Origin of the sequence: Formosa sp. S-31 (assembly GCF_051172795.1) — a bacterium.
Lineage (GTDB): Bacteria > Bacteroidota > Bacteroidia > Flavobacteriales > Flavobacteriaceae > Formosa.
Map to the genome: position 1 here is coordinate 1 of NZ_JAENDK010000017.1, position 115,343 is coordinate 115,343.

The 115,343-nt window shown below is 35.9% G+C and carries 118 protein-coding genes (1 of these 118 running past the window's edge); 48 read left to right on the forward strand and 70 right to left on the reverse strand.

Annotated elements, in window-relative coordinates; genetic code table 11:
• Positions 1-267: 267 nt before the first annotated feature.
• The 5 genes from secDF to asnB all read right to left on the reverse strand — a co-directional run bounded on the left by secDF (position 268) and on the right by asnB (position 9,376).
• Positions 268-3,237 (reverse strand): protein translocase subunit SecDF, encoded by a 2,970-nt coding sequence (secDF, locus tag I3217_RS15010; protein ID WP_435050592.1) that lies wholly within the window; start codon positions 3,235-3,237, stop codon positions 268-270.
• Between the two features lie 210 nt (positions 3,238-3,447).
• Positions 3,448-4,092 (reverse strand): hypothetical protein, encoded by a 645-nt coding sequence (locus I3217_RS15015; RefSeq protein ID WP_435050593.1) that lies wholly within the window; start codon positions 4,090-4,092, stop codon positions 3,448-3,450.
• A 215-nt stretch (positions 4,093-4,307) separates the two neighbouring features.
• A complete protein-coding gene (gene mdh / locus I3217_RS15020) occupies positions 4,308-5,234 on the reverse strand; it encodes a malate dehydrogenase (protein WP_435050594.1) in 927 nt (308 codons plus the stop codon).
• 229 nt (positions 5,235-5,463) lie between these two features.
• Positions 5,464-7,404: a DNA topoisomerase (ATP-hydrolyzing) subunit B gene (gene gyrB / locus I3217_RS15025; protein ID WP_435050595.1), complete on the reverse strand. Its 1,941-nt coding sequence runs from the start codon at positions 7,402-7,404 to the stop codon at positions 5,464-5,466.
• Between the two features lie 298 nt (positions 7,405-7,702).
• The gene (gene asnB / locus I3217_RS15030; RefSeq protein ID WP_435050596.1) at positions 7,703-9,376 is read right to left on the reverse strand and encodes an asparagine synthase B; all 1,674 of its coding nucleotides are present in this window, start codon (positions 9,374-9,376) and stop codon (positions 7,703-7,705) included.
• 243 nt (positions 9,377-9,619) lie between these two features.
• Here asnB and I3217_RS15035 point away from each other — a divergent pair, with 243 nt between their 5' ends.
• Complete coding sequence (locus I3217_RS15035) at positions 9,620-10,165, forward strand: DUF2911 domain-containing protein (RefSeq protein WP_435050597.1); 546 nt, start codon at positions 9,620-9,622, stop codon at positions 10,163-10,165.
• Positions 10,166-10,233: 68 nt separating this feature from the next.
• Here I3217_RS15035 and I3217_RS15040 read toward each other — a convergent pair whose 3' ends face one another.
• Entirely contained in the window at positions 10,234-10,863 is a 630-nt protein-coding gene (locus tag I3217_RS15040) for a 7-carboxy-7-deazaguanine synthase QueE (RefSeq protein WP_435050598.1), read from the reverse strand.
• Positions 10,864-10,967: 104 nt separating this feature from the next.
• On the opposite strand from I3217_RS15040, the gene I3217_RS15045 reads away from it, so the two are divergent.
• From I3217_RS15045 to rluF, 6 genes are read left to right on the forward strand one after another with little or no spacing between them, the layout of a single operon-like run.
• Complete coding sequence (locus tag I3217_RS15045) at positions 10,968-12,473, forward strand: helicase HerA-like domain-containing protein (RefSeq protein ID WP_435050599.1); 1,506 nt, start codon at positions 10,968-10,970, stop codon at positions 12,471-12,473.
• Positions 12,474-12,520: 47 nt separating this feature from the next.
• Positions 12,521-13,072: a hypothetical protein gene (locus I3217_RS15050; protein WP_435050600.1), complete on the forward strand. Its 552-nt coding sequence runs from the start codon at positions 12,521-12,523 to the stop codon at positions 13,070-13,072.
• Between the two features lie 12 nt (positions 13,073-13,084).
• A complete protein-coding gene (locus I3217_RS15055; RefSeq protein WP_435050601.1) occupies positions 13,085-14,056 on the forward strand; it encodes a YitT family protein in 972 nt (323 codons plus the stop codon).
• A gap of 6 nt (positions 14,057-14,062) precedes the next feature.
• Positions 14,063-14,428, forward strand: coding sequence for a cupin domain-containing protein (locus tag I3217_RS15060; RefSeq protein ID WP_435050602.1), 366 nt, complete (start codon positions 14,063-14,065; stop codon positions 14,426-14,428).
• Positions 14,425-15,252, forward strand: coding sequence for an alpha/beta hydrolase (locus I3217_RS15065; RefSeq protein WP_435050603.1), 828 nt, complete (start codon positions 14,425-14,427; stop codon positions 15,250-15,252). The genes I3217_RS15060 and I3217_RS15065 overlap by 4 nt, the downstream gene beginning before the upstream one ends.
• 20 nt (positions 15,253-15,272) lie before the next feature.
• On the forward strand, positions 15,273-16,040 hold the full coding sequence (gene rluF, locus I3217_RS15070; protein ID WP_435050604.1) for a 23S rRNA pseudouridine(2604) synthase RluF: 768 nt from the start codon (positions 15,273-15,275) through the stop codon (positions 16,038-16,040).
• Here rluF and I3217_RS15075 read toward each other — a convergent pair.
• The 5 genes from I3217_RS15075 to I3217_RS15095 form a co-directional block, all read right to left on the reverse strand.
• The gene (locus tag I3217_RS15075; RefSeq protein ID WP_435050605.1) at positions 16,037-16,651 is read right to left on the reverse strand and encodes a response regulator; all 615 of its coding nucleotides are present in this window, start codon (positions 16,649-16,651) and stop codon (positions 16,037-16,039) included. The two genes, rluF and I3217_RS15075, sit on opposite strands and share 4 nt — an antisense overlap.
• A 15-nt stretch (positions 16,652-16,666) precedes the next feature.
• Positions 16,667-19,714 (reverse strand): ligand-binding sensor domain-containing protein, encoded by a 3,048-nt coding sequence (locus I3217_RS15080; protein WP_435050606.1) that lies wholly within the window; start codon positions 19,712-19,714, stop codon positions 16,667-16,669.
• A gap of 129 nt (positions 19,715-19,843) precedes the next feature.
• The gene (locus I3217_RS15085) at positions 19,844-20,734 is read right to left on the reverse strand and encodes a bifunctional 5,10-methylenetetrahydrofolate dehydrogenase/5,10-methenyltetrahydrofolate cyclohydrolase (RefSeq protein ID WP_435050607.1); all 891 of its coding nucleotides are present in this window, start codon (positions 20,732-20,734) and stop codon (positions 19,844-19,846) included.
• Between the two features lie 33 nt (positions 20,735-20,767).
• On the reverse strand, positions 20,768-22,096 hold the full coding sequence (gene ffh / locus I3217_RS15090) for a signal recognition particle protein (RefSeq protein ID WP_435050608.1): 1,329 nt from the start codon (positions 22,094-22,096) through the stop codon (positions 20,768-20,770).
• Positions 22,097-22,226: 130 nt separating this feature from the next.
• Complete coding sequence (locus I3217_RS15095; protein WP_435050609.1) at positions 22,227-22,880, reverse strand: uracil-DNA glycosylase family protein; 654 nt, start codon at positions 22,878-22,880, stop codon at positions 22,227-22,229.
• A gap of 46 nt (positions 22,881-22,926) precedes the next feature.
• On the opposite strand from I3217_RS15095, the gene I3217_RS15100 reads away from it, so the two are divergent.
• Positions 22,927-23,064, forward strand: a complete 138-nt coding sequence (locus I3217_RS15100) for a 30S ribosomal protein THX (protein WP_435050610.1) — start codon at positions 22,927-22,929, stop codon at positions 23,062-23,064.
• Here the strand turns inward: I3217_RS15100 and I3217_RS15105 are convergent, their stop codons facing one another.
• The 4 genes from I3217_RS15105 to I3217_RS15120 all read right to left on the reverse strand — a co-directional run bounded on the left by I3217_RS15105 (position 23,065) and on the right by I3217_RS15120 (position 25,858).
• Positions 23,065-23,403, reverse strand: a complete 339-nt coding sequence (locus tag I3217_RS15105) for a hypothetical protein (RefSeq protein WP_435050611.1) — start codon at positions 23,401-23,403, stop codon at positions 23,065-23,067.
• Complete coding sequence (gene yaaA / locus I3217_RS15110; RefSeq protein WP_435050612.1) at positions 23,360-24,118, reverse strand: peroxide stress protein YaaA; 759 nt, start codon at positions 24,116-24,118, stop codon at positions 23,360-23,362. The genes I3217_RS15105 and yaaA overlap by 44 nt, the downstream gene beginning before the upstream one ends.
• Positions 24,119-24,242: 124 nt before the next feature.
• The gene (locus I3217_RS15115) at positions 24,243-25,295 is read right to left on the reverse strand and encodes an RluA family pseudouridine synthase (protein ID WP_435050613.1); all 1,053 of its coding nucleotides are present in this window, start codon (positions 25,293-25,295) and stop codon (positions 24,243-24,245) included.
• A 2-nt stretch (positions 25,296-25,297) separates the two neighbouring features.
• Entirely contained in the window at positions 25,298-25,858 is a 561-nt protein-coding gene (locus tag I3217_RS15120; RefSeq protein ID WP_435050614.1) for a PASTA domain-containing protein, read from the reverse strand.
• Positions 25,859-25,962: 104 nt separating this feature from the next.
• On the opposite strand from I3217_RS15120, the gene I3217_RS15125 reads away from it, so the two are divergent.
• Together I3217_RS15125 and coaD are read left to right on the forward strand one after the other, a co-directional pair.
• Positions 25,963-26,937 carry a D-alanine--D-alanine ligase gene (locus I3217_RS15125; protein WP_435050615.1) on the forward strand — a complete coding sequence of 325 codons (975 nt, stop codon included), beginning with the start codon at positions 25,963-25,965 and terminating at the stop codon, positions 26,935-26,937.
• 18 nt (positions 26,938-26,955) lie between these two features.
• Positions 26,956-27,420: a pantetheine-phosphate adenylyltransferase gene (gene coaD, locus I3217_RS15130; protein ID WP_435050616.1), complete on the forward strand. Its 465-nt coding sequence runs from the start codon at positions 26,956-26,958 to the stop codon at positions 27,418-27,420.
• Between the two features lie 14 nt (positions 27,421-27,434).
• Here the strand turns inward: coaD and I3217_RS15135 are convergent, their stop codons facing one another.
• Positions 27,435-29,099, reverse strand: coding sequence for a SulP family inorganic anion transporter (locus I3217_RS15135; protein WP_435050617.1), 1,665 nt, complete (start codon positions 29,097-29,099; stop codon positions 27,435-27,437).
• 97 nt (positions 29,100-29,196) lie between these two features.
• On the opposite strand from I3217_RS15135, the gene I3217_RS15140 reads away from it, so the two are divergent.
• The 4 genes from I3217_RS15140 to I3217_RS15155 all read left to right on the forward strand — a co-directional run bounded on the left by I3217_RS15140 (position 29,197) and on the right by I3217_RS15155 (position 34,374).
• Complete coding sequence (locus tag I3217_RS15140) at positions 29,197-30,930, forward strand: M14 family metallopeptidase (RefSeq protein WP_435050618.1); 1,734 nt, start codon at positions 29,197-29,199, stop codon at positions 30,928-30,930.
• A gap of 87 nt (positions 30,931-31,017) precedes the next feature.
• Positions 31,018-32,463, forward strand: a complete 1,446-nt coding sequence (locus tag I3217_RS15145) for a RimK family protein (RefSeq protein ID WP_435050619.1) — start codon at positions 31,018-31,020, stop codon at positions 32,461-32,463.
• A 1-nt stretch (position 32,464) separates the two neighbouring features.
• Positions 32,465-33,691, forward strand: coding sequence for a glutamate-cysteine ligase family protein (locus I3217_RS15150; protein WP_435050620.1), 1,227 nt, complete (start codon positions 32,465-32,467; stop codon positions 33,689-33,691).
• On the forward strand, positions 33,688-34,374 hold the full coding sequence (locus I3217_RS15155) for an N-formylglutamate amidohydrolase (protein ID WP_435050621.1): 687 nt from the start codon (positions 33,688-33,690) through the stop codon (positions 34,372-34,374). The genes I3217_RS15150 and I3217_RS15155 overlap by 4 nt, the downstream gene beginning before the upstream one ends.
• Here I3217_RS15155 and I3217_RS15160 read toward each other — a convergent pair.
• Positions 34,367-34,948, reverse strand: a complete 582-nt coding sequence (locus I3217_RS15160; protein WP_435050622.1) for an NUDIX hydrolase — start codon at positions 34,946-34,948, stop codon at positions 34,367-34,369. The two genes, I3217_RS15155 and I3217_RS15160, sit on opposite strands and share 8 nt — an antisense overlap.
• Positions 34,949-35,074: 126 nt before the next feature.
• Between I3217_RS15160 and pyrE the strand changes: the two genes are divergently transcribed.
• Together pyrE and I3217_RS15170 are read left to right on the forward strand one after the other, a co-directional pair.
• A complete protein-coding gene (pyrE, locus tag I3217_RS15165) occupies positions 35,075-35,719 on the forward strand; it encodes an orotate phosphoribosyltransferase (RefSeq protein WP_435050717.1) in 645 nt (214 codons plus the stop codon).
• A 24-nt stretch (positions 35,720-35,743) separates the two neighbouring features.
• Entirely contained in the window at positions 35,744-36,139 is a 396-nt protein-coding gene (locus tag I3217_RS15170) for an SRPBCC family protein (protein ID WP_435050623.1), read from the forward strand.
• Here I3217_RS15170 and I3217_RS15175 read toward each other — a convergent pair.
• Positions 36,136-36,867 carry a biotin--[acetyl-CoA-carboxylase] ligase gene (locus I3217_RS15175; protein ID WP_435050624.1) on the reverse strand — a complete coding sequence of 244 codons (732 nt, stop codon included), beginning with the start codon at positions 36,865-36,867 and terminating at the stop codon, positions 36,136-36,138. The genes I3217_RS15170 and I3217_RS15175 overlap by 4 nt on opposite strands.
• A gap of 94 nt (positions 36,868-36,961) precedes the next feature.
• Here I3217_RS15175 and rsfS point away from each other — a divergent pair, with 94 nt between their 5' ends.
• The 6 genes from rsfS (at position 36,962) to I3217_RS15205 (ending at position 41,752) form a co-directional block, all read left to right on the forward strand.
• On the forward strand, positions 36,962-37,333 hold the full coding sequence (gene rsfS, locus I3217_RS15180) for a ribosome silencing factor (protein WP_435050625.1): 372 nt from the start codon (positions 36,962-36,964) through the stop codon (positions 37,331-37,333).
• Positions 37,334-37,342: 9 nt separating this feature from the next.
• Positions 37,343-39,280, forward strand: a complete 1,938-nt coding sequence (gene ftsH / locus I3217_RS15185; RefSeq protein ID WP_435050626.1) for an ATP-dependent zinc metalloprotease FtsH — start codon at positions 37,343-37,345, stop codon at positions 39,278-39,280.
• A gap of 121 nt (positions 39,281-39,401) precedes the next feature.
• A complete protein-coding gene (locus I3217_RS15190) occupies positions 39,402-40,013 on the forward strand; it encodes an LUD domain-containing protein (RefSeq protein WP_435050627.1) in 612 nt (203 codons plus the stop codon).
• Position 40,014: 1 nt separating this feature from the next.
• A complete protein-coding gene (locus I3217_RS15195; protein WP_435050628.1) occupies positions 40,015-40,836 on the forward strand; it encodes a phosphatidate cytidylyltransferase in 822 nt (273 codons plus the stop codon).
• On the forward strand, positions 40,826-41,476 hold the full coding sequence (locus I3217_RS15200) for a phosphatidylserine decarboxylase family protein (RefSeq protein ID WP_435050629.1): 651 nt from the start codon (positions 40,826-40,828) through the stop codon (positions 41,474-41,476). The genes I3217_RS15195 and I3217_RS15200 overlap by 11 nt, the downstream gene beginning before the upstream one ends.
• 9 nt (positions 41,477-41,485) lie before the next feature.
• Complete coding sequence (locus I3217_RS15205) at positions 41,486-41,752, forward strand: acyl-CoA-binding protein (protein WP_435050630.1); 267 nt, start codon at positions 41,486-41,488, stop codon at positions 41,750-41,752.
• Positions 41,753-41,800: 48 nt separating this feature from the next.
• On the opposite strand, the gene pafA is transcribed toward I3217_RS15205, so the two are convergent.
• Entirely contained in the window at positions 41,801-43,456 is a 1,656-nt protein-coding gene (gene pafA / locus I3217_RS15210) for an alkaline phosphatase PafA (protein ID WP_435050631.1), read from the reverse strand.
• 112 nt (positions 43,457-43,568) lie between these two features.
• Between pafA and I3217_RS15215 the strand changes: the two genes are divergently transcribed.
• Together I3217_RS15215 and I3217_RS15220 are read left to right on the forward strand one after the other, a co-directional pair.
• Positions 43,569-44,306: an MlaE family ABC transporter permease gene (locus I3217_RS15215; protein ID WP_435050632.1), complete on the forward strand. Its 738-nt coding sequence runs from the start codon at positions 43,569-43,571 to the stop codon at positions 44,304-44,306.
• Entirely contained in the window at positions 44,306-45,073 is a 768-nt protein-coding gene (locus tag I3217_RS15220) for an ABC transporter ATP-binding protein (RefSeq protein WP_435050633.1), read from the forward strand. The genes I3217_RS15215 and I3217_RS15220 overlap by 1 nt, the downstream gene beginning before the upstream one ends.
• A gap of 2 nt (positions 45,074-45,075) precedes the next feature.
• On the opposite strand, the gene I3217_RS15225 is transcribed toward I3217_RS15220, so the two are convergent.
• The 39 genes from I3217_RS15225 to rpsL form a co-directional block, all read right to left on the reverse strand.
• Complete coding sequence (locus tag I3217_RS15225) at positions 45,076-46,590, reverse strand: DUF389 domain-containing protein (RefSeq protein WP_435050634.1); 1,515 nt, start codon at positions 46,588-46,590, stop codon at positions 45,076-45,078.
• A 2-nt stretch (positions 46,591-46,592) separates the two neighbouring features.
• Positions 46,593-47,672 carry a mannose-1-phosphate guanylyltransferase gene (locus I3217_RS15230; protein WP_435050635.1) on the reverse strand — a complete coding sequence of 360 codons (1,080 nt, stop codon included), beginning with the start codon at positions 47,670-47,672 and terminating at the stop codon, positions 46,593-46,595.
• A gap of 14 nt (positions 47,673-47,686) precedes the next feature.
• Positions 47,687-48,283, reverse strand: a complete 597-nt coding sequence (locus I3217_RS15235) for a SprT-like domain-containing protein (RefSeq protein WP_435050636.1) — start codon at positions 48,281-48,283, stop codon at positions 47,687-47,689.
• A 74-nt stretch (positions 48,284-48,357) separates the two neighbouring features.
• Positions 48,358-49,272, reverse strand: coding sequence for a dimethylarginine dimethylaminohydrolase family protein (locus I3217_RS15240; RefSeq protein ID WP_435050637.1), 915 nt, complete (start codon positions 49,270-49,272; stop codon positions 48,358-48,360).
• A gap of 102 nt (positions 49,273-49,374) precedes the next feature.
• Positions 49,375-50,661: a citrate synthase gene (locus I3217_RS15245; protein WP_435050638.1), complete on the reverse strand. Its 1,287-nt coding sequence runs from the start codon at positions 50,659-50,661 to the stop codon at positions 49,375-49,377.
• Positions 50,662-50,821: 160 nt separating this feature from the next.
• A complete protein-coding gene (gene eno / locus I3217_RS15250; RefSeq protein WP_435050639.1) occupies positions 50,822-52,108 on the reverse strand; it encodes a phosphopyruvate hydratase in 1,287 nt (428 codons plus the stop codon).
• A gap of 167 nt (positions 52,109-52,275) precedes the next feature.
• Positions 52,276-53,379, reverse strand: coding sequence for a glutamine-hydrolyzing carbamoyl-phosphate synthase small subunit (gene carA, locus I3217_RS15255; protein ID WP_435050640.1), 1,104 nt, complete (start codon positions 53,377-53,379; stop codon positions 52,276-52,278).
• Positions 53,380-53,496: 117 nt separating this feature from the next.
• Positions 53,497-53,979: a 50S ribosomal protein L17 gene (gene rplQ / locus I3217_RS15260; RefSeq protein ID WP_435050641.1), complete on the reverse strand. Its 483-nt coding sequence runs from the start codon at positions 53,977-53,979 to the stop codon at positions 53,497-53,499.
• Positions 53,980-54,041: 62 nt separating this feature from the next.
• A complete protein-coding gene (locus I3217_RS15265; protein WP_435050642.1) occupies positions 54,042-55,034 on the reverse strand; it encodes a DNA-directed RNA polymerase subunit alpha in 993 nt (330 codons plus the stop codon).
• Positions 55,035-55,133: 99 nt separating this feature from the next.
• Positions 55,134-55,739: a 30S ribosomal protein S4 gene (rpsD, locus tag I3217_RS15270; RefSeq protein WP_435050643.1), complete on the reverse strand. Its 606-nt coding sequence runs from the start codon at positions 55,737-55,739 to the stop codon at positions 55,134-55,136.
• Between the two features lie 180 nt (positions 55,740-55,919).
• A complete protein-coding gene (gene rpsK / locus I3217_RS15275; RefSeq protein ID WP_027138514.1) occupies positions 55,920-56,312 on the reverse strand; it encodes a 30S ribosomal protein S11 in 393 nt (130 codons plus the stop codon).
• Between the two features lie 96 nt (positions 56,313-56,408).
• Entirely contained in the window at positions 56,409-56,783 is a 375-nt protein-coding gene (gene rpsM / locus I3217_RS15280) for a 30S ribosomal protein S13 (protein ID WP_435050644.1), read from the reverse strand.
• Positions 56,784-56,785: 2 nt separating this feature from the next.
• Positions 56,786-56,902 (reverse strand): type B 50S ribosomal protein L36, encoded by a 117-nt coding sequence (gene ykgO, locus I3217_RS15285; protein ID WP_013305171.1) that lies wholly within the window; start codon positions 56,900-56,902, stop codon positions 56,786-56,788.
• 4 nt (positions 56,903-56,906) lie between these two features.
• A complete protein-coding gene (infA, locus tag I3217_RS15290; RefSeq protein ID WP_007094967.1) occupies positions 56,907-57,122 on the reverse strand; it encodes a translation initiation factor IF-1 in 216 nt (71 codons plus the stop codon).
• Positions 57,123-57,135: 13 nt separating this feature from the next.
• A complete protein-coding gene (secY, locus tag I3217_RS15295; RefSeq protein WP_435050645.1) occupies positions 57,136-58,479 on the reverse strand; it encodes a preprotein translocase subunit SecY in 1,344 nt (447 codons plus the stop codon).
• 16 nt (positions 58,480-58,495) lie between these two features.
• Positions 58,496-58,948 (reverse strand): 50S ribosomal protein L15, encoded by a 453-nt coding sequence (gene rplO / locus I3217_RS15300; RefSeq protein WP_435050646.1) that lies wholly within the window; start codon positions 58,946-58,948, stop codon positions 58,496-58,498.
• 12 nt (positions 58,949-58,960) lie between these two features.
• Positions 58,961-59,143 (reverse strand): 50S ribosomal protein L30, encoded by a 183-nt coding sequence (gene rpmD, locus I3217_RS15305; protein ID WP_435050647.1) that lies wholly within the window; start codon positions 59,141-59,143, stop codon positions 58,961-58,963.
• Positions 59,144-59,154: 11 nt separating this feature from the next.
• Positions 59,155-59,679, reverse strand: coding sequence for a 30S ribosomal protein S5 (rpsE, locus tag I3217_RS15310; protein WP_435050648.1), 525 nt, complete (start codon positions 59,677-59,679; stop codon positions 59,155-59,157).
• Between the two features lie 6 nt (positions 59,680-59,685).
• Positions 59,686-60,042, reverse strand: a complete 357-nt coding sequence (gene rplR / locus I3217_RS15315) for a 50S ribosomal protein L18 (RefSeq protein ID WP_435050649.1) — start codon at positions 60,040-60,042, stop codon at positions 59,686-59,688.
• 13 nt (positions 60,043-60,055) lie between these two features.
• Positions 60,056-60,598, reverse strand: a complete 543-nt coding sequence (rplF, locus tag I3217_RS15320) for a 50S ribosomal protein L6 (protein WP_435050650.1) — start codon at positions 60,596-60,598, stop codon at positions 60,056-60,058.
• A gap of 18 nt (positions 60,599-60,616) precedes the next feature.
• Positions 60,617-61,015 carry a 30S ribosomal protein S8 gene (gene rpsH, locus I3217_RS15325; RefSeq protein ID WP_435050651.1) on the reverse strand — a complete coding sequence of 133 codons (399 nt, stop codon included), beginning with the start codon at positions 61,013-61,015 and terminating at the stop codon, positions 60,617-60,619.
• 68 nt (positions 61,016-61,083) lie between these two features.
• A complete protein-coding gene (gene rpsN / locus I3217_RS15330; RefSeq protein WP_435050652.1) occupies positions 61,084-61,353 on the reverse strand; it encodes a 30S ribosomal protein S14 in 270 nt (89 codons plus the stop codon).
• Positions 61,354-61,356: 3 nt separating this feature from the next.
• Positions 61,357-61,908 (reverse strand): 50S ribosomal protein L5, encoded by a 552-nt coding sequence (gene rplE, locus I3217_RS15335; RefSeq protein WP_435050653.1) that lies wholly within the window; start codon positions 61,906-61,908, stop codon positions 61,357-61,359.
• A gap of 2 nt (positions 61,909-61,910) precedes the next feature.
• Positions 61,911-62,222, reverse strand: a complete 312-nt coding sequence (gene rplX, locus I3217_RS15340; RefSeq protein WP_435050654.1) for a 50S ribosomal protein L24 — start codon at positions 62,220-62,222, stop codon at positions 61,911-61,913.
• Between the two features lie 11 nt (positions 62,223-62,233).
• On the reverse strand, positions 62,234-62,602 hold the full coding sequence (rplN, locus tag I3217_RS15345) for a 50S ribosomal protein L14 (RefSeq protein ID WP_044637135.1): 369 nt from the start codon (positions 62,600-62,602) through the stop codon (positions 62,234-62,236).
• A gap of 2 nt (positions 62,603-62,604) precedes the next feature.
• Positions 62,605-62,862 carry a 30S ribosomal protein S17 gene (gene rpsQ / locus I3217_RS15350; protein ID WP_111659929.1) on the reverse strand — a complete coding sequence of 86 codons (258 nt, stop codon included), beginning with the start codon at positions 62,860-62,862 and terminating at the stop codon, positions 62,605-62,607.
• A gap of 12 nt (positions 62,863-62,874) precedes the next feature.
• Positions 62,875-63,066 carry a 50S ribosomal protein L29 gene (gene rpmC, locus I3217_RS15355; RefSeq protein WP_435050655.1) on the reverse strand — a complete coding sequence of 64 codons (192 nt, stop codon included), beginning with the start codon at positions 63,064-63,066 and terminating at the stop codon, positions 62,875-62,877.
• 13 nt (positions 63,067-63,079) lie between these two features.
• Positions 63,080-63,499, reverse strand: a complete 420-nt coding sequence (gene rplP, locus I3217_RS15360) for a 50S ribosomal protein L16 (RefSeq protein WP_435050656.1) — start codon at positions 63,497-63,499, stop codon at positions 63,080-63,082.
• A 19-nt stretch (positions 63,500-63,518) separates the two neighbouring features.
• Complete coding sequence (gene rpsC / locus I3217_RS15365) at positions 63,519-64,235, reverse strand: 30S ribosomal protein S3 (protein ID WP_435050657.1); 717 nt, start codon at positions 64,233-64,235, stop codon at positions 63,519-63,521.
• An 8-nt stretch (positions 64,236-64,243) separates the two neighbouring features.
• Positions 64,244-64,651, reverse strand: a complete 408-nt coding sequence (rplV, locus tag I3217_RS15370; protein WP_435050658.1) for a 50S ribosomal protein L22 — start codon at positions 64,649-64,651, stop codon at positions 64,244-64,246.
• A 6-nt stretch (positions 64,652-64,657) separates the two neighbouring features.
• Positions 64,658-64,936 carry a 30S ribosomal protein S19 gene (rpsS, locus tag I3217_RS15375; protein ID WP_057783963.1) on the reverse strand — a complete coding sequence of 93 codons (279 nt, stop codon included), beginning with the start codon at positions 64,934-64,936 and terminating at the stop codon, positions 64,658-64,660.
• 3 nt (positions 64,937-64,939) lie between these two features.
• Entirely contained in the window at positions 64,940-65,767 is an 828-nt protein-coding gene (gene rplB / locus I3217_RS15380; protein WP_435050659.1) for a 50S ribosomal protein L2, read from the reverse strand.
• Between the two features lie 10 nt (positions 65,768-65,777).
• On the reverse strand, positions 65,778-66,068 hold the full coding sequence (gene rplW, locus I3217_RS15385) for a 50S ribosomal protein L23 (RefSeq protein ID WP_435050660.1): 291 nt from the start codon (positions 66,066-66,068) through the stop codon (positions 65,778-65,780).
• A 7-nt stretch (positions 66,069-66,075) separates the two neighbouring features.
• A complete protein-coding gene (gene rplD, locus I3217_RS15390; RefSeq protein ID WP_435050661.1) occupies positions 66,076-66,705 on the reverse strand; it encodes a 50S ribosomal protein L4 in 630 nt (209 codons plus the stop codon).
• The gene (rplC, locus tag I3217_RS15395; RefSeq protein ID WP_435050662.1) at positions 66,705-67,322 is read right to left on the reverse strand and encodes a 50S ribosomal protein L3; all 618 of its coding nucleotides are present in this window, start codon (positions 67,320-67,322) and stop codon (positions 66,705-66,707) included. The genes rplD and rplC overlap by 1 nt, the downstream gene beginning before the upstream one ends.
• Before the next feature lie 140 nt (positions 67,323-67,462).
• Positions 67,463-67,768 carry a 30S ribosomal protein S10 gene (gene rpsJ / locus I3217_RS15400; protein ID WP_007650482.1) on the reverse strand — a complete coding sequence of 102 codons (306 nt, stop codon included), beginning with the start codon at positions 67,766-67,768 and terminating at the stop codon, positions 67,463-67,465.
• 11 nt (positions 67,769-67,779) lie between these two features.
• Complete coding sequence (gene fusA / locus I3217_RS15405; protein WP_435050663.1) at positions 67,780-69,906, reverse strand: elongation factor G; 2,127 nt, start codon at positions 69,904-69,906, stop codon at positions 67,780-67,782.
• Between the two features lie 4 nt (positions 69,907-69,910).
• Positions 69,911-70,387, reverse strand: a complete 477-nt coding sequence (rpsG, locus tag I3217_RS15410) for a 30S ribosomal protein S7 (RefSeq protein WP_435050664.1) — start codon at positions 70,385-70,387, stop codon at positions 69,911-69,913.
• Between the two features lie 24 nt (positions 70,388-70,411).
• On the reverse strand, positions 70,412-70,786 hold the full coding sequence (gene rpsL, locus I3217_RS15415) for a 30S ribosomal protein S12 (RefSeq protein WP_057783973.1): 375 nt from the start codon (positions 70,784-70,786) through the stop codon (positions 70,412-70,414).
• Positions 70,787-70,962: 176 nt separating this feature from the next.
• On the opposite strand from rpsL, the gene I3217_RS15420 reads away from it, so the two are divergent.
• The 9 genes from I3217_RS15420 (at position 70,963) to rlmB (ending at position 89,197) form a co-directional block, all read left to right on the forward strand.
• Positions 70,963-72,651 (forward strand): POTRA domain-containing protein, encoded by a 1,689-nt coding sequence (locus I3217_RS15420; RefSeq protein WP_435050665.1) that lies wholly within the window; start codon positions 70,963-70,965, stop codon positions 72,649-72,651.
• A 118-nt stretch (positions 72,652-72,769) separates the two neighbouring features.
• Positions 72,770-75,922: a SusC/RagA family TonB-linked outer membrane protein gene (locus tag I3217_RS15425; RefSeq protein ID WP_435050666.1), complete on the forward strand. Its 3,153-nt coding sequence runs from the start codon at positions 72,770-72,772 to the stop codon at positions 75,920-75,922.
• 12 nt (positions 75,923-75,934) lie between these two features.
• Entirely contained in the window at positions 75,935-77,383 is a 1,449-nt protein-coding gene (locus I3217_RS15430; RefSeq protein ID WP_435050667.1) for a SusD/RagB family nutrient-binding outer membrane lipoprotein, read from the forward strand.
• 431 nt (positions 77,384-77,814) lie between these two features.
• Positions 77,815-81,054 carry a SusC/RagA family TonB-linked outer membrane protein gene (locus I3217_RS15435; protein ID WP_435050668.1) on the forward strand — a complete coding sequence of 1,080 codons (3,240 nt, stop codon included), beginning with the start codon at positions 77,815-77,817 and terminating at the stop codon, positions 81,052-81,054.
• A 14-nt stretch (positions 81,055-81,068) separates the two neighbouring features.
• Complete coding sequence (locus tag I3217_RS15440; protein ID WP_435050669.1) at positions 81,069-82,496, forward strand: SusD/RagB family nutrient-binding outer membrane lipoprotein; 1,428 nt, start codon at positions 81,069-81,071, stop codon at positions 82,494-82,496.
• A 248-nt stretch (positions 82,497-82,744) separates the two neighbouring features.
• The gene (locus I3217_RS15445; protein ID WP_435050670.1) at positions 82,745-85,987 is read left to right on the forward strand and encodes a SusC/RagA family TonB-linked outer membrane protein; all 3,243 of its coding nucleotides are present in this window, start codon (positions 82,745-82,747) and stop codon (positions 85,985-85,987) included.
• Positions 85,988-85,998: 11 nt separating this feature from the next.
• Positions 85,999-87,486, forward strand: a complete 1,488-nt coding sequence (locus tag I3217_RS15450; protein WP_435050671.1) for a RagB/SusD family nutrient uptake outer membrane protein — start codon at positions 85,999-86,001, stop codon at positions 87,484-87,486.
• 69 nt (positions 87,487-87,555) lie between these two features.
• Positions 87,556-88,362, forward strand: coding sequence for a hypothetical protein (locus tag I3217_RS15455; protein ID WP_435050672.1), 807 nt, complete (start codon positions 87,556-87,558; stop codon positions 88,360-88,362).
• A gap of 100 nt (positions 88,363-88,462) precedes the next feature.
• Entirely contained in the window at positions 88,463-89,197 is a 735-nt protein-coding gene (rlmB, locus tag I3217_RS15460) for a 23S rRNA (guanosine(2251)-2'-O)-methyltransferase RlmB (protein WP_435050673.1), read from the forward strand.
• Here the strand turns inward: rlmB and I3217_RS15465 are convergent.
• On the reverse strand, positions 89,194-89,976 hold the full coding sequence (locus I3217_RS15465) for a rhomboid family intramembrane serine protease (protein WP_435050674.1): 783 nt from the start codon (positions 89,974-89,976) through the stop codon (positions 89,194-89,196). The genes rlmB and I3217_RS15465 overlap by 4 nt on opposite strands.
• Before the next feature lie 100 nt (positions 89,977-90,076).
• Here I3217_RS15465 and I3217_RS15470 point away from each other — a divergent pair, with 100 nt between their 5' ends.
• A complete protein-coding gene (locus I3217_RS15470) occupies positions 90,077-91,354 on the forward strand; it encodes a replication-associated recombination protein A (protein WP_435050675.1) in 1,278 nt (425 codons plus the stop codon).
• 1 nt (position 91,355) lies between these two features.
• On the opposite strand, the gene I3217_RS15475 is transcribed toward I3217_RS15470, so the two are convergent.
• The 4 genes from I3217_RS15475 to radC form a co-directional block, all read right to left on the reverse strand.
• Entirely contained in the window at positions 91,356-92,129 is a 774-nt protein-coding gene (locus I3217_RS15475; RefSeq protein ID WP_435050676.1) for a hypothetical protein, read from the reverse strand.
• 34 nt (positions 92,130-92,163) lie between these two features.
• Positions 92,164-92,853 (reverse strand): YjjG family noncanonical pyrimidine nucleotidase, encoded by a 690-nt coding sequence (locus I3217_RS15480; RefSeq protein WP_435050677.1) that lies wholly within the window; start codon positions 92,851-92,853, stop codon positions 92,164-92,166.
• A complete protein-coding gene (locus I3217_RS15485) occupies positions 92,846-94,144 on the reverse strand; it encodes a polysaccharide deacetylase family protein (RefSeq protein WP_435050678.1) in 1,299 nt (432 codons plus the stop codon). Before I3217_RS15485 ends, I3217_RS15480 begins: the two co-directional genes overlap by 8 nt.
• Positions 94,145-94,257: 113 nt before the next feature.
• Positions 94,258-94,956: a RadC family protein gene (radC, locus tag I3217_RS15490; RefSeq protein ID WP_435050679.1), complete on the reverse strand. Its 699-nt coding sequence runs from the start codon at positions 94,954-94,956 to the stop codon at positions 94,258-94,260.
• Positions 94,957-95,006: 50 nt separating this feature from the next.
• Here radC and I3217_RS15495 point away from each other — a divergent pair, with 50 nt between their 5' ends.
• The 3 genes from I3217_RS15495 to I3217_RS15505 are packed head-to-tail and all read left to right on the forward strand — an operon-like array spanning position 95,007 to position 98,727.
• Complete coding sequence (locus tag I3217_RS15495; protein ID WP_435050680.1) at positions 95,007-95,459, forward strand: DUF1569 domain-containing protein; 453 nt, start codon at positions 95,007-95,009, stop codon at positions 95,457-95,459.
• Between the two features lie 17 nt (positions 95,460-95,476).
• On the forward strand, positions 95,477-96,070 hold the full coding sequence (locus tag I3217_RS15500; RefSeq protein ID WP_435050681.1) for an FMN-binding negative transcriptional regulator: 594 nt from the start codon (positions 95,477-95,479) through the stop codon (positions 96,068-96,070).
• Positions 96,071-96,126: 56 nt separating this feature from the next.
• Complete coding sequence (locus I3217_RS15505; protein WP_435050682.1) at positions 96,127-98,727, forward strand: mechanosensitive ion channel family protein; 2,601 nt, start codon at positions 96,127-96,129, stop codon at positions 98,725-98,727.
• A gap of 64 nt (positions 98,728-98,791) precedes the next feature.
• Here the strand turns inward: I3217_RS15505 and I3217_RS15510 are convergent, their stop codons facing one another.
• From I3217_RS15510 to der, 3 genes are all read right to left on the reverse strand, one after another.
• Positions 98,792-100,147 carry a UDP-N-acetylmuramate--L-alanine ligase gene (locus tag I3217_RS15510; protein WP_435050683.1) on the reverse strand — a complete coding sequence of 452 codons (1,356 nt, stop codon included), beginning with the start codon at positions 100,145-100,147 and terminating at the stop codon, positions 98,792-98,794.
• Positions 100,148-100,201: 54 nt separating this feature from the next.
• The gene (locus tag I3217_RS15515; protein WP_435050684.1) at positions 100,202-100,945 is read right to left on the reverse strand and encodes a tetratricopeptide repeat protein; all 744 of its coding nucleotides are present in this window, start codon (positions 100,943-100,945) and stop codon (positions 100,202-100,204) included.
• Between the two features lie 102 nt (positions 100,946-101,047).
• Positions 101,048-102,358 carry a ribosome biogenesis GTPase Der gene (gene der / locus I3217_RS15520; protein ID WP_435050685.1) on the reverse strand — a complete coding sequence of 437 codons (1,311 nt, stop codon included), beginning with the start codon at positions 102,356-102,358 and terminating at the stop codon, positions 101,048-101,050.
• Between the two features lie 86 nt (positions 102,359-102,444).
• On the opposite strand from der, the gene I3217_RS15525 reads away from it, so the two are divergent.
• The gene (locus I3217_RS15525) at positions 102,445-102,942 is read left to right on the forward strand and encodes a GTP-binding protein (protein WP_435050686.1); all 498 of its coding nucleotides are present in this window, start codon (positions 102,445-102,447) and stop codon (positions 102,940-102,942) included.
• A 1-nt stretch (position 102,943) separates the two neighbouring features.
• On the opposite strand, the gene era is transcribed toward I3217_RS15525, so the two are convergent.
• From era to I3217_RS15540, 3 genes are all read right to left on the reverse strand, one after another.
• Positions 102,944-103,828: a GTPase Era gene (era, locus tag I3217_RS15530; protein ID WP_435050687.1), complete on the reverse strand. Its 885-nt coding sequence runs from the start codon at positions 103,826-103,828 to the stop codon at positions 102,944-102,946.
• Positions 103,829-103,899: 71 nt separating this feature from the next.
• Positions 103,900-104,118, reverse strand: coding sequence for a VF530 family DNA-binding protein (locus I3217_RS15535; protein WP_435050688.1), 219 nt, complete (start codon positions 104,116-104,118; stop codon positions 103,900-103,902).
• A 4-nt stretch (positions 104,119-104,122) separates the two neighbouring features.
• Positions 104,123-105,391, reverse strand: a complete 1,269-nt coding sequence (locus I3217_RS15540) for a DEAD/DEAH box helicase (protein WP_435050689.1) — start codon at positions 105,389-105,391, stop codon at positions 104,123-104,125.
• A 227-nt stretch (positions 105,392-105,618) separates the two neighbouring features.
• Between I3217_RS15540 and hemN the strand changes: the two genes are divergently transcribed.
• The gene (hemN, locus tag I3217_RS15545; protein ID WP_435050690.1) at positions 105,619-106,980 is read left to right on the forward strand and encodes an oxygen-independent coproporphyrinogen III oxidase; all 1,362 of its coding nucleotides are present in this window, start codon (positions 105,619-105,621) and stop codon (positions 106,978-106,980) included.
• 74 nt (positions 106,981-107,054) lie between these two features.
• Here hemN and I3217_RS15550 read toward each other — a convergent pair whose 3' ends face one another.
• Positions 107,055-108,707, reverse strand: coding sequence for a sodium/sugar symporter (locus I3217_RS15550; protein WP_435050691.1), 1,653 nt, complete (start codon positions 108,705-108,707; stop codon positions 107,055-107,057).
• Positions 108,708-109,036: 329 nt separating this feature from the next.
• On the opposite strand from I3217_RS15550, the gene aqpZ reads away from it, so the two are divergent.
• From aqpZ to lipA, 9 genes are all read left to right on the forward strand, one after another.
• Complete coding sequence (gene aqpZ / locus I3217_RS15555) at positions 109,037-109,723, forward strand: aquaporin Z (RefSeq protein WP_435050692.1); 687 nt, start codon at positions 109,037-109,039, stop codon at positions 109,721-109,723.
• Positions 109,724-109,800: 77 nt separating this feature from the next.
• Complete coding sequence (locus tag I3217_RS15560) at positions 109,801-109,968, forward strand: lmo0937 family membrane protein (RefSeq protein ID WP_435050693.1); 168 nt, start codon at positions 109,801-109,803, stop codon at positions 109,966-109,968.
• A 104-nt stretch (positions 109,969-110,072) separates the two neighbouring features.
• Positions 110,073-110,612, forward strand: coding sequence for a pyridoxamine 5'-phosphate oxidase family protein (locus tag I3217_RS15565; RefSeq protein WP_435050694.1), 540 nt, complete (start codon positions 110,073-110,075; stop codon positions 110,610-110,612).
• A 65-nt stretch (positions 110,613-110,677) separates the two neighbouring features.
• Positions 110,678-111,925: an ATP-binding cassette domain-containing protein gene (locus tag I3217_RS15570; protein WP_435050695.1), complete on the forward strand. Its 1,248-nt coding sequence runs from the start codon at positions 110,678-110,680 to the stop codon at positions 111,923-111,925.
• Between the two features lie 126 nt (positions 111,926-112,051).
• A complete protein-coding gene (locus I3217_RS15575; protein ID WP_435050696.1) occupies positions 112,052-112,255 on the forward strand; it encodes a membrane or secreted protein in 204 nt (67 codons plus the stop codon).
• Positions 112,256-112,263: 8 nt separating this feature from the next.
• Positions 112,264-113,376: a glycosyltransferase gene (locus tag I3217_RS15580; RefSeq protein WP_435050697.1), complete on the forward strand. Its 1,113-nt coding sequence runs from the start codon at positions 112,264-112,266 to the stop codon at positions 113,374-113,376.
• Complete coding sequence (locus tag I3217_RS15585) at positions 113,367-113,915, forward strand: RNA polymerase sigma factor (protein ID WP_435050698.1); 549 nt, start codon at positions 113,367-113,369, stop codon at positions 113,913-113,915. The genes I3217_RS15580 and I3217_RS15585 overlap by 10 nt, the downstream gene beginning before the upstream one ends.
• Positions 113,908-115,125 carry an NRAMP family divalent metal transporter gene (locus I3217_RS15590; protein ID WP_435050699.1) on the forward strand — a complete coding sequence of 406 codons (1,218 nt, stop codon included), beginning with the start codon at positions 113,908-113,910 and terminating at the stop codon, positions 115,123-115,125. Before I3217_RS15585 ends, I3217_RS15590 begins: the two co-directional genes overlap by 8 nt.
• Positions 115,126-115,177: 52 nt before the next feature.
• Positions 115,178-115,343: the beginning of a lipoyl synthase gene (gene lipA, locus I3217_RS15595; RefSeq protein WP_435050700.1), read on the forward strand. 713 nt of this gene lie beyond the right edge of the window; 166 of the gene's 879 nt are visible here — the first part of the coding sequence; its start codon is at positions 115,178-115,180; the stop codon falls past the right edge of the window.

A 115,343-nucleotide genomic window follows, 5' to 3' on the forward strand; every position in this document is an offset into this window, starting at 1 on the left:
ACGCCTTTTTTTGAAATTATTTTTAGTAACACTTAAAATCAAACAGTTAAGCAAAAAGAAAGTTTTGAATCGCCTTAATCAAGGGTATCTTATATATAATAGACGTCTTCCAGAAGAGGGCTCGCTGTTGTAAAAATGAAGTGGAATTACGAGATACTCTTTCTGATTTTTTTTTATTCCCCTTGGTAAGCTTTACTGTAAAAAACTAAAAAGCCCCATCAAAACAGATTTTGATGGGGCTTCTATATAAAGTTCGTTTATTTTAAACTAAGCTGCCGGAGCATCATCTGTCTGTTTTAAACGTTTTTTCTTTTCAGAAGCATCTAAACTATCATACATGATAGGCGTCGCTATAAATAAAGATGAATATGTACCTACTATTACACCTACTATTAATGCAAACATAAATCCTCTGATAGAATCTCCACCGAAAATAAAGATTGCTAATAACACTACCAAAGTAGTTAAAGAGGTATTTAATGTTCTACTAAGGGTACTACTTAAAGATACATTTACTACTTTATTTAAATTCCAGCTTGTGTGCTCGTGGAAGTATTCACGAATTCTATCGAATACTACTACGGTATCGTTTAACGAGTAACCGATAACTGTTAATATAGCCGCTATAAAGGCCTGATCGATTTCCATGTTGAACGGCATAAATTTATAAGTTAAAGAGAATACTCCTAAAACTATTAATACATCGTGGAATACCGCTGCAACAGCACCTAAAGAGTATTGCCATTTTTTGAAACGGAATAAGATATACAAGAACACTACTATTAAAGATCCTAAAACAGCCCAGAACGATTCTTTCTTAATGTCGTCTGCGATTGTTGGACTTACTTTATAGGATTTCATTAAGCCTACCGTTTTGTGTTCATTATCACTAATGAATTCATCATAAGAAATTCCTTCTAAATGCGGTTGTAATGCTTTATATAGTGATTCTCTTATTTCTTCATCAACCTCAGCGCTTGTTTCGTTTACTTTATACTTAGTTGTAATTTTAACCTGGTTTGAACTACCAAACGTCTTAGCATCTGCACTTCCGAAAGCATCGGTTAATGTCGGAACTAATTCTGAAGGACTTACGGCCTGAGAAAAACGCACCTGGTAATTTCTACCTCCAACGAAATCCACACCTTGATCCAATCCATTAGTCACTAAAGAAATAATACTAACTACAATTAAAGATCCGGATATAATATAAGCGATTTTACGCTTCTTAAGGAATTCGATATTAATGTTTCTAAACAGATTTTTAGTGATACCTGTAGAGAAATCTAATTGCCCTCCTTTATTAACATACCAGTCAATCAATAATCTTGTAATGAAGATTGCTGTAAATAAAGACGTAACAATACCTATTAATAAAGTAGTTGCGAAACCTTTGATAGGTCCTGTACCGAAAACAAATAAGATTAAAGCTGTTAAACCAGTAGTAATGTTAGCATCTAAAATTGAAGATAAAGCATTACTGAATCCATCCTGAATAGCTTCTCTCTGCCCTTTTCCATTTCCAATTTCTTCACGGATACGCTCATAAATTAACACGTTCGCATCAACAGACATACCAATGGTTAACACAATACCTGCAATACCAGGTAAAGTTAATACGGCACCTAATCCTGATAATACACCAAAAATTAAAATGATGTTTAAGATCATAGCTACATCAGCAAAAGCACCTGCTTTACCGTAGTAGAATACCATCCATATCAATACTAAAACTAAAGCGATAACGAAAGAAACTTTACCACTATCGATAGCTTCCTGACCTAAAGAAGGCCCTACAACTTCACTTTGAATAATATCTGCTGAAGCTGGTAATTTACCTGCACGTAATACATTGGCTAAATCCACCGCTTCGTTTAATGTAAAGTTTCCAGAAATTTCAGAGTTCCCTCCTGCGATTGGACCAGTTGTTACTCCTGGAGCAGAATACACGATATTATCTAAAACAATAGCAATCTGACTTCCCTGAGAATAGGCTTTACCAGTCATTTCTTCCCAAATCTTAGCACCTTTAGCATTCATTTGCATAGATACCGCTGGTTTACCTAACTGATCATACTGTTGTGTTGCATTAGTAATTACAGCTCCACTTAATGGCGGTACATTTTCTCTGTTTCCAATTAAAGCGTATAAGTCTACTAACTCACTATTCTTTTCCGGCATACCAAAAGCAAATTTAGCATAACGTTGCTCTACAGGCAATAAGGCTCTAACATCCGGACGGTTTAAATAATCTAATACCGTTTGCTTATCTTTCTCGTTAAATTTAGCAATTACTGGTCCTCCCTGGTAGCCTTGTCCAACTATTAAATCTAATAATGGATTTACAGCAACAGTTGTCGAATCTGTTTCAGCTTCACCTAATAATTCATCAATCTGAGAATCGCTTTCAGAACCTTCTGTATCTGCTAATTCTTCAGTAGATTCTTTCTTCGCATCTACCTCAGCTTTCAATACATTATTTGCCTGTACAATAAAAGGAATTAACTGCTCTCCTTTATAGGCATCCCAGAATTCTAACTGCGCAGTACTTTGTAATAATTTCTTAGCACGTTCTACATCTTTAACACCTGGTAACTCCACTAAGATACGACCAGACTCTCCTAAACGCTGAATGTTTGGAGACGTTACACCAAACTCGTCGATACGCTTACGTAAAACTTCGAATGCTGAAACAATAGACTCATCGATTTTTCTTGAAATGATAGGCTTCACCTGATCATCTGTCATATCGAAAGTAATTTCATCACTTAAAGAACGGTTAGCAAAAATATCAGGAGACGCTAATTTTGTATCACCTTTAATTTTATCGAATGCTACATAAAAATCTTCTAAATATGTATTCTGGCTATTTTTCTGTAATTCTGAAGCATCATCTAATGCTTTGTTAAATACAGGATCGTTGGTATGGTTAGCCAAACCTTTTAAAATGTCTTTTACAGAAACCTGTAAAATTACGTTTATCCCTCCCTTAAGGTCCAGACCAAGGTTCATAGCCTTATCCTTAACTTCGTTATAAGTGTAATCTGCTACACCTAAATTAAACACCTTTTCGTTAGCAAGCGAATCTAAATACTTGCGTTCCTTAACTGAATCACCATTTGCGAAAGCTTTAGCATCGTCTTCTACACTGTTTGCCTTAAACGTAAAAGACAACTGATAAAGACTTACCAAACCAAACAAAATAGCGAATAGTTTTACTAATCCTTTGTTTTGCATTTTTAATTATTTATTAGTCAAATTTGTTAATCCGGGAAAACACACGGATCCCGTATTTCGAGTTTTTATATACTTAATTGAAATTAAATAACTGCTTGTAAAAAAAGCCTTCTGTTATTTAAAAGGAAACTGAAGTTATCTAAGCTCTAGCTTACAAAACACTTCAATTTTATTTGAAGAATACCGATTTTATAATGTTTTAAAATCGTTTTACACTTGGGGCCCTGCCCGTACTTCCGGTATAGAATTGGACGTATTATCCAATGTTAGAGCAATACGCTTATGAAACTTATACGCCGTATGAATCTGTGTTTCGACAGCTTCTAGGTGAAACACCGTATTTAAAACATAATCGCAGGAATTAAAATAATGATCTTTCCCCGCTTTAATAACAACTGCAACCTTCCCCCTTTTATCAAAAGAAATATCATGGTTACTGTGTAGTTCGTTTACATCTAAATTACAGGCAACCTCATCATCCTCCGATGGATAGTTTATAGGTAACCGGTGCTTTTTTGAAGATTTCAGTTTTAAAACCAAAGCCTGATTTTCAGATAGTTTAGTTTTAATACTTTCTACATCCGTATCACTGTAATATGTTAATTTTATTTGACCTACTTCCTCAATCACCTTTAGGTTTTCTACACCTATACGCTCTAATTGAGATTTTACTAAAGCTACAGCCTGAGACGCTTGTTCTCCGGTATGGGTTTTATTTTCAAATTGAAAAACTATTTCCTGATTAGGCACAACACCCTGCTTCTTGCTGACCAAGCCACCAACTACAGTTAAGATGACAATTAATGTACTTAAGTACCATCTGGATTTTATGTTGCTATTTGTAATGTTTTTCAAAGCTTAATTTCTACACCCAATACTTGTTATTGAATATAATTCAAGTTACTTAGGGTATATTCGGCGCCAAATATAAAAAATAAATGCGTATTTAAAGAAGACAAATAGTTTATTTACAAGAATAAAAGCGGGGTTTTATGTTAAAAAATCTATAAAATAAAAAAAGCCACCTAAACACTCGATTCAGATGGCCTATATTTTAAAAGAATTTCAGACTAAACTTCTAATAATCCATTCGTTTTCTTAACACCTTCTGCACTCGCCTGCATATGTGCTTTCTCTGCATCGCTTAACGGAATATCTACTATTTTTTCGATACCGTTCTTTCCAAGAACTACAGGAACACCAATACAAATATCCTCTAATCCATATTCACCTTCTAATAAAGTAGAACAAGGGAAGATTTTCTTCTGATCGCAAGCTATAGCCTGTACTAATCCACTTACAGCAGCACCTGGAGCATACCAAGCTGAAGTACCTAACAACTTAGTTAAAGTAGCTCCACCTACTTTAGTATCTGCAGCAACTTGCTCTAAACGCTCTTCAGTTAAAAATTCTGAAACTTTAATACTGTTTCTTGTTGCATGGCTGATTAATGGCACCATACCTGTATCGCTATGTCCACCAATTACCATACCATCGATATCACTGATTGGAGCTTCTAAAGCTTCAGCTAATCTATATTTAAAACGAGCAGAATCTAAAGCTCCACCCATACCTATAATTCTGTTTTTTGGTAAACCAGTTGCCTTATGAGCTAAATATGTCATAGTATCCATTGGATTACTTACCACAATTAGTATCATATTCGGAGAGTGCTCTAATAAACTTGAAGCTACATTTTTCACGATTCCTGCGTTAATACCAATTAACTCTTCACGAGTCATACCTGGTTTACGAGGAATCCCAGAAGTGATTACACAAATATCACTATCTGCAGTTTTACTATAATCGTTAGTTACACCTGTAATTTTAGTGTCAAAACCATTTAAAGATGCACATTGCATTAAGTCCATAGCTTTACCTTCAGCAAAACCTTCTTTAATGTCTAATAATACAACTTCTGAAGCAAAGTTTTTTATCGCAATATATTCAGCACAACTAGCACCTACTGCTCCTGCTCCAACTACTGTTACTTTCATTATTTTAAATTTTTAAAATTAAATTTTTGTCCTAACAAATTTAACACATTTAATACAACTAAGCCTGTTATTTTAATATTTAATACCTACTTTTTAAAAGTATTTCTGCCCCTTTTAAAAGTTTAACAAATTCAAACCTTTTCGACCTAAAATCACTAAATTTTAAAAACAAAAAAACGCCTGAATTACTCATTCAGGCGTTTTTAATTTATCTGCTTTTCTTAACGAATTAAGCGTCTATATTGGCATAAACTGCGTTTTTCTCGATAAACTCTCTACGTGGCGGCACCTCATCTCCCATTAACATAGAGAAGATACGATCGGCCTCGCTACCGTTATCAATATTTACCTGTCTTAAGGTTCTGAATTCCGGATTCATAGTAGTATCCCACAACTGCTCGGCATTCATCTCTCCAAGACCTTTATAACGCTGTACTCCGGCAGCCCCTCCAAACTCTTCAATAATCTTATCGCGCTCAGCATCACTCCAGGCATATTGCTTCTTAGCTCCTTTTTTAACCAAATATAAAGGTGGTGTTGCTATATAAATATGACCGTTTTCGATAAGCTCCTTCATATATCTGAAAAAGAACGTTAAAATTAAAGTAGCAATATGGCTACCATCAATATCGGCATCACACATAATTACTACTTTATGATAACGCAATTTAGAAAGGTTTAGCGCCTTACTATCTTCTTCTGTTCCAATAGTAACACCAAGTGCGGTAAAAATATTCTTAATCTCTTCATTTTCGAAAACTTTATGCTGCATCGCTTTTTCAACATTCAGGATTTTACCTCGTAATGGTAAAATAGCCTGAAATGCACGATCACGTCCTTGTTTAGCCGTTCCACCTGCCGAATCTCCCTCGACAAGGAATACCTCACATTTTGCCGGATCCTGCTCGGAACAGTCACTTAATTTCCCAGGTAAACCACCAATACTCATTACCGTTTTACGCTGAACCATTTCACGCGCCTTTTGTGCTGCATGACGAGCCTGAGCTGCTAAAATGACTTTCTGAACAATAGTTTTGGCATCATCAGGGTGCTCTTCAAGATAATCAGTCAACATTTCTGAAACGGCCTGACTAACCGAAGCAGAAACTTCTCTGTTTCCTAATTTTGTTTTGGTCTGTCCTTCAAACTGAGGCTCTGCAACCTTAACAGAAATAATCGCTGTTAACCCTTCACGGAAATCGTCCCCGGAAATTTCAAACTTTAATTTATCTGTCAATCCAGAACTATCAGCATATTTCTTTAATGTATGCGTTAATCCACGTCTAAAACCTGACAAATGAGTTCCTCCTTCGTGCGTATTAATATTATTAACGTAAGAGTGTAAGTTTTCTGAATACGACGTATTATAAATCATAGCCACTTCCACAGGGATATCGTTTTTCTCCCCTTCGAAAGCTATAACTTCATTTATTAAAGGCTCACGGTTTCCATCTAAGAACTTTACAAATTCCTTTAAACCCTCTTCCGAATAAAATGTTTCTCCTTCAAACTCTCCATCCTCCTTTACCGCTCTTCTATCCGTAAGTGTTATAGAAATTCCTTTATTTAAGTAAGCCAGTTCTCGCATTCTACTTGCCAGAGTATCGTAGCTATACTCAAGTGTTTGAGTAAAGATTGTACCGTCTGGTTTAAACGTAACTACAGTACCTCGCTTATCGGTTTCACCAATAGACTTTACCGGATATAAAGATTTACCTCGTTCGTATTCCTGTTCCCAGATTGTACCATCTCTAAAAACCGTAGCTTTTAAATGATCTGATAATGCGTTAACACAACTAACCCCAACACCGTGAAGTCCACCTGATACCTTATAAGAATCCTTATCGAATTTACCTCCTGCACCGATTTTCGTCATTACAACTTCCAATGCAGAAATACCTTCTTTTTTATGAATATCTACTGGAATACCACGACCGTTATCTTCTGTCGTTATGGAGTTATCCTCGTTTATAGTGACTTTTATAGTATCGCAATGTCCGGCCAAAGCCTCATCAATAGAGTTATCTACAACTTCATATACTAAGTGATGTAACCCTCTTACACCAACATCTCCAATATACATGGAAGGACGCATTCTTACGTGCTCCATTCCTTCTAAAGCCTGTATACTGTCGGCCGAATAATTGTGTTTTTTAGCTTCTTCGCTCATAAAAAATTATATGTTATTCTTAAATAATCATCATAAAAAAATGCCAGGAACGGCATTCTTTTCAACTCTTACAAATATACGTTTTTTAAAGCGTATTTTAAAGTATTTTCTTAATGCAAGCACAAAATTATCAACATTTGTTAATTACTCAAAACACGCTTAAAACAGCTAAAAACCACCTTAAAACTTAAATTCGACATTTTTATAACATTGTTAAAACGCAAAAAACCTCAAAACTGCTAAGAAGCGAAATTTTGAGGTTTCTAAAAACAATAAATTATAAAATAACAATTAAAAATTAAGCTTTCACATAAGCATCTGTATGCACTTTAGCCACTGCTCTACCACTTGGGTCGTTCATATTTTTAAAGGCTTCATCCCACTCTAAGGCTATTTTTGTACTACAAGCCACACTAGCCTCCTGAGGCACACTTAAAGCCGCTGCATCGCTTGGAAAATGCTCTTCAAAAATTGAACGATAGTAATATTCTTCTTTATTTTGAGGCGTTTGTATCGGGAATCTGAAATGTGCATTTGCCAATTGCTCGTCTGACACTTCTTCATTTACCACCTCTTTCAAAGTATCTATCCAACTATAGCCAACTCCATCGCTAAATTGTTCCTTCTGTCTCCAAACTACACTTTCCGGTAACATATCTTCAAATGCCTTACGCACCACCCATTTTTCCATACGTTCACCGTTGATCATTTTATCTTGTGGATTAATACTCATAGCCACATCCATAAATTCCTTATCTAAAAACGGCACACGTCCTTCTATTCCCCAGGCGGCCAAACTTTTGTTTGCTCGTAAACAATCGTACATATGTAATTTGCTTAATTTACGAACTGTCTCTTCATGAAACTCCTGTGCATTAGGCGCTTTATGGAAATATAAGTACCCTCCAAACAGCTCATCTGCTCCTTCTCCCGACAGCACCATTTTAATCCCCATTGATTTAATAACACGAGCCATTAAATACATAGGCGTACTGGCACGGATTGTTGTGATATCATAAGTTTCAAGGTTATAAATCACATCTCTAATCGCATCCAGCCCTTCCTGAATTGTAAATTTAATTTCATGATGTACTGTACCAATATGGTCTGCTACTTTTTGCGCCGCTGCTAAATCCGGCGAGCCTTCCAGTCCTACAGAAAAAGAATGCAATTGCGGCCACCAGGCATCGGATGTATCATCACTTTCAATACGTTTCTGCGCATATTTTTTAGCTATAGCAGATGTTACAGAAGAATCCAGTCCTCCCGAAAGTAATACACCATAAGGCACATCACTCATTAACTGTCTGTGCACTGCAGCTTCAAGCGCTTCTTTTACAGCTGCTATACTGGTCTCATTTTCTTTTACAGCCTCGTATTCTGTCCAGTCTCTCACATACCATTTTACAAACTCACCATCTTTACTAGACATGTAATGCCCTGGAGGGAATAATTGAATTTTGGTACAGTAACCTTCCAAAGCCTTTAACTCAGATGCTACGTAGAAAGTACCATGCTGGTCCCAGCCAATATACAACGGAATAATTCCCATATGGTCGCGAGCAATAAAATACTCGTCTTTTTCAACATCGTAAATAGCAAAGCCAAAAATTCCGTTAAGATCATCTACAAAATCAACACCCTTTTCTTTATAAAGTGCTAAAATAACTTCGCAGTCTGATTGCGTTTGAAATTCATATTTTCCCTCAAACTGCTTACGAATATCACGATGGTTATAAATTTCGCCGTTCGCAGCTAAAACCAGGTTACCATCTTTACTAAATAAAGGCTGTTTTCCTGAAGCCGGATCTACAATAGCCAATCGTTCGTGAGCTAATATAGCTTTATCATTGCTATAAATTCCACTCCAGTCCGGTCCGCGATGACGCACCTTTTTAGACATTTCTAATATCTGAGGTCTTAAATCATCTGTCTTTTGTTTTATATCGAAAGCACACACTATTCCACACATAATCTATATATCTTTTAAATTTTATTTCAATTTTAATTACGAAGCAAATATTATATTTAGATTTAAATATAAAAACAATATTAATTAATTTGATTACAATTTAAAACTAAAAAATGTTATTTAAACAAAATATAAAATCAAACTTCTAAATTAATTCTCAATAATATTAAATATTTAAACTAAAACAAATTTCCTTGAGCTTTATTATCTTTAACCACATAATCAATATCAATTTTACAACAAATGAAGAAATTATTTAAAACCTCTGCCCTTTGCATCGCACTTGCTTTTGGCGTATGTTCAACAATTCAGGCACAGGATTTCAAAGGACTGGATAAAAGTCCGATGGATGCTTCTGCATTTCCGAGCAGCTACAAAGAAGCAAACAAAACCATTAAAGTCGTGTATAGCAGACCGCAATTAAACGGAAGAAATTTAAGTGATTTAGCTCCTGAAGGCAAAGTCTGGAGAACAGGAGCTAATGAAGCTACCGAAATAACGTTTTATAAATCGGTTACTTTTGGCGACAAAACCTTAAAGCCGGGATCGTATTCCTTATTTACAATTCCAGGCGATAAAACCTGGACTATTATTTTAAGCTCTGATGTTAATGTATGGGGTGCTTATTCTTATAACGAAGCTCATGATGTAGCTCGTGAGAATGGAATCGTATCGACAGACACCGAATCTGTTGAAGCCTTTTCAATCGCTTTTACCGGAGACGACAAAAATCCAATTATGCATTTAGCCTGGGGTACAACTCGCGTTCAGGTACCTTTTAAACTATAAAATGAAAGACCTCAAAACAAAAAAGCCGCTTTTTAAAAGCGGCTTTTTTGTTGATATATTATTCTATATTAAGGAATATTCAAATATTTATGCGTTTGCAAAGACACCTTCCATTTTGGATTAGCCATAACGTAATCTACAATTTCAGGAATAACTTTATCGCGCTTACTCCACTCGGGCTGTAAATATAAAATACAATCTTTACCCACTTTAGCCGCTTGTTCTTCAGCAAATCTAAAATCGTCCTTATTGTAAATAATTACCTTTAACTCATTAGCCTTAGCGGACACTTCAGCTGTTGGCAGTTTTAGTTTTTTTGGTGACAAACAAATCCAGTCCCATGTTCCTGTTAATGGATATGCTCCCGAAGTTTCTATATGCGTTTGCAAACCTTTTGCTTTTAACTGCGTAGTTAAGGCCGTCATATCCCAGGTTAAAGGCTCTCCTCCTGTAACTACTATAGTATTACTATGAAGCGCTGCTTTTTCGACAATTTTAGACGTTTCTGTAGGCGGATGTAATTCTGCATCCCAACTCTCCTTCACATCACACCAGTGACATCCTACATCGCAACCACCCACACGAATAAAATAGGCAGCTGTTCCTTTATGATACCCTTCCCCTTGAATAGTATAAAACTCTTCCATTAAAGGCAACATTTCACCTTTATTTACCAACTCTTGAATCTCTTGTTTCATAGTGTGCAAAGATAGTTTACAGTTTCAAGTTTGCCCATAAAATGTTTAAAAGATTTACAGGCTATTAGACCAAGATTACTATTTTTATAGAAAAATCGATAATTATGAGTAATAGCGAGGCTTTTTTTGAGGAAATCACTCAGGGAAACACATTTAAAGGCGACTTTATAACACTTGGCTCGGCCATGTTAAACGAACAACCTTTAAAAAATGCATTTGTAAATATTCCTCTAAAAACCTTAAACCGACACGGTTTAATTGCCGGAGCTACCGGCACAGGAAAAACGAAAACCCTACAGGTTATAGCAGAAAATCTCTCAGAAAAAGGCATCCCGGTGTTACTTATGGACATTAAAGGCGATTTAAGCGGTCTGGCACAACCAGGGACTACAAACTCTAAAATTGAAGAACGCCACAACAAAATAGGCTTACCCTTTAACCCTAAAAATTTCCCGGTAGACATTCTTACTTTATCAGACCAGGATGGCGTAAGACTTCGCGCTACAGTAAGTGAATTCGGTCCGGTTTTATTATCGAGAATTTTAGACCTCAGCGACACCCAGTCGGGTATTGTTTCGGTAATTTTTAAATATTGCGACGACAACAAACTGCCTTTACTCGACTTAAAAGACTTTAAAAAAATATTACAATTTGCAACTCAGGAAGGTAAAGAGGAATTTGAAGATGCCTATGGCCGAATTTCAACAGCCTCTACCGGAGCTATTCTTAGAAAAGTAGTGGAATTGGAACAACAGGGAGCCGATTTATTCTTTGGCGAAACCTCTTTTGATGTTCAGGACCTATTGAGAATTAACGAAAATGGTCTTGGTTACATAAGCATTCTCAGATTAACAGATATTCAGGATCGCCCTAAACTTTTCTCAACATTTATGCTTAGCCTTTTAGCCGAGATATACACCACTTTTCCGGAGCAAGGTGACAGCGACAGACCTGAACTTATCTTATTTATAGATGAAGCCCACCTTATTTTCAAAGAAGCATCTAAAGCACTGCTTGATCAGATTGAAAATATAGTAAAACTGATACGCAGCAAAGGGGTTGGCCTTTATTTTGTAACCCAAAATCCAACCGATATTTCCGAAGCTGTATTAAGCCAGCTTGGTTTAAAAGTACAACATGCCTTACGTGCCTTTACCGCTAAAGACCGTAAAGCAATAAAACTTACAGCACAAAATTACCCTGATTCTGAATATTACGATACCGAAGACGTATTAACATCTTTAGGCACCGGAGAAGCTCTAGTTTCTGCCTTGGATGAAAAAGGTCGCCCGACACCACTGGCAGCAACAATGATGCGTGCCCCCATGAGTAGAATGGACGTTTTAACCGATAGTGAATTAATTCAGCTAATATCAAATTCCAAACTGGTAAAAAAATACAACCAGACTATAGACCGTGAAAGTGCCTACGAACTTTTAAACCAGAAAATTGAACGTATTGAAGCTGAACAGGAGAAGGAAAAGACAGCAAAAAAAACCAGCTCCACCCGCCGAAAAAGCACTGCCATGCATCCTGTAGTAAAAGTACTAACCAGCGCAACATTTATAAGAAGTGTCTTTGGAATATTAAACAAAGTGATGAAAAAATAACTATTTTCACACCCTCAAAACAAAACAACAAACAATTATTTTCTATAATGAAAAAATCTATCTTAAGTGCAGCTGCACTAGGTTTACTTCTTTTTAACTGTAGCACAAGCCCTGATCCGTTTTTAATTCAAAAAGACAGCATTGGCGAATTAACTACAACAACGCAGGTAAAAGATCTTGAAACCGTTTTTAAAAACGACTCTATAGTACAATACAAGCCGGGAAGTCCGTTTACAGGAAGTATACACGAAATTGAGGTTTTTGAAAAAGGAGGAAAAAAACTCTTAACGCTTACCCCTAGTAAACTTCAGGATTCTACAGCTGTAATTAAAACTGTACAGGTTTTAGATTCCAGATACAAAACAGATACAGACCTATCTACATTAAGTACCTTCAAGGATATTGTAGATCACTATAAAATTTCGAGTATAGACAACTTAATCAATTCGATAGTGGTATCTGTAGACGAATTAAATGCCTCTTTTACCATAGACAAAATGGAATTGCCATCGAACTTAAGATTCGACATGAATTTACATATTGAGGCGTCTCAGATTCCAGACAATGCTAATATAAAATACTATTTCCTAAACTGGTAATATTAAAGGCCTATGAAAACTTCACTTGTCTCCAGACTTCTTGTATTTATTGCTCGTAAACGCCTCGAGACAAGTGAAACTGTTTCTCAACCTACACTTAAACAGGTTGTCCCTTTAGTACGTTCTCTACAGGTAGAACTTAGTCACGCTATTAAAGAATACGTTTTAATTATAATTGGTGTATTTTCTGCCGGTTTCGGCCTTAAAGGATTTTTACTTCCAAACCGATTTATTGACGGTGGAGCTACAGGTATTTCTTTGTTACTGGAACATTTAAGCCATATTTCATTAAGTTATCTGCTTATTATTGTAAACCTCCCCTTTTTAATATTGGGAGCCAAAACTTACAGCTTAAAATTTGCTCTAAAAAGTATAGCCGCAATTACACTGCTGGCTTTTGTAGTACATTATGTGGAGTATCCTACAATTACAGAAGATAAATTATTGATATCCGTTTTTGGAGGATTCTTTTTAGGATTAGGTATAGGTATGGCCATGAGAGGCGGCAGTGTTATTGATGGCACAGAGGTTCTTGCACTTTTCTTAAGTAGAAAATTATCTATAACTGTAGGAGATGTTTTACTTTTAATAAATATTATTATATTTTCATTCGGAGCTTATATTCTATCTATTGAAACAGCATTGTACGCCATCCTAACTTATATGTCGGCCGCTAAAACTGTCGATTTTGTTGTTGATGGTGTAGAAGAATATGTAGGAGTTACCATTATTTCGGATAAGCATGAAGACATCAGACTTATGGTAACAGAAAAATTACGACGGGCCTGTACCATCTATTCAGGAAAAGGTGGGTATCAGGAAAATGTAATTAAAGAAAAGGATATTATTTTTACCGTGGTTACACGCCTAGAATTAGCCAAACTGGAAACCGAAATAGATAAGATAGACCGAAATGCCTTTATTATTATGGGTCTTGTAAAAGATTTAAGAGGCGGAATGATAAAAAGAAAACCTCTTAAATAATCGCCCATGAAAAAATTTACCATTCAAAACAATCCGTTTATAGTACCTACTACAGATGGTAAAACCATAAAAGAGCATTTTGGACTTGCCAGTACAGGCGACTCCAACATTAGCATAGCTTATATGGTAGCCCCTCCCGGATGGAGCGAACCTTTCCAAACTCCTGAATTTGATGAATTCACCTTTATTATTGAAGGAAAAAAACAATTTATAATAGAAGGCGAAACCGTGGTTCTCGAAGCCGGACAATCTATCAAAATAGAAAAACACACGCGAGTACAATATTCAAACCCTTTTAACGAAGCCTGTACATATCTCGCTATTTGCACCCCTGCTTTTTCTATGAATATGGTAAACCGAGAAGCCGAATGAAAAACATCGTAGTAAAAACAGTGGGCAGTTACATTAATGTTTTAGGCTACATTTCCAAACAATATGCTGCAGGAAAGGCCTTAAAGTTATTTACCAAACCCCGAAAAGGCAAAATCACAGAGGAGCAGGCTAGCTTCCTAAACACTGCCTTTACAGAAGAATTCAGTTATAAAGACACCCCTATAATGACGTATCGCTGGCCAGGGCATAAAGAGACCATCTTGCTGGCACACGGATGGGAAAGTAATTCTTCGCGCTGGCAATATTTAATCTGCGATTTAAAACAAAAGGGCTACACTATAGTAGCTTTAGACGCTCCCGGGCACGGCAATTCCGGGAATACCTATTTTAACGCTTTACTTTACGCCGAATTTATACATGTAGTATCCAAACGCTTTAGTCCGGAAATTATCATAGCGCATTCCGTAGGCGGTATGGCTGCTACTGTATTTCAGAAAAAATATCAGATAAAATCAGTTCAAAAGCTAATATTGCTCGGGGCGCCTTCAGAATTCAAAGACATTATTAGTCGTTATGTCGATTTACTTGGATATAATAATCGCGTCTCCAATCAACTTAATATAACTATCGAAAAACGTTTCGGCACCAAACCCGAGCAATTTTCTACAGCAAAACTCCTTAAAGACATTACAACCAAAGGGCTTATAATTCATGACAAACAAGATCCTGTGATTCCCTATGAGGATGCCCTCTTAATTCAGGATGAATTTAAAAACAGTACCTTAATTACAACCGAAGGTTTAGGCCATTCCTTAAAAGATAATTCAATAATAGAGCACATCAATCAATTCCTTGAAGCCTAAACTTATCGTATATTTGCGGCATGGAAACAGAATTAAAACGCATTAATAAATTTTTAAGCGAAGTAGGTTACTGCTCGCGCAGAGAAGCCGATAAACTTATAGAAGCAGGACGGGTAACTATTAACGGCGCAATTCCAGAAATGGGGACCAAGGTTAGTCCTACTGACCTTGTTGCTGTAGACGGAAAACCAGTAAACAATACCAAGGAAAAATTTGTGTATTTAGCGTTTAACAAGCCTGTTGGCATTGTCTGCACCACCGACACTAAAGTGGAAAAGGACAATATTATAGATTTTTTAAATTATCCAAAGCGTATTTTTCCTATTGGCCGTTTAGATAAACCCAGTGAAGGTCTTATTTTTTTAACTGATGATGGCGACATTGTAAACAAGATACTTCGCGCCAGTAATAATCATGAAAAGGAATATATAGTTACTGTAGATAAGCCTATTTCTCAGACCTTTATTGAGCGCATGGCAGGCGGTATTTATCTTGAAGATTTAAAAAAGACCACCAATAAATGTAAGGTGGAAAAACTGAGCACTTTTGAATTTAGAATTGTTTTAACTCAGGGATTAAACCGACAAATTCGTCGTATGTGCGCCTTTTTAAATTATGAAGTGCAAACCTTAAAACGCGTGCGTATTATGAATATTAAACTGGATGTCCCGGTGGGAGAATATCGGGAATTTACAGACGCTGAATTTAAAGAACTGCAAGTTTTAATCGAGGACTCAAAAAAAACTTTCGTACCAAAAAATCGTCCATCCAGAAGACAGAAACATTAATTACTATATTCTAAATTGGTAGACAGTGCAAACTTCACTAGTTCACCAATAGTATTCAGACCAAGTTTTTTCTTTATATTTTTCTTGTGCTTATCAACCGTATGCTGAGAAATATTCAGGCTACTGGCTATTTCTTTACTGGTTTTGCCCGAGGCTAATACAATTAAAACTTCCTTTTCCCGACAGGTTAGTTCTGTAAGCTTTTTATCATTTTCAATACTAACTGGTATATTTTTTTCCTGTCTTTTAAAGTTTAATACAGCCAGATCCAGAGTAACCTGTAACTGAGATTCATTAAAAGGCTTTAATAAATATGCATAAGGCAGGGTTTGCTTTGCCCTATTCATTATCTCTGAATTTTCGTAAGCCGTTAAATACACCACAGGCACAGCATAAGCTTTAAGTAATTCTTCTATAATTTCTATTCCATCCATACTGGTATTTAAATTTACATCGCAAATCACAACATCTATGGTTTGCGTATTATAAACCTCTGAGGCCGATTCATAATCACTTACCGTAAATACGCAGCTTGCTTTGTTGCGTTCCAAAGACTTTTTTATGTCCATTGCGACAATAAATTCGTCTTCGATTAATAAAATATTTTTCATAGCAATTTATATAGGTTAACAGGTTATCGTTATAACATTAGTAACCCCGTTGTTTACCGAGGTTTCCAATTGAGCATGCATCTGACTTACCATAGCATTTACCAGGTCCAGTCCCAATGACTTTTCGCCAACAGCGTGTAAAGCATAGCCTTTTCCATTATCGGATATCTCTATAATGGTGTCATTATTTTCTCTTTTACAGCCTATTTCCAAAACATTGCCCTTACTACTGTCTTCAAAGGCATATTTATAGGTGTTAGTTATTAGTTCGTTTACAATTAAACCTAAAAGTGTCGTATTTAGCTCACAGATGCACGGTTCCAGATTAAATTTTATCTGAAATTTTGCAGTTTCCTGATCGGATAAAAAACTTAACACTTTTAAGGAGAACTCTTTTAAAAACTTCGAAACATCCAATTTGCCTTCAACTGCAGTTAAATCATTTTGAATATAAGCAATAGTTAAAATCCTGTTTTTAGCTATATTTAAAATATCCTTAACCTGCTTATCATCCACATTATTCGCCTGCATATTTAAAAGGCTAGAAATAATCTGAAGGTTATTTTTAACCCGGTGATGCAATTCCTTCATTAAAAACTCTATGTTTTCCTTCTGCGCTTTTGCGATAGTATTCGATTCATTTAAAGCTCTGTTTTTCTCACTCAAATCCCTTGTTCGGGCCGCTACAATATTTTCCAGCTTAATTTTATCGTGTTTTAATTTAGAGGTCTTGTATTTATAAAACACAAAACTGGAAAACAAAACCAGTCCGGCTATAAGCACCTTAAACCAAGTGGTCTGATACCAAGGCGGAACAATAATTAAGGTTACTTTTCGTATGTTTGGACTCCACTCCCCCACATCGTTAGATGCCTTAATTTTTAAATTATAGGTTCCCGGATTTAAATTTGTATAAGTGACATTATTTTTCTTTGAAACCGGACTCCATTCGTCATCAAAATTTTCAAGTTTGTAGGTGTAGAGGCACTTTTGCGGATTCAGGTAATTTATTGCAGAGAAATTAAACGTTAATACGTTTTCATTACTATTAAAAGTGAGTGTATCCTGAAACATTTCGTTTCGCTCAACGGGCTTGTTAAACAACTCAACAGTTTCCAGATACACTTCGGGAAGATGAGGATTATCTACAATTTTCTCAGGATTAATAATATTAAACCCATTAATTCCTCCGAAATACAAATTCCCCTGTTCATCTTTATAAGACGACTTGGCATTAAATTCGTTATCCTGTAACCCATCTTCCTTTGTATAATTTTTAAATGTTTTTAATTCCTGATCAAACACAGACAGCCCATAATTGGTATTCATCCAAACCCTGTTACTAGTATCAAATAAAATACCATAAACAAAATCGTTAGGAAACCCCTTTTGCTTATAATACTGTTCTGTTTTCTGGGTAGCTGAATTTATGCAGGTTAGCCCGGAACTTGTACCTACCCAAATATTCCCGGTTTTATCTTCCTGCAGGGAAAACACACGATTATTGGTTAAATTATTCCCAACCTCAGCTTCAGCCAGAAAGACTTTAATGGTATTAGATGGCGAAATTCTATAAAGCCCTTCATCTGTACCCAACCATATATTATGTTTAGAATCTATTAAAGACACTCTGGCTCTGTTAATTTGTTTCCCGTTAAGCAAAACAGGAGAAAATTTTTCGGTTTGAGTATCGAATTCAGCTATACCGCCAGCCCAGGTACACACCCATAATTTATTTTCAGAAATAGGCAAAATTTCCAACACTTCATTATCTGGCAAACTATTAATACTATCCTTGTGTTTCCATTGTTTAAACACATCCAAACTATCATTATACTTCATAAGGCCTTCCGTGATACTTCCGGCCCAAAGTGTTCCATTTAAATCCTTACAAAACTCATAGGTTATACCGCCTTTCCCTGTATCATATAATTTATAAGTGTCATTCGCCAAATTATATTTTACCGTACCAGCGTACGTTCCCAGCCATAATATAGTATCATTACTCTTATACATAGGAAAAATACTTATGCGCTGATCGTTGTATATTTCAGGTAAATTCAAAGAATGACTTTTAAACTTATTCTGATATTTATTAAAATGAAACAGTCCTTCTCCTTCTGTACCAAACCAGATATTCCCCTTGTTATCGCCGATAATCTGAGACACGGGTAATACAGTGTAAATTTTATTATCCCTGTCATTTTTCAGCACTAATTGCTCTGACAGATCTGTAACCGAATTATATTTTAAAACCCCGCTATGCGTATATAATAAAAATTCAAACTCATTTAATTTATAAAATCCGTCAACAGAAACCGCGACACTGGTTTTTGTTACTTTATTGGATAATTTATTATATATATACACACCTTCGCCCGTGCCGATATAAATGTGATCGTTACTATCTAAAAAACAATTTACTGCAGAAGATTTCACAGTCGTTAATTCTTGCAGTTTTTTTGACTTCAGATTAAATTGTATTACACCCGAACTTGAAGTGGCCAACCAGTAATTTTCATCATCGATTTTTAAGACATCCTCAACTTTATCTTCAGAATCTCCTCCCTGGAGTTTTAGTATTTCATAAGTTTTCTTTAGACGATTAAAAAGTATGAAATGGTTTCTAACAGAAAACAACAAATAGCTTTTATTAACGACAAAGAGTTTATAGCCTAAGTTTAAATCTCTGGATGCCTCATCGGGAAGAATGCTGAAAAATTCATTTTTACTGCGCTTATAACCAATAATACCTTTGGAGTTCGTGCCTATCCACAGTGTATCGTTAACAGAAAGGAGTCCACGAATATGATCGTCTGGAATAGCCTTCTGATCTTTTGGATTTGCTATATAGTTTTTAAAATCATAACCATTAAACCGGTGTAAACCGTCTTCTGTGCCCACCCACAAATATCCCATATCATCTAAGGCCAGTACTTTTGTATTAAGTTGCAAAAGCCCTTTTTCCTGCCCTAAATAATTGACCTGCAATACTTCAGTTGTTTGCGATTGCGCATTAATAACCCAAAACAGGATTACCAATACAACTTGTATCGTTTTCAATTGTTGGTTAATTTAGCTTAGTTGGTGTATTAAAGCTAAACAATATATTGTAAAATCAAAATTTTTGAAAAAAATAAGCCCAATTCTAAGTTTAGAATTGGGCTTACATAAATTATAAAAAACAGTATACTAAACTGTTCCGTTTTTTCTATGACGTTCGCAGGCTAACAAGGTATTTTTTAACAACATCGCGATAGTCATTGGTCCAACACCTCCAGGAACCGGAGTAATATAACTTGCTTTTTTACTTACGTTTTCAAAATCTACATCACCAGTAATTTTATACCCCTTTTCTGTAGAGTCATCTGGCACACGAGTAATCCCAACGTCAATAATTACAGCATCATCTTTAACCATTTCGGCTTTAAGGAAATTAGGCACTCCTAATGCAGAAATTATAATATCTGCCTGAGATGTAATTTGAGTAATATTTTTAGTATGACTATGAGTTAAGGTTACGGTTGAATTTCCTGGAAATCCTTTTCTTCCCATTAAAATACTCATTGGACGACCTACAATATGAGAACGTCCTATAACCACTGTATGCTTCCCTTTTGTCTCTACTCCATAACGGTCTAATAATTCTAAAATACCAAATGGCGTAGCAGGAATAAACGTAGTCATATCCAAGGCCATTTTACCAAAGTTTGCCGGGTGAAATCCATCAACATCCTTATCCGGGTTTACAGCCAGCAACACTTTTTGCTCATTAATTTGCTCTGGTAAAGGCAATTGCACGATAAAACCATCAATATTAGGATCTTCATTCAATTCGTTTATTTTATCTAATAACTCAACTTCGCTTGTTGTGTTAGACATTTTAACTAAAGTAGATTCAAACCCTACGCGCTCGCAGGCCTTAACTTTACTTCCTACATACGTTAAACTAGCACCGTCGTTACCTACAATAATTGCAGCTAAATGTGGAACTTTTTCCCCTTTAGCTTTCATTTTTTTTACTTGCTCGGTAATTTCGTCTTTAATATCGTTACTAACTTTTTTCCCGTCTAAAATAGTCATCTTACTTATTTTAATGTATTAGATTTTATTGAATTAACGCATGTTTTTCATGGCCTGCATCATGCGCTTACCACCGCCTCCTTGCATCATTTTCATCATTTTACTCATCTGGTCGAACTGCTTCAGCAACTGATTTACCTGTTGTACAGAAGTTCCAGATCCTTTCCCTATACGCTTCTTTCTGCTGGCATTTATAATAGCAGGTTTTGTACGCTCATCCGGAGTCATAGAATGTATTATTGCTTCTATATGTTTAAAGGCATCATCATCAATATCGATATCTTTTAACATTTTTCCTGCTCCAGGAATCATTCCAATAAGGTCTTTCATATTCCCCATTTTCTTGATTTGCTGAATTTGATTTAAAAAATCATCAAAGCCAAACTGGTTCTTAGCAATTTTCTTCTGAAGTTTTCTGGCTTCCTCTTCATCAAACTGCTCCTGAGCACGTTCAACAAGAGACACTACATCTCCCATACCAAGAATACGATCGGCCATACGAGAAGGATAGAATACATCTATGGCTTCCATTTTCTCACCGGTCCCAATAAACTTAATTGGTTTATCCACTACCGATTTGATAGAAATCGCAGCTCCACCGCGAGTATCACCATCTAACTTGGTAAGAATAACACCATCAAAATTCAAGACATCGTTAAAGGCCTTAGCTGTGTTAACAGCATCCTGCCCAGTCATCGAGTCTACCACAAACAATGTTTCCTGTGGTTTAATGGCATTATGAATATTAGATATTTCGGTCATCATTGCTTCGTCTACAGCCAAACGACCAGCAGTATCTATAATTACCACATTATGTCCATTAGCTTTGGCATGAGCGATACCTGCCTGTGCAATTGCAACGGGGTCATTATTATCTTTATCACTATAAACATCAACCTTTATCTGATCACCTACCACATGCAACTGATCAATCGCCGCCGGACGGTAGACATCACAGGCTACTAATAAAGGTTTCTTTGTTTTTTTTGTCTTAAGGTAGTTGGCTAATTTACCGGAAAAAGTTGTCTTACCAGATCCCTGTAAACCAGACATTAAAATAACACTAGGTGTTCCAGACAAATTAATTCCTGCGGCATCTCCTCCCATTAACTCGGTTAATTCGTCTTTAACGATTTTAACCATTAATTGTCCTGGCTGTAAAGCAGTTAAAACGTCTTGTCCAAGAGCTTTTTCTTTTACCCTATTCGTAAATTCTTTAGCTATCTTAAAGTTAACATCGGCATCAAGCAAAGCCCGTCTAACTTCTTTTAAAGTTTCGGCAACATTTACTTCGGTAATACTTCCATGTCCTTTAAGAACGTGTAACGCTTTATCTAACTTATCACTTAAATTATTAAACATAAACTTTCATCGAATTTTAAGAAATGCAAATTTAATGATTTGAAGTGTATTAACGAAGTATTAAAAAAAATATGTGAAAGGAATTTCTTTAATTTAAAGAAGAAGATCGCAAAATTCCCTAAAAGCTTAATTAAAAGAATTCGCTGTACTGCATAACCCTAAAATCGAAAGTTGTAAATTTAGGATTGGATTGTTTTAACTGTTTGTATAAGTCCATACTACCAACAGCTCTGTTCGCTGCTCCTGACGGCGCTGTTAATGATACGGTTTTTATTATCCGGTTATCCATGAGAAACTGATGAATACGAGGCACCTCGCCAGAAATTAACTTTAAAGACAGGTTATTTTCCTTTAAATGCTTTCTAAACAAATATTCCGGACCATTTTTGCTATTTCCACCAGTAAATAAAAGTGTATCAATTCTCGGGTATTGTTTTAAATATCCTACAAGGTCTCTTAATTTCACATCCTGCATTCCCAAATCGGAGGCATCAATTTTATCGCGATAACATAATTCCACGATATCGCAAACTCCAATATTTCTGGAATTCAAAAACGCCTTTCTTTCCTGTATTGCGCTTTCGGTAGTTTCAAATTTTAAACCCAGATTAAAAATAGTATTTAATATAGGCCATAACTGCCCGTCTATACTGCCGTAGCAAAAATCAACATCGCCAGCCTTAAATTCTCCCTGACTGAATCGTGGCGGAGGCAAAGTTCCAACGATAAGCTTAGTGGTGTGTTCATGTATAAAAGGCGGATAAGGATGTTTATGCAGAAACATAAAATTTTGAGATTTCTTTTAAAATTAGTACTTTAAAACAAAAACCATGGGCAAAGGCGATAAAAAAACAAAACGCGGTAAAATTTACAGAGGTACATATGGAGTAACCCGACCAAGAGTAAAAAAGAAAGTAAAACCGGAAACAAAAATCAATATAAACAAGGATGATATAGTCTCAAAATAATTACTGCTTGTAGCGCTCTCCTATTTTCTTTCCGATTAAATATGCCGAAATTATTGCAAATACAATTATAAACAGTGTAGCAAACACATAAAGTGTATATAACACCACATTGTCTTTGGAAGTAAAACAAAATCCTGTAAACAAACACGCTTCAAGTGTTTGTTTAGAACTAAGCGTAAGTATCACACTAATAAGCAACATTACAAATATTGCCGAAAGTATGTAATACCCGGTATAATTTCTAGGTTGTTTTCCTGTAGGCTTAAAACGGTCTCGCTGATCTTTAGAGCGTTTATTATCTTGTAAAGACCAACTCTGTTTCTGTTGAGAGTTGCTCATCGTATCTGTAATTTTCGTAATTAAATCCTTTTAAATCGTCTATAGTCTGGGCATTAGTATCTACAACATAACGCGCCATATAGCCTCTGGCCAACTTGGCATACGTCATTACTATTTTATACTCGCCGTTTTTAAACTCTTTAAAGGTAGCTGTAACAACCGGCACTTTTAAAGCTTTAACATCTACCGCTTTAAAATACTCGTTACTTGCTAAATTTAAAAACAACTCGCCATCTTCTAACTCCTCATTTAAAGCTTTAACTATAGACTTTTTCCAGAATTCGTATAAATTTTTCTTTGTCCCTACAGGCAATTTAGTTCCCATTTCCAGACGATATGGCTGGATCAAATCGAAAGGCTTTAAAATACCATACAATCCGGAAAGTATACGCACCGAATTTTGAAGTGTTCCTAATTTATCTTCGGGAATAGAATATGCATCCAGACCACGATACACATCACCGCTAAATGCATAAACGGCTTGCCTGGCATTGTCTTTTGTGAAAGGCAAACTCCAGTCCTGATTACGCTCGTAATTTAACTGTCCCAGCGCATCTGAAATATGCATTAACTTCGATAAACTTTTAGCCGATTTCTTTTTAATTACCTTATTTAATCGTTCTGCCTCTTTTAAGAAAACAGCTTCGGTCGATGCCTCTGTTGGTAAGGTGCTTTCGTAATCTAAAGATTTTGCCGGAGATAATACTAATTTCATTTATGTCGGATTTTATATTCGATATGTAATTAAATATTTGCTTTTACATTTACAAAACTACAAATGACACCACTTTTAAACTATTGTTATAAACTGTTGTTATCTATATTTAAATAAAAATTCTTTATTCTTCTGTCGCATCCACATCCTGATGCTTCACATAGTTTCGCCACTTCTCGATACATTGTACCATATCTTCAGGGATTTCCGAATTGAATCGCATAAACTCTTTTGTGCGCGGATGTTCGAATCCTAAGGTCTTCGCATGAAGTGCCTGTCTTGGCAGCACCTTAAAACAATTATCTACAAATTGTTTGTATTTGGTAAACGTGGTGCCTTTTAATATTTTTTCGCCACCGTAACGCTCGTCATTAAACAAGGTATGTCCAATGTGCTTCATATGCACACGAATCTGATGCGTACGTCCGGTTTCCAGTTTACAAGACACGAGAGTAACATAACCTAAACGTTCGATAACTTTATAATGCGTAACAGCTGGTTTTCCTTTGTCTGCATCTTCTCCTAAAAACACGGTATTCTGAAGTCGATTTTTAGGATGCCTACCTATATTTCCTTCAACAGTCCCTTCATCATCTTCCATATTGCCCCAAACGATTGCCACGTATTCGCGTTCGGATGTTTTTTCAGCAAACTGAAAAGACAAATTCGCCATAGCCTCTTCGGTTTTCGCTACTACCAAAAGACCGCTGGTATCTTTATCTATCCTGTGTACTAGCCCAGGTCTTCCAGAGGAATTCTCAGGCAAATTATCAAAATGATATATTAATGCATTTATTAAGGTTCCCGAATAGTTTCCGTGTCCGGGATGCACTACCATGCCCGCCGGTTTATTCACGACCAAAACATCATCGTCTTCATAAACAATATCAATAGGGATATTTTCTCCTACCAGTAAGTTCTCGTAAGGCGGATGAGCGAACAACACTTTTATTTCGTCGTTAGCCTTAACTTTATAATTGGATTTAACAGGAATTCCGTTTACATAAATATTTCCCAGTTTAGCCGCTGCCTGAATTTTGTTGCGTGTAGCATTTTCTACAAAATTCATTAAATATTTATCTATCCTTAACGGAGATTGTCCCTTATCGGCTGTAAAAGCATAATGCTCGTATAATTCGTCTTCCGACTCTTCTGTTTCTGGTGTGTAATCACTCATAATTATTCTCCTGGTCTGTTTCCGTTACCCAATATTAAGTCGATTTTAGAAGTTTTTGGCAACATATCTCCGGGTTTAATCTCCTTGCCTTCATGGGTCATTTTTAAGACCATATCTTTACCAATATTATCCACATAATCTACCTTTCCTACCGCAAAACCAAGCGCTTCCAACGTTGGCTTAGCTTGTCTAAAAGTACGCTCTTCCAATTCCGGAACTAATACTTTTCTATAACCGGACGGATTAAGTGTTATGTAAATTTTCCGATCTTCTTTAACTTTAAAACCTGGTTTCGGATCCTGTTCTATCACCGAGAACTTTGGGTAATCCGGGTTAAAATTCGCTGAATCCTGTATTTGAAGTACCAGATGATTGTGTTCCAGTTCCATTTTAGCCATATCTATAGACTTTCCTGTAAGATCAGGAACCGTTTCAAACTCTCCATGATTTGTAGTTGCATCCAGCCAACGCAACATTAAATAACTCACTACAAAAACAGCCACAACGGCTAATAATACATTTAAAAAAAAAGTTTTACTGGTAAGAAATTTTATAAGACTCATGTATGCTAATTTGTCAAGCAAAGATATAAAAACCGTTCTGTTTTTACTTTTGATTAATTAATGATATTTTAGCTTAACGATTTTTTCCATCGTTTCTTATGGTTATGAAAAAAAATATCGCCATCATCATGGGTGGTTATTCCAGTGAATTTGAGATTTCTTTAAAAAGCGGAAATGTTGTCTATCAATCTCTTGACGCTACAAAATACAATGCATACCGCATACACATTTTTAAAGACAAATGGGTGTATGTTGATGATACCGACAATGAATTTCCAATAGATAAAAACGACTTTTCAGTCGAAATAGACGGAAATAAAATAACTTTCGATTGTGTTTTTAATGCTATTCATGGTACACCAGGCGAAGACGGTTTTATGCAAGGCTATTTGGAGTTGCTAAATATACCCCATACCAGCTGTAACATGTATCAGGCAGGCATAACCTTTAACAAGCGGGATTTATTAAGCATTTTAAAACCTTACGGAATTAAAACAGCTGAGTCTTATTTCCTGAATTTGGGAGACGCTATTAACGAAGATGCCATAGTAGAAAAAGTGGGACTACCTTGCTTTGTAAAGGCGAATAAAGCTGGCAGCAGCTTTGGTGTTTCTAAAGTGTACAAAAAAGAAGACTTAACTGAAGCCATAAACATTGCATTTAAAGAAGACGACGAAATTATTATTGAATCGTTTTTAGACGGTACAGAAGTTTCTGTAGGCGTTATTACATACAAAGGAGAAACCAAAGTTTTACCTATTACTGAAATTGTTAGCGAAAACGACTTTTTTGATTATAAAGCAAAATATTTAGGCCAATCGCAGGAAATCACTCCGGCTCGATTAACCAAAGACCAAGAAGACAAAGTGAATACCATTGCTAAAAAAGTTTACGAGGTATTAAAAATGAAAGGCTTTTCCAGAAGTGAATATATTTTTAAAGACGGAGAACCGCATTTACTGGAAATGAATACCATTCCAGGAATGACCAAAGAAAGTATATTACCGCAACAGGCCGCTGCTGCTGGCATTTCACTTACTGATTTATTTGACAGCGCTATTGAAGAAGCTTTAAAATAAAAGCAGTAATTTTACAGTATGAAACGAGCTATATTTCCCGGGTCTTTCGATCCGATAACCCTAGGACATTACGACATCATTAAACGCGGTATTAAACTGTTTGATGAAGTTGTAGTTGCCATAGGTATAAATTCCGATAAAAATTACATGTTCTCCATAGAAGAACGCAAACAATTTATTGAAGAATCCTTTAAAGACGACCCTAAAGTTAAAGTTGTAACTTATCACGGATTAACTGTAGATTTTTGTAAAGAAATTGAAGCACCTTTCATCTTACGTGGTCTTAGAAATCCTGCCGATTTCGAATTTGAAAAAGCCATTGCCCATACCAATCGTAAACTGGCAGAAATTGAAACCGTATTCCTTTTAACCGCAGCCAGAACCTCATATATAAGTTCGAGTATTGTACGTGATGTAATACGAAATAATGGAGATTACAAAGTACTGGTTCCCGAAAGTGTAAACATAAAAAAGGCTCTGTAACAGAGCCTTTTCTTTTAAAATTTATATTCTGAAAGTGGTTTAGGAAACTTTTCAGGATCAGCCGCCAGATGGTAACGCGGATCGTGTACATCCTCTACAATCACCTCTCTAAACTTAGGATTCGCCTTATACATTAAAGTTTTACAATCCTCGCTTAAATGCTTTAACTTAATGCTTTTCCCCTGCTCCTCATACTTATTTACAATATTAGTAATTGCTTCTAAAGCAGAATGATCGCTTACTCTGGATTCCACAAAATCTATAATTACTTCATCCGGATCATTTTTAATATCAAACTTCTCATTAAAAGCTGTTATCGAACCAAAAAACAAAGGCCCCCAGATTTCGTAAGTCTTAACCTTTCCATCTTCAGAAAAACGCTTTCTAGCGCGAATCTTTTTAGCATTTTCCCAGGCGAAAGCTAAAGCCGATATAATTACCCCCACAAAAACTGCTATAGCTAAGTCGTAAATTACAGTAACTGCAGATACAATAACCAATACAACGGCATCTGCCACAGGAATTTTTCTGATAATTCTAAAACTGGACCAGGCAAAAGTTTCAATTACCATCATAAACATAACCCCTACTAAAGCTGCAATCGGAACCTGTTCAATATACTTATCGGTAAACAGAATAAATGTAAGCAAGGTTACCGCCATCATTACGCCAGATAATCGACCACGTCCTCCCGCATTAATATTAATTACGGTCTGCCCAATCATTCCACAACCACCGGTTCCTCCAAATAAACCACTAAGCATATTTCCTGCACCCTGAGCAATACATTCTCTGTTTCCGTTACCACGGGTTTCAGTTAATTCATCCACAAGATTCATCGTCATTAAAGACTCAATTAAACCTACCGAAGCCGCTAAAAATGCATATGGTAAAATAAATTTTAGGGTATCAAAATTAAATGGCAGATTTTGCCATAACTCTAAATTCGGTGTCGGGAATTCTCCTTTTAAGCCAGTACCTCCGCCTTCAATTATATAGGACCCAACGGTACTAACATCTAAACTGCCAAAAACGGTTACACCTGTAGTTACCAAAATGGCTGTAAGTGCCGCCGGTATTTTAGTTGTAATTCTGGGTAGCAACCAGATTATTCCCATAGTTAAAGCTACGAGCCCTATCATAGTATACAATTCGGCACCCTCCATAGGTATATTTATATAGCTTTTTACACCTTCGGCCGTAATTTCAAGCTTCTTATGGGAAAACATTTTAACCTGAGCCAGAAAAATAACGATAGCCAGACCGTTTACAAAACCCAACATTACTGGATGCGGAATTAATCTTACAAACCGCCCCAGCTTAAATACTCCTGCTCCTATCTGGATAACCCCCATTAAAATAACGGCTGCCAGAAGGTAAAAATATCCCATGTTTTCAATTGGAGTATCAAACAACATTCCTTTAGTATGACCTTCGGAAATTAAATGCACGAAAATTACGGCAACAGCTCCGGCTGCCCCGGAAATTAACCCTGGACGTCCTCCGAAAATCGCAGTGATTAACCCAATAATAAATGCACCTGATAAAGCAACTAAAGGATCTATCTGAGCCACAAAGGCAAAAGCCACTACTTCGGGTATCATAGCCAGAGATACTGTAATCCCTGCTAGCACATCATCTTTTGGATTGGGTGTAATTTTCCTTATAAAATCTGTCATGTCACTTAATTTTTAAGGGGCAAAAATACAGTTAAAATGACGACTCACAAGTTCTTAAACTAATAATTTCATTATGTTTGAAGCAAAAACACCAGCTATGAAACTTTTTAAACCTACCTTATTCCTTCTGCTCTTCATCTGCAATCTACAGGCGCAAAATCAAAAGTTGTTTTTAACACATTTTGAAAAAAGCAACGGCATGGAAACGGCGACATATCCTGAGGTTATTCAATACTACAAAGATTTGGCATCCAGTTTTCCCATAATTTCGATTCAGGAAATTGGAGATACCGACGCCGGACTTCCATTACACATTGTCACCTTGAATCCGGATAAAAATTTCGACTTTTCAACCATAAGAAAAGACAAACGCATACTTTTAATTAACAATGGCATTCATCCTGGTGAAAGCGATGGCATAGATGCTACTATGATGTTATATCGAGATATAGCACAAGGTAAACTTGCACTACCAAAACACACAGTATTAGTAACAATTCCGGTTTACAATATCGGAGGAAGCTTAAATCGAAATTCAACCACAAGAACTAATCAAAACGGGCCGGAAGAATATGGTTTTAGAGGAAATGCCCGAAATTACGACCTGAACCGAGATTTTATTAAAAGCGACACTAAAAATGCCAGAACCTTTGCTCAAATCTTTCATTTGGTACAACCCGACGTCTTTATAGATAACCATGTTAGCAATGGCGCCGATTACCAATACACTTTAACACATTTATTCACCCAACACAATAAACTTGGAGGTGAACTGGGCAATTACCTACACAACAATATGATGCCCGAATTAGTAAACGACTTAGCTAAAAAAGATTGGGATACTACGCCATACGTGAACGTTTTTAATCAGGTTCCTGAGACAGGATTTAGCCAGTTTATAGATCATCCAAGATATTCTACTGGCTACACCACATTATTCAACACGCTGGGCATGATGGTAGAAACACATATGTTAAAGCCATACAAACCCCGAGTAGAAGGTACTTACGAGCTTATGAAAAGCATGATTATGCTAATTGAAAAAGATTACAAAACCATAAAAAAACTAAGAGATGCTGCAAATACGTCTTATTTGACAGCAAAAACCTATCCACTTAACTGGATTGTGGACACTACAAAATCAACGACATTTCAATTTAAAGGATTTGAAGGCGAATACATAGACAGTGATGTTACGGGCTTAAAGCGCTTAAAATACGACAGAACCAAACCTTTTACCAAACCGGTAACCTATCAGAATTATTATAAAGCAACTACTAAAATCGGCATCCCTAAAGCCTATATTATCCCTCAAGGCTGGTTTTCCGTTATCGAATTACTAAAACTAAACCATGTTGAGATGTCTCGTCTGGAAACCGACAAAAGTTTTACTGTTGAAACATATAGGATAGATGATTTCGACAATAGAAAATCTGCTTACGAAGGTCATTACCTGCATTCAAACACAACAGTAACTTCTTCTATTGAAACGCGCCAATTTAGAGCTGGCGATTATTATATTGAAACCCGCCAACCTGCAATTAGATACCTTTTGGAAACTTTAGAACCTCAAGCGGTAGATTCCTTTTTTAACTGGAATTTCTTCGATACTATTCTACAACAAAAAGAAGGTTTTTCCCCCTATGTCTGGGAAGACATTGCTTTGCAATTGCTAGAAGAAAACCCGGATTTAAAACAGGAATTCGAAGCTAAAAAGCAATCAGATTCAGATTTTTCAAAGAACTGGTACGCCCAGCTAGACTGGATACACAAGCAAAGTAGCCACTATGAAAAAGCACATTTAACCTACCCTGTTTATCGCGTAAAATAACATTAAAAAAAGAAGTAACCTCGTGTAAAACATATTTAAAAATAGTATACTTTTGATTAAATTTTTTATCGCTATGCAGCGTCTTTAATGAACAAATATATTGTTGTCAATCAACCTGAAAAATGGAATTTTTCGATTGAGAATATTAAAGTAATTTCTTCACAAGAATACCTTACAAACCCAGAATTTTCATTAGTAAAAAAAGCCAGAATTTTTAATCTGTGTAAAGATTATTCGTATCAGTCTAAAGGATACTATGTATCACTTTTAGCCGAAGCGCGAGGCCATTTACCAATACCAACAGTAAAAAATATTGTCGACTTAAAAGCCTTGAAACTGGTTAGAATCGTGTCAGATGAATTTGACGACATTATTCAACAAAGTTTAAAGAACATAAAATCGCAGGATTTTACCTTAAGTATTTACTTTGGCCAAAATGTAGCTCAGAAGTATAAAGAACTCAGCCTGCTGTTTTACAAACATTTTCAGGTACCGTTTTTACGTGTAAAATTTAACCATACTACAAAATGGAATATTCAAAGCATTAAAGCCATTTCGGAATCTGAAATTCCTGCTGAACACTTGGAAAGCGTACAGCAATTTGCGAATCAATATTTTGCAAAAAAGCGTTATGACTTTCCAAAATTAAGCAAAAGCGATTTCGATCTGGCCATTTTAGTTAATACAAAAGATCCGGCACCTCCAAGCAACTCTAAAGCTTTAAAAAAGTTTATTGAGCAAGCAGAAAAGATGAACATTTATGCAGAGATAATCGAACCTAAAGATTTATCGAGACTGTCATCCTTCGATGCTTTATTTATAAGACAAAGTACCGAGGTAAACAACGAAGCGTATGCTTTTGCCAGAAAAGCGCAACAGGAAGGTCTTGCCATTATAGATTATCCAGATGCTATTTTAAAATGTTGCAATAAAGTTTATATGGCAGAAGCCTTGGAAAACGCTAACATAAAAACACCTAAAACGCTTATAGTCCACAAAGACAATAAACATCTGGTTTTAGCTGAAGTTGGATTACCTTGTGTTTTAAAAGCTCCAGATTCCACATTCTCGTTTGGAGTAAAAAAAGCGAAGACCGAAACAGAATACCAAAAGATCATTTCTGAAATGCTAAAAGAATCAGATCTTATAATAGCTCAGGAATTTTGCCCTTCAGATTACGACTGGCGTATAGGAATACTGGACAATAAACCCTTTTATGCCTGTAAATATTACATGGCCAAAGGACACTGGCAAATCTACAACTGGAATGCTAAACGCAAAAACGACCAGGATGGAGACGCTGAATGCCTACCCATAGATAGTGTTCCAAAATCTGTTTTAAAAATGGCCGTAAAGTCATCTAGACTTATGGGCAAAGGTCTCTATGGCATAGACATTAAAGTTGTAAACAACTCTCCAATGGTTATCGAAATTAACGACAACCCAAATATCGATTATGGTGTAGAAGACCTGTATTATGGAGACACAGTCTACACCGAAATTTTATCTGCTTTAAAAAAACGATTAGATTAAAATGAATAAAAAATATCATCTTTTTGATGTTTATGGTATTGAACTGGAGTATATGCTGGTTAACAATACCAACCTAAAAATAGCCCCGATAGTAGACAGTCTTCTAACCAAAAAGAAAGGCAAACTAACCTCCGATATCGACAATGGAAAAATAGCGTGGAGTAACGAATTAGTGGCTCATGTTGTGGAACTAAAAACGAAAGGACCAAGTAAGGATTTAAATGGTCTCGCCGATTTATTTCATAAAAACATAAAGGAAATAAATGCGCTGTTAAAGCCAATGAATGCAAAACTCTTGCCTGGTGCGGCACATCCGTTCATGAATCCTGTTACAGAAACCCAGATCTGGAAACATAGTTACAGTGAAGTTTATGAACTTTATAACCGAATTTTCAATTGTAAAAACCACGGCTGGAGCAATGTGCAGAGCGTACATATAAACCTGCCGTTTTTTGATGACAAAGAATTTGAAAAACTACATGCTGCTATAAGACTCATACTCCCGTTAATTCCGGGATTAAGTGCCAGTTCTCCTATTCTTGAAGGAAAAAAAACCGGGTATAAAGATACGCGACTGGAATATTATAAAACCAACCAAAAGGAAATACCTGAACTTACCGGCCTGGTAATCCCAGAACGGGCTTTTACTAAACTAGATTATTATGCGACTATTTTCGAGCCTATAAAAAAGGCCATAAAACCGGTCGACACCCATAATATTCTGGACCATCACTTTTTAAACTCTCGTGGCGCCATTGCCCGATTCGACAGAAATGCCATTGAAATCAGATTGGTAGATATTCAGGAATGCCCAAAAGCCGATATGGCAATTTGTGTTTTAATTATTGAAGCCATAAAATTATTAGTCAACAAAAAATTAGCCTCTTTAGCCAGTCAGAAACGCTGGGTTAAAGATGATCTGTTTGAAATTTTAAACCGTGCAATTAAAAATGGTGAAACTGCAGTCATTGAAAATACGGACTACTTAAATGTATTCCATATAGACGCTCCTTGTTCCATTCAAGATGTTTGGAAACACTTATATGCTTTAGCTAAACCGAATATTCATAAATCACACCATATCACCTTAGAAACTATTCTAAACGAGGGGACGCTGGCGACAAGAATTGAAAATGCTCTGAACGACGATTTATCTGAAGCGAACATCCTAAAAGCTTACAAGGCTTTAGCCGATTGTCTGGAAAATAACGAACTATTCTTAAAATGAAACTGGTATTAACCTGCGAACATGGCGGCTGCAATATTCCCGGCCGCTTCGCTTATCTATTTGATCAAGCAGGGGACATACTACAATCGCACCGCGGATACGACATGGGCGCCTTAGACCTTTTTGAATACTTAAAACCTCTATCTGAATTTTCTAAATATAGCGAAACCTCTCGTCTGTTAATAGAACTAAACAGATCTTTACATCATAAAAATTTGTTTTCTGAATTTACTAAACCACTATCAAAATCAGACAAATCAGAATTAATTCTTACATATTATAATAGTTACAGAAATAGTATTGAAGACTATATATCTGAAGAAATACAACAAGGTAATTCTATCCTGCATATTTCAGTCCATAGCTTTACTCCAATACTAAACAATAACTTTAGAAATTGTGATGTCGGTCTTTTATATGCCCCTGAAAAAACAAACGAATCACTTTTTTGTAAAACGCTAAAAACGAACTTAACACTTATAAACCCAGAACTAAAAGTCCGTTATAATTATCCATATCTTGGAACCGCAGATGGATTTACAACTTACCTGCGCAAAACTTTTAAAACTAATTATTCGGGAATAGAATTAGAAGTAAATCAGAAATTTGTCTTACAAAATAAAATGCCCATTACACTGAAGCAGTATATTTACAAGGCCTTACAAGCCTGTTTATCTAGATAAGCAAACGAATATTTGCGTACGAATTCTCTAAAGCCTGAACGGCCTGAACCTCGTCTAGCCATTCTACTTTCGTAATACCTTCGTTAATTTGCGGCCATAAATTACCCGAAAACGTTGTGGTCATTTCAAACCAGTAGGTGACTTTGATTTTATATTTTCCGTTGCGTTTAAAAATATGATATGTCGTCTCTAAAGGCTTTGTTATTTTAAGACCTTTTACTCCGGTTTCTTCTTCAACTTCCCTAATCGAAGTTTCTTCTATACTTTCTTTAGCTTCGGCTTTTCCTTTTGGCAAATCCCATTTATCATTTCTGTATATAAAAAGAATCTGACCGTTTTTATTGTATACCTTCCCACCTCCGGCTTCCACCACAGGTAATTTTTTAAGAAATTTCTTTAACAGCTTGTCTTCATTCTTATGAATTAATCGTACCTCCTTTAACGAAGTATTATTTAATTCTTTTATAACTTTTCCCAGCTGGACTGTATCTAACAGGTAGTTTTTAAAATAGGTTTCCTGCTCGACCTTTGTAGTTAAAATTATAGGTTTATCGTTGACAAATACTTTATACATCGTAAAAAATCCACTATTAACACGGTAAAAGTATCAATTTTTCGAGGAAACGTGTTAACTTTAAAAAAATAATTTTAATACTTTTTACTATTACATAAATTTAAATTTATGTGTAGTTTTGCTACTATGATTTTTAATAAACATACCGCTCGAAAAACTGCTGAAATTTTATTGCAGGTAAATGCTATAAAATTAAGCCCAAGTGCTCCATTTACATGGGCATCTGGATGGAAATCACCAATTTACTGTGATAACAGAATCGTATTATCATTTCCTCCAATTAGAAATTACATTCGCGAAACTATGGCTAAGCATATTGAAAAACAATATGGAAAACCAGACGTTATAGCAGGTGTTGCAACTGGAGCAATAGGCATTGGCATGTTAGTTGCCGAATACCTTGGTGTTCCATTTATTTATGTTAGACCGGAAGCAAAAGGCCATGGTCGCAAGAATCAAATTGAAGGATTTTATCAAAAAGGTCAGAACGTTGTGGTTGTAGAAGATCTTATAAGCACAGGAAAAAGTAGCCTTAACGCTGTAAAAGCATTAAAAGACGAACAACTTAACGTAAAAGGCATGATTGCTATTTTCTCTTACGGCTTTAATGTTGCCAACGAGAATTTCGCCGATGCCAATGTTACCTTACACACTTTAAGTAACTACGACAGCTTATTGGAGCAGGCTGTAGAAACCAATTATATCTCACAATCTGAAATGCAAACTCTGGCAGATTGGAATGCTAACCCAAGCGAATGGAACGCTATTTGATATATTGAGTAAAAACAAAAAATCATGAATTTAGAATCCCCAAAAGTTTCAATAAGTAAATCATCTCAGGATATTTACAATTTCTTATCGGATGTAAAAAACTTTGAAAAGCTAATGCCTGAAAACATTAGTAAGTTTGAATTATTAGAAGACGATAAATTTCTGTTTGCTTTAAAAGGCATGCCGGAAATTATTCTGAAAAAGAAAGAAGTTACTCCACCTAACAAAATTGTTTTAGGTGCTGCAGGAGGAAAAATGGATTTTTCTCTAACAGGGAATATAATAGATACAACAGAAGGTAAAAGTGAAGTACAGTTAAAATTTGAAGGCGACTTTAACCCTATGATGGCTATGATGGTTAAAGGACCTATCTCAAAATTTTTAGAGACTTTAGTAAATAAAATGCCGGAAGCACTTTAATACATTAAAGTCAATTCTTTTAACTCGAATTCCTTAATAACCTGGTCTTCTAATAGAACCTGTAAACTTCCAGATTCACTTACTCCTTTAATAATACCAACAAACATAGAACCTTCAGCATTTTTAAATGTTGAAGGTTTATTTTTTTTAAACAATACGCGTTCATATTCCATTTTAATAAGCTCGTATTGTTCATTCTCCAGGATAGAAAAAGTTTCTTTAAGTTCTACTAAAACATACTGCAGCACTTCATCCAGTTCATAATGCACACCTATGGTATTAATTATGGAATTAGCCTTTGGTAAATTAGAAAAGTCAGTCTGATTAACATTAATGCCCATTCCTAAAATGGTATCCCGCAGTCCACCTTGCTTTATAACATTTTCAATTAAAACCCCACAAAGCTTTTTATTTTCTGACAAAATGTCGTTTGGCCATTTAATTCTTACTTTTGGCAACATCATTTTTTTAAAAGCTTTGTATATAGCTATAGCAGTTGCCATACTTATATAAAAATGTCTTTCCAAAGGCAGAAAAGCGACATCCTTAAACACGCTAAACATAAGGTTTTTAGATGGTTCAGACTCCCAGACCGTCCCCATTTGTCCTCGCCCCAAATACTGATGTTTAGCGGTAACTACCGTATAATCCGGCAATAATTCACAACTACTTAATTGTTTTAAAAACGTATTTGTAGAATCGATGGCATCAAGTTTGATTATACGCATTTATATTATTTATATTAGCAGGATAAAAACTTCTGTAAAATTTAAAGTATAAAGAACTAAAAAATAATAACTTTGTACAAATTAATTCAAATTAATGGCGAAAGAAAACACAAATGCAGACCTACTAATTGCAACTATACTTAGTGGAATTGAAGATGTTAAGGGTAAAGAAATAAACCTTCTTGATTTACGTGAAATTGAAAATACGGTTTGCGACTATTTTATAGTTTGTGAAGGAAGTTCTAACACTCAGGTTAATGCCATTGTAAACGCGGTTCAGAAAAAAGTAAGTAAAGAACTTAAAGATAAACCTTGGCACGTAGAAGGTCAGGATAATGCTGAATGGGTTCTAATTGACTACGTTAATGTAGTGGTTCACGTTTTTCAAAAACACATTCGCGAATATTACGATATAGAAAGCCTGTGGGGAGACGCAAAAACAACTATAATTGAAACAAATTATTAATATTTTTTAATGGCAAAAAACAACAAAACTCCAAATAAAAAGCCGAAATTAAATCCGTACTGGATTTACGGCGCATTAATTGCATTTTTTATAGCAACACAACTGTTTAACAGTAGTAGTTTACAAGATGCAAATTCTACTACGCCATCTCAATTTATGAAATATCTTGAAGATGGAGATGTTCAAACTGTTGAAATTGTAAACAAAAGAGAAGCTAAAGTTTATCTTACCGATGAAGCTTTAAAAAAGGAAGAGCATAAAAAATCGAAGCCTTCTACCTTACTTCCATCAACGACAAGATTACCTAATTATTCTTTTGAATTCGGAGACCTTCAGAATTTCGAAAATCAGTTACATTCCACGATTCAGGAGAAAGATTTAAAAACAACAATAAACTACAAAACAGAACAAAACCTTTGGGGTGATTTTCTGATTGGTATATTACCATTTATCTTATTAATTGGAGTTTGGATTTTCATTATGAGAAGAATGTCTGGAGGTGCCGGTGGAGGTGCTGGCGGACAAATATTCAATATAGGAAAGTCTAAAGCCAAGCTTTTCGACCAAAATACAGACGTTAAAACATCGTTTAAAGATGTAGCCGGTTTAGAGGGGGCTAAAGAAGAAATCCAGGAAATTGTAGATTTCCTTAAAAACCCTGAAAAATATACTTCTCTTGGAGGTAAAATTCCTAAGGGTGCTTTATTAGTAGGCCCTCCAGGAACAGGTAAAACACTTTTAGCTAAAGCCGTTGCCGGTGAAGCTAAAGTGCCTTTCTTTTCACTTTCAGGATCAGATTTCGTGGAAATGTTTGTTGGTGTAGGAGCCTCTCGTGTTAGAGATCTATTTAAACAAGCCAAGGAAAAATCGCCTTCTATTATCTTTATCGATGAAATTGATGCTATTGGTAGAGCAAGAGGTAAAAGTAATTTCTCAGGATCGAACGACGAAAGAGAAAACACCTTAAACCAATTATTAACGGAAATGGATGGTTTTGGAACTAACACTAATGTTATTGTACTTGCCGCAACCAACAGAGCCGATGTTCTGGATAGCGCTTTAATGCGTGCCGGTCGTTTTGACCGTCAGATTTTTGTTGATCTTCCTGATTTAAGAGAACGTAAAGAGATTTTTGAGGTACACCTAAAACCTATCAAAAAATCTGAAAGTTTAGACACTGATTTTCTTGCAAAACAAACTCCGGGATTCTCGGGTGCAGATATTGCCAACGTATGTAACGAAGCCGCATTAATTGCAGCAAGACAAGGTAAAAAGGCTGTAGACAAACAAGACTTCCTGGATGCGGTAGACCGTATAGTGGGAGGTTTAGAAAAGAAAAACAAAATTATTACACCTAGTGAAAAGAAAGCCGTGGCTTATCACGAAGCCGGACATGCCACTGTTAGCTGGATGTTGGAACACGCTGCACCACTAGTTAAGGTAACCATAGTACCACGCGGACGATCCTTAGGAGCAGCCTGGTATTTACCGGAAGAACGCTTAATTGTAAGACCAGAACAAATGCTGGATGAAATGTGTGCTGCTTTAGGTGGTCGTGCTGCCGAGCAAGTCATTTTCAATAAAATATCTACCGGAGCTCTTAGCGATTTGGAAAAAGTAACCAAACAGGCCAGAGCCATGGTAACAGTTTATGGGTTAAGTGATAAAGTTGGAAATTTAACCTATTACGATTCTTCAAGCCAAAACGAATACGGATTCACAAAACCTTATAGTGAAAAAACAGCTGAACTTATCGATAAGGAAATTTCAGATATTATTGAAGAACAATATGTAAGAGCTGTTAAACTTCTGGAAGATAATAAAGATAAACTTACAGAATTAGCAGAAGTACTATTAGAGAAAGAAGTTATCTTTAAGGATAACCTAGAAAAAATATTTGGTAAACGCGCTTTCGGAACAGAAGAAAAAACGTTGTTAGACCAATAAAATTATTTAAAGTAAGTATCGCTTACTTATACTAAAAATCTTAAATTAACCCTCGGGTTAGTTTAAGATTTTTTATCTTTGAAAAAACCTGATTAAATCAAGATTAATAGCGAATGTCTTAATGAGTCTATTTAGAAAACTTTTCGGATCCAAATCTAACAAAGAAGAAGAGGAAATACAATCTGAAGACAGAGGCAAATATATGCCAGATATAAAATTACCAATTGACGAACGGTTTACTATAAACTTTAAAGCCAATGGTGGTAAATTTTTATATTGCGAAAATATAGATGAAGTTTTTGAAACTCTGGATCATATCATAGAAGAAAATAGTTGGGAAAACGAAAAAATTTTAATTCTGGATCAGGATTTAAAAAAACGTTTTGCCTCTTCCAGTTTAAATATTGCCAGTCCGAATGCAACAGATGCCACTTATTTTTTAACAAGTTGTGAAAACCTGATTGCAGATGACGGTTCTCTGTTAATTACATCTAAACAAATAGCAGAAAAAAAACTGGCCGATTTACCTGATAACTTTATAGTCTTTGCCACTACAAGTAAAATTGTTGAAAATATAAGCGAAGGGCTTAGAGGAATAAAATCTAAAAACACGCAAAAAATACCTACCAACATTACTACAATAAAACATTTTAAATCTGTTGATGAAAAAGATTTTATGACCTATGGTAGTAGTTCAAAAAACTTATATTTGCTGCTTTTAGAAGACCTCTAGCATGAAAGAAATACTTACCAGATCTATTTTTGGTTTACTTTATATTACTTTATTAATTGTTTCGCTTTTTAACGAACAGGCACTCACATTGTTATTCTTTATTTTCGGACTTATTTGTGTTGCCGAATTTAAAAAACTCATTGAATTCAGAGGCTTTGCGCCGTTTTTAATATTTATAGTTATTTATCTGGTATTCGGGCTTTGGCACATTGTCTCGCCAGAAGTTAAAGGTATAAACGAAGCATCTCAAATTTTATTGGTTCTTTCCATCTTTATAGAACTGTTCCTTATCAAGGACTTGTTTTCTAAAAAAGCAATCCCTATTTTTAAGTTTAAACGCTTTTTATTAACCTCTTTTTATTTATCAAGCGCTTTTGTATTTCTAATACTGATTGCAAAATTTGAAAATGCCTACCACCCTTCTATTCTACTGGGCTCTTTTATTTTAGTATGGGTAAACGACACCTTTGCGTTCTTAGTGGGTAAAAATTTTGGACGTCAGAAATTATTTGAAAAAATTTCACCCAAAAAAACTGTTGAAGGTTTTATAGGAGGCTTATTTTTTTCGTGCATTGCAAGTTATTTTATTGCTACCTTTACCGAAACTTTAAACTTTAATCAGTGGCTTATTTTAGCTATTATAATTAGTGTTTTTGGAACGCTTGGCGATTTAATCGAATCTAAATTTAAACGTCAGGTAAATGCAAAGGATAGTGGTATTATAATGCCTGGTCACGGCGGACTTCTTGACCGATTAGATAGTATTATCTTTGCAGCTCCTTTTATTTATTTGTTTTTAAGAATATTAAATTATGTTTCATAAAGAAGGATTTAAAATTATACTAATAACATTCGTATTAGTTATTGCCTCATTTTTAGTAATAGACCAGTTTGTTTCTATAAACTGGTTAAGAAATATGTTATTTTTCACACTGTTTGTGTTCTTAATTTTAATTCTTCAGTTTTTTAGAAACCCGAAACGTAAAGGAACATTAAACGATAATCATGTTCTATCTCCAGTGGATGGAAAAGTGGTCGTTATTGAAGAAGTTTTCGAAAAAGAATATTTTAAGGAAAAACGCTTACAGGTAAGTGTTTTTATGTCGCCAATAAACGTTCACGTTACCCGTTACCCAATAGGAGGTGAAGTAGTTTTCAGTAAATACCATCCAGGAAAATACCTCGTAGCCTGGCATCCTAAAGCCAGCGAAGAAAACGAACGCACAACCGTAGTTGTACAAAATAAAGCTTTTGGCAAGGTACTTCACCGACAAATTGCGGGTGCTTTAGCCAAACGCATTGTTAATTATGCTAAAGTTGGAGATCAGGTAACACAGGCAAGTGATTCTGGCTTTATTAAATTTGGTTCGAGGGTTGATTTATTTTTACCTTTAGGTACCGATGTAAAAGTTAAACTTAACGATAAAGTTAAGGGTGGAGAAAGTATTATAGCGGAATTATAATATTATAACATGACTTCTGAAGAATTGGATGCAGCTTTTAAAGATGCTGTAGAACGCATCAATAATCTTCCCGGACCTTTCCCGGCCGACTTCCTTTTGCGTTTATATGCCTATTATAAAAAAGCTACAAACGATTATAGTAAACCAAGTGGAGGTAAAGCTATAATTAATGCTTTTAAAACTAATGCCCTATTCCAGGTAGAAGATATTTCTGAAGACGAAGCTAAGCGTATATATATTGATCTGGTAAATAATTATTTCTTATACAGAAAATAAGTCTATTCTCCGTATAAGAAATAATCACATTTTTAATCTCACTTTATTTTACTTTAAAACAAAGTCTAAAGGCACTCCTGTTGCACTATTTGGAAAACTAATGCCTAACAATCCAGACATTGTTGGAGCGATATCAATAATTCTTGTTTTCTGTAATGTACTTCCATGTTTTATTCCTTTACCAAAAAACAATAACGGTACATGAGTGTCGTAATTTAAACCTGAACCATGTGTAGAGCCTTTTTTACCATAAGAAATAACAGCAGGAACAAATTCGTATAAAACATCTCCAGAACGTTTTAAATTATATCCGTTTTCTAACAGTTCTTCTACACCGGAATTAAAGGTGGCATTTGCTATAGTTGCAGCTGCGTATACTTTATCAATAAATTCATATGACTGTAATTCCATTACTATAGCATGCTGTACACTTGCAAGGTCCAGACCTAATTGCTTAATTTTATCTCGATTTAAAAAGATTTGATTATTGCTAATATTTTCAATTAAATCTGAAGCCAGATAACGCTTTACCATAAAGTCATTTAATTGCGATTTAAATGCTTTCTTTCCAAAATAACCGGCAGGGATTTTTTGAGTTTCCAGGTAAGCTGGCACGTCTACGGCTCCATGATCTGCCGTTAAAAACACGGTATACTCTCCTGCTCCAACTTCCTTATCTAAAAATTTTAGTAAACGCTCCAAGTCTTTATCCAGACGGATATAAGTATCTTCAACTTCTTTTGAATTCACACCAAAATTATGGCCCACATAGTCTGTACTGGAAAAACTTACTGTTAAAACATCAGTAATTTCATCTGCTCCTAATTTTTCGCCCTTTACAGCTTCCATGGTAAAGTCTACAACTATAGAATTTCCATAAGGCGTCGTTTTTAAAATATCATAGCCATCATTTTCCTTACTTAAAGACTTTAAATCGTATGGAAAAGTTGCTGTTTCCTTTCCTGTGAAACCTTCTTCAAAATCATTTAGATCAGAACCACTTTCGGTATAATTCTTAATATTATACAACGTATTCCAATCTTTCAAATAAGACTTTACGGTTTTAGACTTATTAAAATTGCTTACCCATTTTGGTAAAGCTTCCTGATAAAATGTACTGGAAATAAAAACGCCTTCATCCTTACCATGAAACCAGTATGCGGCATTTGCAGTATGCCCTGCAGGTAAAATTGCGCCTCTATCTTTTATAGAAATTCCTATAGTTTTTCCTTTATTTTGAGTAAAAAGTCTGTTTTCATCTGCAAAAGTAGTAGCTAACATACGATGCGGCGACATTTTGCCGGCGTCAGATGTAGACCCAACAGTTTTTACTTTTGCATCTCCTGCACAATATACGTAGTCCTTTATTGATTTGTCGTACCAGTCGTTCCCGATAATACCATGGTTTTTAGGGGTTGTACCAGTGTAAACAGAGGCATGCCCCGGAGCTGTTTTTGTTGGTATGTAATTAAAGTGATTGTTTTTACAGTTAAAACCTTCGTTTATTAAGCGTTTAAAACCGCCTTCTCCATATTGATTATAAAATCGGGTTAAATAATCATAACGCATTTGATCTACAACAATACCAACAACTAATTTCGGTTTTACGTAGATATTTTCTTGGGATTGAAATTGAACATCTTCTTGGCCGTTAACAGAAAAACTAAAAGTAAATAGAATTAAAAATAAGATTGAATATTTCATTAGGTGTAAATTATTAAAACAGTAAAAATACAACTTTTAAAATCCTTCTTATTTTAATTAATCATTAAATAAGTAATAGTATTTTTTTACTTTAGCAACTAGAATTTACTATATGAGTTATCTTCACAACATAGGTGCTTACACCTTAATGATTATACAGATTTTTAAAAAACCGACTAAGTGGTCGGTAATGAAAAAACTCATTTTAAAAGATATAGACGATTTAATAATTGGTTCTTTAGGCATTGTTGCATTTATTTCCTTTTTTGTTGGAAGTGTAGTTACTATACAAACGGCTCTTAACATGGACAACCCTCTAGTGCCCAAATCTCTAATAGGTTTTGCAACACGCCAATCGGTAATTTTAGAATTTGCTCCTACCTTTATGTCTGTAATCATGGCAGGAAAAGTAGGTTCATTTATAACATCCAGTATTGGAACCATGCGTGTTACAGAACAGATTGATGCCTTAGAAGTTATGGGTATTAATGGAATAAACTACTTAGTATTCCCTAAATTAATAGCTTTATTACTATATCCGTTTTTGATTTCCATATCTATGTTTCTGGGTATTTTAGGTGGATTAGCAGCCTGTTATTTCGGAGAATTCGCTACAGTAAATGATTACCTAACAGGTTTAAAGGAAGACTTTATTCCGTATCATATTGTTTATGCCTTCATAAAAACATTCGGGTTTGCCTTTTTACTTGCTACTATCCCGTCTTTCCATGGTTTTTACATGAAAGGAGGCGCTTTAGATGTTGGTAAGGCCAGTACCGTATCCTTTGTTTGGACGAGTGTAGCCATAATTGCACTTAACTTTGTTTTAACCCAAGTACTTTTAAGCTGATGATTGAAGTTAAAGATTTACATAAATCGTTTGGAGATGCTCATATTCTTAAGGGAATAAGCACCACTTTCGACAAAGGAATTACAAATTTAATTATTGGACAAAGTGGATCTGGTAAAACGGTATTTTTAAAATGCCTACTGGGATTATTCGAATACGAAAGTGGAAGCATCTCTTACGAAGGACGTGTTTTCTCAAATCTATCTGAAGATCAAAAAAGAGATCTACGTGCTGAAATAGGTATGGTTTTTCAAGGAAGTGCTTTATTCGATTCGATGACTATAGCAGAAAATGTAAAGTTCCCGTTACGCATGTTTACAAAACAAAGCAACAGTGAAATGGACGACCGGGTAAACTTCGTTCTAAAACGGGTTAATCTTGAAAATGCGCATAAAAAATTACCGTCTGAAGCCTCAGGAGGAATGCAAAAGCGTGTTGCCATTGCGAGAGCGATAGTAAACAATCCTAAATATTTGTTCTGTGACGAGCCAAACTCTGGTCTGGATCCTAAAACAGCTATCGTAATCGATAATCTGATTCAGGAAATTACAGACGAATACAATATTACAACCGTAATCAACACACATGATATGAATTCTGTAATGGAAATTGGTGAAAAAATTGTATTCTTAAAAGATGGTCTTAAAGCTTGGGAAGGCTCTAATAAAACCATTTTTAAAACTGATAACGAGGTGGTAACTGACTTTGTATATTCGTCTGAATTATTCAAGAAAGTACGTAAAATGTACCTGGAAGAAAACCAGTAAATTTAATTCGATACTTGTTTAACAACCAAGGTATCTAATTTCAACTTATACTTTAACCACTTTTCCAGAGTTTCTTTTTGATCCTGAATTTCAGATTTCTTCAACTTGGCATCCTTTTTCCAACGTACCGCAAAAACAGGGACTGTATCCGTCTTTTCAAAATTTGAAGTTATTACAGGCGAGTAACTAAACTGATCCAGATTCTTATAATTTATATGAACTTCTTTCATAACCTCTTCAAAAGGAATAGTCTTTTTCTCCAGATATTGCAATTGAGCCAGTTTACTTTCTAAAAATGAAATTTTCTGACTTTGAGATAATAAATCTAACGAATCACGAGATCTCAATTGCTCCATATACTTTACATGATCAAAATCTGATCGCGTTTGATTCACTACAAATTTCGCATTTTTTAAAGCTGGATAAGCTTGCATACGTGCTTTAAGTAAATCAATAGTTTCATCAGGAATATAGCTTAAACCATAAGTGTTAAACTGTATAAAAGATTCCTCCTTTTTAGTAGAATACTTAAAAACCACATTTTTCTTTACATATTCATATTGCGGTAAACCCTTTAATTCTTCATCCAAATAAGATTGCACTTCTCTGTTAAAATTACTCTCCTTTAAAACGTCTATAAACGTCCATATTGCAGGTATCATAGCAACTATGGCCAAAATAGATGCTATTTGAGATATACGTTTCCTCTTTTGAGAATTTACGTATTTTATCATTGGAAAGCGTAAAATCTTAAGAGCTACAAAAGTAGCTAAGGCAATAAAAATCGTGTTGATTATAAACAGGTAAAACGCCCCTGATGCATAACGGATCCCTTTTGAAAAATCGTCTAAGGATACAGCTAATCCATAACCTACTGTACATAAAGGCGGCATTAAGGCTGTAGCAATAGCAACTCCAAAAATTACCGAAGCAATTGTTCCTTTTTTAGTCCGTGCTATTATAAGGGCTGCTCCACCAAAAAAAGCAATTAATACATCACGAATATCTGGTTTGGTACGCGCTAATAATTCTGAAGATTCTATTTGAAGTGGAAAAAACTTATAAAAAAAGAATGCAGTAAGTACACTCAAAAAAATCATTACACCGAAATTAACAAGCGATTTTCTTAAGGTATCAATATCGTTAATGGCTACTGAAAGCCCAATGCCTAAAATAGGCCCCATTAAAGGAGAAATTAACATGGCTCCAATAACTACTGCAGTCGAATTGGCATTTAATCCAATAGAGGCCACAAAAATAGAACAGATAAGAATCCATGCTGTTGCTCCTTTAAACGGAATATCTCCTTTTATGGCATCGATAGTAGCCTGTTGATCGGTATCCTGTCTAAAATCAAGAAGATCAGAAAGAAAGGTCTTTATACTTACTAAAAGTCCTTTCGCTTCTTCTTTTATGGCTTCTTTGGAATCTTCTACGGCTGCATCCTTAGCTTCTGCAGCCGCCTGATCTTGCTTTTTTGCTTCTTCTTCAGAAAAATTAAACTTGTTTTCGGTCATATTTAACTGTAGTTCTCCCCAAAGGTGTCTACAACTTTGCTTCGAACCTGCTTTATTTCTTGTTCTTTATCTTTCGGAAAGATAAGCAAAACTTCGTCTTTATCAATAATTATATAATCGTTTAAACCTTCAACAACAACAATTTTATTGTCTTTAGTTCTAATCATATTCCCTTGAGCATCTTCTACCAAAGTTCTGGCATTTACCACCGCATTATTATTGGTATCCTTGTCCAATTTATCGTAAAGACTTCCCCAGGTCCCTAAATCGTTCCAATCGAATTCTGCCGGTAAAACATAAACATTATCTGAACATTCCATAATGGCATAATCCACAGAAATGTTTTCTGCTTTACCATAATTTTCCTGAATAAAACCATGTTCTTCTTGAGTATTGTAAGCAACATTCCCTTTTTCGAATAAATGATATAATTCTGGCTGATTGTCTTTAAAAGCTTTTAATACGCTGGCTGCGCTCCACATAAAAATCCCCGCATTCCAAACAAAGTTACCCTGCTTAATAAATGATTTAGCCGTTTCGTAATCCGGTTTTTCTCTAAACTGTTTTACCGATTTTATGTCATGCTCAGATTCAGTATCATATTCAATATAACCATAGCCTGTATTGGGGAACGTTGGCTGAATACCCAGTGTCATTAAAGCATCGTTAGCTTTACAAAATTCGAATGCTGATAAGACATTTTTAGAAAAAGCTGTTTCATCCTCTATCCAATGGTCACTAGGGGCTACTAACATTAAGGCATCCGGGTTTTCTTTTTGAATCTTTAAAGCTGCATATAAAATACACGGTGCTGTATTACGCATAGCCGGTTCTAAAACCACCTGATTTTGCTGAATTTCCGGTAATTGTTCTAAAACAAGATCATTATAAGCCTCATTAGTCAGAATATAAATATTTTCCTGCGGAATAAATTTATTAAGTCGATGAAAGGTTTTCTGTATTAAGGTTTCTCCCGTACCTAACATATCGTGGAATTGTTTTGGAAACTGATTTGTGCTAACAGGCCAAAATCTGGAACCTACTCCACCAGCCATAATTATGGCATAATAATTCTTGTTCATAGCGATTGTTTTTTTTAAATAATTTCTATTTCAACGTTAGGATTAAACAGGTAAATTTTTCCCGTATTAAGTTCCACACATTCAATTCTTTTTACACGTTTTTTTATTTTTTTAAACTGTCTGCCATTATAAATTTGAAAACAACTTCCTTCCGGAGCTTCAAAAACATATGTTTTTTTATCTGTACCGACATCAAATTGCTTCAGTGCAAACGCCAGAGCTGTATCGGTATCGCTTGTGGCTTTCGGATTTTTAAAATGATTGGCTAACAGTGGCAATAAATCATAAGGAAACACATCCGGATTTAAAAATGGCAACATTAAATGCTGAAACGTTCGCTTCCACTCTTTACCATGAGGTTTAATATTTTTTCCGTATTTGGAAAAAGCCTCAAAGTGCGCTATTTCATGTATTAATGTCAATAAAAACCGATACGGATTTAAATTTGAATTTACCGTAATCTGATGTTTCCCGTTCGGCAATCTCCTATAATCTCCATGTCTGGTTTTACGTTCCTGCTTAACAATAACGGTTAAATTGTCATGCTTTAATAAATTTAAAACCTCACTTACAGCAGATTCCGGAATGTATGATTTTAGGTTGGTATGCATTAAAACAAAAGTAAAATATTCTAAGTTATTAGCAATATTATTATTTGTTTAAGCCATTAAATAATATAAGTAAATTAATCGCGTATTAACGGCATAGTGGAACATCTTAAAAGCCCCTCCTGCTTTGAAATTTCGGCATAAGGCACTTCTTCAACAGTAAAACCTTGTGCTCTTAACCAATCATTCAACCGCGTAAAATTCTCTTCGGAAATCACTACATTTTCATCTATAGAAAACACATTACTGTTCATTTGATACATTTCTTCTCTAGTAATATGAAATACATTCTGTTCTCCATATAAATCGATTAAAAACTGATATTCACTTTCCTCCTTAAACCCGCCTTTGTAAATTATTGCCTTATCTTTTCCTACAGGCTGAAAGCAACAATCTAAATGCAGTGCATTATCCCTTGGCTCTGTTTTTGATTTCACCAAATCGAAATCCTTGACAATTTTATTTGGAAAAAGTGCCTTAATAAAAGCCACTCCCTGTGCATTTGTTCTTGCAGTAATATGGTCGGCATAATCACTTCCGCGATACGTACCAATAAAAATATAGTCATTCCAAAGCATTACATCACCACCTTCTATATGCACTTCTTTAGGTGGTTTAATGATTTTTTCAGGATTAATCTGAGCCAGGACCTGGTCGAGAGCCTCTAATTCCTGTTCTCTATCTGGTAGAATATTAGCCTCTATAAAACAATCATCGATAACGAATGCAATATCTCTTGCAAAAATCTGGTTATAATCCGGAATAATTTTTGGTCTGAAAACCTGCACATTATATTTCTCGAAAACTTTAGCTATAGCATCCATTTCTTTAACCATATCTTCCTCTGAAGGGTAGGTTCCTGCCTTGATATGCTCTATTGATTTTGGATCGTAAGCCTCATGAACAGCAGGAATTGGACCATTACTGGTCGCAGTTCCTAATACAACGGCTCTTAACCGAGAAGTCTCATTTTTAACATTTAATGCTAACATAACATCTAATAAAAAATGTCATTTTAATCAGTTTTCCACGAAACATTTATCGCGTTAAACAATTAAAATGACATTAGGTTTTAACTCTTCTTAATTCAGCAACTACCTTTTATCCACTTCTACAAATGGTCTTAAAGTAGCTCCTGTATATAATTGACGTGGACGTCCAATTGGTTCTTTACGTAAACGCATTTCTCTATATTGAGCAATCCAACCTGGTAAACGTCCAATAGCAAACATTACTGTAAACATTTCAGTTGGAATTCCCATAGCTCTGTAAATTATACCTGAGTAGAAGTCTACGTTTGGATATAATTTTCTTTCCACGAAGTATGGATCTTCTAAAGCTTCCTTTTCTAAACTTTTAGCAATATCTAAAATCGGATCTTCAATACCTAAATCATTTAATACCTGATCTGCTGCTTGTTTAATTATTTTAGCACGAGGATCGAAATTTTTGTACACACGATGACCGAATCCCATTAATCTGAATGGATCATTTTTATCCTTAGCCTTAGCCATGTATTTCTTAGTGTCTCCACCATCAGCCTCTATAGCCTGAAGCATTTCTAAAACAGCTTGATTTGCACCTCCGTGAAGTGGTCCCCATAAGGCAGAGATTCCAGCAGAAATTGAAGCAAACAAACCTGCATGTGCTGACCCCACAATACGTACTGTAGATGTTGAACAGTTTTGTTCGTGGTCGGCATGCAAAATTAATAACTTATCTAAAGCATCAATAAAAATCTGATTCTGCTTATATTCTGCATTGGGCTTTTTAAACATCATTTTTAAGATGTTCTCTACATACCCTATAGAATCATCTCCGTAATCTAAAGGTAAGCCCTGCTTTTTACGCATAGTCCATGCCACTAAAACCGGCATTTTACCTAAAATTTTAACTACGGAATTATACATATCCACATCCGACTCCACATTTACTACAGACGGGTTAAATGCCGTTAAGGCACTTGTTAATGATGAAATAATTCCCATTGGATGTGCTGTCTTTGGAAAAGCTTCCAAAATCTTTTTTACATCTTCGTCAACTACAGACTGAGCTCTGATGTCGTCGTGGAATTTATCGTTTTGTTCTTTTGTTGGTAACTCTCCAAAAATTAATAAATATGCTACTTCAAGAAAATCTACTTTTTGTGCTAATTCTTCAATGGCATATCCTCGATACCTTAAAATTCCTTTTTCTCCATCTAAAAAGGTTATAGCACTTTCACAAGATCCTGTATTTTTAAATCCGGAGTCTAAGGTTATAACTCCTTCTGTTGCTGCCCTTAAATTACTGATATCGATTGCGACTTCATTTTCAGTTCCAGTAATTAATGGAAAATCATATTTCTTTCCATCTATCTCTAACGTAGCTGTTTTTGACATATTTATTTTGATTCTATTTTTTATTTTTTTTTGCTGCTCGCTAAAGTACAAAAACTCTTAGGATTTTTAAAGGTAATAAATAAAGGTTTTGCCAAATTTTTCACAAAAAAAATGGCGATTGTTTAATTTAACAATCGCCATTTTAAACTATTTTAACAGATTAGAACTTGAACGCTTTTCCTTGCGGATAATAAGCGATATCTCCTAATTCTTCTTCAATACGTAATAATTGATTGTATTTTGCCATACGATCACTTCTTGAAGCTGAACCTGTTTTAATCTGACCTGTATTTAAAGCTACTGCTAAATCTGCAATAGTATTGTCTTCAGTTTCACCAGAACGGTGAGACATTACAGAAGTATACCCTGCATTTTTAGCCATATTTACAGCTGCAATAGTTTCTGTTAAAGAACCTATCTGATTTACTTTAATAAGAATAGAATTTGCAATTCCTTTTTCTATACCTGTTTCTAAACGCTCTACATTGGTTACAAATAAATCGTCACCTACTAACTGTACTTTGTCACCAACTTTTTCAGTTAAATATTTCCAACCTTCCCAGTCGTTTTCATCCATGCCATCTTCAATAGAAATAATAGGATATTTAGCAACTAATTCAGCTAAATAATCGGCTTGTTCTTCAGAAGTTCTTACCACTCCTTTATCACCTTCAAATTTAGTGTAATCGTACTTTCCATCCACATAGAATTCAGCAGAAGCACAGTCTAAAGCAATCATAACTTCATCACCAAACTTATAACCTGCTTTTTCAACAGCTTTCTGGATAGACTCGATAGCATCTTCTGTACCATCTAAAGTTGGAGCAAATCCACCTTCGTCACCTACAGCAGTACTTAAACCTCTGTCGTGTAATACTTTTTTAAGGTTATGGAAAATTTCAGTTCCCATTTGCATAGCATGTGTAAAGTTTTTTGCTTTAACAGGCATGATCATGAACTCCTGAAATGCGATAGGCGCATCGGAGTGAGAACCTCCATTAATAATATTCATCATAGGCACTGGTAAGGTATTCGCAGAAACCCCACCAACATAACGGTAAAGTGGCACACCTAATTCGAATGCTGCTGCTTTAGCAACAGCTAAAGACACTCCTAAGATAGCGTTAGCACCTAATTTAGATTTGTTTGGAGTACCATCTAAATCAATCATTATCTGATCAATTTTATTTTGTTCGAAAACAGATATTCCTAATAATTCCTGAGCGATAATGGTATTCACATTGTCTACAGCCTTAGAAACACCTTTCCCCATGTAAGTGTCGCCACCATCTCTTAATTCTACTGCCTCATGCTCACCAGTAGATGCTCCTGAAGGAACAGCCGCTCTACCTAAAGCACCATTTTCTGTAAGTACATCTACCTCTACTGTCGGATTACCACGCGAATCTAAAATTTGTCTTGCATGAATATTGATTATTATGCTCATTGTATTAATATTTAAATTATTATTTTTTCAATTTATCAGTACTAAATTACGAAAATGATATTCGAAATTTTAACAATTAAACGGATATTTCTTCAATATTTTCACTACATTGTTTTCGTAACAAAAAATCCCAAAAAAAAGCAATTTTTTTTGGGATTTTTATCATCTTATTTTTTGATATTTTCGATAAAATCATCGAATAAATAATCGGCATCATGTGGTCCAGGACTAGCCTCCGGGTGGTATTGAACCGAAAAACAATTTTTATTTTTCATTCTTAAACCAGCTACCGTTCCATCATTTAAATGTAGATGTGTAACCTCTAATTCCGGATGCGCTTCCACCTGTTCTCTGTTTACAGCAAAACCGTGGTTTTGAGAAGTAATTTCACCTTTTCCTGTAAGTAAGTTTTTTACCGGGTGGTTAATACCTCTATGCCCATTATGCATTTTATATGTAGACACGCCATTTGCTAAAGCAATTACCTGATGTCCTAAACAAATACCAAATACAGGAAGGTTTCTATCTATAATTTCTTTAGCTACAGCCTGGGCTTCTACTAATGGCTCAGGATCACCAGGACCGTTAGACAAGAAATATCCATCAGGATTCCAAGCAGCCAATTCGTCAAAAGTAGAATTATATGGGAACACTTTTATATAAGCCCCTCGTTTTGCAAGATTTCTAAGGATATTCTTTTTAATACCTAAATCTAGTGCTGCAATCTTAATGGAGGCAGATTCTTCTCCAACAAAATAAGGTTCTTTAGTAGATACTTTAGACGCCAATTCCAAACCATTCATATCCGGAATGTCGTTTAATTGCTTTTTCAGCACTTCAATATTATCAACCTCTGTAGAAATAACAGCATTCATAGCACCATTATCTCTTATATAGCTAACTAAAGCTCTGGTATCCACATCGGAAATAGCAAATAGATTATTTTTTTCCAGGAAATCTTCTAAGCTAGAATCAGCTCTATCTCTAGAAAAATCGTAACTAAAATTCTTAACTATTAAACCAGCGATTTTAACACCATCTGATTCCACTTCCTCACTTTGGGTACCGTAATTACCAATATGTGCATTGGTAGCTACCATAATTTGTCCGAAATAAGACGGATCTGTAAAAATTTCCTGGTATCCAGTCATTCCTGTATTGAAACAAACTTCACCAAATGCAGTTCCTTCCTTTCCTCCAACAGATTTACCATAAAATATAGTACCATCTGCTAATAACACAACTGCTTGTTTCTTCTTTTGATATTTCATATTTAAAACGCGTTACAGAATTGTAATGATTTTTTTCGTTTAAAAATTTCGTGCAAATATAAAAAAAAGGCCACCTTAATTAGGGTAGCCTTTTAATATTTATAAATGAACTTTCATTTATTCTTCTTCGTTAGAAGCTTTTGTTTCTTCAACAGCCGGAGCAGCAGGTTGAGCAGCTTTAGAACCACCTCTTCTACTTCTACGTGTTGTTTTCTTTTCAGCTTTACCAGCGTTATAGATTTCGTTGTAATCAACTAGCTCTATCATTGCCATATCAGCGTTATCTCCTAAACGATTACCAAGTTTAATGATACGTGTGTATCCTCCTGGTCTATCACCTACTTTTGTAGCAACATCTCTGAATAATTCAGTAACTGCTTCCTTTTGTCTTAACTTACTAAAAACAATACGTCTGTTGTGAGTCGTATCTTCTTTAGATTTGGTTACTAAAGGCTCTACAAATTGTTTTAAAGCTTTAGCTTTAGCTACGGTAGTATTAATACGTTTGTGCTCGATTAAAGAACAAGCCATATTAGCTAACATTGCCTTTCTATGCGCTGTCTTTCTACCTAAGTGATTTACTTTTTTTCCGTGTCTCATGACATTTGTGTTTAACCATCATCTTGCTTCAACCCACTATTGAGGAGCAAATTATGACAGAATTAATCTTTATCTAATTTGTATTTTGATAAATCCATACCGAAATTAAGACCTTTAACGTTTACAAGTTCTTCTAACTCTGTTAAAGATTTTTTACCGAAATTACGGAACTTCATTAAATCATTTTTGTTGAATGATACTAAGTCTCCTAAAGTATCAACCTCTGCTGCCTTTAAACAGTTTAGTGCACGAACCGAAAGATCCATATCTACTAACTTCGTTTTAAGCAACTGTCTCATGTGAAGCGATTCTTCATCATAAGTTTCAGTTTGCGCTATCTCATCCGCCTCTAAAGTTATACGCTCATCAGAGAATAACATAAAGTGGTGAATTAAAGTTTTAGCCGCTTCTGTTAAAGCATCTTGTGGTGTAATAGAACCATCAGACTGGATTTCGAAAACTAACTTTTCGTAATCTGTTTTTTGCTCTACACGATAATTTTCAATGCTATACTTAACATTTTTAATTGGCGTGTAAATCGAGTCTGTAAAAATAGTTCCAACTGGTGCAGTAGCTTTTTTATTTTCTTCTGCAGGAACATATCCTCTACCTTTTTCAATGGTAATCTCCATATTTACACTTACTTTAGGATCTAAGTTACAGATAACTAAATCTGAATTTAACACTTGGAAGCCTGAAATAAATTTCTGGAAATCACCAGCTTTAATTTGTTCTTGACCAGAAATAGAAATAGAAACAGATTCGTTATCTACATCTTCTATTTGTCTTTTAAAACGTACTTGTTTTAAATTTAAAATAATTTCTGTTACGTCTTCTACAACACCAGGAATTGTTGAGAATTCATGATCCACCCCTTCAATTCTAACCGATGTAATTGCAAATCCTTCTAAAGACGATAATAATACACGTCTTAATGCGTTTCCAATTGTTAATCCGTAACCAGGTTCTAAAGGTCTAAATTCAAATTTACCTTCAAAATCTGTAGAATCAATCATGATTACTTTGTCGGGCTTCTGAAAATTAAATACTGCCATGCTTTTGTTCTTCGTTTTAATTGTTATTAGGTTGCGCGGTTTATAAGTTTGAAGAAGTACGAATAAACCCTTTGGCCCAATACCAATGTTGTTAATTTATTATTTAGAGTATAATTCGACGATGAATTGCTCGTTAATGTTTTCTGGAATCTGAATTCTAGCAGGAACAGAAACATAAGTTCCTTCTTTCTTCTCATCATTCCAAGTAATCCACTCGTATACTTGACTAGAGTTAGATAAAGATCTCTCAATAGCATCAAGGGATTTAGATTTTTCTCTTACAGCCACTACATCACCAGCTTTTAATTGGTAAGAAGGAATATTAACTACTTCTCCGTTTACTGTAATGTGTCTGTGAGATACTAATTGTCTAGCACCGCTTCTAGAAGGAGAAATTCCCATTCTGTAAACCACGTTATCTAATCTAGACTCACATAATTGTAACAACACTTCACCAGTAATACCTTGTGCAGCTGTTGCTTTTTTAAATAAACCTCTGAATTGACGCTCTAATATACCATAAGTATATTTTGCTTTTTGTTTCTCCATTAACTGGATAGCGTATTCAGATTTTTTACCACGACGCTTGTTAGCACCATGTTGACCTGGAGGATAATTTCTTTTCTCGAAAGACTTATCGTCTCCAAAAATAGCTTCACCAAACTTACGAGCTATTTTAGTTTTAGGACCAGTATATCTTGCCATTTTAAAATTAATTTTAAGAGTGATTATGAATTAAGGTCTTAATCTTATCCTTCGATAATCGTTAATCTCTTGTTATACTTGTTGTTATATTTTTTCAGTGTGCAAATGTACATATAAAAAAAATTAATACCAACTGTAAAATACAGCTGATATTAATTTTTTTATCTGAAAGTGAGTAAATTATACTCTTCTACGTTTTGGAGGACGACATCCGTTATGTGGTAATGGAGTAACATCGATGATTTCAGTTACTTCGATACCTGCATTGTGAATAGAACGGATAGCAGATTCTCTACCGTTTCCTGGTCCTTTAACATAAACTTTTACCTTTTTAAGACCAGCCTCTTGTGCAACTGCTGCTGCATCTTCTGCTGCTAATTGTGCTGCATAAGGCGTGTTCTTTTTAGATCCTCTAAATCCCATTTTACCAGCAGAAGACCAAGAAATAACGTCTCCTTTTTTGTTGGTAAGAGAAATAATAATGTTGTTAAAAGAAGCGGTAACGTGAGCTTCTCCAACAGAGTCTACTATAACTTTACGTTTTTTAGTACTCTTTGTATTTGATTTTGCCATATTATTTTAGTTTCTAGTTGTTAGTTGTTAGTGATAGAATCCTAAACTTTTCAATTTCAAACAGATTCATCTAACAGCTAAATACTAATGACTTAATTATTTAGTTGCTTTCTTCTTGTTAGCAACTGTTTTTCTTCTACCTTTTCTTGTTCTAGAGTTGTTTTTTGTACGTTGCCCTCTTAATGGAAGACCAGCTCTATGACGAATACCTCTGTAACATCCTATATCCATTAAACGTTTAATGCTTAATTGAGTTTCAGAACGTAATTCACCTTCAATAGTATAAGAAGATACAGCCTCACGAATATTACCAATTTGGTCGTCTGTCCAGTCTTGTACTTTAGTGTTTTCGTCAACCTTAGCTGTTGCCAAAATTTCTTTCGCTCTACTTTTACCTACTCCGTAGATATAAGTTAAAGAGATAACTCCTCTTTTGTTTTTTGGTATGTCTACACCTGCAATTCTTGCCATAACTACCCTTGTCTTTGTTTGAATCTAGGATTCTTTTTGTTAATTACGTAAAGTCTACCTTTTCTACGCACGATTTTACAATCTGCGCTTCTTTTTTTAACTGATGCTCTTACTTTCATCGTATTAGTATCTATAAGTTATTCTAGCCTTAGTTAAATCGTAAGGACTCATTTCTAATTTTACTTTATCTCCTGGTAATAATTTAATATAATGCATACGCATTTTACCAGATATATGTGCTGTCACAATGTGACCATTTTCTAACTCAACACGAAACATAGCATTAGAAAGTGCTTCTATAATTGTTCCGTCTTGTTCTATTGCTGCTTGTTTTGCCATTGTAATATAATAATTAAGCTACTGCTTTTCTATTTTTACCAGTTTTCATCAAGCCATCATAGTGTCTGTTCAACAAGTAAGAATTTACCTGTTGCATCGTGTCGATTGCAACTCCTACCAAAATTAATAGTGATGTACCACCAAAAAATAAGGCCCAACCCGATTGTACGTTCATTAACTTTACAATAACTGCTGGGAACACAGCAATAATAGCTAGGAAAATAGAACCCGGTAATGTTATTTGCGACATTATTTTATCTAAGTATTCCGAAGTTTCAGATCCTGGACGAACACCAGGAATGAAACCTCCACTACGTTTTAAATCGTCAGCCATTTTGTTCGTAGGAACTGTAATAGCCGTATAGAAATACGTGAATACGATAATTAATAACGCAAATAATAAATTATACCAAAATCCGAATATATCAGAAAATTGAGTTTGTAACCATTGCCCTGCAGCAGAATCTTTCATGAAAGAAGTTCCACCTATTAAACCAGGTACAAACATAATAGCTTGAGCAAAAATAATTGGCATTACTCCAGAAGCGTTAAGTTTTAATGGAATGTATTGTCTAGATCCCATAATGTTTTTCTCATATCCTCCGGAAGCAGTACGTCTTGCATATTGTACAGCGATTTTTCTAACCGCCATAATAAGCATAATCGATGCAAATATAATTACAAACCACAACACTAATTCAATAAGGATTAACATCACGTTATTCCCCTCTAATCTAGATGCTGCGTTTTGGAAAAATGATAAAGGTAAACGAGCTATAATACCCACCATAATTAATAATGATATACCATTACCAATTCCTTTATCTGTTATTTTTTCACCTAACCACATTGCAAAGATACAACCTGTTACCAGAATGATAATAGAAGAAAAGTAAAACAAACCACCCTGTCCTAATAAAAAGGCACTTTGAGGAATCCCTAAACTTGGTAAACTCGCTAAATATCCTGGTGCCTGCACCAAACAGATAGCAATGGTTAACCAACGTGTAATTTGATTAATTTTCTTCTGCCCACTTGCACCTTCTTTTTGTAATTTTTGCAAGTAAGGGATAGCAATCCCCATTAATTGCACCACAATAGAGGCAGAAATGTAAGGCATAATACCTAAGGCAAATATTGATGCATTAGCAAAAGCACCACCGGTAAATGCGTTTAACAAACCTAATAATCCAGAATCTGTATTACTTTGTAAGGCTTCCAATTGTGCCGCATCTATTCCTGGTAAAACTACCTGTGCACCAAACCGATAAACTAATAATAAACCAACAGTTAAGATGATTCTATTTCTTAGTTCTTCTATTTTCCAAACATTCTTTAACGTTTCTATAAATTTCATGCTCTATTACGTGTGATTATAAAGTTACAGCTTCTCCTCCTGCCGCTTCAATTGCAGCTTTTGCTGAAGCAGTAAATTTATGAGCAGTTACTTTTAATTTTGCTTTTAGTTCACCTCTACCTAAAACTTTAACTAGATCGTTCTTTCCAGTTACACCTAAAGATAATAAAGTGTCTAAATCTACTGTGTCTTGTATTTTCTTGTCATCAACCAATTGTTGTAAAGTATCTAAGTTTACACCTTGATATTCTACACGGTTAATGTTAGTAAAACCAAATTTAGGAACACGTCTTTGAAGTGGCATTTGCCCACCTTCGAATCCGATTTTCTTAGAATATCCAGAACGAGATTTAGCTCCTTTGTGTCCACGTGTAGCGGTACCACCTTTTCCAGAACCTTCTCCACGTCCTATTCTTTTCCCTTGGCTTTTAACTGAACCTTCTGCAGGTTTTAAATTACTTAAATCCATTTCTCAGTTTTATTATTTAGTTTCTTCAACAGAAACTAAGTGTTCTACTTTAGCAACCATACCAAGAATATTTGGTGTAGCTTCGTGCTCTACAACTTGCCCAATTCGTTTAAGACCTAAAGCTTCTAAAGTTCTTTTCTGTCTTTGTGTACGATTAATTGCGCTTTTAACTTTTGTTACTTTAATCTTTGCCATCTCTCTTGCTTTTAACCTTTAAAAACTTTCTCTAATGAAATGCCTCTTTCACGAGCAATCGATTCTGCACTTCTTAATTGTAATAATGCATCAAAAGTTGCTTTTACAACGTTGTGAGGGTTTGATGAACCTTGAGATTTAGATAATACATCGTGTACTCCTACTGCTTCTAACACTGTTCTCACAGCACCACCAGCGATAACTCCTGTACCAGGAGCTGCAGGAATGATGTTTACTCTTGCTCCACCAAATTTTCCTTTTTGTTCGTGTGGCAAGGTACGCTTTACGATTGGAATACGCACTAAATTTTTCTTTGCATCTTCTACAGCCTTAGCAATAGCACTTGCAACATCTTTAGACTTTCCTAAACCGTGACCTACAACACCTGCTTCATCACCAACCACTACGATTGCCGAAAAACCAAATGCTCTACCACCTTTAGTTACTTTTGTAACTCTTTGTACACCAACTAAACGATCTTTAAGATCTAATCCACTTGGTTTTACTAGCTCTGCGCTTTTGTATTTTTGATACATAATTTCTTAGAATTTAAGTCCTGCTTCTCTAGCTCCGTCAGCTAATGATTTTACTCTACCATGATATAAGTATCCACCTCTATCAAAAGAGATAGTATCTACACCAGCTTTTAAAGCTTTTTCAGCTACAGATTTTCCTACTAAAGTAGCAATCTCTGATTTGGTTCCTTTTGCAGCACTAATGTCTTTATCTCTAGAAGATGCTGAACTGATAGTTTTACCAGTAACATCATCAACTATTTGAGCATAAATTTCTTTATTACTTCTAAAAACAGATAATCTTGGTCTAGCTTCTGTACCAGAAACTACTTTACGTACTCTGCTTTTAATTCTTAATCGTCTTTCGTTTTTTGTTAACGCCATAACTTATAAATTATTAAGCTGATTTACCTGCTTTTCTTCTTAAAATTTCTCCTACAAACTTAATACCTTTTCCTTTATAAGGTTCTGGTCTTCTAAAATCACGGATTTTAGCAGCTACTTGTCCAACAAGTTGCTTATCGTGTGATGATAGTTTAATTATAGGGTTCTTACCTTTCTCTGATACCGTCTCAACTTTTACTTCTGGAGCAATGTCTAACACGATATTGTGAGAAAATCCTAATGCCATATCAAGTTTTTGACCTTGATTTGTAGCTCTATATCCAACACCAACTAATTCTAACTCTTTAGTCCATCCTTTAGTAACACCTTCAATCATATTGTTTATAAGTGCTCTGTAAAGTCCGTGTTTAGATTTTTCTTCTTTTTTATCAGAAGAACGTTCAACTATAACATTTGCGTCTTCAACTTTAATTGCAACATCAGAAAAATCCTGAGTTAACTCTCCTAATTTTCCTTTTACTGTTACAACATTATCTTTAACATCAACTGTAACTCCTTCTGGAATTGCCACTGGGCTCTTACCTATTCTTGACATAATCTTATAGTCTTTAAATTAGTAAACGTAACATAATACTTCGCCACCTACATTTTCCGCCTGAGCTTGTTTACCTGTCATTACTCCATGAGAAGTAGAAACAATGGCAATACCAAGACCATTTAAAATTCTAGGTAGTTCTGATGAACTAGCATACTTACGTAAACCTGGTTTACTGATTCTTTGAATCTTTTTAATAACCGGTTCTTTCGTTTCTTTATTGTACTTAAGAGCAATTTTAATTGTTCCCTGTACAGTAGAATCATCGAATTTGTAACTTAAAATATATCCTTGCTCGAATAATATTTTTGTGATTTCTTTTTTCAAGTTAGATGCAGGAATCTCTACCACTCTGTGGTTAGCACGCACTGCGTTTCTAATTCTTGTAAGATAATCCGCTATTGGATCTGTATACATATGTATTAATTTGCGGTTTTGGTTTTCGAATATGACTTCGAACCTGAAACCAATTTATAATTATTTTTTTACCAGCTTGCTTTTTTAACACCTGGAATAAGACCGTTATTTGCCATTTCTCTGAATAATACACGAGAAATACCAAATGTACGCATATACCCTTTAGGTCTTCCTGTTAATTTACATCTGTTGTGCATACGAACAGGAGAAGCGTTTTTTGGTAACTTTTGTAATGCTTCGTAATCTCCAGCTTCTTTTAAAGCTTTACGTTTCTCAGCATACTTAGCTACAGTTTTCGCTCTTTTTACCTCACGGGCTTTCATTGATTCTTTAGCCATATCTTAATTCTTTTGAAATGGTAAACCTAATTCAGTTAATAATGATTTTGCTTCTTTATCAGTTTCAGCAGAAGTTACAAATGTAATATCCATTCCTGTAATTTTGTTTACCTTATCGATATCAATTTCAGGGAAGATAATTTGTTCAGTAATTCCTAAGTTGTAATTACCTCTTCCGTCGAATCCTGTAGCTTTAATTCCATTAAAATCTCTTACACGTGGTAAGGCTGAAGTAACCAAACGATCTAAAAATTCGTACATTCTTTCGCCACGTAAAGTAACTTTAGCCCCAATTGGCATTCCTTTACGTAATTTAAACGATGCAACGTCTTTTTTAGACATTGTTGCTATAGCTTTTTGTCCAGATATCGTAGTTAATTCCTCTACTGCGTAGTCTACTAACTTTTTGTCTGCAACAGCAGCTCCTACACCTTTAGATATTACTATCTTTTCCAGTTTAGGAACCTGCATTACATTCTGATATCCAAATTCTTCTGTAAGAGCTGCAATTACTCTGCTTTTATACTCTTCTTTAAGTCTCGGTGAATATGCCATAACTATATTACTTCATTAGATTTTTTAGAAAATCTCACTTTCTTATCGCCTTCCATTCTGTATCCAACACGAGTTGTTTCACCTTTAGCGGTTAACAACGATAAGTTTGAAATTTGAATAGGAGCTTCCTTTTCTACGATTCCGCCTTGAGGGTTTTGTGCACTTGGTTTAGTATGTTTCTTAACCAAGTTTACACCCTCAACAATCGCTTTGTTCTTATCGATTAATACTTTAAGTACTTTTCCTTCAGATCCTTTGTGATCTCCAGCTATTACTTTAACAGTATCTCCTGATTTTATTTTAAGCTTTGTCATCTTATAAGTCATTAAAGCACTTCAGGTGCTAATGATACAATTTTCATGAATTGTTTATCACGAAGTTCTCTTGCAACAGGTCCGAATACACGTGTACCTCTCATTTCACCCGCTGGGTTTAATAATACACAAGCATTGTCGTCGAATCTAATATAAGATCCGTCTGGACGTCTTACTTCTTTTACAGTACGTACTACAACTGCAGTAGAAACAGCACCTTTTTTAACGTTACCGTTAGGTGTTGCGTCTTTTACAGAAACAACTATTTTGTCTCCTACAGAAGCATATCTTCTTTTAGTACCACCTAGAACACGTATTGTTAATACTTCTTTTGCTCCAGTGTTATCGGCTACTTTTAATCTTGATTCTTGTTGTACCATAATTACTTCGCTCTTTCAATTATTTCAACTAGTCTCCAACATTTAGATTTACTTAAAGGTCGTGTTTCCATGATCTTTACAGTATCTCCGATGTTACAATCGTTAGTCTCGTCGTGTGCAACGTATTTCTTAGTTTTTAACACGAACTTACCATACATAGGGTGCTTTACTTTTTTAACTTCAGAAACCACAATAGACTTCTGCATTTTGTTACTAGTAACTATTCCTATACGTTCTTTTCTTAAATTTCTTTTTTCCATCTTTCAGCAGAATTATTGTAATTCTCTTTTAGTTAATTCAGTCGCAATTCTAGCAACATCACGTCTTAACGCACGTAACTGAATTGGATTTTCTAAAGGAGATATTGCATGTGCCATTTTCAGGTCTGAATAACTCTTTTTTGTCTCACCAAGTTTCTCTTGTAACTCAGCTGTAGATAATTCTTTAATTTCTGATTGTTTCATAACATCAAATAAATTATGCTTCGTAATCTCTAGCGATAACAAACTTAGTTTTAACTGGTAATTTCTGAGCGGCTAAACGTAATGCTTCTTTAGCAATTTCTAACGGCACTCCTCCTACTTCGAAAAGTACTCTACCAGGTTTTACAACAGCTGCCCAATATTCAACGGCACCTTTACCTTTACCCATACGTACTTCAAGAGGTTTCTTTGTGATAGGCTTATCTGGAAATATTTTAATCCAAAGTTGTCCTTCTCTCTTCATGTAACGTGTAGCAGCGATACGTGCAGCTTCTATTTGACGCGATGTTAAAAAATTCGAATCAAGTGATTTTATCCCAAAAGTTCCGTTTGAAAGTTGGTGCCCTCTTTGAGAGTTCCCTTTCATACGTCCTTTTTGTTGTTTACGAAATTTTGTTCTTTTAGGCTGTAACATTTTTCTTTACTTTAAAAAATTACTTTCTACGACGAGGTTTATTGTTTCCTCCTCGTGTTCCACCTTTTCCTTGCTTCTTAGACAATCCAACAAGCGGAGAAAGCTCTCTTTTACCATATACTTCACCTTTCATGATCCATACTTTAACACCTAATCTACCATAAGTAGTATGTGCCTCAACTAAAGCATAATCAATATCGGCTCTAAATGTAGATAATGGAATACGTCCTTCTTTATAGTGCTCGCTACGTGCCATTTCAGCTCCGTTTAAACGACCACTAATCTGAACTTTAATTCCTTCTGCATTCATACGCATTGTAGCAGCGATAGCCATCTTAATTGCACGTCTGTAAGAGATACGATTCTCAATTTGACGAGCAATACTAGATCCTACTAAAAATGCATCAAGCTCTGGTCTTTTAATTTCAAATATGTTAATTTGAACTTCTTTACCTGTAATTTTCTTAAGTTCTTCTTTTAACTTGTCTACCTCTTGACCACCTTTACCGATAATAATACCAGGTCTAGCAGTAGTGATAGTAACGGTTACAAGCTTTAAAGTTCTTTCGATAATTACTCTAGAAACACTAGCTTTAGATAGACGTGCGTGAACGTACTTTCTGATCTTATCGTCTTCGGCTAATTTATCGCCATAATCGTTTCCTCCGTACCAGTTAGATTCCCATCCTCTGATAATTCCTAAGCGATTTCCGATTGGATTTGTTTTTTGTCCCATACCTCTAATTAAGCTTGTGTGTTATTGTTAGCTCCTACCACGATAGTTACGTGGTTAGAACGTTTTCTAATTCTGTGCGCACGACCTTGAGGAGCTGGACGTAATCTCTTTAACATAGATCCGCCATCTACTCTAATCTCTTTTACTATTAATTCAGCATCTTCAATACTTGCATCTTCATTTTTAGCTTGCCAGTTTGCAATTGCAGACAATAACAATTTCTCTAAACGGTTAGATGCTTCTTTTTGGCTGAATTTTAAAATATTAAGCGCCTTTTCTACCTTTTCGCCTCTTACTAAATCGGCTACTAAGCGCATTTTTCTTGGTGACGTAGGACAGTTATTAAGTTTAGCAAAAGCAATTTGCTTTTTTTCTTCCTTAATAGCCTCTGCCATTTGTTTTTTACGACTTCCCATAGCTTACTACTTTTTACCTTTGTTTTTAGCACCAGCGTGACCTCTAAATGATCTTGTTGGTGAAAATTCTCCTAATTTATGTCCTACCATGTTTTCAGTAACATATACTGGAACAAATTGGCGTCCGTTATGTACTGCTATAGTTTGTCCAACGAAATCCGGAGTAATCATAGAGGCTCTAGACCACGTTTTGATTACTGTCTTCTTTCCGCCTTCAACATTTTCTTGAACTCTCTTATCTAATTTATAATGAACGTAAGGTCCTTTTTTTAATGATCTTGCCATGTCTTATTTCTTTCTACGTTCTACAATATACTTATTACTCGCTTTTGTCTTAGAACGGGTTCTGTAACCTTTAGCTGGTAAACCTTTTCTAGAACGTGGGTGTCCTCCAGAAGCACGACCTTCACCACCACCCATTGGGTGATCAATTGGGTTCATTACTACTGGTCTTGTACGAGGTCTTCTACCTAACCATCTGCTTCTACCTGCTTTACCAGATACTAATAACTGATGATCTGAGTTAGACACAACACCTATTGTAGCCATACAGTTTGCTAAAACTAATCTAGTTTCACCTGATGGAAGTTTAATTGTTGCAAATTTACCATCTCTTGCCATTAACTGAGCAAAAGCACCAGCACTACGAGCCATTACCGCTCCCTGTCCTGGACGTAACTCCACACAAGAAATAATTGTTCCTAAAGGAATCTGACTTAATGGCATTGCATTTCCAATTTCAGGAGCGATACCTTCTTGCCCAGATACTACAGTTTGACCAACTTGTAAACCATTTTGAGCAATGATGTATGCTTTCTCTCCGTCTTGGTAATTCAATAACGCAATAAAAGCTGTTCTGTTTGGATCGTACTGAATCGACTTAACTTCAGCTGGAATTCCAGCTTTAGCTCTTTTAAAATCGATAATACGATACCTTTTCTTATGACCACCACCAATATAGCGCATGGTCATTTTTCCTTGACTGTTTCTACCACCAGACCTTTTCTTCGGAGCTAATAAACTTTTCTCCGGCTTATCAGTAGAAATGGCGTCAAATCCATTTACTACTCTAAAACGCTGTCCTGGTGTGATCGGTTTTAATTTTCTTACTGACATTTTTGTCTAATTACATGTTACTGTATAAATCAATCACTTCACCTTCCGCCAGTTGTACAATTGCTTTTTTAACAGCATTTGTTTTACCATGTTGAATACCCGTTTTTGTAAAACGTGTTCTTCTTTCTGGACGGACATTTATTGTACGAACTTTTTCAACAGAAACGCCATAAGCAGCTTCTACTGCTTTTTTAATTTCTACCTTGTTCGCCTTAGTATTAACCACAAAGCTATAGCAGTTGTTTAACTCGCTATTTGTAGTCGCTTTTTCTGTGATAATAGGTTTAATTAAGATACTCATCGCTTCCTTATTTACTTAAATTCGTTTCAATTCCTTCTAAAGAACTCTCTAAAAGCACAACTTTATTTGCATTTAAAATTCTATAAGTGCTTAATTCTGAGTTAGTTACAACTTCAGAGCCTTTTAAATTGCGCGATGACAAATATACATTATTATTTGATGCACCCAACACAAATAGAGATTTTTTATCTTGTAAGTCTAAAGCTTTCAACACACTAGTGAAATTTTTAGTCTTTGGAGTATCGAAATTAAAGTCTTCTAAAACTACTATTGAAGCTTCGTTTGCTTTAATTGATAATGCCGATCTACGAGCTAAACGCTTAAGGCCTTTGTTTAATTTGAAGCTATAATTTCTTGGTCTTGGTCCAAACATACGTCCACCACCAACAAATACTCCAGACTTAATACTACCTGCTCTAGCTGTACCAGTTCCTTTTTGCTTTTTAATCTTGCGAGTAGAACCAGCAATCTCACCACGCTCTTTAGCTTTGTGAGTTCCTTGTCTTTGGTTTGCTAAATATTGTTTAACATCCAAATACACAGCATGATTATTAGGCTCTATAGCGAATACTGAATCAGAAAGCTCTACTTGTCTTCCAGTATCTTTTCCGTTAATATCTAAAACTGCTACTTTCATTACTTCTCAATGATTACATAAGAATTTTTATGTCCAGGAACACATCCTTTAACAACAAGTAAGTTCTTTTCAGCAACTACTTTTAAAACTCTTAAATTTTCAACTTTAACTCTGTCGGTTCCCATTCTTCCGGCCATTTTCATGCCTTTAAATACTCTTGCAGGATAAGATGCTGCTCCAATAGAACCTGGCGCTCTTAAACGGTTATGCTGACCGTGAGTTGCCTGACCAACACCACCAAAACCGTGACGTTTTACAACTCCTTGGTAACCTTTACCTTTAGAGGTACCAGCGATATCAACAAATTCACCTTCTATAAAGTGCTCTACGGTGATTGCATCACCTAATTTGTACTCCTTATCAAAACCTTTAAACTCAGCGATTTTGCGTTTTACAGAAGTTCCTGCTTTTTTAGCGTGACCTAAGTCCGCTTTAGTAGCACTTTTTTCTGTCGCGTCATCGAAACCAAGTTGTAGCGCTTCATACCCGTCTACTTCTTCAGTTCTGACTTGGGTAACGATACATGGTCCAGCTTCAATTACTGTACATGGAATGTTTTTTCCATTTTCATCGAAAATGCTGGTCATACCGATTTTTTTTCCAATTAACCCAGACATAATTATTAATTTATTTATTAGTATTTATTTATAAAAAAATTCAGGGTCAAAACACGTTCAACCCTGAATGTATTTTTACCGTTTTTCCCTCGCTCGCAGCTCAGGACATGTTATTGAAACCTCGTTTCTGTAAGCCGTACTTACACTTTAATTTCTACTTCAACACCGCTTGGTAATTCAAGCTTCATTAAAGCATCGATAGTCTTTGATGAAGAGCTATAAATATCAAGTAATCTCTTATAAGAACTTAATTGAAATTGCTCTCTAGACTTTTTGTTAACGTGTGGAGAACGTAATACAGTGAAAATTTTCTTGTGTGTTGGTAATGGAATTGGCCCAGTTACTACAGCACCTGTACTTTTTACAGTTTTTACAATCTTATCTGCAGACTTATCTACTAAATTGTGATCGTAAGATTTTAATTTTATTCTGATTTTTTGACTCATTTTCTTAAGATTTAAGCTTCAGCACCTTTAGCTGCTTTAATAACTTCTTCTGAAATATTTTGAGGTGTTTCAGCATAGTGTGAAAACTCCATTGTAGATGTTGCACGACCAGAAGATAATGTTCTTAATGTAGTTACATAACCAAACATTTCTGATAATGGTACAATAGCTTTAACAACTTTTGCACCTGCTCTGTCGCTCATATCACTTACTTGACCTCTTCTTCTATTTAAATCTCCTACAATGTCACCCATGTTTTCTTCCGGAGTAATAACTTCCAGTTTCATCATTGGCTCCATGATCACCGCTTTCGCAGCTTTTGCAGCAGCTTTAAATCCTAATTTCGCAGCTAATTCGAACGATAACTGATCCGAATCCACATCATGGTAAGAACCGTCTGTTAATGTTACTTTCATAGCATCAACTTCGTATCCTGCTAACGGACCATTCTTCATAGCTTCTTTGAATCCTTTTTCAATTGAAGGGATAAATTCTTTAGGAACGTTACCACCTTTAATTTCTGAAACGAATTCTAAACCAGTTTTACCTTCTTCAGCAGGCTCAAGAGTAAATACGATATCCGCGAATTTACCACGTCCACCAGATTGTTTCTTATAAACTTCTCTGTGTTCTGCACGACGCGTAATAGCTTCTTTGTACTCTACCTGAGGAGCTCCTTGGTTTACTTCTACCTTGAACTCACGCTTAAGACGGTCAACAATAATATCTAAGTGAAGCTCACCCATACCAGAAATAATAGTCTGACCTGAAGCTTCGTCTGTTCTAGCTGTAAATGTTGGATCTTCTTCAGCTAATTTAGCTAAAGCCATACCCATTTTATCAACGTCAGCCTTAGTTTTAGGCTCAACAGCGATACCGATTACAGGATCTGGGAACTCCATAGATTCTAATACTATAGGGTGTTTTTCATCAGTCATGGTATCACCAGTCTTAATATCTTTAAACCCTACAGCTGCTCCAATATCTCCAGCTTCGATAAATTCGATAGCATTTTGTTTGTTAGAGTGCATTTGGTAAATACGAGAGATACGCTCTTTTTTACCTGAACGGTTGTTTAAGATATAAGATCCTGCATCTAAACGTCCTGAATATGCACGGAAGAATGCTAAACGCCCTACGAAAGGATCGGTAGCAATTTTAAATGCTAATGCAGAGAACGGTGCATCTACAGAAGGCTTACGAGTCTCTTCAGCCCCTGTATCTGGGTTAGTACCTACAATGTTATCTCTATCTAATGGAGAAGGTAAATAACGACATACAGCATCTAATAAGAACTGTACTCCTTTATTTTTAAATGAAGAACCACAAACCATAGGAATGATAGCCATATCCATTACAGCAGCTCTAAGTGCAGCGTGCACTTCTTCTTCTGTAATAGAATCTTCATCTTCCATGAATTTTTCTAATAAGTTCTCGTCGTAAGATGCTACTTCCTCAATTAAAAGCGCACGGTACTTACGAGCTTCTTCTTTCATATCTTCTGGAATCTCAACAACATCGAAAGTAGATCCGAAGTTATCATCATGCCATATGATAGCTCTGTTCTTAACTAAGTCAACGATACCTTTAAAATCAGCTTCATCACCAATGTTTAACACGATTGGCACTGCGTTAGATTTTAACATATCTTTTACCTGCTGACAAACAGCTAAGAAGTTAGACCCTTGACGGTCCATTTTGTTTACGAATCCAATACGTGGCACTTTATAGTTATCTGCAAGTCTCCAGTTAGTTTCAGACTGAGGCTCAACACCATCAACCGCACTAAATAAGAATACTAAACCATCTAATACACGTAAAGAACGGTTTACCTCTACTGTAAAGTCAACGTGACCAGGAGTATCGATAATATTAAAGTGGTAATCCTTAGCCTCAGGCGTTGGAACACCATTTTCTTTAGGGAAAGTCCAGTCACAAGTTGTAGCTGCAGACGTAATAGTAATACCACGCTCTGCTTCTTGCTCCATCCAGTCCATTGTAGAAGCTCCATCGTGAACTTCTCCAATTTTATGAGACACCCCTGTATAAAAAAGAATACGCTCTGTTGTTGTTGTTTTACCAGCATCAATGTGAGCAGCAATTCCTATGTTTCTTGTTAAATTTAAATCTCTTGCCATGTTACTAGAATCTAAAGTGTGAGAATGCTTTGTTTGCTTCCGCCATCTTATGAGTATCAACTCTTTTCTTAACAGCAGCTCCTTCTTCTTTAGCAGCAGCTAAAATCTCTGATGCTAATCTTTGCGCCATAGATTTTTCGTTTCTCTTACGAGAGTAGCTAATTAACCACTTCATAGCTGTAGAAACCTTTCTATCTGGACGTATTTGCATTGGAATCTGGAATGTTGCACCACCCACACGACGACTACGTACTTCTACGTGAGGCATAACGTTAGATAAAGCATCTTTCCAAGTTTCTAAAGCAGTTTTCTCGTCGTCTGTTTTCTTTTGCTCTACGATATCTATAGCATCATAAAACACTTTAAAAGCCACAGACTTCTTACCATCCCACATCATCATGTTAACAAAACGCGTTACTAACTGATCGTTAAATCGCGGATCTGGCAAAAGCGGTCTTTTTTTCGCTTGTCTTTTTCTCATTTCTTTTCTTTAAAAGATTTTTAATTACTTCTTAGGGCGTTTTGCACCATACTTAGATCTACGTTGTGTTCTACCTGCAACACCTGCTGTGTCTAAAGCACCACGAACGATGTGATATCTAACTCCTGGTAAATCTTTTACCCTTCCACCTCTAACCAATACTATCGAGTGCTCTTGTAAATTGTGACCTTCACCAGGGATGTAAGCATTCACTTCATTACCATTTGTTAATCTAACCCTTGCAACTTTACGCATTGCAGAGTTAGGTTTCTTAGGTGTAGTAGTGTAAACACGCGTACAAACTCCTCGTCTTTGAGGGCACGAATCTAAAGCAGCCGATTTACTCTTCTTGGTTATTTTGGCTCTTCCTTTTCGTACTAATTGTGAAATTGTTGGCATATTTTTCTATAAAATTTATAAAATACCTCTTCTTAGAGGGCTGCAAATGTATGAATTAAATTTAATTTTTCAAACCCTAATAGATTAATTTTCAATAGAATTTAAAAATTTAATTAGCCTTTATATTTTAGCAGACCTTTTTCCGTTAGTTTTACAACTTTAAAGACCAGCCAATCTTGTATCAGAAATTTATATTATTAATCCTACTGTCATTTATTTTACTTCCTACTTATGGCCAAAACATTCATTTACAGGTCATAGGACAAACTGATACTGAAACCAAAACAATTTCTGAAGCAGAATACAAATCTACACACCTAAACTACCAGTCTGTTTTATCCGAACTGGATTCGCTTAGCTCCAGATTACAAAAACAGGGTTACATTAACCACTCCACTACTACCATATCCCGAATTAACGACAGCACCATAAATGCTTCAATTTATCTGAATCAAAAATTCGAGACCATAAAAATTTATTACAATCCGGAATCCATTTCTAAAAACATCATTAAACAAATAACAGAAGAAAGTTATAACGATTACTTCATACTCTCTTTTCCTTTAATCGAAGAAAAACTCAACCGGCTCAATCTTATATTATCGCAATCGGGGCAACCTTTTACAAAAACGAAATTATCTGAACTTCAGATTGAAGACCACTTTTTAAAATGCAATCTCATCGTTTACCAAAACGATACTCCAAGACAAATTGATAAGATTATAATAAAAGGCTACCCAAAATTTCCGGAGAAGTTTTTAAAGTATCAGGCTAAAATAAAAACAGGAAGCACGCTAAACATTACAGAAATAACTCAAAAATCAAAAAATCTAAATGAGCTGAGTTTCGTTAATCAGATTCGAGCCCCTGAACTCTTATTCACTAAAGATTCCACCATACTATATATATATGTAGAAAAACAAAAAAACAACACGTTCGACGGTTACTTAGGTTTTACAACAAACGAAAACACCAATAAACTGGAATTTAGTGGCTATTTAAATCTTGGTCTGCAAAACAATTTAAATTTCGGCGAATCACTGAGACTAAAATATCGCAGCGACGAAAACAGCCAGAGAAACTTCAATTTAAAATTAGACATACCATATATATTTAAATCACCAATAGGCACACAACTGGAACTGAATATTTTTAAAAAAGACACGACTTTCACTACTGTAGACCAGACTTTAAAATTCTATTATCAATTTAACACCAAACACCGTTTATATTTAGGCCTAAACAAATCCTCTTCCAACAATCTTTTAGAAACATCAACGTCACAAATAGAAGACTTTAACAAAACACGCTTTACCTCGCAATACATTTACCAGAAAAACAGTAACTCGGAACAGCGACTCATTCCCATTAAAACATATCTCGATTTTGAATTCGGCACAGGTAAGCGTAGCATCAGCAACACTTCAGAAAATCAACATATAATTCAAGGCACAGCCTACAACTCATTTTACCTCAATCCTAAAAACAGCATATTCACCCAGGTTAGTGGAGCAGCTTTAATTTCCGACAATTATTTTGAAAACGAACTCTTCCGTTTTGGAGGAATAAACTCTATAAGAGGCATCGAAGAGAACAGTTTAAGTGCAACTTTATTTAGTGTTTTGAATTTGGAATATCGATTAAAGTTAAAAAACGATCTCATTTTACATTCAATAACCGATTTTGCATATCTGGAAAACAAAATTTATTCACAAAAAGAGAAAATTTTCAGCTTCGGAGTCGGTTTTATGATTTTAACAAAAGCAGGACTACTAAAATTTGATTATGCTAATAGCAAACCTGAAAACACTCCCTTCAATATCAGTAACTCAAAAATACACCTAAGTTTAACAAATTATTTTTAGCATTTTACTCTATTTACTGACATATTTCAATCGTTTTAACAAAAACACTGATTATAACATATTGTTTATTTAACAAATTTTTATGACTTTTAAGCCAGACTAATTTAAATAATCAAATATGAAAACAAAGTTTAGTGGAATGCTAACGCTACTCCTGGCGTTAGTTGTGCAACTTTCGTTTGCGCAAGACAAAACCATTACAGGAACAGTATCCGACGAAAGTGGATTACCAATTCCTGGGGTTAACATTATTGTCAAAGGTACTACACATGGTACGCAGACCGATTTCGACGGAAATTATTCCTTAACTGCAAACACCGGAGATGTATTATCTTACTCTTTTGTTGGTTACAAAACCAAAGACGTTAAAATTGAATCCTCTTCTTCAGTTAACGTTACACTTAGTGAAGACCTAGCCCAGTTAGACGAAGTTGTAGTAACCGCTCTGGGTATTAAAAGGGACAAAAAAGCCTTAGGGTATTCCCAACAATCTGTAGATGCAGAAGAACTACAAAAAGGAAAACAACAAGACATTAACAACGCTTTAGCTGGTAAAGTTGCCGGTGTGCAAATTGTTGGTCAGTCCTCTTCTACCTTCGACAACTCCTCTATTAAATTAAGAGGTGAAACCGGAGTGCTTTATGTAGTAGACGGTGTACAGGTGTACTCTATCAGCGACATTAACCCGGCTAACATCGAAGACATGTCGGTATTAAAAGGAGCTTCTGCAACAGCAATTTACGGTCCGGAAGGTCGTAATGGGGTTATCATTATAACCACATCCACCGCGAAAAAAGGTAAAGCCAGCTTTACTTTAGACTACACCACAACAGCAAACACTTTAGCCGCTTTACCAGATTATCAGGATGAGTATGGTGGTGGTTACAGCCAAACGTTTAACACATTTTCTTACGACCCATCGGTAGACCCTGCATCATGGGCCTCTTTCGACGGTGATTTATATCCAGACTACTGGGCTGATGAATCCTGGGGACCTAAATTAGATGGGCAGTTAGTAAGACACTGGGATTCCTGGACCGAAGGCACAGAGCACTTTGGCGAATTACGCCCTTGGGTGAAAACAAGCAGCGACATAAGTGATTTCTATAAAACAGCATTCACAAACAACACATCCTTGTCTTTCGCTAAAGCCGATGATGACTATAGCATCAGATCTTCTATTGGCTTAGTTGATGAGAATGGTATTGTACCAAACTCAAACAGAAAAACCATAAACTTCGCCATTAACAGCACATTTAAAGTGTCTGAAAAATTTGAATTAGCAACGGTAGTAAACTACCAGGACAGAACTACGTTAAACAACCCAACTCAGGGCTACGGAAACATTGGATCTAACTTTAACCAGTGGTGGCAAAGACAACTTGAAGTAGACCGTTTAAAAGATTACGAACAAAACGGACAAATCTTATCCTGGAACATCAGAGGCCCTAGAGATGCCAGACCATTATATTGGGACTCTCCTTACTTCCATGCTTATGAAAACTTAAAGCACGACGAAAAAAACAGTGCTTTTGGTAAAATTGGCGGAACCTATACTTTTAATGACCACTTTAGCGTAATGGGAGAGGTAAGATCTACTTTTAACTCGTATTCCGGAGACGACAGAGGTACTACTAAAAGTTCTTTAGACATTCCTTACTATTGGGAATACCAATACAGAAATACCAAAGAACACTATTTTGGTATGGCAAACTACACCGATGCGTTTTTCGATGAGACTTTCGACTTAAATGTAAGTTTGGGAGGGGAAATCGTGAGCAATGCGTACAAATACTCTGAATCTTCTACTAACGGAGGTTTATCGATTCCTGAATTTTACAACCTTGCAGGTTCTGTAGATGCGCCATCAACATCAACAACACTAAGAGAAAGCAAAACCAGAGGTGCCTTTATAAAAGCATCTGTTGGATTTAAAGATTTCTTATACTTAGACGGTGCTTACCGTTGGGACTGGTCTTCTACTGCTGCCCCAGACGACAACCGCGTAGAAACATTTGGAGTATCCACCAGTATTTTAGCACACGAGTTATTCCCGCAAAACGAAGTAATTACTTTTGCCAAATTTAGAGCCGGTTACGCAAGTGCACCTTATTTCCCGGATCCATACCAGATTAGCCAGACCTATACCCCTGGAGAATTATACCAAGGTTACGGAACCTTAACTGTACCAAACACACAAAGTAACAGTTTATTGGTTGGTGGTACCAGAAACGAATTTGAAGCCGGTGCAGAATTTATGTTTGTTAAGAACAGAATTGGTTTAGAATTAACTTATTTCGACAGAAAAGACAAAGACTTACCTACCAGTGTATCATTGGATGGTTCTACAGGATACACAGGGATTACAGTTAACTCCGGACAAACAACTTCTAAAGGTATTGAAGTTGCCTTACACGGAACAATAATCCAGTCTAACGATTTCTCGTGGGATTTAAATGTAAACTTCGCAACCTTAGAGAAAAATGTTGATGAGATCTACGGAGATGTAACATCTTACGACATCAGCACCTATACCTCGAACATGAAGCTTCAGGCTCGTGTTGGTGAAGAATACGGATTATATTATGGTACAGGATTCGCTCACCATACAGATGGTAGCGTGATTTACACCAGTTCAGACAAATTCGCCATTCAAAGCAATAAGAAGTTAGGAAGTTTACTTCCTGATTACACTGGTGGTATCTCAACAACCTTCCGTTACAAAAACTTAGATTTATTCTTAGGCTTCGACGGACAAAAAGGTGGCAAATACTACTCCAGAACCGAGCGTTATATGGATCACTCTGGTTTAACAGATTATACAGCCGGATTAAACGACAAAGGAAACCCTAAAAGAGATCCGGTATCAGAAGGTGGTGGTGTACACATCGTAGGGGTATTACAAACCGGAACAGACGACGAAGGTAACCCAATCTCTGACGGAACAGTAGTAGATAAATATGTAGATGCTCAGGATTACTTTAACTCTGGAAACCTTGGTAACATTTACGAAAACAACTTACACGACGCTACCTATTTCAAATTAAGAACCATTAAATTAACCTATACCTTTGGTGAGGATTTTGTTAGCAAAGTAGGCATGACAAATGCGCAATTATCTTTCTTAGCCAATAACGTTTGGTTAATCTATTCTGACTTAAACTGGGTTGACCCATCAGAATTAGAGAAAAGAGACGATGTAAACTGGGCGGAAGCAGGTACATTACCAATGACATCTTCGTATGGTTTAAACTTAAAACTAACATTTTAATACAAGAAAAACATGATCAATATATTTAAAAAGACTGTCCTACTTCTTGGTATAGCATCAATCTTTAGTTCATGTGAAACTGTAGATTTTGGCGACACCAATGATAATCCAAACGGACCAACAGCTGCGGTAACGTCTCAGTTACTAACACAGGCAGAAAAGACGATTTCGTCTATCGGAACCGATATGTCGGGAATCCTGTTCACTCAACAACTTACTGAAGGACAATATCCAGGACAATCCAGATATGCCACTTTAACTTATAGCTATAACAGTTATTACACAAGTGCTGTTACAGATTTAAATGAAATTATTAAATTAAATGAAGACCCATCTACGATGGATGCTGCTGCAGCTTATGGTAATAACGACAACCAGATTGCCACAGCAAAAATCATCCGAGCCTTCATTCTTCAGTTTATGACAGATAGTTGGGGTGCCTTACCATGGGAAGAAGCCTTCCAGGGCATTGACAACCCTTCACCTAAATTTAATACTCAGGAAGAGCTATACAATATCATTTTTGATGAAATTGAAGACGCTCTGGCCTTAATTAACCCCTCTGCCACAGGACCTCAAGGCGATGTATTATTTGGAGGAGACATGAGTCGCTGGACAATATTTGCCAACTCTTTAAAAATGACAGCTGCTTTAAGAATTTCAGACGTAAGCCCAACCTTAGCTAAATCTAAATTCGAAGAAGCTGTAAGTTCAGGAAACTATATTAAAACCAACAGCGACAATATAGAATTCCCTTACGGTGCAGATGACGCCAGTGATAGCCCATGGCAGGACAGATTCGAATCTCGTGTAGATTACATCTTATCTGAAACCATGATGGAATCCTTACGTTCTAACTTAGACCCTAGATTATTTAAATATGCAGAACCTGCAGCCGACTCGATTATAAGCAACCCTAAATTCCCTGGAGGAATAGATGCTGCTTATGTAGGAGCACCACATGGTAAAGTAAATGGTAACACACCTGACTACTCTTACCCTACTGCTACTATTATTTACGATCCTGTTTATGCAACACCTATCTACACAGCTGCCCAAATGAAATTATCTATGGCAGAAGCCGCTTTAAAAGGCTGGAGTGTTGGCGCTACAACCGGAGAGTTATTTGCGGAAGGTATTGAAGCTTCTATGGAATACTGGGGTGTAGACAGCGCAGACATCAGCTCGTACTTAAGCGCACATACATCTACTACTATAGAAGATATCGCTTACGAAAAGTGGATTGCATTATATTTAAACGGACAGGAAGCCTGGTCTGAATGGAGACGTTTAGATTATCCGGTTTTAATTCCTTCAGAATATGCGGGAGATCCTAGAATTCCGGTAAGACTAGCTTACGATTCTTCTGTGGAAGATAACAACAAAGCTAATTACGACGCAATTATAGCTACACAAGGCATAGATGATTTACATACTAAGCTTTGGTGGGACGTTAACTAAATTTTTTATTTAATTTATGATTTAGTCACCCGAGCCACCCGCATATGCGGGTGGCTTTTTTATGTAAAAACCGAATAAACAGTCAGCAAAACGGAACTAAAACCACCTTTAATACCAGTTGAAAACCTAAGAAATATAAAATTTAACATTGGGAATTTCAAAATTATCGTATTACTCTACCTTCCCCAAGCCTTTGCGATATAATCAAAAATCACATTGTGAAATTTACATTCTGACAATATTACCAAACAAGTAGAAGCTACAAATAATAAGTATTTAAAAATACCTGCAGAAAGCTGAAATTATTTCTAAGAAAAATGATGTTTTCATGCTATTAATTCAATTACTAGAAAAAAATTTTAACCTTTTATTATTGTTTAATTAACTTTTTATTTTGACTTTTGGCTTGACTAATTCAAATAAATTATAAAATGAAAACAAAGTTTAGTGGAATGCTAACGCTATTCCTAGCGTTTGTTGTGCAACTAACGTTCGCACAAGAAAAGACAATTTCAGGGACTGTTTCCGACGTAAGTGGACTCCCTCTCCCTGGAGTTAACATTATTGTGAAAGGAACAACTCACGGTACCCAAACAGATTTCGACGGAAATTACTCCTTATCTGTTAATACAGGCGATATTGTTTCTTTTTCCTTTATAGGATATAAAACTTTAGATGTAACCGTAGGGGCATCTAGCACTGTTAATGCTACTTTAACAGAAGATTTAGCCGAGTTAGACGAAGTAGTAGTAACAGCTCTTGGTATTAAAAGAGAGAAAAAAGCACTGGGATATGCCTCTCAAGAAGTAGAAGGTGACGCGGTTTCAACTGTAAAATCTCAAAACTTCGTTAACTCACTTTCTGGTAAGGTTGCTGGTTTAAACGTTAAACCTTCAGGAACTATTGGTGGTTCAACCAACGTTGTAATTAGAGGTAACAGTTCTGTTGCTGGTAACAACCAGGCTTTATTCGTAGTTGATGGTATTCCAATCGACAACGGAAACTCAAACACTTCTGGACAGCAAACTGGTCGTGGTGGTTACGATTATGGTAACGCTGCTTCGGACATTAACCCTGATGATATCGAATCGATAAACGTATTAAAAGGTGCTGCTGCATCTGCGCTTTACGGTTCTAGAGCTTCTAACGGGGTTATCATGATTACAACTAAGAAAGGTAAAAAGCAAAAAGGTATTGGAATTACTGTAAATTCGAGTGTAATGTTAGGTGCTCCTGACAAAGAAACTTTACCTACTTATCAAAAGAAATACGGTGCTGGTTACGGACCTTATTACGACAGTGCTGACGGTTATTTTAACTTAGCCGATATTAACGGTGATGGTATTTTAGATGAAACAGTACCGTTTACTGAAGATGCATCTTATGGTGCTGCATTCGACCCTAACAGATTAATATACCAATGGAATTCTATTTATCCAGAATTAGATAGTTACCAAGTAGCTACACCTTGGAAATATGCTGACAACGATGCCAACTCTGTTTGGACAACTTCTGCGACTTTAATCAACTCTGTTGATTTATCTGGAGGTTCTGATAAAGGCGTATTTCGTTTAGGATACACAAACATGGATCAGACAGGTAACTTACCTAATGCGCATATTAAAAGAAACTCTATTAACTTCAACGGTTCGTTAAATTTAACAGAAAAACTAACCGCATCTACAAGTTTTAACTTTACTAAAACAGATGGTAAAGGCCGTTATGGTACAGGTTATGATTCTAAAAACCCAATGCAACAGTTTAGACAATGGTTCCAGACTAACGTTGACTTAGAAGAGCAAAGACAAGCTTACTTATTAACAGGTCAAAACATTACTTGGAATACAAATAGTCACACAGACAGATCTCCAATTTACTCAGACAACTTCTACTTCACTCGTTTCGAGAATTATGAAACAGATACACGTAACAGATACTGGGGTAATGTTGCTTTAGATTATCAAATTACGGATTGGGTGAGCGTTTTAGGTCGTTTCTCTTTCGATACTTATGCGGGTCTACAAGAAGAAAGAACCGCTGTTGGATCTGTTGATGTATCACAATACTCTCGTTATAACAATAACGTAGCAGAATACAACTGGGATGTTATTTTAACATTCAACAAAGATTTAACAGACAAGTTAAACCTTTCTGGTTTATTAGGATTCAACCAAAGAAGAAACGATTGGAGCACTATTTATGCACAAACAAATGGGGGATTAAACTTACCAGGTCTGTATGCATTATCTAACAGTGCCAGCCCTTTAGAGGCCCCAACCGAATATGAAGCTACCAAAATGGTAGACGGAGAATATGGTCAGGTAAGTTTAGGATATGATGATTTCTTATATGTAGAAGGTACTTTTAGAACAGACCGTTCTTCTGCCCTTCCTAAAAGTAATAATCGCTACTCTTACTGGTCTGCTACAGGATCGTTCATTTTTTCTGAATTAATCAACTCAGATTGGTTAACTTTCGGTAAGGTTAGAGGAAACTACGGTAAAGTAGGTAACGATACTTCTCCTTACAGAGTTTACAATACTTACGCTATCGGAACTCCTTTTAATGGAGGTATAGCAACAAACCCAAGTGCTCGTGCAAACAACGACCTTTTACCTGAAGAACAAACTAACTGGGAAGTTGGTTTAGAAATGCAATTCTTTAACAAGCGTTTTGGTTTCGACGTATCTTATTACGATGCTCTTAACGAAAACCAAATTACTAGCGTACCATTATCGAATGCGACTGGATATACCTCTGCTTTACTTAACGCAGGTACGATCTCTAACAAAGGATGGGAAGTATCTTTAAATGTAAATCCAATTCGTACAGCTGACTTTTCTTGGGATATGAATGTTAACTGGTCTAAGAACGAAAGTTTAGTTGAAGAATTAACAGACGGAATTGACAACTTAGTTTTAGCATCTTTACAAGGAGGTGTATCTATAAACGCAACTCCAGGTGAGCCTTATGGTACAATTAGAGGACGTGATTTAGTTTACAGTACAGATGGTCAACCAATTGTTGGTTCTAACGGATATTACTTAAGAACTGGTGACAGTAATAATGTAATTGGAGATATTAACCCAGACTGGAAAGCTGGTTTATTCAACAGTTTCAACTATAAAAACTTTACACTTAGCTTCTTAATCGACATGCAAAAAGGTGGTAGTGTATTCTCTTTAGATACTTATTACGGATACGCAACAGGTATGTATGATTTTACTGCTGGAACTAACGACTTAGGAAATCCTGTTAGAAATTCTTTAGCTGATGGAGGTGGAGTTATCTTACCTGGTGTAGTTCAAACAGGAACTGATGCTGATGGCAACCCTATTTCTGACGGTACTCCAAACAGCACTAGAGCAAGCGCTAGTACTTATGCTAACCCTTGGGGTTATGCTAGAGCAGCTGCATCACAACACGTATACGATGCTGGCTATGTTAAATTAAGAGAGGCTACTATTAGCTATAGCTTAAAAGATCTAGATAGATTACCGTTTAACGCAGTAACGTTCTCCTTAATTGGTAGAAACTTATGGATTATCGACAAGGACGTACCATTCTCTGATCCTGAAGCAGGATTAAGCTCAGGAAACGTTCAAGGATACCAATCAGGTGCTTACCCTGCAATTAGAGAAATTGGTGCAAGTGTTAAATTACAGTTCTAAAAACAGAAAATATCATGAAAAAAATATTAATTACAGCTTTATCTTTTGTAGTGCTCTCATCATGTATGTCTGATGACAAATACGATGACTACAATAGAGACCCTAAAAACCCAACTCAGGTAGAAGCAGATTTCTTATTTAATGCTGCCACCAAGAGTTTATTTGATCAAATGACAAGTACAAACGTAAACAGTAACGTTTACCGTTTATTAGCTCAGTACTGGACACAAACTACTTACATCGATGAATCAAACTTCGATTTAAATAACAGAAACATTCCTCAAAATCACTGGTCTGAAATGTACAGAGATGTACTTTTAGATTTAGACACAGCAAAAGAAAATGTTATTGCTGACGCAGAATTAACTCAAGGAGAAAAAGATGCAAGACTAGCACAAATTGAAGTTTTAGCCGTGTACACTTGGCAACAAATGGTTGACTCTTTTGGAGACATCCCTTATAGCCAAGCGTTAAATGCATCAGAATACACTTTACCTGTATATGATGATGCTGCAACTATTTATGAAGATTTAGTGTCTCGTATTAATGCAGCTATCCCGAACTTAACAGGTTCTGGATTTGGAACTGACAACATTTATGGTGGCGATATTTCTGCCTGGGCTAAATTTGCCAACTCCTTAAAATTAAGAATTGGTATGCGTGTAGCTGACGCTCCTGGAATGGCATCTTTATCTCAATCTGCAGTAGAATCTGCTGTGGCTGCAGGAGTTTTTACTTCTAACGACGATAATGCGACAATAGCATATGCTGCTACGACCCCAAACACTAACCCTTTATGGGTAGATTTAGTACAATCTGGTCGTTCTGACTTTGTTGCTGCTAACACTGTAGTAGATATTATGAACACATTAGAAGACCCTAGACGTGATGTATATTTCGATCAGAATCTTGACGGAGATTACGTAGGTGGACCTTACGGAGACAACAACAGTTTTTCTAACTACACTCATATTGGTGCCTTAATGCACCAACCAGAATTTAGAGGTGTATTATTAGATTTTGCTGAAGTATCTTTCTTCTTAGCTGACGCTTCTGAAAGAGGTTACAATGTTGGTGGTACCGCTGCAGAGCACTACAACAATGCTATTACAGCTTCTTTCGAAGACTGGGGCGTAGATGGCGCTGCTGCATATTTATCTAAATCTGATGTAGCCTATAGTTCTGCTGCTGGAGACTGGAAAACTAAAATTGGTAGACAATTTTGGTTAGCAATGTACAACAGAGGTTTTGAAGGGTGGACCGCTTGGAGAACTTACGATACCCCTGCTTTAAACGTACCTGTTAACACTGGTAATGCTGTACCTTTCAGATACACTTACCCGGTTAATGAACAAAACTTAAATGAAACAAATTGGAATGCAGCGGCAACTGCCATAGGTGGTGATGCGCAATCAACCAAATTATTCTGGGATGTAAACTAGTACTACTTACAATCTCTTTACTCTAAAAAACTCCTAAACGCTCTGTTTAGGAGTTTTTTTTTGGTCAATTTTAAATACACATAAGTCATTAAAATTATTAACAATGTTAATTTTTTAAGAACTAAACTTGTCTATTTTTCGCTAAAAGCCACTATTCATGGACTATTAGCGCAAATTTTCGCTAGATATTATTGTTTTTTTAACTTTAATTTAAGATTTTTGGCTCAGACTAATTCAAATAAAATAAAATGAAAACAAAGTTTAGTGGAATTCTAACGCTATTCCTAGCGTTTGCCGTGCAATTAACGTTTGCACAACAAAAAACAATTTCAGGGACGATATCCGACGAAAGCGGATTACCGCTTCCTGGAGTTAACATTATCTTAAAAGGATCTACTCAAGGTACGCAATCAGATTTTGATGGAAACTACTCTATCTCGGCGTCGACAGGAGATATTCTTTCTTTCTCTTTTGTAGGGTACAAAACACAGGAAATTACTGTTGGTACATCAACAACTATCAGTCTTACACTTATGGAAGACTTAGCAGAGTTAGACGAGGTGTTAATTGTAGGTTATGGTACTTCAACTAAACAATCCTTTGCGGGTACCGCTAAAACAGTTAAAGCTGAAAACTTAGAAATTAAAAACGTATCAAACGTTACTCAAGCTTTAACCGGAGAGGTTGCCGGGGTTACGGTAATTAACACTTCCGGACAACCTGGAACAACTTCTACTATACGTATTCGTGGTTACGGATCTGTAAACGGTAGTCGTGACCCTCTTTATGTAGTGGACGGAGTGCCTTTACAAGGCGATATAACCTCTAACGGATACTTAAACTCTATTAACCCTGCAGATATTAAAAGTACTACCGTATTAAAAGATGCAACGGCAACGGCTATCTACGGTTCTCGTGGAGCAAACGGAGTAATTGTAATTACTACTAAAACGGGAACAGCTAATGCTTCTTATGTAGAATTCGATGTAAAATCAGGGGTTAATACACAAATGATTCCCCGTTATAATGTAATAACTTCACCAGAAGAATATATTGGTTATGTATGGGAAGGTATCTATAACCGTGGGGTAATTTCAGGAAGTGCGGATCCTGTTACTTATGCCAATGATAGGTTATTTACAACCAACTATGTTGCTCCTGGTTATAACATGTGGAATGCTAATGCATCACAATTAATCGACCCAAACACTAGAATGGTTAGAGATGGTGTAACAAGACGTTATTCGCCTGAACTATACAAAGATGAAGCATTCGATTCTTCTATAAGAAATGAAGGAAGTGTTCGTATGGGTGGTGGAAGTGAAAAGTCTAAATACTTCTTCTCTTTAGGATATTTAAATGATGATGGTTATGCTAAAAACACCAGCTACGATCGTTACTCTACGCGTTTAAATGTAAACTCAGAAGTAAAAAAATGGTTAGAAGTAGGTGCTAATTTGGGTTACTCTTATTCTGAAAGTTTAAATAACGGACAAACAGTAGGGTCTGAAAACGTATTTGAATTTGCCGATAAAATGGCCCCTATTTTCCCTGTGTATTTAAGAGACGACAGTGGTAATTTGGTAGCCGACCCTATTTTTGGAGGGTATCAATACGATTATGGAACTGTATCTGGTTTCCGTGACCGTCCAAACGCAAATAACTTAAACCCGATAGGATCTGCCGTATATGATTACAGAGGTTTTAAAAGACATGATTTCAACGGAAATATTGATTTCAACATCCATTTAACTGATAACTTAAACGTAGAAGTGAGATACGGAACGCAATACTCTATGGAGCGCTATAAAGACTATGGAAACCCGTTTTATGGTACTGCTGTAGGTGACGGTGGTAACTTATATTCTAGAGACAGAGAACGTTTAGGTTCTAACTTCCAACAGTTATTACGTTACAACAACAAATTTGGAGAACACTCTTTAGAAGTATTAGCAGCACACGAAAACAATGACTTTACTTTTAGAGAAAATACAACTTATAAAGGAAAAGTAGTTTTAGACGGTTTATTAGAGCAAGACAACTTTGTAAACAACTTATCTCCTGCTACAGGATTTAGTGAAGGTTACTCTATTGAATCATACTTTTCACAATTAAATTACAATTACGCAGATAAGTACTATTTAACGGCTTCTGTTCGTCGCGATGGTTCTTCAAGGTTTGTAAACGATAAATGGGGTACTTTTGGTTCTGTTGGTGGAGCTTGGGTAATCTCTAACGAAGACTTTTTAGCTGGTAACAGCGTACTTTCCTTCTTAAAACTTAAAGCGTCTTATGGTATAACTGGAGATCAAGCAGGTGTAGGTTACTATTCTGGATACGACACGTTTAACAGTGGTATTTTAGGTGGTGAAATTTCGATTTCTGCTGCCGATAACGGTAACCCTGATTTAACATGGGAAACGTCTAAAATGTTCCAGACTGGAGTTGAACTGTCTTTAGGTTCATTCTTAGATGTAAACGTAGATTACTATAATAAACTAACAGACAACTTAATTTTCGAACGTCGTGTTGGACCTTCTCAAGGTATTGCTATAATCACTGTAAACGACGGTGAGTTACAAAACCACGGTATCGAATTTGATATCACTGGTCACCTATTCAACACTAAAAACTTTAAATTAGATTTAGGTTTCAACGGTGAGTTTATTAAGAACGAAATAAAAACCATGCCACTTGAACCATCTACAGGATTACCTAGAATCTTAGATACCTCTGCAGGAGATTATGCATACTCTAAAGGAAGTTCTATCTACGACTTTTACTTACGTGAGTGGGCTGGTGTAGATCCATCTGATGGTGCACCAATGTGGTACCAATACTTCGATGATGCTAACGGAAACGGAATTTTAGATAATGGCGAAACAGGAATTACTTCTTTAACTCCATATTTAAATGAGACTCCGGATGCTAATATTGAAAAGCGTATTACAAAAACCTACGCTAACGCAACAGATAAATATGTTGGTAAATCTGGAATTCCAGATTTAAGAGGGGCTTTCCGCTTAAATGGTGAATTAGGAGCGTTTAACTTTTCTACGCAATTTACTTACAGTATTGGAGGTTATGCTATAGACTATCAATACGGAGAATTAATGAGTGATCGTTTTGGAGCTGTTGGAAACAACTATCATAAGGATATAGCTAACAGATGGCAACAACCAGGCGACATTACTAATGTACCTCGTTTAGCTGATGGAATAGATCAAAATAGTACAGCGACTTCTACAAGATTCCTAACTAAAACAGACTATTTCGCTCTAAACAATGCTATGGTTGGATACACTATCCCTGCAAAACATTTAGAAAACACACCATTAAGCTTAGTAAACATCTGGGCTTCTGGAGACAACCTATTTATGAAAACTGCTCGTGAAGGTTTTAACCCAACCACATCTGAAAGCGGTAATTCAGGACGTAGATTATACGCCCCTTTAACTACATTTACTTTAGGAGTAAGAGTTAAATTTTAATACGATTAGACATGAAAAACATATTTAAATATACACTACTTGCAGCAACTTCAATATTTACAGTTAGCTGTGGTGACGATTACCTAGAAAAATTACCTTCGGAGGTTTTAACTACATCTCAAATTGGAGAAGCTGCTTCGAGAAACCCAGATGTTATTGCCGGTACCATGAACGGTATCTATGCCTTAATGTTTGAAACCGAAACAGGAGGAACAACTGGTCACGATGATTTTGGACAAAAAGGATACGATCTTTTTGCTGACTTTTTATCAAGCGATGTAGCCTTATCTGTTAGTACTTACGGTTGGTACCGTGCCAGTATTACAGAGTATCAGTGTACACAGGATTTTACCTTTACAGATAACTATCAGGTATGGAGATACTACTACCGTATCATCCGTTCTGCCAACACTGTTATCGACGCTTTAGGGGGTAACGATGTAACGCCTGAATTAGCAGAAAACAAATACATTATGGGGCAAGCAAAAGCAATTCGCGCACATTCGTATTTTTATTTAACTCAATACTTCCAAAAAACCTATAATCCTAGCGAAGAAATCTTACCGCTTTACGACGACTTATTAGATCAGAACGGCCCTAAAGTTGCTGCTTCAGAAATCTACGGTTTAATAGAAAGTGATTTATTAGCCGCTATCGATTTATTAGATGGTTTTGGAAGAAGTGCTAAGAGCCAGATTAACCAAGATGTTGCTAAAGGAATTTTAGCTTACGTTTATGGTGCCATGGGAAGAGATCAAGAAGTAAAGACTTTAACCGATGAAGTAATTAACGGTAGTGCTTTCCCTATTATGACTGAAGATGAAGTATTAGGAGGATTTAATAGCGTTAATACTCCTGGATGGATGTGGGGTGTAGACATTACTTCTGACAACGAAATTGGCTTAGTATCTTGGTGGGGACAAATGGATTATTTCTCATACAGTTACGCAGGTTATGGCGATTCTAAAGCCATAGATTCAGATTTATATGCTGAAATTCCAGATGACGATGTTAGAAAACTTCAATTCGAATCAGACCCAGGAGCTGGTAACCAGTATTTACAGCCATTGTATAAATTTTACGATGCTGCCAGAGTTCCACTTGGAGCAAGCACAATTACTACATCCGATTTAGTCTACATGAGAATTGCCGAGATGTATATTTTAAATGCTGAAGCTTCTGCTAAAGTTGGAGATGAAGGTTCTGCCAAAACAAGTTTAAAAGCTCTTTTGGCACTGAGAATACCAGACACGTCTTATATTGATGGACTTACTGGTCAAGCGTTATTAAACGAAATTTACTTACAATCAAGAATCGAATTCTGGGGAGAAGGAAAAGCATACTTAGCTATGAAACGTAACAAGCGTTCTGTGACTAGAGGATCTAATCATTTATCTTTTGTAGGAGAAACAATTTCTTACGACGATGAGCGTATGACTTTTGAAATTCCAGAATCTGAAATATTGAATAACCCATTTTTAAACAGTCAGAATGACTAAGGTCATCTACTGCTAAATACAAAATTGATTTTTATGAAAAAATTAGCACGTATATTTTTAATAGCCACAATGGTTTTCTCATTAACCAATTGTGAGGACACTTATGTACCAGAACTTAATTACGTGACATTTGAAGTTGACCCTCCTCTTGTTTCTGTATTAAAAGAATCTGCGACTTCTATAGACCTTGCTGTATATTCAAGCAAAGTACTAGGTAGTGATAGAACTTTTGATATAATAATTAATGAAGGTACGTCATTAAATCCTGCATCTTACAATGTCCCTTCTACTGTTACCATCCCTGCGAACACCAATGAGGGTATAATTACAGTAACTTTTTCTGATGATAATTTAGGAGAAAGCTTAGAGACATTAGTACTAGATCTTAACGTAGAAGGAGAAAATATTTATAGCGGAAACTCTATTTCGGTAGATGTACAAAAAAAATGTCCATTAGATGGTATAGAAGCTTTAGCAGGAACTTACGCTGTAACCTTTAACGCTAGTGGTTATGACAATGGCTTTACAGCGACTGTTAACGATGATTCTAGTTTAGTAATTGATGGGCTAAGTCAGGATTTTATTACTTATTTCTGGGCGGAGCCAGTTGTTTCCGGAGGAAAATTCACTATGAATGTAAATTTGGAAACGGGAGCTATAGAAATTCCTAGACAGTATATTTATACAACAACATACGAAGGAGCGGAATATCAATATGAAATTGAGGGTTCTGGAAAATGGTCTAATTGTGGTAACAAACCTACAATGACCTTAGAGTATGACATTTATTACCCAGGTGACTCTGAAGGATTAGGCGAAACATATTCGGGATACCTTACTAATGGATATTTAGGAGGAACTTTTACTTTAGAATAAATTTAACTCATACTTTTCACAAAAAACCACCTCAATTGAGGTGGTTTTTTTATACCTGTACTTTAAGCAATCAAACATTTTATATTGTACTTTTGTGACCATGGAAAAAGACACTCAGATTTTTGGAATACGCGCGGTAATAGAAGCCATTCAGTCGGGAGAAAACATCGACAAGATTTTTGTACAAAAAGGCCTTAAAGGCGATTTATTTCACGAATTAGAACAAGTACTTCGTAAACACCGCTTAAATGTGTCTTATGTTCCGCTAGAAAAACTTAATAAACTAAGTTCTAAAAACCACCAGGGCGTGGTAGCACAGATTGCCCCTATCACTTTCTACGATTTGGAAGAACTCGTAACACAAGTTATGGAGTCCGGCAAAACACCGCTTTTTTTACTATTGGATCAATTAAGTGACGTACGTAATTTCGGCGCCATAATCCGAACCGCTGAATGTACTGGAGTAGACGGAATTATTATTCAGAAGAAAGGTGGAGCTCCGGTAAACGGAGATACGATAAAAACCAGTGCCGGTGCTGTTTTTAAAATGCCAATTTGCAAAGTAGATCATATTAAAGACGCCCTGTTTTACATGCAGGCTTCCGGTATAAAAGTAATTGCTGCTACCGAGAAGACAGACGATTTAATTTACGACGTATCTTTTAACGAACCGTGTGCCATAATTATGGGATCGGAAGGCAAAGGGATTAACCCTTCTGTACTTAAATTGGTAGATGCTAAGGCAAAATTACCTTTACTTGGAGAGATTGGTTCCTTAAATGTATCTGTTGCCTGTGGTGCCTTTTTATACGAAGCTTTAAGACAACGCCTTTAATCCTTCTTATCGCTTGGTTTAAAGATGTAGCTGATGTGAGGTCCTTTCGTCGCCGTGGTATGAAAGTCTGAGACTGAATCTTCGGCTTCCTCCTGCTCCTGTTCCGGTAAATGTTCTATAAAATTACCATCGGCATCAAAATGTCTTAAAAAAGCATCGTCCTCCTCGTTATAATCTTCTTTTTCCCAGGCATATTTTTTAGGTTTGGCGATATCTCTTTTAAAAATAACAGCGAAAATGAAACCGGTTATCAATCCTGCTAAATGACCTTCCCAGGACATACCTTCTTTTACAGGTAATACATACCAGACCATACTACCATATAAAAATATAACTAAAAGAGAAAGGGCTATTAGCCGGAAATGCTTTGCAAAAATGCCCTTAAAAAAAATAAAACTAAACAGGACATAAATCACTCCACTAGCCCCAATATGATACGATGGTCGGCCTATACACCAGGTTAAAAACCCAGAAAGCAAAATACCGTACCCCAACACTTTCCACGCTATAGGACGGTAAAAATAAAACAAGGCCATACTTAAAACCAGTAAGGGAATTGTATTATGATATAAATGGGTAATATCGGAATGAATAAAAGGGCTAAACACGATGCCCTGTAACCCTGTAAAAGTCCTTGGAAAAATACCGTGAGAGTTAAAGGATAAGTTAGTTTCAATTTCAAACCAGAACACATACCAGATTACCAGTACAAAAGCTAGAGGATATGCCAGTACCCCATTAGAAAAATTAAACTGTTCTGCTTCCGATTTATGTTCCATTACTATTAATCTGCAAATTGTAAACCAATATAACTATAACTGATAATATGTCAGTCGTTAATTGTTTTATAAGAACTAAAAAATACAGTAATTTTACAGCATGAGCGCACCATTAGCAGAACGATTAAGACCACAGAATTTAGACGACTACGTAAGCCAGACCCATTTGGTAGGCCCAACGGGACCTCTACGGATTCAATTAAAACAAGGATTAATTTCCTCTATGATTTTCTGGGGACCACCAGGTACTGGTAAAACAACACTGGCCAATATTATAGCCAATTTATCAGGGCGTCCCTTTTACACGCTTAGCGCCATAAATTCGGGAGTTAAAGACATCCGAGAAGTTATAGACAAGGCTAAAGGCAGTGGCGGATTATTTACCACTAAAAATCCCATTTTGTTTATAGATGAGATTCACCGCTTTAGTAAATCGCAGCAGGATTCGTTATTACAGGCTGTAGAAAAAGGCTGGGTGACGTTAATCGGGGCAACAACAGAAAACCCGAGTTTTGAAGTTATCCCCGCCCTACTCTCACGCTGTCAGGTTTATATTCTTAAACCTTTTGAAAAAGTACATCTGGAGCAATTGTTAAAACGTGCTATTGAAACTGACGCCGCTTTAATTAAAAAAAATATAACGCTGAAAGAAACCTCAGCACTATTGCGTTTATCCGGAGGTGATGCCCGAAAACTTCTCAATATATTCGAATTATTAATCAACACCTTCGAAACAGATGACATAGTAATTACCGATGAGATAGTACTTGAAAAAATACAGAACAACACAGCGCGATATGATAAGACCGGAGAGCAACACTACGATATCATTTCCGCTTTTATTAAATCTATCCGCGGAAGCGACCCCAATGGTGCGGTATATTGGCTGGCACGCATGATTGAAGGTGGTGAAGATGTAAAATTCATTGCAAGGCGCCTGTTAATTCTTGCCAGTGAAGATATTGGAAATGCAAATCCTACAGCACTTATCATGGCAAACAATACGTTTCAGGCTGTGTCTGCCATAGGTTACCCGGAATCCAGAATAACACTAAGCCAGTGCACTATTTATCTGGCCTGTTCTCCTAAAAGTAATTCGGCTTATGAAGCTATTGGCAAAGCTCAACAGCTGGTAAAAGCCACAGGAGACCTTTCGGTACCCTTACATATTAGAAATGCGCCTACCAAACTCATGAAAGATTTAGGTTATGGCGAAGATTATAAATATGCGCACAGCTACGAAAACAACTTTGCTATTCAGGAATTCTTACCAGATGAAATAAAAAACACCAGACTGTATGAGCCTGGTGCTAATTCAAGAGAACATTCCCATCGCGACTTTTTAAAGCAACGCTGGAAAGGCAAATATGGTTATTAAATTAAAATTTAATGTTTAAGGTTTCCTGTTTTAACTGCGTGCCTTCGTAATATTCAACAATCCACGATTCCCCATTTTTATAAACAATAGCCTGTTTCCCCTCTACAAAATAAACATGTTTAAGTCCGGATTGTTTTAATTTATACACTACTTTAGGAGTGCTATCAACTAACTGATACCCTTGAGGTATCGCTTGCGCATATAAAACAGTGCCAGATGCTACCGAAACTGCAGCTGGAGCAGTTTGTATCTGAGCATCCGTTGCTTCATGAAGTTCTTCTGCCACCACAGGAGTCACTGGCACTACTGCAGAGCTTGCTACCGGAGCAACTGTTGCTGCTGTTGTGCCTTCGAACTTATAATTTAACGCTTCAAAAGATTCAAACGCTTCCCGCAATGCCACCTGATAGGCTTTCTGGTATTCCTTTTCTTTAGTTGTTCCTGTATTAGAAACATAAACCACCTGATTTTTGCAGTCTTTAAGCTGTACCTTTAGTTTTGTGGTAAATAAACTGGACTCATTTATAACATCCGATCTTAAAGCCAGACAGCCGTTTGAATTTAAATCGGCTGGAATATCCTCACCTTCCATAATGGCTGTAAATCCATATTTATCGAATAAAAATTTAGTAAGCGCATTCATATTATACTTATTCGGCTCCTTTAAGAATTCAAAGGTTTCCGGGACAATTACATATTTATACTGATTTAAGTTGGTCTGTGCGATACTGGTAAAACACAGAGTAAAACAGATTAGAAAACAAAGTCTTTTCATGATGAAATTTTGATTTTAGTAAATATAATGAGATTTATAAGAAATTTTTAATATCGATAAGCTTATTAATTTGAGGTACATTCTCGGCGTTTGCATTCGCATTCACGTTAAAATAAATCACTTCAAACCCTACAGATTTTGCCCCCAGTATATCGGCTTCAAAATCATCGCCAATCATGACACTTTTATGCACTTCTGTCCGGGCTTGTTTTAATGCGAAATTAAAAATATCGCGATGAGGCTTTTTAACACCAGCCTGTTCGGAATTAGTTATCGTTTTAAAATAATGCATAATATTAGCACCTTCTAATTTTGAGCTTTGCACCTCTTCGAAACCATTGGTAATAATGTGCAGATTATAACGTGCCTGTAAATAATCAAGAACCGTAACAGTATCTTCAAACAAAAAATTGAAGCTTGTTAAATGCTGAATATAATCTTCGGAAAGCCTGTAAATAAGATCGTCGGACACACTTAAATTCATAGCTTTAAACGTATCGTTCAATCTGCCGTAACGTAGGTCTTCTTTATTCACTTCACCCTGGCGGTATTGTTTCCAATACGATAAATTTATAGGCTTATAATGCTTTAAAAAATAATCGGTCTCCACTTCAATTTCATTGAGCTCAAATATTTTTTTAAAAGTCAAAGCTGAATTTTTCTCAAAATCCCAAAGGGTATGGTCCAGATCAAAAAAGACATCTGTTATCTGCGTGTTATTCATCTACCGAATCTAAAATTAGGTTAAATAATTCTTTAAAATGTTTCCAGCGTCCCAATCCGCTAAACGTATAATTATGAAATACCGGAATAAATTCGCCATTCACCTTTTTAATTTCAGCTATCATACGCTGCACCGTTTCTTTCTTATCAAGTAAAGACTTATGTTTTAAAAGCGCATAGTCTATCGCGTGATACGAGTTAATTTTTAATGGTGTCTGCACTTCGTAATCCAGATCGTAAAAAAAGAATGGCGTACAGGTTCCTGCTCTAAACCCGATATGGTTTACGTACCCCATTGTATAATCTTCCTTGACTTCCAGTTCCATTAAATTCCTGTAAAATTCTGGTAAATTCAATTTGGAATACGAATTTCTGGAAGCGACCAGCGACGTGTTAATTATGCCTTCCATCCTTAGCTTTTCCTTCTTTAATATGGTTTCATCTTCAATGCCAAAATAAGATACTTTAAGTCCCACTTTACAGTAATCGGCCATAGACTTTATGAGTGACACGTAATCTTTTCTATGTACACTTACCCCTTTATCGTAAGTAGAATAATCGCCAATTAAAAAAAATAACTGAAACTTAAACCGGCTCTGTTTCTGCTTATTAATGATATACTTAAAATTATCGTAGGGATCTCGCTGAAATCCTAATAACACCATAATGCGGTAATAATTTCGCTTAAGCCGCAAGCCCAGAACATCCTTAATAGATGCCCCGATAGTACGCATTAAACCTTTTAACCTGAAATTATACGGCGATGGCACATCAATTACAGGTTTTATCCTGTATTCCCGCTCCGGGAACTGAAATTCCGGATGAAACTCCTCTAACACGGCTTTAAATTTATACGCCCAGATATCAACTACCGGCTGGTCCAGAAACTTATATTTATAAGCCAGACTTTCGGTGGCGACATACCTACCGTACTCATCCTTTACATGCGGCAAATATTCTTCGTAACGACTCAGCAAATAAAATGAAGCTGCAAATATATCGTAGGGTAAAACACTTTTATCGCTACTAAAAAAGAAACATTTTGTGTCTTCCCAGTTTTGAACGTTTATATCGACATCGGATAACCCTTGTTCGAAAAGTAAATCATGACTTCTAATAAACATCTCGTCTCCAAGAGGCTGTTTGGTGTATGACATTTTAAGAGAATCATGGGCTATAAACTCTTCGATTACCGAAGTAAAAGACACCGGTACTCGTAAAATCCGTTTACAAATATGATTAAAAGTAAAACGTAATCGCGGTGTTATTTTATGAGTATATACTAGAAGCACAAATAGAATTTAAAGCAATAAAAGTAATGAATAATACGATTAAGAAAGCTCCTAACCTCAACTATCTTCATAACAAACCTAAGAGCGTTTACATCTCGAAACGTGTTCAGAAATCACAATATCGCTTCATCAGCAAAACTAAAATACCGATGTTCTGTAATAATAACGTGATCTAAGACCTTAATATCTAAACTTAAAGCGGCCGTTTTTAATTTTTGAGTAATCTGCTTATCAGCCGTACTGGGTTTTAAAGTCCCCGACGGATGATTATGAATTAATATAAGTGCCGTCGCCCCAACTTCCAAAGCCATTTTTAATGTCAGCCGCACATCTACCAAAGTACCTGTAATCCCGCCTTTACTTAATTGTTCTTTTCTAATTACAGCATTGGAGTTATTTAAATACAAAATCCAGAATTCTTCATGTGGCAATTCTCCCAAAACGGGCTGCATCAATTCGAAAACACTGTTTGAAGATGTAATTTTACTCCGGTCAATAATATCTTCGCCACGTCGTCTGCGTCCTAATTCCATGGCAGCTTTTATACTTATCGCTTTGGCTTCTCCTATCCCATTAAACGTCATTAATTGTTTTATGGACAATTTCCCTAAAGCGCTTAAATTATTATCTACACTGGCCAAAATGCGTTTACACAATCCAACAGCACTTTCGGTTCTGTTTCCCGATCCTATTAAAATGGCTAGCAACTCGGCATCGCTTAGTGCTGCCTGACCTTTATACAACAGTTTTTCCCGAGGCTGATCGTCCTGAGACCAATGCTTGATTGTAAAGGGGATTTTCTTTTCTGACATATGATAAATATAATTATTGTAAATTTCAGAAGCAATTAAATCAGGGCTTTATGGAATCTTTATTCAACAATGCAACCTACGAAACAATAACCAGCCGAATTTTAAAACTATCTGAAAACGATATGCCGTTATGGGGAAAAATGAGTGTAGGACAAATGCTAAAACATTGTCAGGGACCTTTGGATGTCGCTTTGCAGAATATTTCGCTAAACACAAATATTGGCCGGTTTCGAAAACTTATGCTTAAACTTTATAAACCTTTATTGTATAACGACACGCCCTGGAAAAAAAGCATTCCTACCTCTAAAGAATTTATAGTAGATTACCCTGTCGATTTTAAAACGGAACAGGACACCTTACTGCAATTAATTAAAGACTTTAAACAACTGGATAATGAAGTCCGTTTACCTGTTCATCCGCTGTTTGGTACTTTTACAAAAGCCCAGTGGGGCCAAATGGAATACAAACATCTGGATCATCATTTAAAACAGTTTGGCGTATAATTTTAAAACATACTATTTTGAGTTACCCACCTAAAATATATCAGGAACCTTCTAAATCGGTTATGTTAGAGGTTATAAAACACTACCCTTTGGCAACCTTAATTTCTGTAAAAGAACATTTTCCTATTATTACTCATATTCCCTTAATTTACGATAACGGCAAACTCATAGGCCATATTGATAAGTTTAACCCTCAGGCCGACCTCTTAAGAAATGGTCGCCCTGTTACCGCTATTTTTTCTGGTCCTGACTGTTATATTTCCCCCAGTTTATTTGATGGTTCTCAACTCCCGACCTGGAATTACATAAAAGTACACATTCAGGGAAAAGCCATAGCCATAAACGATGCACTACACATAAAAGAAACTATGGTAGCCATGACAGAATCTCTGGAACACCCTGAACATCTGTATCGTTTAACTATGGACAACACTAAAATGGAACAGTTTATTAATTATGTAGTTGGTTTTGAAATTGAAATTACAAACTGGGAAGGTAAATTTAAAGTCTCTCAAGACAAAACTGAAGGAGAACAACAGATTGCCAAAGAAGCCTTAATTGCATCCCGAAGTAAAAATCAGGCTATTTTAATAGATAAAATTATCTCTTAATACAGCATAAAAAACTGTATCTTTATAGTATATCCCATGTCTTTAGTCAGTACATAATGAAACTTAAAATACATTTTACAACACTTATTATTTGGTTTATTTGTTTATCTGCCTCTCCACTAATTCATGCCCAGATTACAGATTTAACAAGCGACATCGAAGTTTTACAAGACACCATTGCAGAACAGCCAAAAGCCATTCCTTTAATTAATATTGTTCGTGAAATTGAAGCCACGAATAGTAACTTAAAACTAACATCCCGAAAAATAAACCGGTCGCCAGACATACAAAAAATAGACTCTTTATTACCTATTTATGCCAAATTTCTAAAAACCGAAGGGGATTTGGTAGAGCACTTTATGCAAGCCAATCCTAATATCCAGAAAATAAATAGTGCAACGGTTAAATGGAACGGCTATTTAAACTATTTAAACCAATGGATGGATCGGATAAACGATCAGGAGGAACGTAATGCCATACTTATAGAAGGTATTATTTTTAAAGATAAAGTCTGGAAATTAAGTTATGCCAATGCCGTAGAACAGGAGGCTCCTAAAGAAGTGCTATCTGCCATAAAACAGACAATGGATGATGTTGAAAACACGAAAAATATCATTTTAAAAAACAATAATTACTACATAAGGTTGGAAACCCGAATTAGCACTCAGACTAATTATGTCGAGGATATTATTGAAGACTTAATTGCTCTAAAAAATTCAGAAGTTTACGATTTATTTCATTTAAGACACTCACCTATCTGGAAAACCTCTTTTAAGAAAACCAAAAAAGAAATCAAAGAAAAAGAGCAGGTACAGGCCCTTGATGGTCGTGGTGTTGGGTTATATAAATTAGCTGATAATCAAAAAGGCAACATAATTTTCTTTCTCATTTTTGTTGGCCTAATTTTTACAACATTACGATATTTTAAACGTGGCTTTTTAAAGTACCCTTATGATGAAAGCCGTAACGATTCAGAAGCTGTTATTGTTGCTAAAAACCTTATCCTGAATCAAAATACATTAAGTATAATATTTCTGTCGTTATTCTTTGCAAAATTCTTCTTTTCTAACCTACCTAAGCTGTTGGGAGACATCATTACATTCTCGGCTATTGTAGTATCCATTCCTATAATAATGCCTATAATGTCTAAAAGATTTAAAAACATTTTATATTGTGTTCCTCTCTTTTACATTCTTAATTCTGCAAAGACATATATTTGGTTTTCCTCATTAAGTTACAGACTTTACATTTTAGTTGAAGCTGCTGTCGTTATTATTATTTTATACTATTTTACAAGACCATTTTTTAAAACTATTAAGCAGTTTACTTCCGGGTTCAACTGGCTTTTAATCCGCTTAACTCCCGCTATATATGTATTAAGTTTAATATCGATAGTGTCCAATATTTTAGGCTATACCAACTTAACCGATATTACGCTTAAAATAAGTACCCAAAGTGGTATAATTACTATAATATTTTACTGTTTAGCCATTGTTATTAATGGTATTGCATTAAGTATTATCCACAGACATTTTACCGTAAAGACCTCTTACAATGCATTTGAAAGAACGAAAACTGAAAACCGCGTTCTAAAGATTGTTAGAATTACAATGTATTTTCTCTGGGGATTCTTCTTCCTTGCAATGATTGACTTTCTACGACCGCTTTTACTTTACTTAAGCGATACATTTACAGAACCGTATAAAATAGGAAATCTCACATTCACAATTGGTGCTGTATTATCTTTTATCATTACCTTAATCATCTCGTTTGCTTTAACTCGACTCGTATCATTCTTAATTAATGATGATGATGGCGTACTGCGTTTTTTCAGACTCCCAAAGGGTATTCCTGCAGCGGTTTCATTGGTAATTAGATACTTTATTATAGGTTTCGGTATTATACTCGCTCTTTCTGCTCTCGGTGTCGATTTAAGCAAATTTAATCTTATGGCCGGAGCTCTTGGTTTAGGTATTGGTTTTGGTTTACAAAATATTGTATCAAATTTTATTTCTGGACTCATTTTAGTATTCGAACGTCCAATATTACCAGGTGATACTGTTGAAGTTAATAATCTTCTTGGAACAGTAAATCACATAGGAGTTAGAGCCTCCAATATAAGTACTTTTGATGGTGCCGAAGTGGTCGTACCAAATAACAACCTTATTTCTAACGATCTTATCAACTGGACCCTTTCCAACAACACCAAAAGGGTAGAAATACTTATTGGCACTACTTACGATTCCGATCCTAACGAAATTCTTAAAATTTTAACCGAAGTCGCTACTGAATGCCAGTACACATTAAAAGAACCTAAACCGGTTGCTTTATTTAACGATTTTGGAGACAGCTCCCTAAACTTTCGCTTACTGTTTTGGGTACATTACGAAGTAGGATTACAATCAAAAAGTGATGTTTCGATAGCTATTTATAATCGCTTTAAAGCTGAAGGCATTGAAATTCCATTCCCGCAACGCGATTTAAATATCAAAAACGTACCGGAAAATTTCGAATTGCCTGTACAAGCATCTTCGGTAAAGCCTAATGAAAAAGTTATTTCTAAAAATACAGAAAAACCTTTAATAGAACCTTTGGAAACCGATATCAATTCGAAAGGCTCCTCTGCTGAAACACCGGATGACGGTCCTGTTAAATAGAAACAAAAAAGCGTTCTTATATTTTATTTAAGAACGCTTTTTTATTGTATCAGAATACTAATGCTTATTGAATTAAAGTTTTTACCTCATCGAAATTTAAACCACCGTAATTTCCGGAACTCATTAACAGGAGTGATTTATTCTTAAAATCCTGAGCGAATAAAAACGCTTTAAAATCATCCGGATTGGTGTAAATTAATAAATCATCCCTTTCAAAAGCCTGAGCAATCTGCTCTTTAGTTACCACATCTAATTTTTTAATTTCCACAGCATGCGGCGAATAAAACACAACTGCCACATCGGCGGCATCCAGTGTACTTTTATATTCCTTAAGAAAATCCGCATTTAAGCTGCTGTAGGTATGTAGTTCCAGACAGGCCACTAAAGTACGATTCTCAAACTGTTGCTTTACTGCATTCGTAGTTGCCTGTACTTTACTTGGTGAATGTGCAAAATCCTTATAAGCTACACTAGTATTACTTTCAGCTATTTTTTCAAGTCGCTTACTCGCGCCTTTAAACGTAGCTATAGCCTCGTAAAAATCGTCTTCATCAACCCCCATATGTTGACAAATCCACTTTGCGCCAGCTAAATTATTTAAATTATGAGCCCCGAAAACTTCTATCGGCAAAGGCCCTTCCGGAGTTTCCAGTAAGGTTTCTCCATCTTCCACAGTATACTCTGGGGTTGTATACGGCAATTTTCTAATGGTATTTGCAGACGCCCCTACCACACGTGTTACCGCTTCATCTTCGGCATTATACGTTATGCTTCCGCCTTTTACAATGCTATCAACAAAAATACTGAATTGCTCTTCGTAATTTTCGTAAGTAGGGAACACATTAATATGATCCCAGGCAATACCGCTTAATAAGGCTATATTGGGTTTATACAAGTGAAATTTAGGTCGTCTGTCTATTGGTGAGCTCAAATACTCATCGCCTTCCAGAACAATAAAATCGTTCTCTTCGGTTAGTTTTACCATAACATCAAAACCATCCAACTGTGCGCCCACCATAAAATCGACTTCCCGCTCATGATAATTCATAACATGCAGAATCATAGATGTTATTGTAGTTTTACCGTGACTTCCGCCAATTACTACGCGCGTTTTATGTTTGGACTGCTCGTACAAAAATTCAGGATACGAATATATTTTAAGCCCTAATTCCTGGGCCTTCAACAATTCCGGATTATCGGCTTTGGCATGCATTCCCAGAACCACAGCGTCTAAACTACTATTAATTTTCTCTGGAAACCAACCAAACGCCTCGGGTAATAACCCTTTGGATTTTAATCTTGATTTTGAAGGTTCAAAAATTTCGTCGTCACTTCCTGTTACCTGATATCCTTTTTGCTGTAAAGCCAGTGCCAGATTATGCATAGCACTCCCTCCAATGGCTATAAAATGTACGTTCATAAACTTAATTTGAAGACTGTAAAGATACAGGTTTTGGAAGGTTTTGCCATAGGATTATTGGCTAATATCATCTAGCATATTTTGTAGCGCTTCGGACTTTAAAGTTCTGAGTCCTGTTTGTAAAACAGCTTTAGCCTTTTCCTTTTTACCTGCTCTAATATACAAATTGGCTAATTCCCTATAACAGGTTTCAGACCCTCCAATTTGCACTGCTTTTTTGAAATAAAATTCAGCCTCTTCAAAATTATGCTGTTCGTCAAATATATACCCCTTGGCGAGGCAGCCATCTACTTCCGATAAGGTTTCTAATTCATCTGCATAACGTAAAGCCTTAGAAGTACTACCTCCGAGAATAAAAGGAAGTTTCGTATAAATTTTCACCAAAGCCCAACGTGCATCGATGTGGTTTACATCCAAATTTGTCGCATTTAAAAACGCCGTCTTCGCTTCGAGAACCAAAGGCAAGGCTTCCCATTTACTCACAGTTAGCGCCTTCATAGCCAATGCTCCGCCGTATTTATATTGAAAAATTGCCTGTTTCGGCTGTAAATCGACCAATTCTCTGTATTTAGGAATTGCCTCGTCCCATAATTCTAAATGCGCATAAGCATCGGCAATTAATTCCAATCCCTCCAGATCTGCAGATTGCTGTTTAAGGTAGGGATTTAAAACTGCGACAACCCGAGAAAATTCTTTCGCCTTAAAGTGATTTTGAGCCTCTACTACAGCGGCCTGAGCATAAAGGCACTCGCAAAAGAAAATACATTGAATTAAAATACTCCAACTGAAAAGTCGCATAATTAAAGGCTGATAATTAACTGTGAACTACGAATTTAAAACAGTAATATACTAAAAATGCCTTCTGTAAAGAAGGCATTTAAATTATTGTATACGGATATTTTATTTTTTACGCATATAAACACTTACAGGAACACCTTTAAAATCGAAGTGCTCTCTTAATTTATTCTCCAGAAAACGCTTATAAGGATCTTTAACGTATTGCGGCAAATTACAGAAAAATGCAAACTGCGGCTGTGGTGTTGGCAATTGGGTAATAAATTTAATTTTCACAAATTTACCCTTATATGCTGGTGGTGGATAATGATCTATAATAGGTAATAAGACCTCGTTTAATTCACTCGTCTTTATCTTTTTTGCTCTATTGTTATAAACCTCAACAGCTGTCTCTATCGCTTTAAAAATACGTTGTTTGTTTAATGCCGACATAAATACAATTGGCACATCGGTAAAAGGCTCGATTTGTTTTTTGATAAGGCGTTCGAATTCCTTTGCTGAATTCGTATCCTTTTCTACAAGGTCCCATTTATTTACTAGAATAACTATCCCTTTACGGTTACGTTCCGCCAGCCAGAAGATATTCTGAACCTGTCCGTCAAAACCACGAGTGGCATCAAAAACCACCAGACACACATCGCTGTGTTCGATAGCTCTAACACTACGCATGACAGAATAAAACTCTAAATCTTCCTTAACTCTAGACTTACGACGAATTCCAGCTGTATCTACCAGATTAAACTCAAATCCGAAACGGTTATATTTGGTATCAATTGCGTCTCTGGTTGTCCCCGCGATATCGGTAACAATATAACGATCCTCTCCAATAAGCGCATTAATAAAAGAAGATTTCCCTGCATTAGGACGACCTACAACAGCAAAACGAGGCAATTCAGATTCCTCTGCTTCATTTTCGTCTGGTTCAGGTAATGCTTCTACTAAAGCATCCAGTAAATCTCCTGTACCACTACCGTTTATACTGGCTATTGTGTAATACTCACCAAGACCTAATGCATAAAATTCAACCGCATCTTCGGCACGCTTACCATTATCGACTTTATTAACCACCAGAAATACCGGTTTTTTAACACGACGTAACAACTTAGCTACATCTTCGTCCATACCGGTTACTCCAGATTCTACATCTACCATAAAAATGATAGCATCGGCCTCATCTATAGCAAGTTCTACCTGCTTATCAATCTCTGCTTCAAAAATATCATCACTCCCTTTTACATAACCTCCGGTATCTATTAATGAAAATTCTCTTCCGTTCCAGTCTGTCTTACCGTAATGTCTGTCTCGTGTAACCCCGCTTACTGCATCTACTATGGCTTCTCGTCTTTGGATTAAACGATTAAAAAATGTTGACTTTCCAACATTTGGTCTTCCTACTATGGCTACTATATTACTCATACACTTTTAATTGTCTGCAAAGGTAGTGTTTAGATTTTTAAGAAAAAACTGTATTTTAACACATTATTTATAGCGCTATAAAAAACATGATTTTAGATAACGAAATTATTCTCAGACCACGGTTTATCATGGAATTAAAACATTCTAACCAAGAGGTTTTACAGGCTTTCGAAACAGCTAAAACCACACAGAATGAATTTATAATTTCACGAGTAGACGATCATGTTTTTATAAGATTGCCAAAACACAAACAACAGTTCTGGTCGCCACAACTTCATTTAGAAATTAACGAAATTGATACTTCCTCCAGTAAATTACACGGCCTGTTTGGCCCAAACCCAACCGTGTGGACTCTTTTTATGTTTTCTCATTTTATAGTAGCTCTAATCTTTACCTGCTTTGCCATATGGGCGTATTCCAACTGGGCGCTAGAAAACAATTACACCCTGCAAATCGCGGGGTGTATTAGTATGATTGTTTTGTGGTTTGTACTTTATTTTATAGGTCGCGCCGGGCGTTATAAAGGCAAAAAAGACATGCAAAGATTGCATAACTTTATGCTGACCACATTACATTTAAAATGATTTACTTTTGATTATAACCAAATCGACGAAGCTGATTGGTATTAGATCTCCAGTTCTTATTCACCTTTACATAAAGTTCCAGATGAATTTGTTTTCCGAAAAACTGTTCCAGATCCTTTCGGGCTTCTACACCAACGCGTTTTAAAGCGGCTCCTTTATGACCGATGATAATCCCTTTTTGTGTATCGCGTTCTACCATAATAACCGAGCGCACACGAATAATGTCTTCTTCTTCTAAAAACTCTTCCGTATCGACCTCTACTGCATATGGAATTTCCTTTTTATAATGCAGTAAAATCTTCTCCCGAATCGTTTCATTAATAAAAAAGCGCTCCGGCTTATCGGTTAACTGATCTTTAGGGTAAAACGGAGGCGAATCTGGCAGTAATTCAATAATTCGGTTAAACACCTCAGGAATATTAAATCCTTCTAAAGCTGAAATTGGAAAAATCTCGGCATTAGGCACCTTGCTACTCCAAAGTTCCACCTGAGCTTCCAATTGTTCCTGATCTGATTTATCTATTTTATTTAATAGCAGTAAAACAGGAATATCTGCATTAGTAATTTTATTAAAAAATGCTTCGTCTTTTAACTCGGTTTCACCTATTTCTACCATATAAACCAGAACATCTGCATCTTCAAAAGCCGATTTCACAAAGTCCATCATAGACGATTGCAGTTCGTAAGCCGGTTTTATAATTCCTGGAGTATCCGATAAAATTACCTGAAAATCATCTCCATTAACTATACCAAGAATACGGTGACGCGTAGTCTGCGCTTTAGATGTGATAATCGATAATTTTTCACCAACAAAAGCATTCATCAAGGTAGACTTACCTACATTAGGATTTCCGATTATATTTACAAAACCTGCTTTATGACTCATATCTTACTGCATTTATATACTGCAAAGTTACAACCTTGAACGCTTAATTCCGATTTAACTTTTACAATAGTTTATTTTGATATCATTTTAATATACATCTGCTCCACTTTAGTTCTTGCCCAGGGTGTCTTTCTTAAAAACTTTAAACTGGATTTTACAGATGGATCGTGGGTAAAACAGCGTATATTTATTGTATACCCCATATATTCCCAACCATAATGTGCTTCGAGCGCTATAACAATCTGCTCTAATGTTACTCCATGAAGGGGATTATTAGGTTGACTACTCATTATTTTAATACCTTCTTTTTTTAGTTTTACGCTTTTCTGAACCGTTTTTAGGCGCTCTATCTGAATTACGTTTCCCTCCGGATCGGCCACTTCCAGATCTTGATTGTTGCTGACGCTTAATAGGTTCGGTAGACGCATTAGGGTCTGGTTCAAATCCTTCCAGTAATTCTGAAGGAATTGTCATTCCTATTAACTTTTGTATATCTCGTAAAAAAGTAGTTTCATCCGGACTCACAAGAGACATTGCTTCTCCACTGGCCCCTGCACGACCTGTTCTACCTATACGATGCACATAATCTTCGGGAATATTAGGTATTTCGAAATTTATAACATGCGGCAATAAAGGAATATCTAAGCCACGTGCTGCAATATCTGTAGCTACCATAACCCGTATACTTCCATCTTTAAATCCGGATAAAGCTTTTGTTCGCGCGCCCTGACTTTTGTTACCATGAATAGCTGCTGCTGTTATACCTCCCGCCATCATTTTCTTGGTTAAATTGTTAGCACCGTGTTTGGTTCTTGTAAAAACCAGTACCTGTTTCCATTTACCCTCAGTAATTAATTTAATAATCAATTCGGTTTTCTTGGCTTTATCAACACGAATCACTTTTTGCTTAATAACCTCTACAGTTGTATTTTCCGGAGTAGCCTCAACCATAACAGGATGATTTAAAATGCCGTGAGCCAGTTTTTTAATCTCTTTAGAAAATGTAGCCGAAAACATTAAATTCTGACGTTTTGCCGGTATCAGTTTTATGACTTTTTCGATATCTCGCACAAAACCCATATCAAGCATACGATCGGCTTCATCTAACACAAAAAGCTCTACTTTATTAAGTGATAGTAATCCCTGATTACATAAATCCAACAATCTACCTGGTGTTGCCACCAACACATCTACCCCCTGACGAAGCTTTGAAACCTGAGGATTCTGATTAACCCCACCAAAAATAACAGCCGATTTTAAATCTAAAAATGAACTGTAATCTTTTACATTATCAAAAATCTGAGCCGCAAGTTCGCGCGTTGGTGTTAGTATTAATGCTCTAACAGGTCTCCTTCTCTGTATAGCGCCCTGCGATAATATTTGTAGTAATGGCAACGTAAAGCCTGCCGTTTTTCCAGTACCGGTCTGGGCAGATGCCAACACATCTCTCCCTTCTAAAATAGGAGGGATTGCTTTTTCTTGAATTGGAGATGGAGATGAATATCCTTTTTTATTGATTGCTCTCAATAAGGCTTCAGATAGGCCTAAAGAATTAAATGACATAAATTAAATTTGTACAAAATGACAAATCTTAAAAAATGTCATTCTTTTTGAAGCATCAAAAGTACACTTAATTTTCTCGCTAATCGGTAGTTTTTTAATTTGTTAACACCCGCAGCCAGTTTAAATCACGTTTTAATGCTTTAAACTTACCTTTTCTTTATCAACCTATAAATTAATCGTAAATTTGCACGTCCGTTTTTTACAGGATCATTTAATAATAAAAAAGGATGACAAGTTTAATTCAAAAATACAATATTCCAGGCCCGAGATATACCAGTTACCCTACAGTTCCCTATTGGGATGCAGACGGTATTAGTATGCATCAATGGATTAATACATTAAAAAAATCTTTTCAGGAATCTAACGCTACAGAAGGCATCAGTTTATATATTCATTTACCCTTCTGCGAAAGCTTATGTACCTTTTGTGCCTGCCACAAACGCATAACCAAACAGCACAGTGTCGAAGCGCCTTACATTAAAATGCTACTTAAAGAATGGAAAATGTATTGCGATGTGCTGGAAGACAAACCCCGAATTAAAGAAATTCATCTGGGAGGCGGAACACCAACTTTCTTTTCGGCAGAGCACCTTGAAATCCTGATAAACGGTATTTTTGAAATAGCAGAAAAAGCAGATGATTTTGAATTCAGCTTCGAAGGACACCCTAATTTCACAACCAAAGAACAACTTGAAACCTTATATAATTTAGGATTTAAGCGCAACAGCTTTGGAATACAGGACTACGACCCTACGGTACAAAAAGCCATTCATCGGGTTCAGGATTTTGAAACTGTAAAACGCGTAACCGAAGACTCCAGAGCCATTGGTTACGACTCTGTGAGTCATGATTTAATATTTGGCCTACCATTTCAGAACGAAGACAGTATTCGAGATACTATAAAAAAAACGGTCGCTTTAAAACCAGACCGCATTGCCTATTACAGTTATGCGCATGTGCCATGGATTAAGGGTAATGGTCAACGCGGGTTTAAAGAGGAAGATCTGCCTAAGGACGCCGAAAAAAGACATCTGTACGAATTAGGAAAACAGCTCTTTTTCGATGCAGGTTATGTAGAAATAGGAATGGATCATTTTGCCCTGCCTACAGACAGTATGCACATTGCAATGACAAAAAACCAGCTTCACCGAAACTTTATGGGCTACACATCTGGAAAAACACAACTCATGATTGGTTTAGGTGTATCGTCAATCAGTGATTCCTGGTATAGTTTTGCTCAGAATGAAAAACATCTGGACGATTATTACGCACGAATTGAAGCTGGCGAATTACCCATTTTTAAAGGCCATTTACTATCTGAAAAAGATTTAATTATAAGAAAACACATTTTAAATATTATGTGTAATCTGGAAACTTCATGGAAAGATGCTGGAATGCACATAGAAGAACTACCTTTGATTTTAGAGCATTTAAAAGAAATGGAAGCCGATGGTTTATTACACATTTCTGACGACAGCTTAAAGGTAAATGAAGAAGGACGCATGTTTATTAGAAACATTTGCATGGCATTCGATTTGAAACTTCTGGAAAGCAAACCGGAAACCCGAATATTTTCGATGACTATCTAAAAGTTCATAACATTAAAAACAAAAAAAGGGAAGCTAATAGCTTCCCTTTTTTTATATTTTAAATTCTGTATCGATTAACTCCAGAATAAACTGTAAAGCATTACCAGAATAATCATGACAGCAAATGCTCCAATATTAAATACTGGTCCTGTTTTAAACAGAGATTTTGATAAAGGGATACCTTTTTCATCATCAGCACCTTGATGCTGCATTAAACTCACAATTACAATAACTATAATGGTTAAAATTAAAGTATACCCCATCTGATCCATAAACGGAACATCTACAAATATCGGACTAGTAGACCAGCCTTTAGGAGCTACTTTAAAATACATGGCAATAGGAATAGATACTAAAGCACCTACTATAGCTGCTTTATTGGTCGTTTTCTTCCAGAATAATCCTAATAAAAATACCGCTAAAATTCCAGGACTTACAACTCCTGTATACTCCTGAATAAACTGAAATGCCTGATCGATACCTCCCAATAAAGGTGCCATAATACAAGCCACTATTAAGGCAACAGCTGCAGAGATTCGTCCCATATTTACAGTCTGTTTTGTATTAGCTTCTTTATTAATATACTGTTTATAAATATCCATTGTAAAAATCGTTGACGTTGAATTTAGCATAGAAGCTAAAGACGATACGATGGCTGCTGCTAAAGCTGCAAAAGCCACACCTTTAAGTCCGGTTGGCAAAAATTGCAACAACCAAGGATAAGCTTTATCGGCTTGATCTACAGATGGTAAGTTTTTCAAACCAGCCTCACCTAAACTTCCTAATATTTCAGGATTATTAACCATTACATAAGCCGCAATTCCAGGAATTACAACTATTAAAGGAATAACTAGTTTTAAAAATGCCGCCAATAAAATTCCTTTTTGAGCTTCTCTTAAAGATTTAGCTGCAAGCGTTCTCTGGATAATATACTGATTGAATCCCCAGTAGTACAAATTGGCAACCCACATACCTCCTACTAAAACCCCAATACCTGGTAAGTTTTTATACTCCGGATTAGATTCATCTAAGATCATGGCAAAGCGCTCAGGCACCGCTTCGTAAACTGTTTTTACTCCTGCAATCATCCCCTCGCCTCCAGACACGGTATTAAGTGCTAAATAGGTAGTCGCCAGACCTCCTAACACTAAAAACACCACTTGTATAACATCGGTCCAGGCTACAGCCGATAGACCACCGTATAAGGAATAAGCCGCAGCGAAAAGCGCTAAACCTATAACCCCGTACATCATTGGAATTCCCATAATTGTCTCCAAAGCCAAAGATCCTAAGTACAATACAGAAGCCAGGTTAACAAAAACGTACAAGGCGATCCAGAATACAGCCAAAATGGTCTTCAGATTTGTTGAATATCGTTTTTCTACGAATTCAGGAATAGTATACAACCCTTTATCTATAAAAATTGGAAGGAAAAATTTCCCCACGATTAATAAGGTTAAAGCCGCCATCCACTCGTAGGATGCAATAGCAAGCCCGGAAGCAAATCCGGAGCCGGACATGCCTATAAATTGTTCTGCTGAAATATTTGCCGCAATTAAAGAGGCTCCAATAGCCCACCATGGTAAAGATTTTCCCGCTAAAAAGTAATCTTCAGCGTTTTTTTCATGACCTTTTTTATCGCGCGACATCCATAGTCCTACCCCTAAAATCAGGATGGCATAGGCCACGAAAATAAAATAGTCTAAAAATTCAAATTGAGTTGTCATAGTCTTAGTTAGTTAGATTTTTAATGAGACATGGTAAATATAGGAAATTCTCACAAAGATTTATCCTTACACCTAAAACTATATAGCACTTATTACATGTAGTATTTCAACAAACATTCAAAATTATTTTAGGTTCAAAACAGCAGTCAGCACAGATAGATATTTCACCGAAAGCAAAATTTCTGTAATTCAATATTTTACCAAAATAAAAATTAAGTATTCACTTACTTTTTATAAGATTATATAATAAAGTTTTCGCATATTTATATAACAACTAGCAACACCGTTAAACGCGGTAATTATAAAAATTAATCTTTAAAACCAACTTTATGAAAAAATTAGTAGCAGAATGTATTGGCACGATGTGGCTCGTTCTTGGCGGTTGTGGTAGCGCTGTGCTAGCCGCCGGCTATCCGGAATTAGGTATTGGCTTTGTTGGCGTAGCTATGGCTTTTGGTCTTACTGTTCTTACCATGGCCTATGCCATTGGCCACATTTCGGGATGCCATTTAAATCCGGCCGTTTCTATTGGACTGGCTATAGGCGGGCGTTTCGACAAAAAAGAATTAATTCCTTATATCATTGCACAGGTACTTGGAGGTATTGTGGGAGCCGGAATTTTATACCTGATAGCGTCTGGAAAATCTGGTTTCGAACTGGGGAGTTTTGCTGCAAATGGTTATGGCGCACATTCTCCCGACGGCTACAATGTAACCGCAGCATTTATTACCGAAACTGTTATGACCTTTGCCTTCTTGATAATTATTCTGGGAGCTACACATTCTAAAGCCCCAAAAGGTTTTGGAGGTCTGGCAATTGGATTGGGATTAACACTTATTCATTTAATAAGTATTCCGGTAACAAACACCTCTGTAAACCCGGCAAGAAGTACCAGCCAGGCATTATTTGTGGGTGATTGGGCCTTAGGTCAATTATGGTTATTCTGGCTAGCCCCTATACTTGGAGCTGTCCTTGCCGGCATAGTTTACAAATACCTTTCACCAGAAGGAGCCTGATTCTTACATTTAGTCGATTAACATTTGATAGAAACCTGTTTTTCACTAACTTAGATTAAACTCTAAAACCAAAACCTATGAGAAATCTTCTTTGGCTTGTAGCCGCAGTTTGTATTGTAATCTGGCTTTTAGGATTACTGGGCATAGTTCCTGGATTAGCCACCAGTAGCTTGATTCATATTCTACTTGTAATTGCAATTATTGTAATTCTTTACAATATAATTTCAGGACGAAAACCTTTATAGTAAGATTTATTTAAAATATCACCATCCACTTTTAATGATTTTTGGTCATTTAAAAGTGGATTTTTAATTTTATTAATTACTATTTCAACTTATAACCTCCACTTATGGGAAAGCAAATTGAATATATACCAGAGCATATACAACAATTTATTAAAAAACAGCATATCTTTTTTGTCGGCACGGCAGCAAAAGATGGACGTGTAAATGTTTCTCCAAAAGGCACCGATAGTTTTAGAGTGATTAATAAAAATAAAATTATTTGGCTGAATTTAACCGGAAGTGGTAATGAAACCGCTGCTCATCTGTTACAAGACAACAGAATGACTATTATGTTTTGTGCATTCGATGGTAAACCATTAATCTTAAGACTCTATGGTACAGCAAAAATATTCCACCAAAGAGACGAGCAGTTTAAAAACTACAGCTCCTGCTTCCCTGATAATATTGGATCCAGACAGATTATAGAAATGGATGTTGATCTGGTACAGACCTCCTGCGGATTTGGAGTTCCATTAATGGATTTCAAACAGGATCGTACAATGCTGAACGACTGGGCTACACAAAAAGGAAAACAAGGTATTGAAAACTACTGGCAGGAAAAAAACACCAAAAGCATTGATGGTTTTAACACGAACATACTATAATTCCATTTGTTATAACTCCAAAATATAAAGACCTTTACAAGACAATTACCCAGGACTCCAATTACATGAATACAACCCGACATATTGCTTTTCACAGTGCCAACCGCAACACCATAAATCAATTTTTAGACTATCTCACAAAAAATTCTCATTCCGATTTTTCTGAATTCAGAAATAAAAAAGCGGCCTATTTTTCGAATACCACTTTAAATGAATTTATTAAGGAAGAATTATTACACGACGATTTCACCTTAACTTCAGAGAGCCATCGTAAACTATTAACACTATCCAGTGGCGAACGTAAAAAAGCGCTTTTGAAATACTTAATAGCTCGAAATCCCGAATATTTAATACTGGAAAACCCGTTCGATGCTCTGGATTCAGGAAGTGTAACAGCTTTAAAAGAAGAGCTGATTAAACGCTCTGAAAATTTACCTATCATTCAAATTTTCAGCAGAAATGAAGATATCCTCCCTTTTATAAATCAAATTCTGACATTAAAAAATGACGTGTATTCCTGTGTGCCTAAATCCGACTATTTAAAAAAGGAACACCTGGCACCTCATTTTATTTTAAACACAAACATCCCTGAACCACTAAAAGCAAAAAAAAACTACGGATCACCTTTAATTGCCTTCCGCAATGTAAATGTAAGTTACAATGGGACCCCTATTTTAAAGCATATAAACTGGGAGATAAATGCAGGAGAATTCTGGGAATTAAAAGGCGAAAACGGTTCTGGAAAATCCACCCTTGTCACCATGATGATTGGAGACAACCCGAAAGGATACGGTCAGGATTTGTTTATTTTTGGAAATAAAAGAGGCTCGGGAGAAACGGTTTGGGACATTAAACAAAAGCTGGGATATTTTACATCGAGTATGATGGATTTATTTAACGGGCACCATACCGCAATTAATATGGTTATCTCCGGACTTAAAGACAGTATAGGGCTATATCAAATTCCTACTGATCTTGAAACAGATTTAGCCAGGCAATGGTTAAAACTTATCGGACTTCAAAATTTAGAACAAACCAATTATTATTATTTATCGGAAACCCAAAAGCGCCTGATTTTAATTTGCCGCGCCATGATTAAGCATCCGCCATTATTAATTCTGGACGAACCTACGATGGGTTTAGACGATTACGGCGCTTCTATTTTTATAAGTCTGGTAAACAAAATTGCACATACTACCAATACTGCTATTTTATATGTATCTCACCGCCATGAAACCGAATTAACGCCTACCCATATTTTCAAACTGGACAAAACCCCCGAAGGCTCTTCAGGTATAGTTATGCAGAACTAAGCGTATTTTTATCTTAAAAGAAATGCTAATTTTTTTAGTCTTATTTCAAAAAACTGTACCTTTGTACTCCTGTTTAGGACACCCTTTTTAACGGGGTAAAACAGTATTTATATAGAATTGAATATCATGAAATTACTTCTTATCACATTAGTTTTATTAGGACTTGGAGTTGCAGGAATTGCCATTAAAATCTGGGCAAAAAAAGATGGTAAATTTGCAGGAACCTGCGCGAGCCAAAACCCGATGTTAAACGAAAGTGGCGAAGCTTGTGGCTTTTGCGGAAAAACACCAGATCAATTTAAAGACTGTAGCGAACCTCAACATTCTTAAGCCCCTACATGATTGCACTCGACATTATTTTCTACGTTTTCGTAGGAATTGTCCTCGTACAGCTTTTTTATTATTTAGTTGTTCTTAGAGTATTTGCCTTTCTTAGTCCACAAAACCAACACAGTAACACCATTCCAGTTTCTGTAATTGTTTGTGCTAAAAATGAGGCCGAAAACCTAAAAGCTTTTCTACCGGCTATACTTAATCAGGATTACCCCAACTATCAGGTTGTTTTAATTAACGACGCCTCTCACGACGATACTTTAGAGGTTATAGAGCATTATGCAGAGCTTTACCCGAAGATTAAAATTGTAAATGTTAAGAATACGGAGGCGTTTTGGGCCAATAAAAAATATGCTTTAACCTTAGGTATCAAAGCAGCTAAACACAACCATTTATTATTTACCGATGCTGACTGCAAACCGGTTTCAAGCTCATGGATTTCGGAAATGAGTGCGCAATTTAATGGCAATACGGCGATAGTTCTAGGTTACGGCGCCTACGCAAAAATTAAAAAATCATTCTTAAATAAATTAATTCGTTTCGAAACCGTTTTAACAGCCTCTCAATATTTTTCGTACGCAAAACTGGGCATGCCTTATATGGGTGTTGGGCGCAATCTCGCCTATACAAAACCCCTGTTTTTTGAAGCTAACGGTTTTATCAGCCATATGAATGTACGTTCCGGAGACGACGACTTGTTTGTTAACCAGATGGCAACATCTAAAAACACAGCCATTTGCCACGCTCCTGACAGCTTTACCGAATCATTACCAAAACAAAGTTATAAGGCCTGGATCAACCAGAAACGCCGCCACGTCACCACGGCAAAACATTACAAAGCCTATCAAAAATTTATTCTGGGTGCCTTTTATACCACTCAGCTTTTATTCTGGATACTGGCATTAACATTAATTACCCTGCTTTACAACTGGCCTGTAGTTACTGCACTAATTGCAATAAGAATATTCACTCAGTGGATTGTACTGGGAAAAACAGCCAAAAAATTAAAAGAAAACGACTTAATTTATATCATTCCGCTATTAGAAGTCTTTTTAATTGTTTCGCAATTAACTATATTTATATCTAATTCCATTTCAAAACCCAATTCTTGGAAATAGAAGACGCTATTAAAAAAGCTAAAGAAAACGACCAAAAGGCGTTTAATTTCTTGTTAGACACCTACTGGGAGGACGTTTATGGCTTTCAGCTAAAACGTATCGGCAACGAAAATGATGCCGAAGACATTACCATCCAGACCTTTTCTAAGGCTTTCGACAAAATACATACTTACAATAGTGATTACGTATTTAAAACCTGGCTCATTGCCATATCTAAAAATCTTCATATCGATTTACTTCGAAAAGAAAAAAGTTCTATTAAACAACAAATATCGAATGAAGACAGCGACACCATAAATCAGGTCCTGGACGCTTCTCCTTCACCAGAAGATAAAATTATTACAGACCAGAATCTGGCTAAACTCCTGCGGGATATAAAAAAATTAAAACCGCATTACCAGGAAATTATTAATTTACGTTACTTTCAGGAGTTATCTTATAAAGAAATTTCTGAAGAATTGAAAGAACCCATAAACAACGTAAAAGTAAAATTATTACGCGCTAAAAAGCTACTTTCCGCTATTATTCAAAATGAATAATGTATTAAAAAAACTAGGTCCGGGTTTATTATTTGCCGGTGCAGCTGTTGGCGTATCCCATCTGGTACAGTCAACAAGAGCTGGTGCTGATTTTGGATTAGGATTGGTTTGGGTATTACTGGCTGTCCACGTGTTTAAATATCCGTTTTTTCAATTTGGTCCGCGTTATGCTGCAGCTACGGGAGAAAGCCTACTGGACGGGTATAAAAAGTTAGGCAAAGTATTTATAGTACTCTACTTCATTATCACTTTCGCTACCATGTTTACCATACAAACGGCTGTTACCATAGTTACGGCAGGAATTGCTTCTGCTGTTTTTAAAAGCACACTTTCCCTGCAGTTCTGGACGGCGATAATTACCGGCTTATGTCTGCTTATTCTCCTAATAGGAAAATATAAGTTGTTAGACACCTTAATGAAGGTAATAATTATCACCCTAAGCATAAGCACCATAATTGCCGTAAGTGTAGCTATTCCTTCAACAACTTCAGACACTTTAGACTTCCATCAGATATTACCCGACACAAAAACAGGTATTGCTTTTTTAATTGCATTTATGGGATGGATGCCTGCCCCCTTGGATGTCTCGGTATGGCAATCGTTATGGACCGTAGAAAAATCGAAAACCACAGAAAGATTAACTCCGAAAACAGCGTTGTTCGATTTCAATATCGGTTATTTTGCTACTATCTTTTTAGGTTTAGGTTTTATGTGTTTGGGCTACCTTGTTATGTTTAACAGCAACGAAACCTTTAGCGGAAGCGCTGCCATATTTGCCAGTCAGTTCATACAACTGTACACCGCTCATTTAGGAAACTGGACCTACATTATCATAGGCATTGCAGCCCTAACTACCATGTTCAGTACCACGCTAACAACTATGGATGCCTCTCCGAGATCCATGACAAAAAGTACGGAGCTACTCTTTAATTCCAACCAAAAATACGGGTATTATTCATGGATGCTCTTTTTAAGTTTTGGCACTGCCTTTATTTTTTACTTTTTAAATTCAGAAATGGCTTTTCTTATAAAAACGGCCACCATAATATCTTTTTTAACAGCACCATTTTATGCCATTACTAATTACATTTTAATAAGTAGCAAACACACGCCTAAAGCCTGGCATCCATCCAAATCGATGCACATTCTAAGCTGGCTAGGCATTGCCTTTTTAATAAGTTTCAGCATTTGGTATCTTAACTCCTTATAATGCTTATTTAATTTAATACTTTGTATCTTTGCAGTCTGAAAATTGACAATTCATGAATACAGATACAGTTTCAAACATTCTACCGGAACGCCAACCTAAACCAAAATGGTTACGTGTAAAATTACCAACGGGGAAAAAATACACCGAATTAAGAGGACTTGTAGACAAATACAGTTTAAATACTATTTGTACCTCAGGGAGTTGTCCTAATATGGGAG

Excerpts from the sequence above, each read along its gene's own strand:
- secDF (WP_435050592.1), bottom strand. The coding sequence starts at position 3,237 with ATGCAAAACAAAGGATTAGTAAAACTATTCGCTATTTTGTTTGGTTTG.
- mdh (WP_435050594.1), bottom strand. The coding sequence starts at position 5,234 with ATGAAAGTAACAGTAGTTGGAGCAGGAGCAGTAGGTGCTAGTTGTGCT.
- gyrB (WP_435050595.1), bottom strand. The coding sequence starts at position 7,404 with ATGAGCGAAGAAGCTAAAAAACACAATTATTCGGCCGACAGTATACAG.
- asnB (WP_435050596.1), bottom strand. The coding sequence starts at position 9,376 with ATGTGTGGAATAGTGTGTGCTTTCGATATAAAACAAAAGACAGATGAT.
- I3217_RS15035 (WP_435050597.1), top strand. The coding sequence starts at position 9,620 with ATGAAGAAATTATTTAAAACCTCTGCCCTTTGCATCGCACTTGCTTTT.
- I3217_RS15040 (WP_435050598.1), bottom strand. The coding sequence starts at position 10,863 with ATGAAACAAGAGATTCAAGAGTTGGTAAATAAAGGTGAAATGTTGCCT.
- I3217_RS15045 (WP_435050599.1), top strand. The coding sequence starts at position 10,968 with ATGAGTAATAGCGAGGCTTTTTTTGAGGAAATCACTCAGGGAAACACA.
- I3217_RS15050 (WP_435050600.1), top strand. The coding sequence starts at position 12,521 with ATGAAAAAATCTATCTTAAGTGCAGCTGCACTAGGTTTACTTCTTTTT.
- I3217_RS15055 (WP_435050601.1), top strand. The coding sequence starts at position 13,085 with ATGAAAACTTCACTTGTCTCCAGACTTCTTGTATTTATTGCTCGTAAA.
- I3217_RS15060 (WP_435050602.1), top strand. The coding sequence starts at position 14,063 with ATGAAAAAATTTACCATTCAAAACAATCCGTTTATAGTACCTACTACA.
- I3217_RS15065 (WP_435050603.1), top strand. The coding sequence starts at position 14,425 with ATGAAAAACATCGTAGTAAAAACAGTGGGCAGTTACATTAATGTTTTA.
- rluF (WP_435050604.1), top strand. The coding sequence starts at position 15,273 with ATGGAAACAGAATTAAAACGCATTAATAAATTTTTAAGCGAAGTAGGT.
- I3217_RS15075 (WP_435050605.1), bottom strand. The coding sequence starts at position 16,651 with ATGAAAAATATTTTATTAATCGAAGACGAATTTATTGTCGCAATGGAC.
- I3217_RS15085 (WP_435050607.1), bottom strand. The coding sequence starts at position 20,734 with ATGACTATTTTAGACGGGAAAAAAGTTAGTAACGATATTAAAGACGAA.
- ffh (WP_435050608.1), bottom strand. The coding sequence starts at position 22,096 with ATGTTTAATAATTTAAGTGATAAGTTAGATAAAGCGTTACACGTTCTT.
- I3217_RS15095 (WP_435050609.1), bottom strand. The coding sequence starts at position 22,880 with ATGTTTCTGCATAAACATCCTTATCCGCCTTTTATACATGAACACACC.
- I3217_RS15100 (WP_435050610.1), top strand. The coding sequence starts at position 22,927 with ATGGGCAAAGGCGATAAAAAAACAAAACGCGGTAAAATTTACAGAGGT.
- I3217_RS15105 (WP_435050611.1), bottom strand. The coding sequence starts at position 23,403 with ATGAGCAACTCTCAACAGAAACAGAGTTGGTCTTTACAAGATAATAAA.
- yaaA (WP_435050612.1), bottom strand. The coding sequence starts at position 24,118 with ATGAAATTAGTATTATCTCCGGCAAAATCTTTAGATTACGAAAGCACC.
- I3217_RS15115 (WP_435050613.1), bottom strand. The coding sequence starts at position 25,295 with ATGAGTGATTACACACCAGAAACAGAAGAGTCGGAAGACGAATTATAC.
- I3217_RS15120 (WP_435050614.1), bottom strand. The coding sequence starts at position 25,858 with ATGAGTCTTATAAAATTTCTTACCAGTAAAACTTTTTTTTTAAATGTA.
- I3217_RS15125 (WP_435050615.1), top strand. The coding sequence starts at position 25,963 with ATGAAAAAAAATATCGCCATCATCATGGGTGGTTATTCCAGTGAATTT.
- coaD (WP_435050616.1), top strand. The coding sequence starts at position 26,956 with ATGAAACGAGCTATATTTCCCGGGTCTTTCGATCCGATAACCCTAGGA.
- I3217_RS15135 (WP_435050617.1), bottom strand. The coding sequence starts at position 29,099 with ATGACAGATTTTATAAGGAAAATTACACCCAATCCAAAAGATGATGTG.
- I3217_RS15140 (WP_435050618.1), top strand. The coding sequence starts at position 29,197 with ATGAAACTTTTTAAACCTACCTTATTCCTTCTGCTCTTCATCTGCAAT.
- I3217_RS15145 (WP_435050619.1), top strand. The coding sequence starts at position 31,018 with ATGAACAAATATATTGTTGTCAATCAACCTGAAAAATGGAATTTTTCG.
- I3217_RS15150 (WP_435050620.1), top strand. The coding sequence starts at position 32,465 with ATGAATAAAAAATATCATCTTTTTGATGTTTATGGTATTGAACTGGAG.
- I3217_RS15155 (WP_435050621.1), top strand. The coding sequence starts at position 33,688 with ATGAAACTGGTATTAACCTGCGAACATGGCGGCTGCAATATTCCCGGC.
- I3217_RS15160 (WP_435050622.1), bottom strand. The coding sequence starts at position 34,948 with ATGTATAAAGTATTTGTCAACGATAAACCTATAATTTTAACTACAAAG.
- pyrE (WP_435050717.1), top strand. The coding sequence starts at position 35,075 with ATGATTTTTAATAAACATACCGCTCGAAAAACTGCTGAAATTTTATTG.
- I3217_RS15170 (WP_435050623.1), top strand. The coding sequence starts at position 35,744 with ATGAATTTAGAATCCCCAAAAGTTTCAATAAGTAAATCATCTCAGGAT.
- I3217_RS15175 (WP_435050624.1), bottom strand. The coding sequence starts at position 36,867 with ATGCGTATAATCAAACTTGATGCCATCGATTCTACAAATACGTTTTTA.
- rsfS (WP_435050625.1), top strand. The coding sequence starts at position 36,962 with ATGGCGAAAGAAAACACAAATGCAGACCTACTAATTGCAACTATACTT.
- ftsH (WP_435050626.1), top strand. The coding sequence starts at position 37,343 with ATGGCAAAAAACAACAAAACTCCAAATAAAAAGCCGAAATTAAATCCG.
- I3217_RS15190 (WP_435050627.1), top strand. The coding sequence starts at position 39,402 with ATGAGTCTATTTAGAAAACTTTTCGGATCCAAATCTAACAAAGAAGAA.
- I3217_RS15195 (WP_435050628.1), top strand. The coding sequence starts at position 40,015 with ATGAAAGAAATACTTACCAGATCTATTTTTGGTTTACTTTATATTACT.
- I3217_RS15200 (WP_435050629.1), top strand. The coding sequence starts at position 40,826 with ATGTTTCATAAAGAAGGATTTAAAATTATACTAATAACATTCGTATTA.
- I3217_RS15205 (WP_435050630.1), top strand. The coding sequence starts at position 41,486 with ATGACTTCTGAAGAATTGGATGCAGCTTTTAAAGATGCTGTAGAACGC.
- pafA (WP_435050631.1), bottom strand. The coding sequence starts at position 43,456 with ATGAAATATTCAATCTTATTTTTAATTCTATTTACTTTTAGTTTTTCT.
- I3217_RS15215 (WP_435050632.1), top strand. The coding sequence starts at position 43,569 with ATGAGTTATCTTCACAACATAGGTGCTTACACCTTAATGATTATACAG.
- I3217_RS15220 (WP_435050633.1), top strand. The coding sequence starts at position 44,306 with ATGATTGAAGTTAAAGATTTACATAAATCGTTTGGAGATGCTCATATT.
- I3217_RS15225 (WP_435050634.1), bottom strand. The coding sequence starts at position 46,590 with ATGACCGAAAACAAGTTTAATTTTTCTGAAGAAGAAGCAAAAAAGCAA.
- I3217_RS15230 (WP_435050635.1), bottom strand. The coding sequence starts at position 47,672 with ATGAACAAGAATTATTATGCCATAATTATGGCTGGTGGAGTAGGTTCC.
- I3217_RS15235 (WP_435050636.1), bottom strand. The coding sequence starts at position 48,283 with ATGCATACCAACCTAAAATCATACATTCCGGAATCTGCTGTAAGTGAG.
- I3217_RS15240 (WP_435050637.1), bottom strand. The coding sequence starts at position 49,272 with ATGTTAGCATTAAATGTTAAAAATGAGACTTCTCGGTTAAGAGCCGTT.
- I3217_RS15245 (WP_435050638.1), bottom strand. The coding sequence starts at position 50,661 with ATGTCAAAAACAGCTACGTTAGAGATAGATGGAAAGAAATATGATTTT.
- eno (WP_435050639.1), bottom strand. The coding sequence starts at position 52,108 with ATGAGCATAATAATCAATATTCATGCAAGACAAATTTTAGATTCGCGT.
- carA (WP_435050640.1), bottom strand. The coding sequence starts at position 53,379 with ATGAAATATCAAAAGAAGAAACAAGCAGTTGTGTTATTAGCAGATGGT.
- rplQ (WP_435050641.1), bottom strand. The coding sequence starts at position 53,979 with ATGAGACACGGAAAAAAAGTAAATCACTTAGGTAGAAAGACAGCGCAT.
- I3217_RS15265 (WP_435050642.1), bottom strand. The coding sequence starts at position 55,034 with ATGGCAGTATTTAATTTTCAGAAGCCCGACAAAGTAATCATGATTGAT.
- rpsD (WP_435050643.1), bottom strand. The coding sequence starts at position 55,739 with ATGGCAAGATATACTGGTCCTAAAACTAAAATAGCTCGTAAGTTTGGT.
- rpsK (WP_027138514.1), bottom strand. The coding sequence starts at position 56,312 with ATGGCAAAATCAAATACAAAGAGTACTAAAAAACGTAAAGTTATAGTA.
- rpsM (WP_435050644.1), bottom strand. The coding sequence starts at position 56,783 with ATGGCAAGAATTGCAGGTGTAGACATACCAAAAAACAAAAGAGGAGTT.
- ykgO (WP_013305171.1), bottom strand. The coding sequence starts at position 56,902 with ATGAAAGTAAGAGCATCAGTTAAAAAAAGAAGCGCAGATTGTAAAATC.
- infA (WP_007094967.1), bottom strand. The coding sequence starts at position 57,122 with ATGGCAAAACAAGCAGCAATAGAACAAGACGGAACAATTATAGAAGCA.
- secY (WP_435050645.1), bottom strand. The coding sequence starts at position 58,479 with ATGAAATTTATAGAAACGTTAAAGAATGTTTGGAAAATAGAAGAACTA.
- rplO (WP_435050646.1), bottom strand. The coding sequence starts at position 58,948 with ATGGATTTAAGTAATTTAAAACCTGCAGAAGGTTCAGTTAAAAGCCAA.
- rpmD (WP_435050647.1), bottom strand. The coding sequence starts at position 59,143 with ATGGCAAAGATTAAAGTAACAAAAGTTAAAAGCGCAATTAATCGTACA.
- rpsE (WP_435050648.1), bottom strand. The coding sequence starts at position 59,679 with ATGTATCAAAAATACAAAAGCGCAGAGCTAGTAAAACCAAGTGGATTA.
- rplR (WP_435050649.1), bottom strand. The coding sequence starts at position 60,042 with ATGGCGTTAACAAAAAACGAAAGACGATTAAGAATTAAAAGCAGAGTA.
- rplF (WP_435050650.1), bottom strand. The coding sequence starts at position 60,598 with ATGTCAAGAATAGGTAAGAGCCCAGTGGCAATTCCAGAAGGAGTTACA.
- rpsH (WP_435050651.1), bottom strand. The coding sequence starts at position 61,015 with ATGTATACAGATCCAATAGCGGATTATCTTACAAGAATTAGAAACGCA.
- rpsN (WP_435050652.1), bottom strand. The coding sequence starts at position 61,353 with ATGGCTAAAGAATCAATGAAAGCCCGTGAGGTAAAAAGAGCGAAAACT.
- rplE (WP_435050653.1), bottom strand. The coding sequence starts at position 61,908 with ATGGCATATTCACCGAGACTTAAAGAAGAGTATAAAAGCAGAGTAATT.
- rplX (WP_435050654.1), bottom strand. The coding sequence starts at position 62,222 with ATGACAAAGCTTAAAATAAAATCAGGAGATACTGTTAAAGTAATAGCT.
- rplN (WP_044637135.1), bottom strand. The coding sequence starts at position 62,602 with ATGGTACAACAAGAATCAAGATTAAAAGTAGCCGATAACACTGGAGCA.
- rpsQ (WP_111659929.1), bottom strand. The coding sequence starts at position 62,862 with ATGGAAAAAAGAAATTTAAGAAAAGAACGTATAGGAATAGTTACTAGT.
- rpmC (WP_435050655.1), bottom strand. The coding sequence starts at position 63,066 with ATGAAACAATCAGAAATTAAAGAATTATCTACAGCTGAGTTACAAGAG.
- rplP (WP_435050656.1), bottom strand. The coding sequence starts at position 63,499 with ATGTTACAGCCTAAAAGAACAAAATTTCGTAAACAACAAAAAGGACGT.
- rpsC (WP_435050657.1), bottom strand. The coding sequence starts at position 64,235 with ATGGGACAAAAAACAAATCCAATCGGAAATCGCTTAGGAATTATCAGA.
- rplV (WP_435050658.1), bottom strand. The coding sequence starts at position 64,651 with ATGGGAAGTCGTAAAAAACAAATGGCAGAGGCTATTAAGGAAGAAAAA.
- rpsS (WP_057783963.1), bottom strand. The coding sequence starts at position 64,936 with ATGGCAAGATCATTAAAAAAAGGACCTTACGTTCATTATAAATTAGAT.
- rplB (WP_435050659.1), bottom strand. The coding sequence starts at position 65,767 with ATGTCAGTAAGAAAATTAAAACCGATCACACCAGGACAGCGTTTTAGA.
- rplW (WP_435050660.1), bottom strand. The coding sequence starts at position 66,068 with ATGAGTATCTTAATTAAACCTATTATCACAGAAAAAGCGACTACAAAT.
- rplD (WP_435050661.1), bottom strand. The coding sequence starts at position 66,705 with ATGAAAGTAGCAGTTTTAGATATTAACGGAAAAGATACTGGAAGACAA.
- rplC (WP_435050662.1), bottom strand. The coding sequence starts at position 67,322 with ATGTCTGGGTTAATTGGAAAAAAAATCGGTATGACCAGCATTTTCGAT.
- rpsJ (WP_007650482.1), bottom strand. The coding sequence starts at position 67,768 with ATGAGTCAAAAAATCAGAATAAAATTAAAATCTTACGATCACAATTTA.
- fusA (WP_435050663.1), bottom strand. The coding sequence starts at position 69,906 with ATGGCAAGAGATTTAAATTTAACAAGAAACATAGGAATTGCTGCTCAC.
- rpsG (WP_435050664.1), bottom strand. The coding sequence starts at position 70,387 with ATGAGAAAAAGACAAGCGAAAAAAAGACCGCTTTTGCCAGATCCGCGA.
- rpsL (WP_057783973.1), bottom strand. The coding sequence starts at position 70,786 with ATGCCAACAATTTCACAATTAGTACGAAAAGGAAGAGCCAAAATAACC.
- I3217_RS15425 (WP_435050666.1), top strand. The coding sequence starts at position 72,770 with ATGAAAACAAAGTTTAGTGGAATGCTAACGCTACTCCTGGCGTTAGTT.
- I3217_RS15430 (WP_435050667.1), top strand. The coding sequence starts at position 75,935 with ATGATCAATATATTTAAAAAGACTGTCCTACTTCTTGGTATAGCATCA.
- I3217_RS15435 (WP_435050668.1), top strand. The coding sequence starts at position 77,815 with ATGAAAACAAAGTTTAGTGGAATGCTAACGCTATTCCTAGCGTTTGTT.
- I3217_RS15440 (WP_435050669.1), top strand. The coding sequence starts at position 81,069 with ATGAAAAAAATATTAATTACAGCTTTATCTTTTGTAGTGCTCTCATCA.
- I3217_RS15445 (WP_435050670.1), top strand. The coding sequence starts at position 82,745 with ATGAAAACAAAGTTTAGTGGAATTCTAACGCTATTCCTAGCGTTTGCC.
- I3217_RS15450 (WP_435050671.1), top strand. The coding sequence starts at position 85,999 with ATGAAAAACATATTTAAATATACACTACTTGCAGCAACTTCAATATTT.
- I3217_RS15455 (WP_435050672.1), top strand. The coding sequence starts at position 87,556 with ATGGTTTTCTCATTAACCAATTGTGAGGACACTTATGTACCAGAACTT.
- rlmB (WP_435050673.1), top strand. The coding sequence starts at position 88,463 with ATGGAAAAAGACACTCAGATTTTTGGAATACGCGCGGTAATAGAAGCC.
- I3217_RS15465 (WP_435050674.1), bottom strand. The coding sequence starts at position 89,976 with ATGGAACATAAATCGGAAGCAGAACAGTTTAATTTTTCTAATGGGGTA.
- I3217_RS15470 (WP_435050675.1), top strand. The coding sequence starts at position 90,077 with ATGAGCGCACCATTAGCAGAACGATTAAGACCACAGAATTTAGACGAC.
- I3217_RS15475 (WP_435050676.1), bottom strand. The coding sequence starts at position 92,129 with ATGAAAAGACTTTGTTTTCTAATCTGTTTTACTCTGTGTTTTACCAGT.
- I3217_RS15480 (WP_435050677.1), bottom strand. The coding sequence starts at position 92,853 with ATGAATAACACGCAGATAACAGATGTCTTTTTTGATCTGGACCATACC.
- radC (WP_435050679.1), bottom strand. The coding sequence starts at position 94,956 with ATGTCAGAAAAGAAAATCCCCTTTACAATCAAGCATTGGTCTCAGGAC.
- I3217_RS15495 (WP_435050680.1), top strand. The coding sequence starts at position 95,007 with ATGGAATCTTTATTCAACAATGCAACCTACGAAACAATAACCAGCCGA.
- I3217_RS15505 (WP_435050682.1), top strand. The coding sequence starts at position 96,127 with ATGAAACTTAAAATACATTTTACAACACTTATTATTTGGTTTATTTGT.
- I3217_RS15510 (WP_435050683.1), bottom strand. The coding sequence starts at position 100,147 with ATGAACGTACATTTTATAGCCATTGGAGGGAGTGCTATGCATAATCTG.
- I3217_RS15515 (WP_435050684.1), bottom strand. The coding sequence starts at position 100,945 with ATGCGACTTTTCAGTTGGAGTATTTTAATTCAATGTATTTTCTTTTGC.
- der (WP_435050685.1), bottom strand. The coding sequence starts at position 102,358 with ATGAGTAATATAGTAGCCATAGTAGGAAGACCAAATGTTGGAAAGTCA.
- I3217_RS15525 (WP_435050686.1), top strand. The coding sequence starts at position 102,445 with ATGATTTTAGATAACGAAATTATTCTCAGACCACGGTTTATCATGGAA.
- era (WP_435050687.1), bottom strand. The coding sequence starts at position 103,828 with ATGAGTCATAAAGCAGGTTTTGTAAATATAATCGGAAATCCTAATGTA.
- I3217_RS15535 (WP_435050688.1), bottom strand. The coding sequence starts at position 104,118 with ATGAGTAGTCAACCTAATAATCCCCTTCATGGAGTAACATTAGAGCAG.
- I3217_RS15540 (WP_435050689.1), bottom strand. The coding sequence starts at position 105,391 with ATGTCATTTAATTCTTTAGGCCTATCTGAAGCCTTATTGAGAGCAATC.
- hemN (WP_435050690.1), top strand. The coding sequence starts at position 105,619 with ATGACAAGTTTAATTCAAAAATACAATATTCCAGGCCCGAGATATACC.
- I3217_RS15550 (WP_435050691.1), bottom strand. The coding sequence starts at position 108,707 with ATGACAACTCAATTTGAATTTTTAGACTATTTTATTTTCGTGGCCTAT.
- aqpZ (WP_435050692.1), top strand. The coding sequence starts at position 109,037 with ATGAAAAAATTAGTAGCAGAATGTATTGGCACGATGTGGCTCGTTCTT.
- I3217_RS15560 (WP_435050693.1), top strand. The coding sequence starts at position 109,801 with ATGAGAAATCTTCTTTGGCTTGTAGCCGCAGTTTGTATTGTAATCTGG.
- I3217_RS15565 (WP_435050694.1), top strand. The coding sequence starts at position 110,073 with ATGGGAAAGCAAATTGAATATATACCAGAGCATATACAACAATTTATT.
- I3217_RS15570 (WP_435050695.1), top strand. The coding sequence starts at position 110,678 with ATGAATACAACCCGACATATTGCTTTTCACAGTGCCAACCGCAACACC.
- I3217_RS15575 (WP_435050696.1), top strand. The coding sequence starts at position 112,052 with ATGAAATTACTTCTTATCACATTAGTTTTATTAGGACTTGGAGTTGCA.
- I3217_RS15580 (WP_435050697.1), top strand. The coding sequence starts at position 112,264 with ATGATTGCACTCGACATTATTTTCTACGTTTTCGTAGGAATTGTCCTC.
- I3217_RS15590 (WP_435050699.1), top strand. The coding sequence starts at position 113,908 with ATGAATAATGTATTAAAAAAACTAGGTCCGGGTTTATTATTTGCCGGT.